We start from the raw sequence: 102290 nt of genomic DNA, 5'->3' as shown, positions 1-102290 counted from the left end.
TTCGATCATCATTTGGATCATCATTCCGATCATCTCTCAGATCTAAATTACTCCGACAGATCTTTTTACCGCTAGGCCTTTTACTAATACCTTTTTATTCCAGCCATGCATTAACTTCACAGACAACAAGAAATCATATTCAGGGTAGTGCGCCTTATTTTGTTTATAAAAATGTCGGCGCTAGTATGCTTGCAGTTGATACTGATGGTTTGCTCAGTATTGCTTTTAACAATGGTGTGCAATACACGCCTTCAACTAATACTTCATCTCCTGAAAATCCAATCGTCTTGCCTATTGCTAACCAACCTGTTAGTGGCATTCACATGTTTATTCCAGTTGACAAAGATTCAGTGGAATTCAATATGCTTGGTTGGAAGGATGATGATGGCGATACAAACGTTATAGCTACAGGTACTTTAAGTTTATCTGTCACCGATAAATACAGCCGAGCTGTACCACGTGATCGAACATTAGGGCCTTGTGGTGCCCCTTATAGTCTTAAATTAACCAGTACGAATGGTTCTCTATCCACACGTTATGGGGTTCCACGTAGTCGTAGTTTCAATGCAAGTAGTGTGACTTATTATGTTACTCCTAACCCTAAGACTGAACCAGAGGTTTGTTTTGCCAAACCCGTTTCGGTTGCAGATGTAGCTAATAACGATGGTCCATCTTCTATTTGGAACCGTTATAAGGGTTTTTTCACTCAGGATACTAGGCCTGATTATTATGGTAAAAACTTTCCGACTACGGGTGCTAATAACATGTACTTTGATTTAGAAATTGCTGGTAATAGTCAGCTATTGGCTTGGTCTTCTGTCACTCGGGGAGGTATTACTGCTACTGTGGGCAATTTTACACCGACAAGCGTACGGGTTACCTTAACCGGTCCAGTTGCGAAGGCATCCCAATGGAATTCTAACAATCCTGGTCTTATTGCTAAGCCTACTTTGCCGCAGACTTTCGAGTTAATAGGTCATTATGTCCATAATGGTAAGAAAGCTGTCAAGTATGGATTTGAGATAAAACAATGGTTTGTCAACCGAGGTAAAGGTTTTTATACCTATTCTAATATGGATTCTTGGTGTAATAAAATTGGTTACCGTATGCCTATGGTTAAAGATTTAACTAATGCAAAATATTATGGAGTGACTGCTGCTACACCTTCCTCACCTGATAATCATTATCAGCGTAGAATTGGTGCCAGCTTTATTGCGGAGTGGGGTAATCTAAACAAATATGAAAAAGCCGACTTTGGTGTTACCAGGTTCTGGACCAATGTTATAGCTCCTGGCAGCGATAATCGGTATGTTGTTTACCCTGAGGATGGTCATATACATTGGTTTTATACTGGCTATGAAAGCATTTTGGAAGGGATTTGTACTTTACCTTAGCATCATTACTTGGGTGAAAAAATAATTATATTCACTAAAGAATCGAAAATTCAACGTAATCGAGCGATAACAAGCAATTTTATAGTGTCTAACTCTTAAACCATCCGCCCCAACTAGGGCGGATTTTTTTAGGCATAGGGATTCTTTTGCCTTGCTATATCGCAGCTTTAGAATTTCATACTGGCGCTAATGATAGCGTGGAATTTAGCTGCTGGTATTGATTCGTAAGCTGTGGTGTAGTTTCTGTTTAAGATATTGTTGAGGTCTAACCCAATATGGTACTGGCGATTAGCGCCAAATGAGGTTGTGGTTGATAAGTTTAATGTTGACCATCCGCTGTAGTGATAAACAGATGAATCACCGCGTTTTGTTGCGTTGGTGGCAAATCGCATAAATAGGTCTGAATCAATATCAAATTTATCAAAATAAGCTGTATGTTTTATCCCTGCACTCCCTGTAAAGCGTGGGTTGCCGGTGTCACGAGTGCTGTAGGTATCTGTCTCGATTTTACGGCTTAGGTAATTCCCTTTTAGATAAGGATTCACCGGAAGGTCTAGGTATTCAACACTTAATTCTAAGCCATGGGTTTTGGCTTTGTTGGCATTGCCATAATAAGTAATAGAACGTCCGGATGCGCCACTACAAATCGATGAGCCATTACAGTTCATTTGAGTGATATAGTCTTTTGCATCCGAGAAGTAGATCGCCCCATCAACTAATAATTTGTTATTGTTATAACGTAAACCAATTTCGTAGTTGTTGGATTTTTCAGCTTTTAGATGCGAGTTTCCATAAATCGTTTGCGAAGCAGCCGAGGTGACGGCATAAAGATGTGCAAGGGTTGGGTAAACATAACCTTGTGCAAACGAGGCTCTTAGTTGGGTGTTTTTAAAACCTGAGTAGGTTAATCCTGACGATACAACAAAGTTGTTATCATGAGTTTTCTTTTTTCGATCGATACTGTGGCTGGTTGTTGCCGATCCCATAACCGGGATTTTATTTATGGTGGTATTGCCGTTTTTTAGTTTTGATTCGACCCAATATTTACGAGCACCAAGATTCCAAGAGATATCATCGGTTATTGCCCAATCATTTTGCCCAAATAGTGCGATACTCGATTGTTGCCATTTGTTAGTTAGGTATTTATGTTGGGTATAACTAGCTGGTGGTGCAGGCATTTTTGATATCACGACATTATGTGAGTCTTGGTCAACATTATCTTGTTGATACTGTACACCAGCAATTAATGTCATATCTTTATGTGGTTGCATGTCTGATTGGAATGTCATGCCATAGGTTTTTTGTTCGTCATTGGTGGCCGTGTTGGTCGTTACTTTCATTATCGGTCTAGGTGATACTACGACATGGTTTCTAAATTGACGATTTAGTTTTTGGGCGTAAGCATCATAATGCAGTTTTTTTAAGAAACCTGCATCGACGTCATAATCATAAAAGAACCCCACTTTTTCACGTTTTAGTAGTGGAATGTTTACCCAAAATTCTTTTATTTCTGGTGAGTTATCATCGGTGTAGGTTTTGGTATTCAGTTTATAACGATCTAATGATATACCAAATTTGTGTTTATCAAGGTTGAGACCAAACCATGAGCTTATGCTGTTATTATCAAAATCGGTATTATGCAGTTTGCCTTGATACGCTTTGCGATCATTGTTTTCAGAGTAGGTTCCACTGATTCGGTAATCAAATATTTCATCAATCGTGCCGTTTACCGTGCCCATTTCGGTAAAGCCATTGGTCGATTGGTTATAGATTAATTTGGCATCTCCGGCTAGTGGTTTTCCATCTTTACTTCCTTTACGGGTTATAAAGTTAACGACGCCACCAATCGCTTGCGAGCCATATAATACTGAGTGAGGCCCTTTAATCACTTCGATGCGTTCAACTGATTCCATGTCGATTAATACACCAGCACTTGAACCGTGTCCGGAACGATGATAAGTCACTTCTTGACCATCAATTAACATTAAAATACGGGAAGGGGCTTCACCACGAATCATGATTTGTTTGCGTCCTGCTAGTGCGTTATCGGTAATTTCAACGCCTGGAATATCACGCAGTGCTTCAACCACAGAATCGCCATTGAGTTTTTCAATCTCGTCACGGTTGACTGCATTAACAGATACTGAGCTATCCCATACTGTCTTTTCATTCCGATCAGCGGTAACGATAATGGTATCTTGTGGATTGCCTTTTTTTTCTTCTGCATAACTATCTGCACAAAAACAGATAGTTAATATTGCAATATAATGTAATTTTGGGGTCATAAAACTTCTCTTTGTCTCTTTTGTATAACGTTGTATTGATATAAAACGCAAATGATAATCATTATTATTATTGATGTAAATAATTAAATTAATTCGAATTGTATTAATTGCGAGGATAAGTGTGGATTTTTTAACTTTGTCACATTTTTAACAACAAAATCACGCAAATTGCCGATTTTTTATTTGTGATTATCGATAACAAATTTTACAATAACCATTCAATATATAAGTTAGGTTATGCAAAATGTCTATTGCTGTTGTAGAAGTTAATCGTAAATCAATTTTACACAATGTTGAATTTTTTAAACAAAAATCTCCAAACTGTACTTTAATGGCAGTGGTTAAAGCGAATGCTTATGGCCATGGCATGGAAGGGGTTGCTCAGTTGTTGGATGGTAAAGTTGATTGTTTTGGTGTTGCACGAGTTTCAGAAGCAATAGCTTTGCGTCAAGTTGGTATTCGTGGTCCTATCGTGCTTTTGGAAGGTTTTTTTCCGCATGATGACATTAACGATTTGCTTGATTTTAATTTGCAACCAGTTATCCATTCAAGTTGGCAAATCGATGTTTTAAATACGATCCCTTTTGCAAATGAGATCACAGTTTGGTTTAAGATTGACACTGGTATGCACCGTTTAGGTTTTCATTTTGATGAAGCAATAAACGAGTTTAATCGTTTAGCTAGCTGTAAAGCTGTTCGCCAGCCGATCAATATTATTAGCCATTTTAGTAGTGCAGATGAGTTAGGTTCTTCACAAACCAATACCCAAATAGCACGTTTTAATGAATTTGCTCGTTCGGTTAATGGCTGTCAACAATCGATTGCAGCATCAGGTGGTTTGCTTGCTTGGCCTGATTCTCATCTTGATATGATTCGAGTTGGTATTGCGTTATATGGGGTTTCGCCATTTTCTGATGCAGTCGCTGATTTACAACCCGCTATGACGCTCAAATCTGAATTAATCGCAGTACGTAAGCACGAAAAAGGACAATCAGTTGGTTATGGTCAAACTTGGACAAGTGAAAGTGACACTGTACTAGGGGTTGTGGCGATGGGATATGGTGATGGTTATCCGCGCGATATTCCAGAAAATACACCCGTGAGTATTAATGGTCGCTTGGTACCGATTGTTGGCCGTGTTTCTATGGATATGATTGTGGTCAATTTAGGACAACACTGCCAGGATAAACCCGGTGACGAAGTCATTTTTTGGGGCAAGGAGTTGCCGGTTGAACAAATCGCTAAGCACACGGGAATGAGTGCTTATGAGTTATTAACGCGCTTAACTTCACGCGCAAAAATTCGTTATAAAGACTAGGTTATGATTAAAAAATTTATTTTGTATACGTTACTGACGGTAGTTTTGCTCGTCGGTGGCTCGTTAGCTATTGGTTATTATTATTTACAGCAATTTTCTAAGCAACATATGAATGTCACTGATGATAATCAGATGTTTGTATTGAAAAAAGGCACCTCTTTGCATCAATTAGTTGAGCAAGTTAAGGCGAGTGATTTAATGCAACAAGCGTATTTGTTGCCTTATTTGTATAAACTCGATCCTTCTTTAAGCTCGATTAAAGCAGGAACTTATCAATTGCATCCTCATATGACGGTTGAGGAGTTTTTAAAGTTGTTGGTATCGGGTAAAGAGAGCAGTTTTTTTGTGCAATTTGTTGAAGGTAAGCGTGCTAAGGATTGGTTAAATGTGCTTAGTAATACGCCTTATATTAAACAAACATTAACCGGAAAGTCACATGATGAGATTGCGAAGATATTGGGCATTGATGATGGAAAATTGGAAGGTTGGTTATCACCCGATACCTATCAATATACCGCAGATAGTTTAGATATTAATATTCTTAAGCGCGCCCATTTGACTATGAAAAACAATCTACAAAAAGTGTGGGATAACCGCGATAAAGATCTGCCTTATAAAACACCTTATGAGTTGCTAATTATTGCCTCGATTATAGAGAAAGAAACAGGCATAAGCTCTGAACGTGCTAATGTTGCTTCGGTTTTTGTTAATCGTTTAAAAGCAAATATGAAGTTGCAAACCGATCCCACCATTATTTATGGGTTAGGGGATAATTATACGGGTACGATTAGGCGTGTTGATTTGACTGATACCAATAATCCTTATAATACTTATGTGATTGAGGGGCTACCACCAACACCAATTGCTATGCCAAGTTTAGCATCACTTGAAGCAGCCGCACATCCAGCTAAAACGAATTATCTATTCTTTGTTGCTAATGGTACTGGTGGCCATACATTTAGTAGCAATTATAGTAATCATCAACAAGCGGTTAATGAATACCGCAGAATGAACAATTAATTTTTCAATTTTACAGCCACGGTTGTGGCTGTCTCTCTTTTCGATTATTCATCTGTTGACCGAGTGGTGGTTAATTCATCAAGTTGTTTAATTAGCGCTAATAAATCATCTACCTCTATTTCTTGCTGTTTGAATGCCTCTTCAAAATATGGGTGAAGAGCAAATTTAGGTATTTCGCTTTTAGCATCGATTAACGCCTGTATGCGCGGAATAAAGATCCACTGTAACCATTCATGCGGTTGCATGGTGTCGAGTGCAAATGGCTGCTCACTTAAAAAAGCTTCTGCCTCAGGGGGTGAGGGTTGCCATAAGTTAAGGTTTTGCAGTTCATCTTTAATTAGGTTCAGTTGTATTGAAATTGTTTTCATATTAATCAGTGTTTGATAATAATTCCAATCAAAATAAGGACCAGGATCGGTTTTGCGATCTGGGGCGATGTCACTATGTCCGGTTATATTTTTGATTGGGTAGGTTTGTTGTAATAGTATGGTAACGTTGGCAAGTTGCTGGTATTGTGCCTCGGTAAAGTTGTCGGTATCACATCCTTCCATTTCTATGCCAATTGAGAAGTCGTTGCAGTTTTCTTTACCTTCAAATACTGATTTACCTGCATGCCAAGCACGTTTATTAAATGGCACAAATTGAATAATTTCGCCATCGCGTCTTATAAATAGGTGACTTGATACTTGTAGTTTATAGATATCGGCAAAATAAGGGTGCTGATTCGGATCGAGCTTACCGGTAAAAAGTTGTTCAACATAAGGCCCGCCATATTGGTTGGGTGGCAGGCTAATATTATGAATAACTAATAATGTGATGGGGTCAGTGCGATCATTATAATACGGCGATTTGACCTGTTTGATATTGCTTATCCAACCATCAACTATTTTTAACACTTTCAAGGTCATTATGGCTCCAATAGTGTGTATTGCGATCTTGTTCACAACTTTGATTAATACAATGTTGATTGTGGTAATCAATTTGTATTTTAACTTCCAAATCTTTTATCTGGTTATTATTTCATTTTTTCAGTTTGCTATAAAGTCACTCTATCTATCATTTGATTAATCTTTAGAGGAATTTATGTACAAGCAGTCTGGATTTACCTTATTTGAGTTAATGATCGCCATTGTGGTAGTCGCCATTTTAACAGCTATCGGTTTGCCAGCCTATCAAAGTTATGTCAAAAAGGCCGCTTTAACCGATATGCTTCAATCAATGACAGCCTATAAAACAGCGATTGAAATTTGTTCTATTGAGCAGGGCGCATTAAATAAATGTAATGCTGGAGCAAATGGTGTGCCCACGACAAGATCGACTAACTATGTTACTTCGATCAATGTTACTAATGGCGTGATTACTATTGTCGGTAAGAGCGCGTTATCTAACTTAACCACAACTTTAACACCTAAGTTGAACTCATCGTTAGGCAATTTAGATTGGTCACGTACCTGTGTCACCAATCCTGTTGATGACAGTTTAAAAGCTGCTTGTGAAGATATTTTTAAATTTTAATAAATTATGATGCAAGAAGATCAATTGGTTGAAAGTCTCGATAAGCTATTATTATCAGCACTGGATAAGCGAGCATCTGATATTCATTTCGAGCCTTATCAAAATTACTATCGAATACGCATGAGAATTGATGGCGTTTTGCAAAATAGGCTAATACCACCACTTAGCCTTGCTAAGCAGATCACCGCCCGATTAAAAATTATGGCTAATTTAAATATTGCTGAACACCGCTTACCGCAAGATGGTCAATTGGTAATTAATAACTATGCAATGCGAATTGCTACCTTGCCGGTGATCAATGGTGAAAAGATTGTATTGCGGGTTATGGATAATCATGAATCTGAGCTAACCATTAATGATTTAGGATTAACCGAACAAGATCTTCTCACACTTAAACAGATTTTAGATTATCCGCAAGGGTTGATTTTGGTTACTGGCCCAACCGGCAGTGGTAAAACTATGACTTTATATAGTGCGTTAAAGCATCTAAATAAAGCTGAATGTAATATTTGTTGTGTTGAAGATCCGATCGAAATACCTTTAGAAGGTATTAATCAAACTGCGATTAATCATAAAGCCGGTCTAACTTTTTCGGTGATATTACGCGCTTTATTGCGCCAAGATCCAGATGTGATGATGATTGGCGAAATTCGTGACCATGAAACTGCCGAAATTGCCATTCAAGCAGCTCAAACAGGCCATTTAGTATTATCCACTTTGCATACTAATTCGAGTGTTGAAGCAATAGTTCGGTTAAATCAAATGGGCATCAAAAATTATCTTTTATCGTCCAGTTTGAAATTGGTTATCGCTCAACGCTTGGTGAGAAAGCTTTGCCAACATTGCAAAGTCGTTGCTAGTGAACTAACCCTAATTGATAATCAACCTTCACCACACTTTATCGCCATGGGGTGTGACAAGTGTGTAGGTGGTTATTTAGGCCGAGTAGGTGTATATGAACTGTTAATGGTGACCCCAGAAGTGCAACAACAGATTATAACTAATCAACCAATCTCACCCCATAATAGAGTCACATTACTACAAGCTGGCTTTAAATTAGTACAACAAGGTATCACTACTTTGGCTGAATTAAATCGGGTTTTAGGTGAAGTAGTCATTGGGTGATAGTGTATGAAGCGGATCTATTTTTGGTATGACATTAATTTTCATCAAAATAAGATTATTGCCACATCAAAGCAAGATGTGAAAAGACAGCTTTTATTGCAAGGTCAAATCGCGATTAAAATTCGTGCCGGAAATATTATTACTAAAAAAAGTTTTAATCCTAGCGATCTGCTAATTATCACAAAACAGTTAGCCACTATGTTAAAGGCTGGATTATCGATTGTTGATAGTTTGAGATTACTTCTTGATGATCAGCCTAAACCTCAATGGCAGTATTTGTTATCAGACATTAGTCAGCAAATCGCCAAAGGTGAATCACTGTCCTCTGTTTTAAAACAATATCATTCGGTATTTCCTGCGCTTTATTGTGAAATTATTGCTATTGGTGAATTATCCGGACAACTCGATCACAGTTTTGAACAACTAACCGCGCATCTTGAAAAATCATTGCAATTACAAAGACAGATTAGAAAGGCAATGCGTTATCCGCTTTTTTTATTGTCAGTGTCAGTAGTGGTTATTATCGTGATGATGTTTATTGTATTACCAAAATTCGCCGACATTTATCAAAGTTTTGATGCTCAATTACCTTATTTTACCCAGCTAGTGATTGATATTGCGAATAAGGTTCAGCAAAATGGTATACTCATATTATTAGTGCCGTCGCTGGGTTACTTTTTATTCCAGCGTTTTTTTAAAGTCCGCTATCAACTCACGATTGATCGGCAAAAATTAGCATTGCCGTTATTGGGGCAAGTGATTCAATCACAGTGCTTAATGCAGATTTTCCACACATTAGCAACCACTCAGCAAGCAGGTATTCCATTACTAACAGGACTTAGTGCTTCGGCAAATACTACAGGAAATAGTTACTATCGTGACATTATCAATAAAATAATTAACGGTATTGAACAAGGTAATGCCTTTAGTCAAATGCTATCGTCCTATTTTCCTAAACTTTGTGTACAGCTAGTTCATGCTGGCGAAGAGTCAGGATCATTAGATGTTATGCTTAATAACTTGTCCCTCTACTATCGACAACAAAATCAAACCTTAACCGATAATTTAGTCAAAGCATTTGAGCCGATTTTGATGTTATTTTTAGCATTGATAATTGGAGGATTAGTGATCTCGATGTACTTACCCGTATTTCAAATGGGAGATGTGATTCATTAATGGCTGTTTTGGTTTTTTGTGTTGGGCTTGCGGTCGGTAGTTTTTTGCAAGTTGCTTATTGGCGATATTCGCCTTCACAATCTTTGTTTGATTATTTAGTCGCTATCACGTTTCCTCGTTCTTCGTGCCCACATTGTCAACACCCCCTTTCTGCTTGGCAGTTAATTCCAGTGCTATCATGGTTAATATTAAAAAGGCGATGTTATTTTTGTCAGCAAAAGATCGCTTTTTGCTATCCAATTTTTGAGTTGGCTGTAGCGGGATTATTTTTACTAATATATTTGAACAAAGATCTCAATTTTCAAAGTATGTTATTAATGCTACTTGCGAGTTATTTTTTGCTTTTAGCACTGATTGATTTTCGCTATTTTTTACTGCCTGATTTTTTTACACAACCGTTGATGTGGGCTGGGTTGATGATGGCTTATTTTGATCTAAATTCGTTAACCATCAGTGACGCCTTAACGGGGGTTTTTGGTGGTTATTTAATGCTTAAATTACCTGCTGTCTGTTATTTTTGCCTAACAAAACGAGCCGGTTTAGGTGGTGGGGATATTAAGCTTGTCGCGGCTTTGGGTGCTTGGCTACCTTATCAATTAATTCCATTATTGTTAATTATGGCATCATTGTCAGGCATACTTTTTTTTATTTTGGCAAAATATAAGCAAACAATGCATGACATGATCGCCTTTGGTCCTTTTCTGTTGTTATCTGGTTATTTAATCATTTTCAGTTTGTGATCTTGATTGTTTTTTTAATTACATCTCTTTGGGTATTCACATAAATTCTTGCACTCCTTGGCTTATAACTAAAAAAGATAACGATAAAAGAATTAGTTATTTTTACTTTATTCAAATTAAGATTATAGTGCGATTAAAGTCTTTTCAGATTTATAGCTAAATGTAAGGAATAATCAATGACTAGTACTACCGCGAAAAGCATTGCTGCATTAAAAGATGAGATGATTGAATGGCGTCATCATATTCATTCTCACCCTGAAACTGCATTCGAAGAGAAGCAAACAACCCAGTTTATTATTGAAAAGCTAAAATCGTTTGGAATTACCGAACTGTATACCGATTTTGCGCCAACTGGTGTAGTAGGGGTTATTCATGGTAAGAATAAAGGTCGTACTATTGCTTTACGTGCAGATATTGATGCGTTGGATATCGTTGAAGAAAACAAAATTGGCTACTGTTCAAAAATCCCCGGTAAAATGCATGCTTGTGGGCATGATGGTCATACTGCAACATTGTTAGGCGCAGCAAAATATTTAAGTGCGAATCGTAATTTTTCCGGTACGGTAATAGTGATCTTCCAACCCGCTGAAGAAAACGAAGGCGGAGGACGAGTGATGGTGGAAAATGGTCTATTTGAAAAATTTTCTATCGAAGCTGTTTATGGTATGCATAATCAACCTAATTTTGCGTTGAACCATTTTTTAATTAATCATGGTCCAGTCATGGCATCTTATGATGTTTTTGAAATTAAAATTACTGGTGTTGGTTCACATGCTGCTGCACCACATTTAGGTAGAGATACCATTTTAACCGCTACCAATATTGTCAATAGCTTGCAAACAATTGTCAGCCGTAATTTAAATCCAACTGATTCGTTGGTTATTAGTGTGACACAGATTCATAGTGGCGATACTTGGAATGTGCTTCCACAACATGCGGTGATTCGTGGAACAGTTAGGGCATTGAGTGCTGAAGATCAAGATTTAGCAGAAGAAAGAATCAAACATATTTCAACTGGAACCGCTTTAACGTTTTGTACAAAAGCCGAAGTTAATTATCAACGCCGTTACCCAGCAACTATCAATCATGCTAAACAGGCGGATATAGCAATTAAAGTTGCCCAAAAACTTGTGGGTAACGATAAGATTGTGATTGATTCACCACCAACAATGGGGTCAGAAGATTTTGCTTTTATGTTGCAAAAAGTGCCGGGCGTTTATATCAAAATTGGTGCGGGAGATGGCGCGAATCTTCATAACCCGTCGTATAATTTTAATGATGAGATCTTAACAACTGGTGCAGAATATTTTGTTGAAATTGTTCATCAAGAGTTAGGAAATTAATACATTGAAAAGCAGGAATAATTATAAAACTATTCCTGCTTGATCGATATTAAATTATAACTTTAATTCACTATCAGGTTGGCCTTTGACTCTGAATTTTGTTTCACTATCAAAACCATTTGCTAACACTATTTGAGCATAAACTTCATCATTTTGCCCAACTTTTAATGCCGCTAAGATCTGACCACCTTCACGCCAGTTTCCTTCAAGTTCATATTCAAGTTTATCACCGATTTCCGGTAATGCTTTACTATGACCTTTTAATAGATAAAGCCCGCGATTATTTGCACCTCGGAATTGCGCTCTAGCTACCATTTCTTGCCCACAATAACAACCTTTATCAAAGCTTATTGCTTTAAAATGTTGTAAATTACAAGCTTGAGGAAGCAGACTTTCAATATTAGGAGCATCGATAATAGCGTGACCAGCTTCTAATTCAAGTTGTAACCAGTGATCAGATGGCTGTAAATCAGTAGGTAATGGTTCAGACGATACTTTTATCACTCGCAATTTAGGCGATGTGAGTTTAATATAAGTCACACCACCAATAGTAATACAATTGTGATCGCCCAATGCTGAAATCACAGAAGGATCTATTGCATCATCTTCCAATCCGACTAGATTTAAATCCAGAACGGGCTCTATAGTTACTTTAGAAAAAACTGCCGTTTTTTTCAATTCACTAATTTGTCTTTCGGCAACACTTTTACGTAAGATATAGAATATATCTTCACCTCGTTGGAATAATATAAAATTACTCCACATACGTCCTTTTGCATCACAATGTGCTGCGAATGATGCTGAGTTTTCGTTAATACGACTAAGGTCAGCTGTTACTTGTCCCTGTAAAAATGTACGGTTATCCATACCTGATACTTTGACTAATTGCCAATCAGATAGGGAGGTTTGTTTGTAATAAGAATTGGCCATTAAAAACACCTTTTAATTATAATGAGCCCTAATATAGATATATAAAAGAGCGTAAACAAAAGCGAAAACGCCTTTAATAATTCAAAATTAATCAATTAGTCGATCGATTAATTTCTCACTATTATTGCATTAAAATAGATAAAATAAACTTTTACAAGTTATTTCTTTCAAAAATGAGTACTAGTACCCAAAATTGAGAATAAGTTAACTTATATTGTTGACTTTATTGATTTTCTGTATTAGTTCATGCAAAATGGGGAAAAATGACAAATTAGTTATAAATGGAGGCAACAACCATGGCAAAACTGTCAGGCGCAGAAATGGTCATTCAATCCTTGATTGATCAGGGAGTTAAGCAAATTTTTGGTTACCCAGGAGGCAGTGTTCTAGATATTTATGATGCGATTCATACCCTAGGTGGAATTGAGCATATTTTAGTCCGTCATGAACAAGCTGCTGTCCATATGGCTGATGGTTATGCCAGATCAACTGGTGATGTCGGTGTCGTTTTGGTTACCTCTGGTCCTGGCGCAACGAATACTATTACCGGTATTGCTACTGCTTATATGGATTCTGTGCCTTTAGTTATCTTATCAGGTCAAGTCGCCAGTAATTTAATTGGTAATGATGCTTTCCAAGAGTGTGATATGGTTGGGATCTCTCGCCCGATTGTTAAACATAGCTTTTTAATAAAAGATAGCAAAGATATTCCAGAAACGATAAAAAAAGCATTTTATATTGCCTCAACAGGGAGGCCAGGTCCAGTTGTGATTGATTTGCCAAAAGATATTGTTAATCCGGCAAATAAATATAACTATAGCTATCCACAATCAGTCTCAATGCGCTCTTACAATCCAACCATTCAAGGGCATAAAGGACAAATCAAAAAAGCATTAACTACATTATTATCAGCTAAAAAACCTGTTCTTTATATTGGTGGCGGTGTAATTAGTGCCAATGCTAGCGACGCGGTTAAATCTTTAGCCGATAAATTAAATCTTCCTGTTGCCTCAACATTAATGGGAATTAGTGCTTTTCCAGGAACTGATAAAAAATATTTAGGTATGATTGGTATGCATGGTGTCTATGAAGCGAATATGGCCATGCATAACGCCGATGTGATTTTTGCTGTCGGTGCTCGCTTTGATGATAGAACGACTAATAATGTTGAAAAATATTGTCCCAAAGCAAAAATTATTCATATTGATATTGATCCAACGTCAATATCTAAAACAGTATTCGCTGCAATTCCGGTAGTTGGCGATGCTAAAAAAGTACTTGAGACAATGTTAACTCAACTCAATGAAATTAATGTTGATCGTGATTTAGATGCGCTAATCGATTGGTGGAAGCAAATTGATCATTGGCGTGCGCGCAAATGTTTAGCATACAGCCACAAAGGTAAAAGCATTAAACCACAAGAAGCCATTGAAGTTTTATATAAATTAACCAAAGGTGACGCATATATTGCTACCGATGTAGGTCAACATCAAATGTTTACGGCGCTTTATTACCCATTTGACAAACCGCGTCACTTTATTACTTCTGGTGGACTGGGTACTATGGGATTTGGTTTGCCAGCGGCATTAGGTGTTAAACTTGCGTTTCCTAAAAAACATGTAGTTTGTGTGACTGGTGATGGAAGTATTCAGATGAATATTCAAGAGCTGTCAACCGCATTGCAATATGGTTTGCCAGTGATTGTATTAAATCTTAACAATCGCTTTTTAGGGATGGTTAAACAGTGGCAAGATATGATTTATGCAGGTCGTCACTCTTCATCTTATATGGAGTCACTCCCCGATTTTGCAAAAATTGCCGAAGCTTATGGTCATGTAGGTATGAGGATTGATAAACGTGAAGATCTGGAACCGAAACTGAAAGAAGCGCTTTCGATAAAAAATCGTTTAGTCTTTATTGATGTCATGACGGATGCTACGGAACATGTTTATCCAATGCAAATTCGTGGTGGAGCAATGAATGAAATGTGGCTAAGTAAAACGGAGAGAACCTAATGCGTTATATACTATCAATTTTAACAGAAAACGAACCGGGTGCTTTGTCACGAATCATTGGTTTATTTTCACAACGTGGATTCAACATTGAATCGATTACTACTGCACAAACCGAAGATCCAACCATGAGTCGTATGACGATTCAAACAACGGGGGATGAGCATGTCATTGAGCAGATCCAAAAACAACTGCATAAGCTGGTCAATGTTTATCGGGTGAATGATTTAACCGAAGGCCCTCACGTTGAGCGTGAAATCATGCTGGTTAAAGTGGCGGCGAAAGGTTCTGATGCGCGTGATGAAGTAAAACGCTGTGCTGATATTTTTCGAGGCTCGATAGTCGATGTAACTGCTACTCATTATATTGTACAGTTATCAGGAACGAGCGAAAAGTTAGACTCGTTTTTAGCCTCAATTCGTGAAACGTGTAATATTGTTGAAATTGTGCGTTCTGGAATTATCGGTCTATCCCGGAGTGAAAAAACAGTCAATCATTAATTTTATAATTAAAAGTTAAATTTTTACTTTATTATAAAATAAGACTTATAAGGAATAAGTTTTAATGCCATTTATTGTTTTTTTGACGATAATTCAATTAATTATTTCATTTATTTATTCTATTATTTCTTATCCAATAAAAAAATTTAGAATAAATAAATATAAAAATAAGCTAATAGCCGGTAGTTTTACTGACCTCAAACCTTTTAGAATGTTAACTAAACAGGAAAGAGATGGTTTAGAAACCTATTTATCGATGAACCAATCTTCTGGGAAAAAAAAGTCATCATTAGTTTCTCGAGAAGTGATGTTAATATCCGGTAGTTGTGTCAAACAAACTAAATTTTCGCATACCGAAAACACTTGTTCCTATAAAATCCAAAATATTGATGTTGTATTTCCTTTCAATATGGATCGTTACCTTACTGATTATAGCGAAGTTGAAATTGCGCTTACGCAAAATTTCGCTATTGCTGTTAAGGTCAATGATCACCAAATAGGTTCAGCATTATATGCGACCTATTTGGCTGATGAAAAAAATGATAAACAGAGTTCGGTATATTGGCAGAGCGGCGTTTCAAAATACTCCAAAGACGAAAACTTCGATGAAAATGCTATTCATACAGTAAGGCCAAACGCTAAACTCAGTAAAAAATTGGGTTACGAAATTTTATCAGTTCGAAAAGAAACATCTCAAGAATCAGCTTCCCGTAACAAATTAAATAAAGGAATACTAACGGTATTTTTTTGTTCTTTTGTCGTAAGCTATTTTAATCGTTTTTGGGACACAAAAGAATTAAACGATCTGTTTTGGTTTGCAGTGAATTTGCTGGTTGCTATTTACTTTTATTTTCGTAAACCAAAAAATAAAGCTAAAGTGCGATTTATTAATCAAATAAAAGGAAAAATAGATAAAAAAATTGTTAAATCTAATGAGATTATAATTGGCCATGGTTTGAAATTAAAGTATTCCAAAAATTGGCAATCATTTATCCCTGAAAATAGCGCTTTTGATGTTGATTTAGATGTTGATGTTGAGAGTAAAAAAATTGTCCGTTATGGCTACGATATGTCGGTTAATAAAGAGGTTGAACAATTTGGGCCACCAAAATTTTGGGGACGTAATCTATGGCTTTTTTTAGCTGGCATGTTCTACCTTTATGCTATCAATAATCAAGCAAAGGTGAGTGACAATTTCTTATTTGCTTATCATCAATACAATCACGATTCTAAAATTTGGTTTTTTGATGATCCATCAAAATTAGTTACTAGCGACATCAAGTCGGGTGATGTAGTGAAATTAAATTTTTTAGATGTGTCATGTGAAGTACCTGTTAAAAATAAAGCCGATAGATGTATTGAAGCATTAATTCAAAGTGCCGATACCTCTTTTCATTTAGCCAGTTCCTCAAGCTATTTTCTTCTACATGGTTTAAAAGAAAATACAACTTCTCAATCGGATGAGAGTGAAGATCCACAATCTATCGTTCATGCAGATCATGTCACGGTGTCGGGATTCGTTTCGAATGTTGATTATGACGCTAATCATACCATTTCAACATTAACCATAAATACGCAAGAGTTATACCAAAAAGATATAAGCGAAAATCTATTACCAATTTGTGTAAACCTGCTGTTATTTTTGCTTTTCGCTTCAGCCACCGTTTTTAACGGTATTATGTTGTTATTGAAACCCATTGTGAATCGAATTCGTAACTTTAAAATTAAAAATATCTATACTTATCGTCTACTTTAAGTTGATTTTTACCATTATTGAGATTTTTTTTAAAAAAAATTGGCAGATTAAAGACGAGAAAATTTAAATCTAACGGCGCATTAAGCGCTTTTTTTATCAATAGTCATTTATTTCCAAATTAATTTCTAAAAATGTGGCATAGAACATTGGCTTCGGACTTATGTCCTAGTTAACTGAAAAATTTCCTTATTATAATTAATTCAAATCACTAATTATTTAGGAAATATTATGACCGCACATATCAATGCTAATCCCAACGACTTTGCACAAACCGTTATCATGCCAGGTGATCCTTTACGGGCGAAATTTATTGCAGAAAATTACTTAACCGACGCTAAAGAGGTTTGTAATGTACGTAATATGCTTGGATATACTGGTTTATATCAAGGAAAAGCCGTGTCAGTAATGGGGCACGGAATGGGAATACCATCAATAACCCTTTACGCACATGAACTGATTAATGACTTTAATGTTAAACGGATTATTCGAGTAGGTTCTTTAGGTGCCACACAGCAAAGCGTTAAAATGCGAGATGTTATTTTAGCTGTAGCAGCAGGAACCGATTCGATGACAAATCAAAAAAGAGCAAATGGTTATAACATTGCTACATCAGCGACATTTTCCTTATTACATCGAGCTTATGAAATGGCTAATAACATGAATTTACCGGTTAAAGTAGGAAATGTATTTAGTGGTGATCTTTATTATGATCCTGACGAAACATTAATAAGTACACTCGAAAAATCAGGGGTGTTAGGTATCGATATGGAAGTGGCTGGTCTATATGGAATTGCTCAACAATTCAATGTCGAATCGTTAGCAATTTTAACCGTTTCAGACCACTGCTTAACTGGTGAAGAAACAACTGCTGAAGAGAGGCAAATGACATTTAATAATATGATCAAACTTGCTTTAAACGTGGCTGTTAACTCTTAATTTATTGCGTTTCTCGGATGGAAATATGAAAAATAAATTATCGCTCACTCTTATTAGTTTTTTAGCTAATTTTATTATGGCTGGCTTTGCCAGTCAGTTTGGTATGCTAATAGAACCCATAGCGCAAAGTTTTAATGCAGATGTAAACAGTGTCGCATTCATTTTTTCTTTATTAAATGGTGGGGCGTTAATAGGCACCATTTTGGCATTCTTTTTAATCGATATCATTGGGATTAAACGTATCACCTTGCTTAGTTATACGATTATAATTGCCAGTTCACTTATTTTATATATCACAAGCTCTCTTTTGATACTTCAAATTTGTATGACTTTGATTGGTTTGTGTGGCGGAATAGGATTGTGCATTGCCGGTACTATTGTGGTATCAACTTGGCAAGATAAGATACAAAGTACAATGTTAGTCGTACAAGACGCTACTTTTAACATTGCTGGTGTAATCTTCCCACTTATTACTACCTACGCTTTAACGCATGACTTATCTTGGGCAAGTAGCTATTTGATGGTTGGGTTGGTCGCGGTATTGATGTTATTCATCATTATATTGACTAATTTCGATTTAATTAGTAATCCAACAGTCAAACAGTCTCAGCCATCTGAGTGGAATTTTGGGATATTATCTGCTGGTATTGGATTATTTTTGGCAATGTTAGCGTTATATACTTTCTTAACTTGGGCCCCGTTATATCTTAGCCAAGAATTTTTTATTTCGTTTGAATTGGCTGGCATCATCATTACCCAATATTGGGCAGGAGCTTTAATTGGGGCATTTGTTTCTACAGTAATTGTTACGCGAGTTAAAATTGAGTACTTTTTTATCTCAATTATTTTATTAGCTTTTATTATGACATTGATGATCGTCAACACCGAATACAGTGATAACGATAGCCTTGATCGCATTGGCTACTTAACTTATGGATATGGATTCGTCTGCTCTGCTTTATATAATGCCTTTGTCGCTTATGGTGTAACCTTTGTAAAAAATGCATCAAGCAAAAATGTTTCATTTATTTTAATCAGTGGCAGTGCAGGGGCGATGTTTAGCCCAGCTATTAGCTCAATACTGCATAACTATTTAGACATTCAAGTTATTATGAATACCATACCAATATATTATGCCGTTATTATCGTTATGTTGGCTATATCAATGTTCTTAAAGAAAAGAGCTCTAAAAAAGTAATCAATGAAATTAACTTAGGATATCGCTTTTATTACAATTGTTGACTATAATGATGCCTCTTCAGAATGAGATAACGCGATAGATAATTAACTATCAACATGTTATCGATTCTGATGGGGTATATATTTTGTGGTTAAAAACTTCGGTGATATGCAATTAAAATCATTAAATAAAGGTCGATTTAGCCGTCATTGGCAAGAAAACAATAAATTACTCGAATCAATTATAGAACAATGCATTGTAGAAAAGAAAATTGTCGATGAAAAAACCACGCTTTTTCATCAAGGATGTAAAGTCGATAATTTAGTTGTTGTCTATAATGGTACGATTTCGATACGCTATCAGGCCAATAATGGTCGTCGATTCCATCTTGGTACAGTAGATTGTGATGAGCATATATTTGGTGAAATGGAGTTTTTTACCGACTATTTATGTCAATTTGATATCATTGCCGAAGAAGCCCTAACTGTCGCTATCGTCAGCATTGATAAATTATATCAATCATTACTCAAATATCCTAAATTAGCACTGTTTTTTGCTAGTGCTATTGCTTTTGATTATCAAGAAACATTAGATATCTTCTTAAAAAGAACTTTATATTCAATTTGTTATAACATTGCTTATGATATATATCAGCATCATCTAAATATTCATCCCGTTAATAATTTTCAAAAAAACTACTTAGAAGCAGAACGTTTTGGCACTACCGATCGTGTCTATCGTCGGGCCGTTAATGAATTAATTCATTTAGATATTATTCATAAAGTTGCTGGTAAATTGGAAATTAAGGATATTGATAATTTAAAAGATTTTATCGAATTCAAAGGAAAATTCGCTAAATAGAGTAGGAATAGATTAAAAATAAAGTCGCTTTTAAAAACGCTGTTTGTCAATAAAAGAATTATTGGATTAAGGAATTACTATGGATTGGTTTACGCTTGTAAAAATTGGCATTTTAATTTTTGGAATGGTTAGCTTTATTCTTTTTAAAGGCGAGCGCAGTATAAATATGGATAATTTAAACGACCACTTAAGCCTACGTGAACCAATAAGAGATCTAACGGATGAAGAGCTAGACCTATTACAACCGTTTTTAACCAGTAAAATGGCGGTTTATCCCTATAAATTTCAATCCTCACTAGTTGATAACAAAGTATCACAACTTCAAGGGATTTGTTGTCGTCATAGTCTTAACAAAAATACTGATGAAATTGACTATTATTATGAAATAGACGATATAGAGCTGTTCTTTCCATATAATATGGATAAGCATATTGATCAATTTAATATTATAGAAATTGTATTTACCAAACGGTATGGGATTGTCGTTAACATTAATGATCACGATATTAAGACAGCACAAGAAAACTATGATCCAAACGAGGAATATGAATTTAAAGATTTTGGGCATTTAAAAGAGCATGCTGACAAATTTTATGAAAAACGCAACGATAATATAGATGCTTTTGATATTGAGTCACTCACTATTTATGATGGTGAGCGCGATTACACGCAAATTGATCAAAAAAATGATTTGAAAAACCTCGATAAGGTAAATTCAGACGATTTAATTAATAAAAAACTCTACCAACGAGAATAAACACCATTGGAAGCCACAATTCGAAGCAAATTTAGAAATTATTTACCATTTGCTATTAGCAATGTTTTTATTGATATTGTCATGTCATTAACCACGATGATTAACGGTGTTAAAAGAGTTAATAAAAAAAGTTAATCAACACCGAATTAAAGAAATTAAAAAATATTATGAAAATAGATTAGGTACTATCATTAATCTTGAATAAACCGTTTTAATATAAAGTTTAAATAAAAAGATCTTAAAATTATGTTAACTATTTTAGCCACTTTAGCCACTATTTTTTTCGTATTCGTGATGGTTTGTTCAATCATCTTGATACGACAAGTAAAGAAAGATTTAAATAAAAAAAGGCCCACTAAAAAAGAAACCTTTATCCGTGAAAATGCAACTCGACAACTAACTGAAGAAGAAGCTACTTTTCTTCAGCCTTATCTTGATGATAAAGAAAAAATTACGCCGCCTTATCAATGGGAAAGCTCACTAATTAATTCTGATGTTACGACAATTAAAGGTTATATTGAAAAAGAATTTACTGATGAAATCAGTTATGAATATTATTACAAGATAGGTAATATTCAGTTATTTTTTCCTTATAATATGGATATCGGTATTATGGGCTTTGAAGCTCGATATCAAGGGGAATTTATCACCAAGACTAAAATTCTCAATACGGTTGAAATTGTCTTTACTAATAGTTATGCAATCGTTGTTAAAATAAACAGTTATGATTTATTGCAAGCTAGTTTAAAACTGCCATCTCGTAAACAGGAACAACTCAATGATTTTTGGCAGACGGGAAAAATTAAACCTATTCGTATGAATAGTATAGAAAGATCTAATGAGACCTTAACACAACTAGTAACAGAGACATCTGAAAAAAAAACGCCTTTTGAAATTCTTAGCAAACGAGAAAAAAATCAATTTGAAACCGCGCTTCAAGATCGAAGCAATTCTGGCAAATTAATGACAGTTTTTTTTGTTTTAGGCGTAATATTTTTATTAGCTTTAGAACATTTTCAGTCGATTGCCTTGGTTATTTTTTCAATCATCTGTTTTATTTTTTCCCTAATAGCATCGCGTATAAAACGAGAATTGCCGACCGAATATGTTAATCATATCAAAGCTGAAATAAGGCTTAACAAGCCTAGCTATTGCCGATTTTTTATCGATTCGAACATTGATGTTTACTATCCTGCATACTGGAAAATGTTTCTCCCAAATAAGACCGATATACCGATTGATATGCAGGTCGAACTTAAAACTAAACAATTGATTAGTTGCGGTGAATATTTATCGATTAGCGAAGAAGTAAAAAATTATGGCGCACCTAAACTTGTTCATCATAATATTATATTAGCCATTACGGGATTAATATTGGCTATCTTAATTTTCTTTTTTACTCATGCGGGTGAAAAATTTGATTTTACGTATCAGCAATTAACCGCACCAGACACTACGTGGAATATTGATGATAAAGTAAGTTTGAAGCAATCCGCCATCCACTCTTTGGATCGAGTTAATTTGGATCTATCTCGTATTTTATGTGATATTCAAAATACGCAAGATATCAAATCTCAACACCTTCAATGTGATAAAATAAAGGGTATTTCATCAGGTAATAGTAGCAAAATTACGGATCAAGTTAGCAAAGAAAACTATCATAATGGAGAAATTTCGGAATTAACACTTTCAACTGATTATGGAAATGATATCGATAAAAATCAGTTATTTTTATCGCCAATTTTGATCAACAATTTTGTCTTTCTGTTTGTTATCTTCATCGCCTTAATTAATACTATTATTTATATATGGAAAAAAGCCGCCAACCAATTTAGGCTCGAAAAAATTATTAGTCATTATCAAGATAAAATTCTTGAATATAACGATTAACTGTTCGTGGTTAATACCAGTAATTAAATAATAGACACCAAGTTAGTAAACAAACTGAGTAATTAAACTCAATTATTCAATTGTGAGAGAAACCATATTCTGTTATACTAATTTCCCGTCTGATTCATCATATATTGCATGGGTTTTATCATTTAAACTAATGTGATATTGTTCAATTAAATTAATAATGGTCTGGTATTAATGGTCACGAATTATATTTTTGTTACAGGCGGTGTCGTTTCTTCTTTAGGTAAAGGCATTGCCGCAGCCTCATTAGCTGCAATTTTAGAAGCCCGCAATTTAAAAGTCACCATGCTAAAACTTGATCCCTACATCAACGTCGATCCGGGAACAATGAGCCCAATTCAACATGGTGAAGTTTTTGTGACTAAAGACGGTGCCGAAACCGATCTCGATTTGGGTCATTATGAGCGTTTTATTCGCACCAAAATGAGCCGAAAAAACAATTTTACAACTGGACGTATTTATTCTGACGTTTTACGAAAAGAGCGTCGTGGAGACTATTTAGGCGCGACAGTCCAAGTTATCCCTCATATTACCAATGCGATTAAAGATCGTGTTATTGATGGTGCCAAAGGTTACGATGTTGCTATCGTTGAAGTGGGTGGCACAGTGGGGGATATCGAATCACTACCATTCTTAGAAGCAATTCGCCAATTAGCGGTTGATGTTGGTCGTGAACATACCTTATTTATGCACTTAACATTAGTGCCTTATCTTGCATCATCAGGTGAAGTTAAAACCAAACCGACCCAACACTCAGTTAAAGAGTTATTATCAATTGGTATTCAACCTGACATACTAATTTGCCGTTCAGATCGCGCAATTCCGGCTAACGAAAGGGCTAAAATTGCACTATTTTGTAATGTGCCTGAACGAGCGGTGATTTCACTTAAAGATGTTGATTCGATTTATAAAATTCCAGCATTATTGAAATCACAAAATTTAGATACCTACGTGTGCAATCGTTTCCATCTCGAATGTAAGGAAGCCGATCTATCTGAATGGGAACAAGTCATCTATGAAGAAGCTAATCCAGTAGGTGAAGTCACAATTGGCATGGTAGGTAAATACATCGAATTACCTGATGCATATAAATCAGTAAATGAAGCGTTAAAACACGGTGGATTAAAAAACCGTTTAACTGTTCATATTCGTTATATTGATTCAGAAGACCTCGAATCACGCGGTACCGATTTACTTGCAGGCTTAGATGCGATTTTAATACCGGGTGGATTTGGTTATCGTGGCGTTGAAGGTAAAATTATTGCTGCGCGCTATGCACGTGAAAACAAAATACCTTATTTAGGAATTTGCCTTGGAATGCAAGTTGCTATGATAGAGTATGCACGTAATGTAGCGGGTATTAAAGATGCCAACTCTACAGAGTTTGTAAAAGATTGTGCAAGCCCTGTTATTGGATTAATCACTGAATGGAGTGATGAGTCTGGTAATGTGGTTCAACGTAATGAAAATAGCGACTTAGGTGGCACCATGCGTTTAGGTTCGCAAATCTGTCATTTAGAGCCAAATTCATTAGTCGCTCAAATGTATAAAAAAGAGTCGATAACCGAACGTCACCGTCACCGTTACGAAGTCAATAACAACTTATTACCAGAAGTTGTCAAGGCTGGCTTAAAAGTGACAGGGTTATCAACTGATAAAAAATTAGTGGAAATTATTGAAATTCCAGACCATCCTTGGTTTGTTGCATGTCAGTTCCATCCAGAATTTACATCAACTCCACGTGATGGACATCCATTATTTAGTAGTTTTGTTAAAGCTGCCAAAGATTATCAAGATCAGCAGCAAAAATAATTTATGTTTACATTAGGTATATATCTGTCATATAGAGGAAAATAACATGGCAAAAATCGTTAAAGTACATGGTCGTGAAGTCATCGACTCTCGTGGTAACCCAACTGTTGAAGCTGAAGTTCATTTAGAAGGTGGTTTCGTTGGTCTTGCAATCGTTCCATCTGGTGCATCAACAGGTTCACGTGAAGCGTTAGAACTTCGCGATGGTGACAAATCTCGCTTTTTAGGTAAAGGCGTACTTAAAGCTGTTGAAAACGTAAATGGACCAATCGCTAAAGCAGTTATTGGTAAAGATGCGTTAGATCAAGCTGCAATCGACCAAATCATGCTTGATTTAGACGGTACTGATTTCAAATCTAACTTAGGTGCTAACTCAATCCTAGCAGTATCTTTAGCAACAGCTAAAGCAGCAGCTGCAGCGAAAGGTGTACCACTTTATCAACACATCGCTGACCTAAATGGTACTCCAGGTCAATACTCTATGCCATTACCAATGATGAACATCATCAACGGTGGTGAACACGCTGATAACAACATCGACCTTCAAGAATTCATGATTCAACCAGTTGGTGCTAAAACAGTTCGTGAAGCAATCCGTATGGGTTCTGAAGTATTCCACAACTTAGCAAAAGTACTTCACGCTAAAGGCATGAATACTGCTGTTGGTGACGAAGGTGGTTTTGCACCTAACTTAGGTTCAAACGCTGAAGCATTAGCATGTATCAAAGAAGCTGTAGAAAAAGCAGGTTATGTACTAGGTAAAGACATTACTTTAGCGATGGACTGTGCTGCATCTGAATTCTACAACAAAGAAACTGGTAAATACGTATTAAAAGGTGAAGGAAACAAAGAATTCACTGCTGAAGAATTTACTCACTATTTAGAAGGTTTAACTAATGAGTATCCAATCGTATCAATCGAAGATGGTTTAGATGAAAGCGATTGGGAAGGTTGGGCATACCAAACTAAAGCATTAGGTCACAAAATCCAATTAGTTGGTGACGATCTATTTGTAACTAACACCAAAATCTTCAAACAAGGTATTGAAAAAGGTATCGCTAACTCAATCCTAGTTAAAGTTAACCAAATCGGTACATTAACTGAATCTATCGCAGCAGTTAAAATGGCGAAAGATGCTGGTTATACAGCAGTAATTTCACACCGTAGTGGTGAAACTGAAGATTCAACAATTGCTGATTTAGCTGTTGGTTTAGCTGCTGGTCAAATCAAAACTGGTTCTATGAGCCGTTCTGACCGTGTTGCTAAATACAACCAATTAATCCGTATTGAAGAAGCGCTTGGTTCAAAAGCACCATTCAACGGTTTAAAAGAAGTTAAAGGTCAATAATTCGTTTTTTTAAACGATCATAAAAACGGTGACACAGTTCACCGTTTTTTTATTCATCACACCGCTAGGGTTGCGTTGACTAAGGTTGTGTTGTACTCTTATCAGCTTACTTAAAACATTTAAATTTACGTTAATATTAAATTGATATTTAATAATTTAGCCACATATAATTTTCTTACAAACTTACGAACACATTTTTCTGCTTATGAACAATATTACGAATATGTCCCAGCCTAAAAGTAAATGGCAACTTTTTAACTGGCTTTGTACAGGTAAACTACCGCTTAATGAACTATGGCTTAAACCGACTTATCGTTATAAATTTTTTTTCAGGACCCTATTTTTAAGCCCAATAACGCTTAAATTACTAGATAAATTAAGACAATACCCATTACTTGGATACTATCTATCATGCCAAACCAATTTACCCTGTAAATTACAACGACCTTATTTAGCATCTTGTTTAAGTCAACAAGAGCGCTATGAAGCCTTAGCCTATCATTATGACTTTTTAGCAAATCATCCTGATAGCATGGCTAAAGCTTTTTACAATCCAGATTCATCATTTGAACTAGCAAGTGTTATGGCTAAGAACGAAGCTAACATAAAAATCGCCATCCAAGCACGTAACAAGTTTGCTCGTGAAGGTGAGCTAAGCTTATATTTTTATGACAATGATGGCATTGATTTAGCCACGTTAACCTTCACCATTAACCAATACCAACAAAAACCAACACTGTTTATAGCAGGATTACAAGGAACGGGGCATCAAGACGCTCGCACCAGAGTTCAGCAAGCAACAAAACAGTGTTATGGACTATTTCCTAAACGTGTTGTGGTGGAAGCCGCATTAATTATTGCTCGTTATTTCCAGCTTGAACAAATTATTGCTGTGGGCAATAAAACCCATGTTTACAACAACTGGCGCTACAACAGCCGACAAGAAAGAATCTTATCTGATTATGATGATTTTTGGTTAACTATTGACGGTAAACAAGACGAAAGATCGTTATTTATTTTACCCACCCAAATCAACCGAAAAGCCATTGAAGATATTGCCAGTAAAAAACGTTCTGAGTATCGCAATCGTTATGCATTATTAGATGAACTGCAAAATAAAATTGAAACTCAATTAGCAGCATTAACATAATAGTATGGATTAACGACAAAAAAAATCGCTTGTTTAAATTAGCAAGCGATATAAAAAATTCGACTTTTAAAAATGAAAATAAAGGAATAAAACATGTATTTTGGTATTCTTATTGCTTTAGTGCCGTTATGTCTAGGTTATTTGATTAAATTCAAAGAGCAAAAATGGATCACCAAAATAAACCTAATCTTAAGTTGGATGGTCTATTTTATTTTATTTATCATGGGAACCGAGTTGGCTCACTTAGATAATCTAGCTTCTAACATAAAAGTTATCCTATTTTACACCGCGATCATTTTTGTTTGCACCTTTGGTGGCAATTTCATCTTTTTAGCGCTAATTGACCTATTTTTACCGTGGCGCACCACCCATAGTAAACAAAATTATGAATCACGATTCAAAATGATCTTAGAATCACTGCGAGTGTGCATAGCGCTAATCGCCGGCTTTATTGCCGGACTCTTTCCACTCTTTATTTGGCAATATAGTGAAGACATCACCAAAGTGGTACTCGTCTTTTTACTGCTACTTATTGGTATACAATTACGAAGTAACAACATCTCACTAAAACAGATCCTACTCAACAAAGTCGGTATAGTTACCACTATTATTGTGGTACTAAGTACCTTCTTAGGCGGGATTATTGCAGCACTCATATTGTCACAACCTGTACGAGTAGGGCTGGCAATGTCATCAGGCTTTGGCTGGTATTCACTATCAGGAATACTCATGACCGAAGCTCATGGCCCAATTATAGGCAGTGCCGCTTTCCTAAATGACATCCTACGCGAATTATGCGCCATTATCCTAATCCCAACCCTAATCAAACGATACAAATTCACAGCGTTAGGTTTATGTGGTGCTACATCGATGGACTTTACGCTACCTATGCTACAAAAAGGCGCGGGAATCAGCATCGTACCACCCGCAATCGTCCAAGGCTTTCTATTAACCTTAATCATGCCGATTTTTATGACCTTGTTTAATTATGGTTAAGAGTTGATATTAGAGTAAAAAAGTTGAGGAGCGGGGTTTTCTAAGCCCTAAAAAATAGTATTTTTATAACCCTTTTTTTAATCAAAAAATAAAATAATTAAAAATCATAACGTTAAAAAGATATTAAAAAAGGTTTTTTAAAACTCCAAATGCCCTTTGCCTTTTTGCAAACAACGATTATAGTATGTCTTGTTCTAGGTTTATGCCGTGAAGGCAGTTTAGAAAATATAATTTTCGAATCAATCAACACAAGTCAGTTTATTCAATGCAGATAATATCCTGTTTCTTAAAAAGTTGAGGAGTGAGGTTTTTGAGGTTTTTAAATTTCACTTAAAAACTTTTAAATGATCAAAATTACGATTTTAAATATTAAAATAAAATTTTTGAGGATCAACCGCCCTAATTTTAAAGATTTGTAATTGCAATATATTAAATTAAAACATCAGTTAACCAATTATAATTTAGATCCTTTTTAGATCCTATTTACAAAAACTAACGTAATTGAGCGAAAAAAAGTGTTGCATCGTGTTTTTCCAATCACTATACTTTTTACGCGGTTTTAGCTAATAGGCTAAAATTTGACAGAAAAGTATAAAATTGTAAATTAATCAAGAAATTACTTGACAGGACAGTCTAAAATGCATTATAATTTTCAACAGCCAACAGCCAACAGCCAACCTGCCAAACCTATCTTTTAAATTCGTTTAAGTACAACTTCCATCTTAAATTTTTCGCTAACGCTTATTTTTCCACGCAATCAACAGAAATTCTGCGAATTTTCGCGCGTTCGCTTCCGCGATCCTCTTTCAGATCCTGTTTTCGATCCTTTTCCCAATTATCCCGGAAGATTGTTTTTTTCGTGGTTCTTTTTCTTCCTTTTTTGGGGCACGCATTAACTTCACAGACAACTAGGAATGCGATACAGGGTAGTGCACCTTATCTGACTTTCGACGGCGCTCGTACTCGTGCAGTTGATGCTAACGGTCTGCTTGGGATTACTCTATCTGACGGAACTAGGTACACGCCTTCTACCAATTCATCATCTACAACCCCAATCGTCTTGCCGGTTGCGGGTCAGAGTTTTGCTGATATAGGTATGTTCGTTCCTACTAATACTAATTCAGTCGATTTAAGTACTCTTATCGGTCCTCCTAATAATTATTGGGGGGATGATGATGGTGATTCTGGCGCTAGTGCTACAGGTTCTTTAAGTTTATCTATCGTTGATAAAAACAATCAACCAGTGTCACGTGATACAGTGTTAACGACATGCACTGATTCTGCACCTTATAAGGTCACGTTATCCAGTACTGACGGTACATTATCTACTCGTTATGGTTTTCCTAATCGTAGTACTTTCAGTGCTCGTAGTGAGACTTATTACGTCAATCCTAAGGCTTCGCCGGTGGTTTGTTTTGCCAGACCTAATTTGATTGATGGTATAGGTGATTTTGCTGGCCCAGCTTCGATGTGGGACCCTGCTAAGGGTTTTATCCCTCAGTCAACCGGTCCATCATCTTACGGTCAAAACTTTCCTACAACTGGTGCTAACAAACTGTACTTTGATTTACTCATTAGTGGTGTTAGTCGGGCATTGTCTTGGTCTCCTGTCTCTCATGGAGGTATCACTGCTACTATGTCTAATTCTACTGCTATAAGCGTACGCGTTACTTTAACTGGTCCTTACGCTACCGAATACCAGATTAATTCATCCAGTCCTAGTCCTATTTCTAAACCTACTTTACCTCAGACCTTTGAGTTGGTCGGTCGTGATACTAATGGTACTCCTGTTGTCAAATATGGTTTTATTTTAAAGCAGTGGTTCGTCAACCGTGGTATTTATAGTACTGGGAATTATTCTAATGTTTTATCTTGGTGTAATAGTATTGGTTATCGTCTACCTAGCGTAAGGGATTTAACCAACGCAGTTCGTACAAACTCTCCTGCTATCTCTGGAGCCACCCCTTCCTCACGGGATAATCATTATATGCGTCATATAGGTTCAGGCTTTTTCACTGAGTGGGGTCGTATAGACCGTTACTATGGCGTTGGCTTCAGCACCTATTGGTACTGGACTAGCGATCCGTATGGTAGTGACCATTTTGTCGTGGGCATACACGGTACTGTGCCTTGGAACCCCAACAACGACTCCCTCCCTGGGCTTTGTGCCTATCCTTAGTTCTTATTTCTTCGTCCTTAATCCTTAGGTCGGGAGTGGGGGTGATAAAAAATAGTATTAGGTGATTAAAAGTAAGCTAAGAGTCAACGTCGTTTAGCCATAAAAAAAGCGATTTTGTGGCTTAGCGATGTTTGAGTTACCCGCCTTGGCGGGTTTATTTTTGATGTGTTTTATCTTAAAAAAAAAGTTGAGGAGCGGTTTTTTTTGATTTTTTTGGCTAAAAAATATTTATCTTTAAATAGCGGTTCCTTTTTTGGGGACAAAAAAATCTTTTATATCGACTTGTTCATGTTCTAGCAACCACACCTTTTTATCAATTCCGCCTGCATAACCTGTTAAGTTGCCATTTGTGCCTACTACGCGGTGACAAGGAATAATGATGGAAAGGGGGTTGTGGCCAACGGCACCGCCGACTGCTTGGCTGGACATGTTGGCGCTGATTTGTTTAGCAATATCACCATAGGTAATCACTTTACCATAAGGGATTTGTACCAATATATCCCACACTTTATGTCTAAATTCGCTACCTTGTGGTGCTAGAGCCAATTTTGTGATAGTCGGTTTTTTGCCGGCAAAGTAGTCATCCAACCATTTTTTTGTTTGATTAAATATGGCTAAATTTGGCGCCTCTTCTTTTTGGGCGCTTAGCATTTGGCCAAAATATTTTTGTCCTTCAATCCAAACACCCACTAATTTATTGTGCTGACTTGCTAGAGTGATTTGCCCCAGTGGTGATGAATAATGACTGATGTAATACATATAAAATCCTTTTTGACCGATTATATTATTATAGCAAGTTCTTATATTGAAATTAGAAATATTACTTTTTTTATTTATGATGGTAAACGGAATAACTATAATATTTGCACTTATTTAAAAATAAAATAATTTTGGAATGAATGATGAATACTAAACCAGCCAATTCAATGTCGAACGTAGCGTTAGCTAGTTTTATCGGCACTGCAATTGAATTTTATGATTTTTATATTTACGCCACCGCTGCTGCGCTAGTGATTGGGCCGGTATTTTTTCCTGATAGTTCGCCATCGGCTCAAGCGCTGCAATCATTTGCAACGTTCGGTATAGCTTTTGTTGCAAGGCCTATTGGGGCGATTTTGTTTGGTCATTTTGGTGATCGCATTGGTCGAAAGTCCACCCTAGTTGTATCGCTTATTTTGATGGGCGTTGCAACGGCGTTAATTGGTTTGTTACCTGGGTATAGTGTGATTGGCTTTTGGGCGCCATTTTTGTTGTGTATTTTACGATTAGCACAAGGCTTAGGTCTTGGTGGTGAGTGGGGTGGAGCAGCATTATTGGCAACGGAAAACGCGCCAAAAAATAAACGCGCTCTGTTTGGGATGTTTCCTCAGTTAGGCCCTTCGATTGGGTTTTTATTATCTAATGGGGTATTTTTATGTGTTACGCTTTCGCTGAGTAACGAGCAGTTTTTAGATTGGGGTTGGCGTATTCCTTTTGTTCTTAGTGCGGTTCTTGTGGTTATTGGTTTGTATGTCCGGTTAAAATTAGTTGAAAGCCCCATTTTCACTCAAGCTTTAGCCAATAAAAAACAAGTTAAAATGCCAGTAATGAATATGTTTGTTCACCATTGGAAAGCGTTGACGTTAGGCTCCTTTTCGATGGTAGGTTGTTATACGCTTTTTTATATAACCACAGCCTTTTTATTGCAATATGGCACTAAATACTTGGGCATCGAAAAAGGTCATTTTTTAGGATTTTTGTGTGTAGCGATTGTATTTATGGCGATCGCTACCCCGATTTCTGCTCGACTTAGCGATAAATACGGGCGTAAGCCGGTGTTAATTGTTGGCTTAATGCTTGTTGCGCTATCAGGACTGTTGATGACTCAATTTATGGCTAGTGGTAGTGAATTATTGGTGATGACCTATTTATGCTTATCACTATTTTTGATGGGGATTATTTTTGCGCCTATGGGGGCATTTTTACCCGAGATTTTTCCAACCAATATTCGTTATACCGGGTCGTCAGCAGCGTATAGTATTGGTGGGATTTTAGGGGCATCAATTGCGCCAATTATTGCTAATTATTTAGTGGCACATGGTAGTTTGACGTGGGTAGGCTATTATGTGGCGGTGGCGTCAATCATTAGTATCATCGCAACATGGTTGATTAAAGAGACATTAAATAGTGATTTTTCTGAGTAAAAAGTTAAAAGGCTCACTTCGGTGAGCCTTTTTTATCGGTTATTTTACTGCTTTGCCTTTTTCGACATAGCTCATGTCACCTAATGATTCAACAATGAATTTGCCATCATCAGTGTAACGAATTTTAGTGACGCTCGCGTTACCTAGTCCACTTGTGATTGGTTTATCTAACATTTCTTCAACCATAGCCATAATTGCCATGCCGTGAGAAACAACAAGAACATTACCGCCACCTTGTTCTTGGGCTGATTTTGCAATTGCTCTTAATGATGCTTGCATACGTGTTTTAACGGCATTGTAGTCTTCTGCTTCGCCTGATTTTTCAACGGCTTTAATCGCATCCATCATTTTTTTAAGGGTGACTTTACCTTTAGCTAAATCAGCCATTAATGCTTTGTCAGACTCATAACCTAGGTGCTGTGCTGCGGGATTCCACATGTTGGGATCAAGATCACCTTCAAAATCACCAAAACACGTTTCTCGTAATCCTTCCATTTCGTTAATGCTTAATTTTGTATCATCTTTAGATTCAAGAACAATGCGCGCAGTTTGTCTTGCTCGGCCTGAATCGCTTGAATAGACCGAAATAAAGTCGATACCTTTTAAGCCACGACCAAGTTGCTGTGCCACTTCAATTCCCGGTTTTGTTAGTGGCGTGTCTGACCATCCTTGAGCACGATGGACGTTGTTGAACATGGTTTTACCATGACGGGTAAAATAGATATTCACTTCGGCAGCAAATGATTGTGCAATTGATGCGGTAAGGATAGCGGTTAATCCAATAAGTTTAATGAGTTTTTTCATAGTTTCGTCCTTTTCTATAATAAGTTGAATCGATAATCAATAACGGTTTCGGCTGACAGTGTTGGTGAACGTTGAGCTTTGCCGTCTCTTAATTTTGGCGTAATGTCTTTACTGCTTAAGGTTTTATAAGACCAACCATAACCAAATTTTGACAAAATAGATAGATTTTTAAATGTGCCACTTGTTGGTTTAAAGATGTTAAACACGTTGATTTCGCCATTTTTTAAGGTTTCATGTTTGTAGTTAAATTCACCGTAGTTGAGATATAAACCTGTGGTATTGTCTTTAAAGAAGTCGTAAGTCAATATGCTTGAAAATACCAGTTCACCATCACGCATATAGTCGGCTGCAGCTGCTGCCATACCGTTAAAACGTCCACGATTGTTTTTACCAATATGACGGCCATAGTAACCGATAGCACCTTTGCGGTTAGCGTCAGTATAGGCGATACCGAATTTAGCACTCCAGTCGGCTTCTTTCCATTCAATGTCAGTTGCGTAATGCCATGCTGAATCATCAAAATCACGGACATTAGCTTTCATTTTGTCATGGTTTTTAAGTGCGGTACTACCGTAAATTTGTGAACCAAGAATAAGTTTATCCATCGGTTTATAAGAGAACTCGATTGCATGACGTTTGATGTAGTCTTTAGCAACGCCATAGGAGTAATCAAGTTTTACTATTTTGTCATTATACGCAATACCGGCCGTTTTGATATTATCAATGACGTGTTTTCTATCTAAGCTATAAAAATGCACTTTTTTCGATGATTCACGCGGGAAGGCGCTGTCGATGTAAGCAAGTTGTAGCGCTAAGTTTGAGTATTTTAATACGCCACTGTATCCCAAATAACTATAACGAGTTAAATGTTGTGATGAACTCATTACCCCCGTATCTTTTAAGCTATGCCATCCGACTTTACCATTAAAGTTGATATTTTTATCACCGAGTTTGACTTTGGCATAACGTTGAGTAAATTTGTTAAAACCATGCGCATTGTGTTTGTTTGGTTTTTTGCCTGAGTTATAGAGTAGGTTACGAGTTGCAAAGTAGTCACTAGCACCAAGTTTTATAACGTTATCATAGGTGAAATCAAAACCTAGGGTATCGAATAAATAACCCGATTTATAATTGAGCGTAAATGCTTGACCCCATGCACTATGGACTTCTTTAGGTTGGGATGCGTTTTCTTTTAAATACTTCCAATGGTTACGTGTTGAAAATTCAAATTTAGTATCTTTGAAAAAGGCATTATTCAAAAAGCCATTTTCACTATTGATTGAATTTGAATCAGCGGCAATAGCTGAAAAACACATGATGTTAAGTAATGCTAAGGCGACGTACTTTATTTTCATTATTATTTCCTATTTTTATAAATTTTTTTTCCAAAAAAAAACCTAAACACAACCCAAGCTATCAAGCTTGAGTCATATTTAGGTTTTGCCTGCAAAAGCAGTAACAATCCTATTCGACTAAATTTTACTAATTGTTTCTAATTTTGACGATTTTCACCGATATTTAATGATGATTTACCCTCATTAACATAGTCCATACTGCCAATTTCAACTACCTTATATTTACCATTTTGGTAAACAATTTTGACGACAGTTGCATTCGCTAATGGTCTGTTTTTAATAGGATTATTAGTTAAGTCATAAATCATTGCTTGAATCGACATGCCTGATGAGATCACCAATATATTTTTTTGATGCTTAGCCAGTGCGGTCTCTACAATAGTGTGGAGTGCGTTTTGAGTGCGCTCTTTAACTTGGGTAAAGTTTTCCGCTTCATGCTTAGGATCACTTTTGGCAATCGCTTCGGTTAACGTTGTTACTGGGATCTGCCCTTGTACATAACTTTTATAAAAGGCATCAACCGACTTGTAACCCAGTGATTTCATAGCTGCGGATACCATTTTCGCATTAGTACCGCCTTCAAATCCGCCGTAAAAAACTTCGCGTAGACCTTTTAACTCTTGTATTTTGTAATGTTTTACCCCTTTTTGAGCTAACAACACTTGCATGGTTTCGCGTTGACGACCTGAATCGCTGGTGTAATAAGCATCAAATCTGATGTATTTCTTTTTAAAGCCTTCACCTAAATAACGCGCCGTTTCTATTCCTTTGTTGGTTAAGGGTGAATCGGCCCAGCCTTGTACTAGATCATAGGTATTGAATAACGTTTTACCATGCCTTGCAAAATAGATGGTAACCACATCATCACGATTAGCATTAAACCTACTGCTTGGTTGATTACTACATCCAGTCGAGAGTGCGGTCAACAACAGTAAACTGGTGGTGATTTTAATTATTTTATTTATCATCTTTATCCTCGTAATCTGCTCAGTACATTTGCAGGTAATGCCGAGCAGACATTACCAGCATGATCATTATTTTAAAGTTGCACCTTTGGATAAAATCACAGACTGATACCAATAAAAGCTTTTCTTTTTATAGCGTTTTAATGAGCCTGAGCAATCTTGGTTTAGATCAACATAGATAAAACCATAACGTTTGGTGACTTCTGCTTTTGATGCACTAATGAGGTCAATTGGTCCCCAACTGGTGTATCCCATTACTTCAACGCCGTCGTTAATAGCTTCGCGAATTTGCACTAAGTGATCATTCATATAGTTTATACGATAATCATCATTAACCGTGCCATCTGCTTCAAGTTTGTCTTTGGCGCCTAAACCATTTTCAACAATAAACAGTGGTTTTTGAAAACGCTCATAAAGTAGGTTTAATAAGTAACGAATACCAACTGGATCAATCTGCCAGCCCCATTCAGATGCTTTAAGATGAGGATTTGGGACCATATCAAGAATATTACCTTTTTGACGGAGTGAATCGTCCGCTGTGCCACAACAACTCATATAGTAACTAAATGAGATAAAGTCGATGGTTTCTTTTAAATCTTCACGATCTTGATCGGTAATGGTTAGCTCAATATTGTTCTCTTTAAAGTAACGATTCATATACGTTGGGTAGTAACCACGAGCCTGAACATCCCCAAAGAATAACCAACCATGATTTTCTACATGTGTCGCCCATACATCTTCTGGTTTTGGCGTAAGTGGGTAGGCGATAGCGCCAAGTAACATATTACCGATTTTGGCATCAGGAATGATTTGATGACACAATTTTACCACACGTCCACTGGCAACTAATTGATGATGAATCGCTTGATAGATTTCGGCTTTAGTACTGTTACGATCTAAACCAACGCCAGTAAAAGGTTCGTGGAGTGACATATTGATTTCATTGAAAGTTAACCAATATTTCACTTTATTTTTATAGCGTTCAAATACTGTTTTGGCATAACGAGTAAAAAATTCGATGACTTTACGATTTCCCCATCCACCATATTGTGTGACAAGGTAGTAGGGCATTTCATAATGCGATAAGGTGACAAGTGGCGTAATGTTGTGTTTTAACATTTCGTCAAATAGTTTGTCATAAAACGCCAGGCCTTTTTCATTTGGTTGCTCTTCATCACCATTTGGAAAGATTCGGGTCCAAGCGATAGATGTTCTTAAACAGGTGAATCCCATCTCAGCAAACAGGGCAACATCTTCTGGATAGCGATGATAAAAGTCGATTGCCCGATCTTTAATACTGGTAATATCGACTTTATTGCGATCGACAATATCACCAAATAGACCATTAGGCGTGCAGTCAGATGTTGATAGCCCTTTGCCATCTTCACGATATGCACCTTCAACTTGATTGGCAGCAATAGCGCCACCCCATAAAAAATCACTAGGAAATGTATTTGCCATGTTTTACTCCTTTTTTGCACTTAACGCTAATAGCGCGTCACCTTGTTGAACGTCATCTTGTTTGAATATGCATTGCACATCGATATAGTCATCACTATTGGTAATAATAATTGGTGTGGTGACTTCAAAGCCGGCTTGTTTAATCGCTTCGATATCAAAGCTAACAAGTCTATCACCTTTTTTCACCTTTTGGCCGGCTTCAACATGCGCTTCAAAATGTTGCCCATCTAATTTAACCGTATCGATACCGATGTGAATAAGGATTTCTGCCCCTGATTGAGTTTGAAATCCGATAGCGTGTTTAGTTCTAAATAGCGAAACAACTTCACCATCTTCAGGCGCGACAGTTTCGCCAATGGTTGGAATAATTGCGGCACCTTTACCCATCAATCCGCTGGCAAAAGTTGGATCATTGACTTGATTTAAATTAATGAGTTTGCCAGTCATTGGACTTGAGATAGTATCGATCTGCGTTTGACTGTTTATTGGCGATTGTTCTGCATTATCCGCTTTTTTATCTTTAGGAATACCAAATAGATAAGTTACCACCAATGCAATCATAAATGAGACTATCGAACCGATTATGGCAGCAAAGAATTTATCATCCAAACCATCACTTGGAATCATTTGTAAAAATGCAAAGATACTGGTGAAGCTAAATGAGAAGATAACCGATTTGAAATAACCAATAATCGCACCGCCAGCCATGGCTGAGAGACAACCGATCACAAATGGGCGTTTTAATGGTAAGTTAACGCCATAAATTGCTGGTTCTGTTACCCCAAATACACCGGATAATGCGGACGAACTTGCCAACGCTTTAACTTGCGGATCTTTACTGCGCATCATCACCGCCAATACCGCACCGACTTGGGCAAATACCGCTGGGAATAAGATTGGCAACATAAAGTCTTGTTGATATACGGTAATATTATTTATCGCAAAAGGTACCAAGCCCCAATGGATACCAAACACAACCATTATTTGCCAAAGTCCTGCTAAAAGCATACTGGCAATAACAGAATTAAGTTCATAAACATAAATAATGCCACTAGCAACAATGTTACATAAAAATGCAACGACTGGACCAATAAGCGCAAACGTTAATGGCACAGTAATGATAATACCGAGTAGGGGCGAAATGAATTTTTTAAATGAGTCATGCATGATTTTGTTGAAGTTACGTTCAAGCAATGAATAAAACCATGCCGCTAAAATTACCGGGAAGACTGAAGATTTATAAGGAATTAATTTAATAGGGATATTGAAAAATTCGGTTTGTAATTCAATTGCTTTTCCTAGCATCTCGGTAATATCCGGATAGACTAACGCGCCACCGATCGCCATTCCAACATAAGGATTACCACCAAATTTTTTAACCGCTGAAAAACCTAAAATGATCGGTAAATAATAAAATGGCGCATCAGCAATAGCGTTTAAAAAAGTAAATGTTGGCGTTTTTTCCTGAACAATGTCACATACTTGTAATAGAGACACAATCCCTTTTAAAATACCGCCAGCAACCAGTACCACTAAAACTGGAATAAAAATACTTGATACTAAATCAATCAGTCGTGACACAATCCCTTTTTTAGGTCCCGCTTCTTGAGGAGCAGGGGTATTATTAAGGCTAGTGATATCCATAATTGCATTAAATACGTCAGCAACATTATTGCCGATAACGACTTGGAATTGTCCACCACTTTGAACGACAGTAATGACGCCAGTTTGTTTTTTAATTATTTCGGCATCTGCTTTTGATTCATCTTTCAATACAAAGCGAAGTCTGGTAGCACAGTGTACTAGACTGACGATGTTTTCCTGACCACCTACGTTCTCAATAATTGATTCAGCAAGTTGTTTATTTTTCATAGCTTATCCTTATTTAAGCGCAAAAAAAAACCTAAACCCCAGTAAACACGGGATTTAGGTTTTGCTTGCATCGATAAAATTAACCAATGCAATAACAATCCAAAAAAAGATTCCTTATTAAATTAACATAAAATAAATTAGCTTGTTGACAATTCATTCGTTAATTTGTGATGTATATCACATAATTATTTTTTTAATTCCGACCTCAATCGTTCAATATGAATAGTGAGATATAAACTTTCATCATCAGATAGCGGATGTTGATATTGTTGGATTAAATGAAGATCTATCTGTTTAGTGCAAAGATAGGCTTGTTCATATTTTTCACGGATAATCTCATACAACGAGGTATCTTGCTGTGCGGATTTACCTTTACTCAAAATTCGGTGTGCAAAAAACTTTAAATGGGTAACAAATCGTTGATAAGAAAGGCTGTTTTCGTCATATTCGAACCGAAAGTGATATTTTACGATATTTAAAATTTCACGCATGATTTTGGTCATATTAACAATATTGGGCATGGTATCGTTAAGCTCAGCATTGATAATATGAAACGTAATAAATCCTGCTTCATCTTCATGAAGCTCAACACCCAACCGTTTTTTAATGACATCTAAAGCGTACACACCGATTTCATACTCTTTAGGGTAGAATTTTTTTATCTCCCAGATAAAGTTATTAGGAATATTAAAACCTTGTTTATGCCGTTCAATGGCAAAATAAATATGGTCAGTTAATGAAATATAGATACTATCTTGTAATTTACTGCCTAAAAATTGTCTGGCATGATTGATAATAATATCGGTTGTGGTATGAACTTCGATTGGAATTTCAGAAAGCAGTTCAGCAAATTTGGGTAATATTTCTTGATTATTTAATGAAAACTGTTTTTCGATAAGTTTCGGGTCGATCTCATCACCTTCCCGTTTTTTAAATCCAACTCCTCGACCCGTAACAATCAATTCATTCCCTTTGGAATCTAAAGTCACTACAACATTATTATTTAATATTTTATGAACTTTCATCTGATTCTGTCTAAATTTTAAGATTGATTTATTATCTATCGCAAAACGAAAATGGAAAGGAGGAATATAAAAAAGTGTGACTGACTTCATAAATTTGAGAAAAATAAATTGATTATTCTCAAAAAATAAACCCGATAGGCGAGCCATATCGGGTTTGGGTGAATAAATTAATTATTGTGCAAGTAGTTTATTCATTGTTTGAATAAATTTGCTTGGATCATTTAACGATCCTTTTTCTGCTAGTAACGCTTGATCTAATAGCAATTCAATCCAATCACTAAATGCGGTTTCGTCTTGCGTATCAGCAACACGTTTAACTAATTGATGATCAGGATTGATCTCAAAAGTATATTTTATCTCTGGTGCTTTTTGTCCTGCTGCTGCAAAGAGTTTTGCCATTTGAGTAGACATCTCGTCGGCAGCGGTAGTGACAATTGCTGGCGTATCAGTTAAACGATGTGTTAATTTAACTTCTTTAACTTTATCGCCTAATACTTTTTTAACACGTTCGATAAATGGCTCAAGTTCTTTTTCGACTTGTTTTTGCTCATCACTATTTTGATCAGCTAACTTCTCGATTGACTCGTCAGATTTACTGATTGATTGGAACTGTTTACCATCAAATTCAGTTAAATTGCTCATCATCCACTCGTCAATACGATCAGATAATAATAAGACTTCAATGCCTTTTTTGCGGAATAGCTCAAGGTGAGGACTATTTTTCGCTGCGCCATAACTATCAGCAGTGATGTAATAGATCTTCTCTTGGCCTTCTTGCATACGGCTGATGTAATCGTCTAATGATACAGTTTGCGCCTCGCTATCACTTTGTGTTGTTGTAAAGCGTAATAATTTCATAATCGCTTCACGGTTAGCATAGTCTTCACCAGTACCTTCTTTTAAGACTAAACCAAATTCACTCCAAAATTGTTGATATTGTTCTTTATCATCTTTGGCAAGTTTATCTAGCATTTGTAAAACACGTTTAGTACATGCATTACGAAGGTTTTGTGTCACTTTATTATCTTGTAATATTTCGCGTGATACATTTAATGGCAAATCATTTGAATCAATTAAGCCTTTTACAAAACGTAAATAATTAGGCATAAATTGTTCAGCATCATCCATAATAAACACACGTTGTACATAGAGTTTTAAACCGTGTTTATTGTCACGATTCCACATATCCCAAGGTGCTTTAGATGGAATATAGAGCAAACTAGTGTACTCTTGTTTACCTTCAACACGGTTGTGGCTCCAGCTTAGTGGATCGGCAAAATCATGTGAAATATGTTTATAAAATTCTTTATACTCTTCATCACTCACTTCTGATTTGCTTCGTGTCCAAAGTGCTTGGGCTTTGTTGACTTTTTCCCACTTAACTTCATTTTCTTCAGTAGTTTGGACTTCAACCGGTAATGAGATGTGATCTGAATATTTGCTAATAATTGAACGTAGACGCCAATCATCTAAAAACTCTTTTTCATCTTCTTTTAAATGTAAAATAATTTCAGTACCGCGACTCTCTTTTTCTGTATCAGAAATCGTGTATTCACCTTCACCAGCTGATTCCCACATCACTGCTTCATCGGCTTTAGCTGTTGCAGCGCGGGTTTTTACTGTCACTTTATCGGCAACAATAAAGGCAGAATAGAATCCAACACCAAATTGACCAATTAATTGGCTGTCTTTCGCTTGATCACTACCAATGGATTCTAAAAAGGCTTTGGTACCTGATTTGGCAATCGTACCTAAATTTTCAATGACTTCATCACGAGTCATCCCAATACCATTATCTGCAATGGTTAATGTGCCAGCTTCTTTATTTGTTGAAATGCGAACACCAAGCTCAGCATCACCCGCATATAAATCTGCATTTTCAAGTGCTTTAAAACGGAGCTTGTCGGCTGCGTCAGATGCATTTGAAATAAGTTCTCTTAAAAAAATCTCTTTGTTTGAATACAAAGAGTGAATCATTAAATGCAGAATTTGTTTAACTTCGGATTGAAATCCACGCGTTTCTGTTCCTTGCTTACTCATTGACTAATACCTCAACTATTTTTAGCAATTAAAAGTGATCGATACATTTTAATTGATTAACTTTGACATAATGTTTTGATTAATTGTTGTATTGCTATATGGGAATTAAAAAAAGAATTTCAAGAGGAGAGGTTATGATAAACCGTTGATTGGTGATTTTTTAATTGATTAAAAAAAGCCCTGATAATGTATCAGGGCTATTGATGATAATTTAATTATCGAGTTTCTGGTAAAAAGCCACAAACTAAAATAAGAACAACGGCAACCGGAATAATTACGCGAGTTAAAATCGTCCAAACGCCAAACCAGAAGCTATTTAAGTTAAGCTCTTTACGAATGACTTTTTGGTTCATCATCCAAGCACCAAAGATAACAGTACCTAATCCTGTCACAGGTAACATAATCTTACTTGTGAGGTAATCAAGCAGATCGAAAATATTTTTATCAAATAGTTTCAGGTCTGCCCATTCATTGAATGATAAAATACAAGCGATACCCAATGCCCAAATTAATACACTACTAACCACTGTTGCGGTTTTACGACCCATGTGCGTTTTTTCTTCTAATAACTCTACCGTAGGCTCAAGTAATGATATTGATGAGGTTAACGCAGCAAAAGTTAGGAAGATAAAGAATAAACAACCTAAAATTGAACCTGCTGCCATATTACCAAAAGCGATAGGTAACGTTACAAAGATCAGACCAGGACCAGAACCTGCTTCTAAACCATTAGCAAATACTAATGGGAAGATCGCCATACCTGACAACATCGCAACGATAACATCTAAGATAACAACGGTGCGAGCAGTAGAGATTAAGTTCACATCTTTACCAAGATATGAACCGTAAGCCATCATAATCCCCATACCTAATGATAAGCTGAAGAATGCATGACCTAAAGCCGCTAAAATGGCAGTACCATTTAATGCCGACCAGTTTGGTGTGAATAAAAAGTCAAACGCTTGACCAAATGATGATCCACTAACGATGGCTGCATAAGCAACTAAAACCAATAATAAAATACCAAGGCCAGGCATCATTACCTTACAAGCACGCTCTAAACCAGCGCCAACGCCCATCGCAACAATAATGGTATTGGCTGCCATAAACACCGTATGCCAAATCAACAAGCTAGAGGTATTACCAAGAAAACCTTTGAAGATTTGCGCCGTTACGGCACCATTTGCACCATTAAATGTACCATTGATAGCTAAAAAGATATAATCGGTAGCCCAACCGCCAATTACACTATAAAACGAGAGAATTAAAAATGAGCCAAGTACGCCGATAATCCCAACCCAGCGCCACAATTTTGAGCGACCTTCTGAAACAGCAACATCTTCCATGGTATGGATTGGATTTTTTTGCCCGCGACGGCCAATTAACCACTCTAAAACTAGAATAGGCAGACCAATAACAAACATAAATAGCAAATAGGTAAGTACGAATGCTGAACCACCCATTTCTCCTGCCATGTATGGAAATTTCCAAATGTTACCTAAACCCACAGCAGAACCCGCAGCTGCAAGCATGAATCCCATGCGAGAGCTCCACTGTGAATGACTTTTCTTCATAGTACCTGTACTCATGAATATATTTTCCCTTGAGTTTTTGATTAAATATTTAATTTCTAGCATCAGCCTAGGCTGAACTATTTTTTTATTAGATAAATTAAGCGCTAAATCATGCCATGAATTAAGCCCATAGACAAGAAAACATTACCATTTATAGTTATAGCCAATGAAAAAATTAAACCTATATCGCTAAGTAAAACAGAGTTTTTAAGTGGTTTAGTATAGAAATTATGAGTAATAAAAAAAGTTGAGGAGCGGGGTTTTTAAAACGGTTTGATATTGCTAATCATCAACTCATCGCATATATTACATCAATTCCCATTTTTGATAAGAATACCCATGACACAAAACATCGATTTAAACGAGATAGATAAGTTTGCAAAGTTAGCTGCACAATGGTGGGATCCAAATGGCCAATGCAAACCATTGCATATCATCAATCCATTGCGAGTTGATTACATTAAATCAAACGATTTGAATCAAAAAAATGTATTAGATGTTGGTTGTGGTGGGGGAATATTGTCTGAAAGTTTAGCCAAGTTAGGTGCAAATGTAACCGCTATCGATCTGGCTGATGAATCATTAGCGGTAGCAAAATTACATGCCGAGCAAAATGGTCTTTCTATCAACTACCAAAAACAAACCGTTGAAGAGCACGCCACACAGTATCCATCACACTATGATGTGATAACTTGTATGGAGATGTTAGAGCATGTGCCTGACCCATTTTCTATTATTGATGCCTGCGCAAAACTGCTCAAACCGAACGGAAAACTCTACTTATCGACCATCAACCGTAACCATAAAGCAAAACTTATGTTGATTTATGGCGCTGAATATATAGCGCGCTTAGTGCCAAAAGGGACTCATGATTTTAATCGTTTTATCCGTCCTTCTGAATTAATGACTTGGGTTGAACAAGCGCATTTAACGGTTAAAGATATTATTGGAATGGAATATCACTTACTCAGCAATCAATTCCGATTAGGTCGTAATGTTGATGTTAACTATATCTTGATGGCACAAAAAGACGAGCTCAATTAAAAGTGGGCGATTGATTATCGCCTAAAAATAAATATCAAATTCTACTAGTCTTTTATATCGAATGTGAGTAGAATACATCGGCAATATTTTATCAACAATCCAACTCAATGGTGAATATTGTCATGTCTCGTATAGTTAAAGAAGCCCTCACGTTCGATGATGTTTTATTAGTTCCAGCCCATTCAACTGTTTTACCTAATACTGCTGATATTACAACTCAACTGACGCAAACCATCAAATTAAATATTCCAATGCTATCTGCTGCCATGGATACGGTAACCGAAGCTGAACTTGCTATTGCCCTTGCTCAAGAAGGTGGCATTGGTTTTATCCATAAAAATATGCCAATTGAAGTTCAAGCTGAGCATGTAAAGCGTGTTAAAAAACATGAAAGCGGAATTGTTCAAGATCCCGTAACAGTACTACCAACAGCAACTATTCAACAAGTAATCGATCTTGCTAAAGAATATGGTTTTGCAGGGTTTCCGGTTGTGACAGAATCACAAGAGTTAGTCGGTATTATCACTGCTCGAGATGTTCGATTTGCAACTGACTTATCACTATCTGTAACTGCGGTAATGACACCTAAAGAGCGCTTAGTCACCGTTAAAGAGGGCGAATCTCGAGAAAGTGTACTGCAAAAAATGCATGAACATCGTGTTGAAAAAGTTTTAGTGGTTGATGATAGATTCCACTTAAAAGGCATGATAACCGTTAAAGATTACAATAAAGCAGAACAAAAACCTAATGCATGTAAAGACGAAAAAGGTCGCTTACGTGTCGGCGCAGCAGTGGGTGCGGGTGCGGGTAACGAAGAGCGTATTGCTGCTTTGGTTGAAGCCGGCGTTGATGTTTTACTTATCGACTCATCACATGGCCATTCAGAAGGGGTACTTGAACGCATTCGCCAAGCAAGACAAGCCTATCCAAATTTACAAATTATAGGTGGCAACGTTGCTACGGGTGAAGGCGCAAAAGCGCTAATTGATGCAGGCGTGAGTGCGGTAAAAGTGGGTATTGGACCGGGTTCAATTTGTACCACGCGTATCGTCACTGGGGTAGGGGTACCGCAAATTAGTGCCATTATGGACGCTGTTGAAGTAGCTAAACAACACAATATTCCAGTTATTGCTGATGGTGGAATTCGTTTTTCAGGTGATATTGCTAAAGCTATTGCCGCTGGCGCATCTTGCGTTATGGTTGGTTCAATGTTTGCCGGAACTGAAGAAGCACCTGGCGAAATCGAACTATTCCAAGGTCGTGCTTATAAATCTTATCGCGGTATGGGTTCGCTCGGTGCGATGGCAAAAGGATCATCGGATCGCTACTTCCAATCAGATAATGCTGCCGATAAGCTAGTACCAGAAGGTATTGAAGGCCGAATTGCTTACAAAGGTTTATTAAAAGAGATCATCCACCAACAAATGGGTGGCTTACGCTCATGTATGGGGCTAACTGGTTGTGGAACTATCGATGAGTTGCGCACAAAATCGAAGTTCTACCGCATTACTGGCGCAGGTATGAAAGAGAGTCATGTTCATGACGTCCTAATCACTAAAGAGCCACCTAACTATCGAGCGGGTTAATCAATAAATATCAATAAAAAAGGATTCAGTGTAATCCTTTTTTTATGAGTAAAATTTGCTTTCTAAAAAAGTTGAGGAGCGGGGTTTTTGGGGGGTAAAATTACGCTTTTACAGCTTCGCATACATCGCTTAACATGTCGATTTTTTTTAGGTGTTTCATAAAAATTTGAATAGCGATTTTTTTGGTGAGTCTAAATTCAAAAAAAATTCAAATTTTTATGGTTATAAAATGATGAATTTTTAAAGGTATGTAAAGTCGATCTTTTTAATTAAGACAATAGTTAGCCGATCATTGTTCGGATCTTTTCGTGATCTCCTTTACGAATGTTAGCAATTAAGTCTATTGAGGGCTATTGCATCGTATTTTTGCCGTAACTATAATCTCCAAGTGTTATAGATTTGCAGTTAGAATCTAAAGTGTTAACTATATAAAAATCATAAAGTTACTTGACAGGATTGTCGTTATGCATTACAATTTGCACCATTGTTCGACTTTAAATTCATCAAAGTTAAGATCTCAACTTTCATTTTTCCGAGAACTTCATTTTTTCATCTGTTCAAGCAAAATTCTACGAATTTTGGCGCGATCTTTTCATCGATCCAAATTATTTCGGCTGATCTTTGTCGTACTATTACTTCCTTCTTTTAGCCATGCATTAACTGTTAATACCTCGAATTCTATTCACGGAAATGAGCCATATTTAACTTACGATGGCGGTCGTACTCGTGCGGTTAATAATGACGGTTTGCTCGGGATTACACTATCTGATGGTACACATTATACGCCTTCTACCAATTCTTCATCTATAACTCCAATCTCCTTGCCTGTTGAGGGACAGAGTTTTGCTGATATAAGTATGTTCGTCCCAACTAATACTAATTCAGTCGATTTAAATTCTCTTATTGGTCCTCCTAATAATTATTGGGGAGATGATGATGGAGATGGTGATGTTTCTGCGACGGGTAGTTTAAGTTTATCTATCGTGGATAACAGTAATCAAGCTGTATCACGTAATACCGTGCTCGATATTTGTAAAGCACCTTATCAAGTAAAATTAACTAGTACTAATGGCGAATTAACTACGCGTTACGGTCTTCCTCCTAATAGTACTTTCAATGAAAGTAGTGTCACTTATACTGTTAATCCTAAGGCTGTTCCGGTGGTTTGTTTTGCTAGACCAAACTTAAAAAATGGTAAGTATGGCGATAATGGTATTTCTCACGACTTCGCTGGTCCGTCTTGGATGTGGGATCCTGCTAATGGCTTTATTCCTCAATCAACTGACTCATCACGTTATAGTTCAAACTTTCCTACTACTGCTGCTAACAAAATGTACTTTGATTTAATCATTGGTGGTGTTAATCAGGCTTTGTCTTGGTCTCCTGTTACGCTTGAAGGTATCACAGCGACTATGAGCAATTCTACAGCTACAAGTGTACGCGTTACCTTCACTGGTCCTATCCCAACCGAGACTGGCATGGGGCCTAATCCTATTCCTATTGGCCAACCTAGATTGCCTCAGACTTTTGAGTTAGTTGGTCGTGATAGCAATGGTAACCCTGTCGTTAAATATGGATTTGTATTAAAGCAATGGTTCGTCAACAGTGGACCCGCGGCAAATTTTTATTCTCGTGCAACACTTTGGTGTAATGGTCTGGGTTATCAAGTGGCTGAGATAAAGGATTTAACCAATGCATCTTGTCGTGGTAAGGAGTCAGGTAATTGGTGTAGAGGTTTAGTCGGTGCTACTCCTTCTTCACCTAATAATTTTTATCAGCGTTACATTGGTGGAGGCTTTGCTTCTGAATGGGGGATGATGAGCGGTTACCCCGAAGCCAAATTTTACGGCGATACGTACTGGACTAGTACTCCAAACAATGATGGTAAGACTTATCTCGTAGAGTTGCGGAATGGTTCAGCGCACCGGGACAGTTGGAGCTCTAATGCGGTTTGTGTTAATCGTTAGAACTTATTATTAAGGTAGATCAATAGCAAAAGTAAATCAATTCGCTGATGAATCGTTAATTTGATGGCTTTGGAATGATATTTTTTATACATTTTTAGCTAAATGACTAAAATAGTACAAGTATAAAAAAAGTTGTTAATGTATTGATTTATAGAGTTTATTTGTGGTGTATGTTATAGTTTTAAAGAGTTAAACTTTCGATGTTTATTTTTTACAAAAGTATAATTTTAAATATTCTCCATAGTGGATCGCGAATTTTGGTGCGATCCTTATTTCGAACCTTTCATTTATTATTTAGGCAAATTTTTTTAACTATTTTGCTTTCTATTTCTTTTTACAGTTATGCATTAACAGTTAAAACTTCAAATATTATCCATGGTAATGCTCCGTATTTAACGTTTGATGGCGGTCATACACGAGCTATAAGTACTGATAGTTTACTAGGAATAACTTTATCTGATGGAACTCAATATACGCCATCAACCAAACCTTCATCCATTACACCGATTGAGTTACCAGCTGTAGATCAAAGTTTTGCTGATATTGGAATGTTTGTTCCAACTGATAGTGATTCAGTCGAACTCAGTGCGCTTATTGGTTCTCCTTATAATTATGGAGAGGATGATGATGGTGATGGTGATTTCTCTGTTACTGGAAGCTTGAATTTATCTATTTGGGATAAAAACTATAAGTATGTATCGCGTAATGCAATGGTAGATATTTGTAAGGCGCCTTATTACATTCGTTTATCTACGACAGGTGGTAAATTAGCTACACAATATGGTATTCCAAACAGTATTAAATTTGGTGCCGGTGATGTCATTTATATGATAAATCCTAAGAACGCTGTGCCGAAGCTTTGTTATGCTAGGCCTAATTTAGCACCCGGTGATATGGATGAGAACTATTCCCATGACTTCCGTGGTCCAGCTACGATGTGGAGTCCATCTGATGGCTTTATTCCTCAATCATCTTATGATTTAAATTTTCCTACAGCTGGTGGTCATGGATTGTACTTTGATTTAGATATTGGTGGTGGTGGTGAAGATTTATCATGGGAACAAGTCTCTCAAGGTGGCATCACTGCGACTATGACAAAGTCACCGGTTACATCAGGTGTTCGTGTTAAATTAACTGGTCCTTTTACAACTGAGTCCCAATGGAATTTAGACAATCCGGGTCGTATTGCAACGCCTATTTTACCACAAACATTCGAGTTAGTTGGTCGTGATAGTAATGGTAACGCTGTTGTTAAGTATGGATTTGTGTTAAAGCAGTGGTTTGTCAGTCGTGGTACTAATAGTTACACTTATCCTTCGACACTATTTTGGTGTAACAGTTTAGGTTATCGTGTGCCTAAAGTAAAAGATTTAACTAATGCATCTTGTCAGGGAAGCAATTCGCGCACAGAGTGTGATGGTTCAGTTAGTGCGACTCCTTTTTCACCTGATAATTTCCACCAACGTCACATTGGTGCTGGCTTTTTTTCGGAATGGAGCGACTTGTCTCGCTACTCAGGAGCCAATTTTGACTACGGAGAGTTTTGGACTAGTGACGCTAATGGTAGCAATCGATTTACCGTGAACTCAATATTAGGTTCTATATATGGATCTGAGTATTCTGGTGACCCCAACAATCGGGGAATTTGTGTTTGGCCTTAGTTTTTATTTTTTGTTCTTAATCGATAGGCTTTAGGCATATAAACGATAGCGTTAAGAGCGTAGCTGACTTGAAGAGTCAACATCGTTGAGAGATAAAAGCGATTTCGTGGCTTAACGACATTTGAATTACCCGCTTCGGCGGGTTTATTTTTATTATCGCAAAAAAAGTTGAGGAGCGGGGTTTTCTAAGCCTCAAAAAATATTATTTTTATAACCCTTTTTTTAATCAAAAAATAAAATAATTAAAAATCACAATGTTAAAAAGATACTAAAAAAAGGGTTTTTAAAACTCCAAATGCCCTTTGCCTTTTTGCAAACAACGATTATAGTATGTCTTGTTCTAGGTTTATGCCGTGTAGGCAGTTTAGAAACGCCTGCAGCTATAATAATTTGACCAAATAAAGGTTTATGCCGTGTAGGCAGTTTAGAAAAACCGATAACGCACCAATTGTAAATGTTGATGGGTTTATGCCGTGTAGGCAGTTTAGAAATTCAAAATATCTGGGGTATTTGACTCAGGGTCGGTTTATGCCGTGTAGGCAGTTTAGAAAATGTTTTTTGCTCAGGAAGGAGCGGTTGATGCGGTTTATGCCGTGTAGGCAGTTAATAAAATATAATTTTCGAATCAATCAACATCAGTCAGTTTATTCAGTGCAGATAATATCCTGTTTCTTAAAAAGTTGAGGAACGGGGTTTTTGAGGGGTTAAATTTTACTTAAAAAATTATTCAAATATCAAAATCACTAAATTTCTAATTCAAAGCCCTAAAATAAAATTTTTCAGGATCAATTACCCTGATTTTAAAGATTTGTAATGACAATATCTTTAGTTAAAACAGTGTATAATCAATTATAATTTAGATCCTTTTTAGATCCCGCTTACAAAAGTTAACATAAATGAGCAAAAAAAAGTGTTGCATCGTGTTTTTCCAATCACTATACTTTTTACACGGTTTTAGCTAATAGGCTAAAATTTGACAGAAAAGTATAAAATTGTAAATTAATCAAGAAATTACTTGACAGGGTGGTCTAAAATGCATTATAATTTTCAACAGGCAACAGGCAACCTATCTTTTAAATTCGTCTAAGTCCAGTTCCCAGCGTTTATTTTATATACAAGTACATTTTTCCACGAGAACAAGTAGAATTCTTCGAATTTTGGTGAGTTCCTACTGTCGTTCTAATTTATTTCGGCAAATTTTTTTGAGTGTACTTTTTTTGCTTACTTTTTCTAGCTATGCATTAACATCTAAAACTTCAAATGTAATTTATGGTAGTGCTCCATATTTGACCTTAGATCATGGTCAAACCAAAGTTATGACTTCTGAAGCTTTATTAGGGATTACATTAGAAAATGGTCAACAATATATAGCGCCGGGGAGTACAGCAAATTTATATCCTAATGCTATTGTTGATTATTCCAGTCAGTCTAACCCGATTACGTTACCAAATGGATCAAATCAGTTTAGTAGTGTTAAAACACTTGTTCCAATTACAGGAAATAATAATTATCCAAAAATTAATCTTAGTAATTTAATTGGTTCCCCTTATAACTATTGGCAGGATGATGACGGAGATAGTGATATTAGTGCTACAGGCTCTTTGACTGTTAAATGGCAAGATGTGGTAGGTAATGATATTACTTCAGTTGTAAAACACAACCCTTCACAAAAACTTTCAGCATGTGATGCTCCTTATAAATTAACTGTTACAGCAACTAATGGCCAACTATCTACTCAATATGGCCATCCGAAAAGTAGTACTTTTCGTAATGGTTACCATGTGTATTATTTAAATCCAACAATTGATCGACCTAATGTTTGTTATGCTCAACCTAATTTAAATGGCACCGGTGGTGATGAATTATCTTCGCAATGGAATGCGATGAAAGGCTTTAAGGTACAGAATATTAATTCACCAGAAGTAAACTTTCCTACAACAGGCTTTAATGGTGCTGTTTTTTACCTTTTATTAGGTGGAATTAGTCCTGAACAGGTTATATCAGCCAATGGATCTACCATTTATCCAATAAATGGTAGAGCAAATGTTTCATTAGCACTTTCATCAACAGTGACACCAAGATGGGGTTCTTATTCTTCAATACATAAAGGCGGTGATATTGCATTAAGAGTTGAATTGCGAGGACCTACTATAAATTCTTCAAATCCTCAATTTAATCCTTCAGTATTTAAAATTTATTCCGATAGTTCAAGACGTAATATTTTGTATACTTTTAAAATACAACGTTGGTTTATTGTAAAACCGTATGGATTTGGAGGTCGTTATCGTGCAGAAGATTACTGTGCGGGATTTAGTGGTTATAGATTACCAAGTTTAAGGGATTATAATAACGCTAACGGTCAAGGTTGGACAGGAGGGATTCCTGGGCGCACTGATAGATCTGGGCGACGAGAAATTAGCTATAAAAATTATAATAATGAATGGGTAGGGGGATTATCAAATGAATGGGGATATCTTATTAAAGATGTAGATAGATCACCACAATATCCAAATGCTGAATGGGAGTTTGAACGTTATTGGATTAAAGAAATTAAATATTCTAATCGGCCCTATATAGCAGTTAATTCACCTTTTGAGGCTGGAGCAGTTTATTATAATGATTGGGATGATCTGTCCCCTCGCGTTAGCTGCGTATCTCCATAATCAATCTACCTTTAGATTTAAGTTTTATTAATTAATGAAGATTCAGATAATTAAATAAAAAAATCAGAAGCGGGGTTTTTGGCGCTAATTAATAATTATATTTAGCTTTATTACCCCGTTTATCTGTTAACTTATCAGCTTTTTATTTTATTGCTTTTGCCACTATTTGTTGTGCTTCTTGCTGTAAGGTGGCAAGGTGTTCGTTGCTGATAAAGCTTTCGGCATAGATTTTATATGCGTCTTCCGTTCCCGATGGGCGAGCTGCAAACCAGCCGTTTTGGGTGATCACTTTTAATCCACCGATTGGCGCATTATTTGCTGGCGCGGTAGTGAGGCATTGGGTTATTTCTTCACCGGCTAGCTTGTCTGTGGTTAATTGGCTTGCATCAAGTTTTGCCAGTTTTTGTTTTTCAGCAAATGTAGCCGAAGCTTGAATGCGTCCATAGTATGAGATACCAAATTTATCTTCAAGCTCTTGGTATTGTTCTTGTGGGTTTTTGCCAATTTTGGCCGTCATTTCTGCAGCAAGTAGACATAAGATGATGCCGTCTTTATCAGTTGTCCAGACTTTGCCGTTGGTTCTTAGGAATGATCCGCCTGCGCTTTCTTCACCAGCAAATCCGAGTTTGCCGTGATAGAGTCCATCAGCATACCATTTGAAACCAACCGGATATTCAAGGTATTTTTTGTTTAAGCTGTTAGCTACGCGGTCGATCATTGAGCTAGTTACAAGTGTTTTACCGATTGCGATATCTTTGTGCCATTGTGGGCGATTTTGGAATAGGTAGTTTACACAGGTTGATAAGTAGGCATTTGGGTTCATTAGTCCTTTTGGGGTGACGATACCGTGGCGGTCAGCATCGGTGTCGTTGCCAAAGGCCAGATCGAATTTGTCTTTTAGATTTAGTAATCCTGCCATTGCCCAACGGCTTGAGCAATCCATGCGGATAATTTCATCATGGTCAAGATGCATAAAGCTAAATGTTGGGTCGATTTTGTTGTTGACGATTTCAAGGTTTAGGCCATATTTTTCAGCAATGCGTGGCCAATAGGTAATACAGGCGCCACCCAGCGGGTCAACCCCAATTTTGAGTGATGATGATTTGATAAGCGATAGATCGACGATGTTTTGTAGGTCATTAACATAATCGGTTTCATATTCTTTAGTATGCAGGTAGTCAGATTTTATCGCTTTTTCGATCGTGACGCGTTTGACACCATTTAGGTTGGCTTTGAGTAGTTCGTTAGCGCGATTTTCGATCTGTTTGGTGATGTCAGTATCAGCAGGCCCGCCGTTAGTTGGGTTGTATTTGATTCCTCCATCTTCAGGTGGGTTGTGTGATGGCGTGATAACGATGCCGTCAGCTAATTGTGATTGTTTATTGTAAGTTAAGATGGCGTGCGATATTACCGGCGTTGGTGTGTAACCCCAGTTTTGAGCGATGACTACGGTTTGTTTGTTAGCAATAAAGACTTCTAAAACGGATTTTAGCGCAAGTTCGGATAAGGCGTGGGAATCTTGGCCAATAAAGCAAGGACCAGTGATGTTGTTAGCTTTGCGGTATTCCGCCACCGCTTGTGCAATGGCTAGAATATGAGCTTCGTTAAAGGTGCCTTTGTTTGAGCTACCACGGTGACCCGATGTACCAAAGATGACCAGTTGGCTGATATTGTCTGTATCTGGTTTGATTTGGTAGTAATTGTTTTTTAATGTTTCGACATTTATTAGGTCTGTCGGTTGCGCTAACAATCCCGCACGACTTGGCTTATCCATTTTTTACTCCTCTTTCACAATTCGTTTTATTCACTTTTGTGTTCATTGAGTGAATTTTTATTTACTTGATGGTGAGAATGCATGAGTCACTTGGTTTATCATGCTTTCTGATATTCCCATGTCACTCATAATCGATTCTATAATGAGTATTTTACGAGCAGTATTGGTGTTGCTAATGACCCAGTATGGGGTGCCAATGATTTCTCGTGGTTTGGTGTTTTTACCTGAGGTTTCAAGTGCTTTTTTGTCTTTAGCTAGGTATTGACGCTTTCTACCATGGAGTGAGGTCGCTGCAATGGAGAATAGTGCTGAGTTATAGTTGTATAGCGCGTTTAATACCGTTAAAAATCGACTGATGGTGGATCTTTCTTTCGTAAATCTTTCACTTTTAATAAGGTTTTCAATAACTGAATAATTGTTTTCAGTGAGTTCTGATGGGGCAATTTCGATTGCTGACAATTGGTTGAACTTTAATAATCGTCTTAAAATACTTGAAGCATCTTCACCTATATGTTGAGTTTGGCCTGCAATAAATTGATAAAGTTCTTCGTCGATTTCGATAGTTTTCATGCTGTTATTTTGCCTATAAAATTATTTTACTGGACATCCATCAGCTGCGATGGCGTCAAGATTTAAATTCGGTTTGTCATCCATACAATCAAGCTTAGATTGATGAGTGACGGTTTCATTTTTCGTCGTTGTATTTTGATTTTCATCATGACAGGCAGTTATCATAACTGATAATATTAAAGGAAAAAATAACCGTTTCATGTACTTATTGTATGGTAGATTAACTATTAAGCTGAGTATAACCTAAGTTGATTATAAATTGTATTATCAATTGATAAAATTGTGAAAATGATGTTGTCGTTTTTGTAAAAGAATATTATGCTATTGAAGGTATAAAGTTTTATACTCAAAATATGAGGAATAAATTATGAAAAAAATCGTCACATTAACTATACTAGCAGCAATTTTATCTGGGTGCAGTAATAGTGATATTTATTCTGGCGATGTTTATACAACCGATCAAGCTAAACAAGTTCAACAGGTAAGTTATGGTACAGTTGTTGCTGTAAGAGCTGTGAAGATTCAAGCTAACTCTGATGGCAAAAATGGTGGTAATGTTGCGGGTCCTTTAGGCGGCGCAGTCATCGGGGGAGTATTAGGTAATACAATTGGTAATGGTACTGGGCGAATTTTAGCTGCAGCTACCGGTGCTGTAGGTGGTGCAATTTTAGGTGATGCTATCGAAAACAAAGCAAGCCAAGCTGCAGCGGTTGAATTAGAAATCAAACAAGATAAAGGTTCAACGATTGTTATTGTTCAAAAAGGTGATGCTAAGCAGTTTTATCCAGGTCAAAAAGTGAAACTGATCTCTAACGGTAAACGTATTAGTGCAGCACCAAAATATAATTCAAGATATTAAAGGTTCCTTTTCAAATCTTACTGATTTGTTCGCCTTCACTTATTGTATGATTCGTGAAGGCATTTTTTTTCTTCTCTTTCTTCCATTTTTTCCTTTTTTCCCATTTTACCTATTTTTAAATTCTCTTAATTGATTATTTTGTCAGCATAAAAATTTGCTTGGTTTGGTGCAAATAGATAAACTCAAGTTAGATGTTTAATTGTAATAAGGAACAGTACTGCAATGCGTATTTTACATACTATGATCCGCGTCGGTGATCTAAAACGTTCAATTGATTTTTATACTCGTATAATGGGAATGAAGTTGCTTAGAACAAGTGAGAATCCTGAATATCAATACTCGCTTGCTTTTGTTGGTTATAGTGATGAGTCTGACAGTTCGGTGATTGAGTTGACCTATAATTGGGGGACGGATAAATATGATCATGGTACGGCGTTTGGTCATATTGCTATCGGGGTTGATGATGTGGCTAAGATGTGCGAAGACGTTCGTCAAGCGGGTGGTCGTGTGACTCGTGAGGCGGGGCCGGTTAAAGGTGGTAAGACGATTATTGCTTTTGTTGAAGATCCCGATGGTTATAAACTTGAGTTAATTCAAAATAGCCAAGCGTCTAAAGCGTTAGGTAATTAATACGTTATATCGCCGATTTTTCGGCGATATTTTTTTCAAATCTATTAATATTTTGGTGCAAGCAGGTCATCAATAAGTTGTTGGTGTGTGATGGTTTGTTTTGCTTGCTCAAGACTCGCTGTTGTCATAATGGCATTAAGTGCTGTTAATGATTCATCAAAATCATCATTTATTATGATGTAGTCATATTCGTTATAATGCGATATTTCAGATTGGGCTTTGTGCATTCTTTTGCTGATGATATTCGCGTCGTCTTGGCCTCGTTTAATCAGTCTATTTTCAAGCTCTTTTAGTGATGGCGGTAAAATGAAGATGCTTTTTGATTCAGGCATTTGCTGTCTTACTTGCTGTGCACCTTGCCAATCGATATCAAGAAAGACATTTATTCCTTGCTGTAATGATTGTTCGATTTCAGCTTTGGATGTGCCATAGTAGTGGTCAAAGACGTGAGCATATTCAACAAAGGCATTTTGTTTTATAAGTGATTCAAATTCTTGATTGTCTACAAAATAGTAGTGTTCACCTTGTTTTTCGCCCGGTCTTGGGTTTCTGGTTGTATGAGAGATTGAAACTTTAGCCGGATGGTGATTAGTTTGTGCTAAATAGGCGCGAATCAGGCTTGATTTGCCTGCACCACTTGGTGCTGAAATGATAAATAAAGTGCCTGTATACATAAATAATTTTACCGTAATATAATAAATAGTTTTAATAGAGCGTTGTTATACTCTATTATAGCAAAGTTTGATTATAAAATGCGGTTTATTGTTTTTAGTCTAATTAATTGTCTGCAATCTAATCTTTATTATTATAATTATTCAGGATATCAGTTTGTAAGGAATGAAAGATGTCATTAACGTTTGAAGATGGTGTGCGCGCCTGTATTCCCACCTTATTGGGGTATATTGGAATTGGTATCGCTGCGGGTGTAGTGGGTAAAGCCTCTAATTTGTCAGTGTTAGAAATCACCTTGATGGCTGCTATCATTTATGCGGGTGCATCGCAATTTATCATCACGGGTTTAATGATTGTAGCAACTCCGATTTCGGCTGTGATATTTACTGTTTTTTTGGTTAATTCACGCCATTTTTTGATGAGTATGGCTACTGCACCTGCTTTTCGGCGTTTTTCGCTTTTAAATAATATTGGGATTGGTAGCTTATTAACCGATGAGAGTTTTGCGGTTGCGATGAATGCCATTGCTAATAAAACGCCGATCAATCCGCCTTGGATGCATGGGCTGAATGTTACTGCTTATTTGGCGTGGATATTATCCTGTTTAGTTGGTGCATTGATTGGCGAGTGGTTGCCGAATCCTGCTCAGTTTGGTTTAGATTATGCATTAGTTGCGATGTTTATTGGTTTATTATATTTGCAGTTAACTGGTGATAAAACAAAAACCATTAGAAATCTGATTATTGCAATGTTAACTGTAACTGTGGTGCTGGTCTTTTTATTGCGATTTGTATCGTCCGAAATGGCAATATTATTTAGTACTTTTGCTGGCTGCTTTATGGGTATTATTGTGGAGCGTAAAGCATGAGTTTGTATAGTTTGTTGATTATTTTGGGGAGTGGTGTGGTGACTTGGTTACCGCGAGTTATTCCATTTTTATTAGTTAGAAAATTGCAATTGCCTGAAATCGTGATTCGTTTTCTATCTTATGTGCCTATCTGTATTTTAACTGCGCTATTTGTGCAAAATTTGTTTATTGTTAAGCAAGGTGAGTTTCCTACTTTTAATTTGGAATATTGTTTAGCCGCTGTGCCAACTATTATCGTGGCGGTATTGACACGAAACCTGATGTGGGTGGTGATTACGGGCATGAGTTGTATGGCTTTGATTCGGTATTTTATTCTCTAGCGATAAATAAAAAACAGGGCGATTGCCCTGTTTTTTATGTCAAAATTGTTCTTTTTGCTCTAATCGCATGATGTTTCTTTTTAATCTTTCAGCTTCGGCCGTTTGACCTAATTGAGTTAGGTAGTTGGCCATTGCTTTTTGATTGGCAAGATTGTTAATGATAGATTTTGGTTGTTTTTTCCACCATTTTATTAAAGCTAAAGGATCAATATCCGTAGATAACTGTTTTATACGACCAATATAAGCCGCTTGTTTGAACTGATCGAGTTGCGAATCAGGGTAAGCTTTGGTTTTGTATAAGATCGGTAACAGTTCTATCACCGCTTGATAATCTTGTGATTCATAATATAGCTGGTCTGCTAATTTTAGGAGCTCAATGTTACGTGGTTTTTCGTTTAGAAGTTTTTCGATTGTGATTTTAGCTGAGCTATATTCATGATTTTTGATTTGTAATCGAATTTGTACAAGCTGAAAAGCAAATAATTCATTTGGTTGGCAACTTTTAGCTGCTTGCTCTAAAGATTGATTAGCGGCAATAAGTTGGTCATCATCAATTTGTGCTTGAGCAGCAAGTAAGTAAGATAGTGTCGAACTTTTTGCTCCTTTAGCACTTTTCATAAATAGTTTTGCTGCTTGTCGGTAATCACCTTCTAATAAATAAAATTGCGCTTGTTCAATACGTTTAATTGATTTTTTTGGCGATCGTAATCTAAACCAATTACCCAATTTGGTATTGAAGATTTTAGAGAATAATTTATAGATTAGGTATAGGCAGAGCAAGCCAATGATTTGCAATATCATAAATGAGTTAAATGACATGCTGATACGATATTTGGCAACTTCGAATACCGCAGAACCTTGGTGGCCTTCAAACAATGGCCCAAGGAAAAATCCACCAACTAATACTAGGAATATAATGAGTATTTTGAACATTATTATTCTCCTATTTACCTAATATCGATTTAACGCGAGTTTGCATCAATTTTTCAAGTTCAGTAATGCTGTCGAGTTTATCAGGTATATTTTGGTTACTGATTGGTTGGTTTTGTAAGTTTTCAAGCTCATCTATGAAAGCTTTTACGCTAGGGGCATTGCCATCAAAATAAGCATTGACCCAAATTGCGGTATCATTTAGTGCTTGTTGATAAATGAGTTCTTGATGTCTTGGTACTGCTTGAGCAGCAATCAATAAACGGAAACGGATGTTTTCGCGCAGGTAAAGTGATTGTTCTGCACTAAGTGGTGTTTTTAGGATCTGGCATTTTACAATTTGTTTTTCGTCACTTCCTGCTTTTTCTAGACACTCAGAAAAATGGTTATCTTTTACATCTAACTTTTCAATTTTGATGAATTTATCCATAAATGTTGAAGCATTAGCAAGTAAATTATCTGACCAATCATCTGTTGAATGGGTAACATTATCTGCTGAAGTATTGGCGTTGTTAGCAAGGGTGTCGTCATGTTGATTCATACCCAGATCGATATCTTTATAGTTTTCAACTAATGGTAATTCAGTTATTGATTCAGTTAAACCAAGTAATTTTAGGATTATGCCATCAGCGTCAACAAAAGTGACTTGAGATAGTGAGTTAATATCTTTGGTGATCGCTTGTCGAGCAGGGAGTAAGCTTGGATCATTTGTTTTCGCTAAGCTTTCATCTGCACTTTTGAGTAATAAACGGGCGCTGGTGTAGTCTTGATCGCTCCAGATTTTTCTACCGGCTAAATGCACTAGGTAGTTTGCTTGCGAGATGAGCCAAACGTTGTTATCCAGAGTCGATACGGCTGCTAAACGTTCGTTAAGGCTATTTAGATTTTGCTCGTTTAATTTATTAGTATCATTAACTTGTTCAGTAAGTTGCTGTTGAGCTTTTTGGTTGTCGCTTAATTGACGGTCAACGCGTTGTGTTAATAATGAAAACTGTTGGTTTTGTTTATTGATGGCATCATCAATATTACTTTGAAGATCTTTAATTATACTTGCTTTGGTATTTTGTTTTAAATTGGCAATTTCAGCTTGTAGCGTTGAGATTTCATATGTTTGGTTTTGGAGCTGTCTATAACCTTGAAAATAGATCAATCCACCTAAGCAAACTGTTAATCCGATGGCGAGTATTGAGAGTTTTGATACTGGCGCTTTTAGCGTATTGACTGATGGCTCAGGTTGAGGACTAGAAGGTTTTGTCTCTTTTTTATTTATATTCATCATATTATTCGCTTCTGTCTTTTTTATTTGGCTAAATGAAGTGGTGCTGATGTTTGATAGTGTTGCATTGGCACCATAATATCTAGATGGCATAAATTACCTCATTTAGATTTTTGAGAAATATCTTCCGCATTATGACATAGAGTTATCATTGTTTTAAATAAAAATTCATTATTTGCACTAACAATTTGTAAAACGTTATGCCAATTTAGTTGCTTGGCTTTTTCGAATATCCGTGGGCTAGTTACCACCAATTGTGCTTCATATTTATGTTTATTTTGGCAATATGTGTCAAGTTGGAGTAGGTGATCGACACTTGTTACGAGTAGGATTTGTTGAGCAATATCATCAGTTAGTATGTTGGCTGGATATTGAATTGGTTGACGAAAATAACATTGTATTGAGGTCACGTTTGCTTTTTGTTGCAACTCTTGAGACAGCAATTGCCGTCCATTGTTTCCACGCAAAATTAAAACGGAACGGCCTTGCAAGTCAGTCAATAGTGGTAATAATCCCTCACTATATTCCTCACTTGGATAATCAACGTGAACGTCAGCTTGTTGACTAAACAATTGAGCTGACTTTTTGCCAATGGCAAAATAGCGTAGATGTTTAGGAAAGCTTAGATTAGGTTGATGTTCTTTTATCATATAGCTGACTTGTGGCGATACCACAATTACGATATCTGATGGGGCAAGTTGGTTGAGTTGTTGTTGAAGGTTATTTAGTCCATGACCTGCTAAGATTTTGAATAATGGGAGTTGAGTTGCCGGAATATTTGCTTGATTTAATTGCTGGGTTAGCTTATCCCCTTCGGGGGAAGGGCGAGTAATATAAATCATCAATCAATTATTTCCTCTAAAATTTTATCAGCTCCTTTGGCTAACAATTCTGATGCCAGTTGTTGACCTAAGGTTTCAGGCTCGGTTGCTGATTTGGTTAGCGTCGCTTTAATGATTTTGCTCCCATCAATACTACCAACTAACCCGGTTAAAGTTAATAAATCATTCGTTAATTGACTATAGCAGGCGATTGGCACTTGGCAACCACCTTGTAAGGCTTGATTCATTGCTCTTTCTGCTTGGATACAAATCCGGCTGTTTTTATCGTCTAGAGGTGCAAGTAATTTAAGAATCGTGTCATCATTTGATCGGGTTTCAATGCCAACCGCACCTTGCCCAACCGCCGGTAAGATTAGATCTGTTGTTATATATTGTTTGATTCGTTCTTGTAATCCTAATCGCTTTAAACCGACAGCAGCGAGGATGATTGCATCGTATTGTTGATCGTCTAATTTCGCTAGACGAGAGCCTACATTTCCACGTAAATCTTTTATAATGAGATGTGGATATTTTGCTCGCAATTGACATTGGCGTCTTAGACTTGAGGTACCTATAATGGCACCTTGCGGTAAATCGTCCAAGCTTTGATATTGGTTTGATATGAGTGCATCACGTACGTCATCGCGTTGGCAGATGGTTGATAGGGTTAGTCCCTCCGGGAATTGGGCGGGAATATCTTTTATTGAGTGAACAGCAATATCAGCTTCGTTGTTTAATATGGCTTGCTCTAGTTGCTTTACAAATAATCCTTTTCCACCAATTTTTGACAGTGGACTATCTAAAAGCACATCACCTTTGGTTACCATAGGAAGCAGTTCCACGGTCAGATCGCTATGGATAGCTGTCAGTTGTTCTTTTACATAGTTAGCCTGCCAAAGTGCTAAGGGGCTTTTACGAGTGGCGATGCGAATTTTCAATGGTGTTTCCATTCCTTTCAAATCTTTGTTTATCTTTTCTTTAACTCTTGAGTCGATTTGCCTAAAGTTTTGAACGCTTTAGGCATGAAGACATTTTTATTTTTTTACGGTTTAAATGTGCCGCTTAAAGTTCATCGACAAAACGAATTGCATAACCAATATAATTTGCCGGTGTTAATTGTTTTAATCGTGCTTTTTCATGTTCAGGTAAAGCTAACGAGTCAATGAATTGTTGCATTCCTTGTGCATCAACACGTTTACCGCGAGTGAGTTCTTTTAATTTTTCGTATGGTTTTTCGATACCATAACGGCGCATTACGGTTTGAATTGGTTCGGCTAGCACTTCCCAATTACGGTTAAGCTCTTCAAGTAGATATTCTTGATTGACTTCAAGCTTATTTAAGCCTTTTAGGGTAGATTGATAAGCGATGATCGCATAACCAATACCTACACCAAGGTTACGTAATACTGTTGAGTCAGTTAAATCTCGTTGCCAACGAGAAATAGGTAGTTTGCTACCCAAGTGACTCATAATAGCGTTAGCTATACCTAAATTACCTTCAGAGTTTTCAAAATCAATTGGGTTAACTTTGTGTGGCATGGTGGAAGAGCCGATCTCACCAGCGATGGTTTTTTGCTTGAAATGATTTAGTGCAATATAACCCCAAACATCACGATCCAAGTCGATCATGATGGTATTGAAACGCGCAACACAATCAAAATATTCGGCAATATAATCATGTGGTTCAATTTGTGTGGTGTATGGATTCCATTGTAATCCCAATGATGTGACAAATTCTTCACTAAATTTGTGCCAATTGATTTGTGGGTAAGCCACCATGTGCGCATTATAGTTACCTGTTGCACCATTGATTTTACCTAGAATTTCAATTGACTGTAGTTGTTTAAGTTGTCTTTTTAAACGGTAGGCTACATTAGCAAACTCTTTACCAATGGTAGATGGTGTAGCGGGTTGTCCGTGCGTTCTTGATAGCAATGGAAGGTCACGATAAGCTTTAGCTTGAGCGGTGATAATATCAATCAATTTATTCCAATAAGGAACGATTACTGTATCTCGCGCTGTTTTTAGCATTAATGCGTAAGATAGATTGTTAATATCTTCTGAGGTACAAGCAAAGTGGATAAATTCGTTAATAGCTTGTAGCTCTTCGTTACTGTTTACTTTCTCTTTTAGGAAATATTCAACCGCTTTAACATCATGGTTTGTGGTTTTTTCGATGGTTTTAATGCGTAATGCATCTTGTTCATCAAAGTTTTCTACAATTTGGTTAAGGTGTTTAGTGGCAAGCTCACTTAAAGCTGGAACCTCCAGAATATCTGCTTGGCTAGCTAATTTTTGTAGCCAACGTACTTCAACTTGAACGCGATATTTTAATAAACCATATTCACTAAAAATTGTGCGTAATTCTGTTGTTTTGTCACCATAACGACCATCAATTGGTGATAGGGCGGTTAGAGCAGATAATTCCATCGGTTTTACTCCGTTGCTATTTTTTAATTTAATAACTTTGTTGATTAATTTCTTTTAATAACTCTTGCGCTGCATTAACTATTCGTTTGCGACTTAATAGGAATTGGAAGCGACTTCCTCCAACTTGATACCATAAAATGGCCGAGCGAACACAACTCAATAGTGAAGATCTGACTTTGGCTTGAACTAATGAATTTTGTAGATATTCAGCTTTACCTACCACTTTGATTTTTGTTGCTAACGGGCTGATGATATCAGAATAGATTCCAGCTAATGAATAAGAGAGATCGTCAATATGATTGTCGATTGTTTCATTATTCATTTCAGGATATATGCCTGATATTCGTTGTAAACGTTGATCTATTTTATCTAACGCTTCATTATTTTTTAATAGTTTGCTGGTAATACTTAAGGTGCCAAAAAGGTAACGAATCAGTTCAACATGCTGTTTTTGGTTAGAGGAGAGTAGGGTAATCAGTGTTTCTAACCCTGTTTTGATATTGTTTATACCATCATAAACATCATCAGTGGTTTTTGGTGATGTGTTGAATATGCTTTTTATCGATACTTGATAAATTGTCGTATTACAAACCCCAGTATTAGCAAGCTGAGGGATAAGTGTTGCGCTTTGTGTCGCGCCGGCAAGAGCTATTGCAATATGATGGTATTTATTGTTCACTTTAATGCTCCTTACTACTTATAATTCGTTCCTCGATAATTCCACCGCCAAGGCAAACTTCATTTTGATAAAACACTGCTGATTGTCCTGGTGTGACAGCTGCAGCAGGTTTGTCAAACATGACTTCAATTTTATCTTCACCAAGTGGTGTAACACAACAAGAGATATCTTGTTGACGATAGCGCGTTTTAACTGTGCAATGAAATGGTTGGGTAACAATTTTACGATCAACCCAGTGCAGTTGTTGGGCAATTAAACCATTTGAAAATAGTGCTGGATGGTCATGACCTTGAGCAACAATTAATTCGTTATTTTTAATATCTTTATCAACTACGTACCATGGAGTGTCGTCGGCTTGTTTTAGACCACCAATGCCAAGCCCTTTGCGTTGACCTAATGTGTGGTACATTAATCCTTGGTGTTGACCAATAACTTCACCATTTACGGTTCGAATAACGCCTGATTGTGCAGGTAAATAACGAGCTAAGAAGTCACTGAATTTTCGTTCTCCGATAAAACAGATACCTGTTGAGTCTTTTTTGGCTGCGGTTGCTAAGCCAAGTTGCTCTGCTATCTTTCTTACTTGTGGTTTTTCAAGTTCGCCAACAGGAAATAAACTTTGACGAATTTGGTCTTCACTAAGCGTATATAAAAAATAACTCTGATCTTTGTTGTTGTCGATTCCACGGAGTAATTCAACCTTGTCACCATTTTCGCGTTTACGGACATAATGACCTGTTGCAATATAATCGGCATTTAAATCTTCTGCTGCATATTCGAGAAATGCTTTAAATTTGATCTCTTTGTTACATAAAATATCTGGATTCGGCGTTCGGCCTGCTTTGTATTCAGATAAAAAATGTTCAAAGACATTGTCCCAATATTCTGCAGCAAAGTTGATGGTATGGAGTTTGATATTTAATTTGTCACAGACTGCTTGTGCATCAGCTAGGTCGATAGCTGCAGAGCAATATTCTTCTGTGTCATCTTCTTCCCAATTTTTCATAAATAGACCAACAACATCATAGCCTTGTTGTTGTAATAAATAAGCAGAAACGGAAGAATCTACGCCGCCAGACATGCCGACAACGACTTTTTTTCGAGTGTTTACATTTGGCATAATAACTAAATTAATGGGCAAAAATTTTGCGGTGATTTTAGCATAATTAAGGCTAAATGTATAAGGTTATGCTGTGTGGAATGTTATTAGATTGCTTAATTTTGTTAATGACATTTTTATTACAATGTTGTTCGCAGAAAAAAATGCAACATTGAGTGATAAAAAACTCCATTGATTTGCATCAATGGCGTAAAAATAAAAAAAAGCGCTATGGCAATATTAATTGAGATTTTTCAATAAATAGATTACATGACCAATTATTTTAAAATATTTTTGCTCATTTTTAGCTTTCGTAATAGTCGGGTATTTTGGGTTGTCTGAAATCAATAACAGATTTGAACCTTGATTTTGAATTCGTTTGATAGTAATTTGATCATCATATTGTACAGTATAAAGGAAACCATCAACTGGTTTATTATTTGCTGTATTAATAATGACTATATCATGATTGGATATAGTTGGTTCCATACAATCACCTTTAGCCCAAACCGCAGCAAGATCATCTGCTTCACAACCTTGATGTTTAGTTAAGGTGAGATCAAATGGGATCGTATCTAAAATTGTGAATGCGTTAATGGTTTCGTTCTTATTAAGAAACGGAACATTCACTGTACCTCGGCTTAGCGTTTCAGGTAGTAAGCGACATTCACCTTTACCTGTTGCTAACCATTCAATTGATACATCGCATTTATCTGCGATAGTAGCTAATCGACTGAGTGATGGATAGGTTTTTCCACTTAAGTAATCACGGATTACCGCTTCGGACATACCAACACTTCTGGCAAATGCATTGCCTGAACGACCTTCTAATAGGAGCGTTAATCGGTTTTTAAAAGTTTCAATACAAGTATCGTTAAAGGTTCGTGTTTTTTCTTTTGTTTTATGTTTTTTTTCTTTCGTTTTCATTATATTTTATTCCATTTGTAGCTATTTTTTTTGTTTTTATTGTTTTAATTCGTTTTTTTATGTGCTATTCTTTGCCGGTAACTTTTTATCGATCTAGAATCGTAACACCGATAATCTTTACAATAGCAAAAAATTTAACCAATAGAGGATCTCATAATGAGAGAACAAGATCAAGACTGGACACCATCAAGAGTTGTAGGTGAAATTAAAATTCGAGGCGGAAATTTAAGGGCGCTTTCACGATCAAGTGGTTTACAGGCTGATACTTTACGTAATGCTTTATATCGTCATTGTCCAAAATATGAACGTATTATCTCTGAATATTTGCAAGTGCCTGTTGAGAAAATTTGGCCATCTAGGTATGAAAATAAGGTTAAAAAATAAGTTACAAAGTTTAATTTAGTTAAAAAGAAGACGCCTTTTATAGGCGTCTTTTTTATTTTAATTCTTATTTTTTAGCTTGTTCTGCTGCTCTAACAATCGCTGCAAAAGCATCAGCTTTTAATGAAGCTCCACCAACTAATGCACCATCAATATCTGGTTGAGTGAATAGTTCTGCTGCATTTTTGTCATTTACAGAACCACCGTATTGAATGATAACTTGTTTAGCGACAGCGGCATCTTGTTTTGCAATGTGGTCACGAATAAATTTATGTACTGCTTGCGCTTGAGCTGGAGTTGCAGATTTTCCAGTCCCAATTGCCCAAACTGGTTCATAAGCAATTACTGCACCATTAAATGCTTGAACACCTAATGCATTAATTACTGCATCAATTTGACGAGCACATACTGCTTGAGTTTGACCTGCTTCGTTTTCAGCTTCTGTTTCACCAATACATAGTACAGGAACGAGTCCAGCTTCTTTTAAAACGCCGAATTTTTGAGCGATAAATTCATCTGATTCTTTATGATAAGTACGACGTTCAGAGTGACCAATGATCACGTGAGTCACACCTATTTCTTTTAACATAGTGGCTGAGACTTCACCAGTATAAGCACCTGAAAGATGAACACCAACATCTTGTGCGCCTAAAAGAATAGTTGAGCCACCTAATTGATGTTTAACGAAATCTAAATAAACAGTCGGTGGTGCAATTGCAATATCGCAGTTTGCTTCAGTTGATAGCTCAGCTCTTAGTCCTGCAACTAAGTCTTTAGCCATTTCGATACTTCCATTGAGTTTCCAGTTACCCATTACGAGTGGTTTTCGCATAATTTTCTCCAACTTAAGATTTAAAAAGGTGTTGATTTCAGAATGAATTCGTTATAATACTCCTTATTATACACCAAATAAATTGAGCTTGAGGAAAAATATGTCATTAGAAATATTGAATCAATTAGAAACTAAAATTCAAAACACTGTAAACACTATTAATACCTTGAAAGAAGAGATTTCGAGATTAAAGCAAGGCAATCATGAACTTGAACAATTAATTAATGATAGTTCAGATGAGATGAAAGCATTACGTGACGAAAATGAGAAGTTAAAACAAGATCAACAAGTTTGGCAACAACGTATTCAAACCCTTTTAAGCAAAATTGGTGAAATAACCCAGTAAATGATTCAATTTTTTTAACGCGACTTAGGTCGCGTTTCTTTTATGACGACTAATTAATGTGAAGATGATATTTAAATGCGCGAACAGCTAAAATCTTTATGGCTTACTCAAACCATTCATTTAATAGAATCCGAATCAGGTCGATTTGCTGATCAAGATATTAATCGACAAGTTAAAGCTATGCCAACCTCTTTGGTTAACCGTATCATTACCCGCGCCACGATACTGTCTAAACAAAATGGTTTATATTCTGCGCAAAAGGTTATTTTACGTTCTATTAAAATTTCTTTCTGTTTATTACTGTTAATTTCGATTTTTTTAGGTGGTTCATTAACATTTAGCGCTTTGAGTCAAAATCCAATCAATTTGTATTGGGCGCTATTGTGTTTATTAGGTGTTCATTTTATTACGCTCATTATTTGGATTGGTTCATTTCTTTTCTTTTCTCGCTTTGGTGGTAGTTTATTAATCCATTGTTGGTTGTGGATAGCCCAAAAGCTTTATCAAAAAAAGACTGTGCAACAGCTTGTACCGGCTTTTATCACTTTATTTGGTTCTTCAATCCGTTGGTTGCTTGGTTTTGTTCTGAATCTTTTTTGGGTCGTTATTTTATGTAGTGCTTTATTCGTTTTATTGATGCTATTTTCAACTCAGCACTACAGTTTTGAGTGGAAAACCACTTTATTAAGTTCTGATACCATTATTAAGTTAACGCATTATTTAGGTTATGTTCCATCTTTGTTTGGTTTTCCGATTCCAAATGATGATGTGATTAAGCTTAGTGAACACGCTTTAAGTGCGGGGGATATTCGTTCTTCTTGGGCGATTTGGCTATTAGGTGTTTTTATCTGTTATGGATTAGCCGTTCGATTTCTATTAATGACTTTCTGTGGCATCGCTTGGGTTGTGAGTAGCCGAAAAATTAAATTAAATTTGGATGATCCTGACTTTCAAATCCTATCCCAACAATTACAGCCACTTTTAACCCAAATGGTGGATGAAGATAAGTTAGGCGAACCTAAATGGCAACTACCAATCTCACAGATTGAAGGAGGAAGTGGTGTCTATTTAGTGGCTGTGGATGTAGATGAGAGTTGGAATCCACCGCATGAAGGGCATTTTTACGGATTTTTAAATACTCGTGAGCAGCGAAATGCAATATTAGATCTTTTGCAATTAAAACCCGCGTATAAAGTGTTAATTGCAATCGATACTGATCGAGCACCAGATCGCGGGGTATCAAATTTTGTTCAACAATTAATGAATAAATCACAGCAAAGTCGAATATGGTTTATTAATCAAGGTAAACAATTACATAATTGGCAATCGTTATCTTTACCGTTAGCTAATCCTAGTTGGTTAGATCAGGATAATTAATATGATAACTTCATTGAAATTAGCGATAGTTGGACATGCAAATTTTGGTAAAACTTCACTTTTGCGTGCATTAATAAGAGATAGTCATTTTGGTGATGTTTCTGATAAGCCAGGTACTACTAGACATGTAGAGTCAATCAAACTTCCACTAGCAGATAACACCGACATCACTTTTTATGATACACCTGGATTTGAAGACAGTTTGGCGCTTTATGACTATATCAATCAACTTGTATCGCCAAATAGTAAGCTTGATGGAGTCGATAAATTAACGATTTTTTTACAAAGTCCAGAAGCTGAAAACCTCTTCAATCAAGAAGCAAAAGTAATCCGACAGGTGTTAAATTGTGATGCTGCTATCTATGTGATCGACGTGCGAGAGCCCGTTCTACCTAAATATCACGATGAATTAGCTATCTTAGCCAATAGCGATAAACCGATTCTTGCAGTACTTAACTTCATTTTAGCTGAGGAACAGAATGAAAAGGAATGGAAAAGATTGCTTTCAAGAATGGGGATTCATGCTATCATTGGGTTCAACGCTGTTTTTCCACCCTTAGACGGTGAAGAAAAATTGTACAATAGCTTGGCGTTATTGGTTGAACCAGCAAAAAAAATATTGGATAATTGGCTAGTTAATATTGCTGAAACTCGTGAATCACGTAATCGTACAGCTAACCAAATCATTGCAGAAGCATTAGTTGATGTGACTGCTTTTTATGAAATGGCAAAATCTGATGATAAGCAAGCTGTTGCTGACATGCAAAATAAAGTCAGGAAACGTGAACAGAAAGCAATTAATGATTTATTGAAGCTCTATCAATTCGATTCAACTCAAGAGAGTGAAGAGAATTTGCCTTTAATCAAAGGCCGTTATAATGCAGACTTGTTTAATCTTGATGCATTAAAAACGATGGGGGTTCACTTGACCAAAGGTTTTGTGTCCGGCGCTACAATCGGTGCTAGCATTGATTTAGCAACTGGTGGATTATCATTTGGTTCAGCTGCGTTAATAGGTGCAGCCGTTGGTAGTTTAATGCAAACTGCTAAGCATTATGGATCGAGAATGCGTTATCAGCTTTCTGGATTTAGTAAACTAAGTGTTGATGATGTGATCATTTGTTTTCTTTCTTTACGATTAGTTCAGCTTAAAGAGAGTTTAAATTTTCGCAGCCACGCGAACCTTAGCCCAATTAAGTTGTCTAAACTTGATGAGAATAAGTGGCAAAAAGGCGTTTTACCTAAAAGTTTAAAGGTTGCAAGACGTTATTCGCAGTGGTCTACGTTGAATAAAGGAACAAGAAGAAATGACAAAAAAAGACAATCGATTATTAACGAAGTTGCGCAGCAGCTGCGGTAGCGTTAAAAAGCGATTATTAGTAAGCTCACTAATTTTATCATTATTCGTATTATTTGGTTGTAGTAGCAGTCATAGCCAAGTATCAGTTAAATCTGATCCTGTGATGTTAGCCAAAATTGAACAGCACTACTCAAAATGGAAGAGAACACCTTACCGTTATGGTGGTACTACTTTAGCTGGTAGTGATTGTTCTGGTTTAGTTATGAACTTCTACAAAAATAGATTACAAAAGACCCTTCCAAGAAGTGCTGCTGAACAAGCTAAATTAGGTTATAAAGTTACCACGCCTAAAGCGGGTGATTTAGTCTTCTTCAAAACTGGACGTAGTCGTAGCGGATTACATGTTGGTATTTATTATGCAGATGGTAAATTCTTACATGCTTCAACTTCAAAAGGTGTTATCTATTCAAATCTGAATGAAGATTACTGGAAAAAACATTACTGGATGACACGTCGTGTGACTGGTCGTTAAAAAAGTTTAATAAATATAATAAAAAACTCTCTATATTTAGAGAGTTTTTTTTATTCCCAAAAATTAGATCTTCATTAAAGAGATTAAACGGATTAATTTAACCAATTAATCCGTTTTTAGATTTAGCTGTCAGCTGGCGTTTCTATATCGGAATAGGTTGCTAGCATCTGCAAGAATTTAAATTTGGAATTAACCATTTTTGCAGATTGTTCATGCAAGGTATTGGCAATCACTGGCTCAAGTGTTTCTAAACGACGGAATCGTTGTTCTTTGAGTAACACATCAGTTAATGATTCACTGTTTGGTGCTTTTGAGTCTAGCACTAGACCCGGTTTTCCTTCTTGCATACGACGAGGATCATAACGGTATAGTGGCCAAAAACCTGATTTTACTAAATCTTTCATTTGTTCATGAGATTTAGATAAATCATAACCATGTTCTTCACAAGGACTATAAGCAATAACGAGAGAAGGGCCGTTATAGGCTTCAGCTTCTTGTAATGCTTTTAGGGTTTGATTTAGTTGTGAGCCTAAGGCAACTTGAGCAACATAAACGTGACCATACATCATCACACTCACACCTAGATCTTTACGGGCTTTATTTTTACCTAAATCAGCAAATTTTGATACAGCACCCATTGGTGTAGCCTTCGATTGTTGACCACCAGTATTTGAGTAGCATTGAGTATCAAGAACTAAGATATTTACGTTTTCAGTGAGACTCATTACATGGTCTAATCCACCAAACCCAATATCATATGCCCAACCATCACCACCAATTGCCCATACTGATTTATCAATTAAGTAGTCAGCATCTTGTATTAGCTCTTTAGCTTCCGCTGAGGTTAAATGAGCTAATTGTTGACGAAGTAAATTGACTTGCGTACGTTTTTCATCAATTGAAAGATCTGGAGATTGTAAATTGATTACAATTTCTGGTGAAATTTCGCCTGCAACATGTTCCAACAAACGTAATGCTCGTTTTTTATGTTGGTTATAGGTAATTCGATAGCCAAGGGCGAATTCGGCATTATCTTCAAATAATGAATTTGCCCATGCTGGTCCTCGACCATTATGATCGGTGGTATATGGTGTTGACGGTAAGTTACCCCCATAAATTGATGAACAACCAGTGGCATTAGCAATAGCGAGATGATCACCATATAATTGCGTTAATAATTTGATGTAAGGTGTTTCACCACAACCCGCACATGCACCAGAATATTCAAATAATGGTGTTAATAGTTGCGATGTGCGTATATCTATACGTTCGAGGGTTTTTATTTCACGATCTGGTAGTGCAGTAAAGTACTCGTAATTAGTCCGCTGTGTTTCAAGATTATCAATGCGCGACTGCATATTGATAGCTTTGATATCAAAGTTATTGCGGTCACGTGAAGGACAAACTTCAACACACAAATTACATCCAGTACAATCTTCAGGCGCAACTTGTAATACGTAGCGTTGACCTTTCATATCTCGCGCTTTCACTTCTAGTGAGCTTAACGATTCTGGTGCATTAACTATTTCACTAACCACTTTGGCTCGAATAGCCGCATGAGGACAAGCTACTACACAATGGTTACATTGGGTACAAAGTTCGGGTTTCCAAATTGGAATTTCTTCCGCAATGTTGCGTTTTTCCCATTTGGTGGTACCAACTGGCCATGTTCCATCGGGCGGGAACGCCGAAACGGGTAAAGTATCACCTAAGCCGGCTAACATTGTTGCAGTAACCATTTTAACAAAATCAGGCGCATTGCTTGGTACGACTGATGAGCGCAATGGGCTACTTTCATCAACACAACTTAATGGAATTTGTTCAAGTGATGCGATGGCTAAATCAAGCGCTTTCCAGTTATTCTCAACAATATCTTGCCCTTTACTGCTATAACTTTTGGCAATAACTTCTTTCAGTTGAGTGATACTGAAATCATTTTTAAATATTTCAGATAAATGGAAGAAAGCGGCTTGCATTACGGTGTTTATTCTTGCCCCTAAGTTACATTCTCGAGCAATTTTAGCCGCGTTGATAATATAAAAGTGTGCTCTTTTCTTAATTAATTGAACTTGAACTTCTTTGGGTAATCTATGCCAGACTTCATCCTTACTATAAGGCGTATTAAGCAAAAAGATTCCATCGTCTTTCAATCTTTCAACGATCTGATACTTGTCAATAAACTGATCTTGATGACAACCAATAAAATGAGCACTGGTGATTAAATAAGGTGAATCAATAGGCTCAAGGTTGACTCTAAGATGAGAGGTTGTTAAACCACCTGCCTTTTTCGAGTCATAAACAAAATAACCTTGAACATAAAACGGTGAGTTATCACCAATAATTTTAATATTATTTTTTGTTGCAGATACGGTTCCATCACTTCCCAAACCATAAAATAATGCTTCAAGTGCCGATTTTTGTGGTATTGATTGTTCTGGTAATGGTAATGATAATCCAGTTATGTCATCGTAAATACCAACAGTAAATCGAGGTTTTGGCTTCTCAGTTGCTAATTCATTAAAAATAGCTAATACCGAGCGAGGATCGAACTCTTTCGAAGATAGACCATAACGACCACCAATAATTTGTGGTAAATAACTACGTTCACCGCGAGAAAAACTTTCAGCAAATGCTGTCATTACATCTAAATAAAGTGGTTCTGCTTGAGCGCCTGGTTCTTTGGTGCGATCCATCACCGCGATTTTTTTTACGGTTTGAGGAATAATATCAAGCAGATGTTTTGCTGAAAAAGGGCGGTATAATCTGACGATGACTACGCCAACTTTTTCATCATTTTTGATTAGATGATCAACCACTTCTTTGGTGGTACTGACCCCCGACCCCATAATAACAATAATACGTTGCGCATCTTCTGCGCCATAATATTCGAAAGGTTTGTATTTTCTACCTGTCTCTTTTTCAAATGCCTGCATCGCATCAACAACATGGTTGTAAGCATTTTCATAATAGGGATTAATGGCTTCACGACATTGGAAGTAGGTATCAGGATTAGCTGATGTCCCGCGTATTACCGGCTTATCTGGTGTTAATGCGCGAGCACGAAAAGCTTCAATAGCTTGATTAGGTAGTAAGTTACGAATTTGTTCATCACTGATTGGGTAAATTTTATTGACCTCATGTGAGGTTCTAAATCCATCAAAAAAGTGGACAAATGGTACACGACTATTGAGTGTTGCTATTTGTGAAATTAACGCTAAATCTTGAGCCTCTTGCACCGAGCTAGAACAAAGCATGGCGAAACCAGTTTGCCTGATTGACATGACATCTGAATGGTCACCAAAAATAGATAATGCATGAGTTGCAACAGTACGAGCAGCAACGTGTAAAACAAATGGTGTTAATTCTCCCGCTATTTTGTATAGCGAAGGAATCATTAATAGTAAACCTTGTGATGAGGTAAATGATGTTGCTAGTGCGCCAGTCATTAATGCGCCATGCACGGTCGAGATTGCGCCAGCTTCGGATTGCATCTCAACTACTTTTGGGGTATCACCAAATACGTTGGGCTTATTAAATTCTGCCCATGTGCTGGCTTGCTCAGCTATTGATGAACTCGGTGTAATTGGATAAATAGCAATGACTTCGTTTGCACGATATGCGACAGATGACACCGCACTATTAGCATCTGATATGATCATTAAAAAACCTTGTATTTTATCGTTTTATGACATTACTTAGTTATTATATTTTTTGACTATTGTACCAGAAAGTAAGATAGCTTTTAGTTATTTTTGTGTTAAATTTTTCCGTTATGACTATCTGTTTTTAATCATTACCAAGCGAATTATCATTGGTAAATCGAATTGCAAAAGTTGATGATTAAGCTAACTTAACAAGTTATTTAAGTTGAAGATTTTTTGAAGGTTTATCAATGAGTAGTATCAATAGCATTGATTAGATAAAAAGTTTATATTATCCAAATGGTTGGATAATATAAACGAATAGTATTATTTAATAACTACACGCTCAGTGGATGATGATGTTTTTATTTCACCTAGTAGCCAAGCTTTTTCACCATGCTCATTAAGCAAATTGATGGCTTGGTCAGCTAACTGTTTTGGTAAAGCGATGATTAAACCAACGCCACAGTTGAAAGTACGATACATTTCATGGCGACTGACATTACCAGCTTGTTGTAACCAATTGAAGATTGACGGCCATTGCCAGCTTGATTCATCAATAATCGCTTGAGTGTTATCCGGTAAAACACGAGGAATGTTCTCCCAAAAGCCACCACCAGTAATATGGGCAATTGCATGAACTTCGATTTTGGAAATCAAATCGAGAACAGATTTGACATAAATTTTGGTTGGAGCAAGTAGATGATCAGCTAATGGTTTTCCATCTAATTGTTCAGTAGCTGGATTTACACCACTCACTTCAATTATTTTTCGAACTAAAGAGTAGCCATTAGAGTGGGCGCCACTTGATGCAAGAGCAATTAAAGCGTCACCATCTTGTACTTTACTCCCATCAATCATTTCTGCTTTTTCAACTACGCCAACACAAAAGCCGGCTAAGTCATAATCATCACCGTGATACATTCCTGGCATTTCAGCTGTTTCACCGCCAACTAAAGCACAACCAGATTGTTTACAACCTTCAGCGATACCTGTAACGACTGTTGCTGCAACATCAACATTAAGTTTACCTGTTGCATAGTAATCTAAGAAGAATAACGGCTCCGCACCTTGAACAATCAAATCATTAACGCACATTGCAACTAAATCAATACCAATTGATTCATGGCGGTTTAAATCCATTGCCAGACGTAATTTTGTGCCAACACCATCAGTACCTGATACTAAAATAGGTTGCTTATATTTTTGCGGAATTGCACATAATGCACCAAAACCACCTAGTCCACCCATAACTTCAGGACGTTTGGTCTCTTTTACAACAGATTTAATGCGATTTACCAGTTCATTGCCTGCATCGATATCGACACCGGCATCTTTATAGCTAAGAGATTTGTTTTTTGACACGGGAGCAGTCCTTACAGTAGAAAATTTGTTTGATATTTTAGCAAGGATGAAATTTATTGGCGACTAATTATTGATAAAATAACTTATTAATTAAAGAGATTCATTGTTCTCAAACCAACTCTCTAAAATAATAATGGCAGAAGTTGCATCAACATGACCTTTTTCAAGCGCCCGATAACCACGTGAAGCAAAAATGTGTGATTTAGCCTCAACTGTGGATAATCGTTCATCTTGTAGATGTACTTGATAACCAAACATACCATGCAAACGGTTAGCAAATTTGCGAGCTCTAGCGGTTAAAGGTTGTTCTGTGCCATCCATATTTAGTGGTAGTCCAACCACTAAATAATCGGGTTTCCATTCATTAAGTACTTTTTCAATCGCTTGCCAATTAGGTATTCCATCACGAGCTTTAAATGAACAAAGTGGGTTAGCGGTTTTGGTGATGTCCTGACCAATAGCAGCACCAATACTTGCAGTACCAAAATCAAATGCAATAATAGTTGCCATTGTCTATGCATTACCCATTTGGTGAGAAATAGTACTGATATTAATGCCCAATGATTCAGCCGCTTTTTTCCAACGATCCTCAATAGCAACTTCAAAAATAATTTGTGGATCAGCTTCGGTAACTAACCAGTCATTTTTGGCTACTTCACTTTCAAGTTGTAATGATTGCCAACTTGAGTAACCCAGTGCTAAAAAGATATCTTTTGGTTGTTCTGGAGAGCCAATCGATTTCAATGCGTCAAGTGATGTGGTTATCATCACATCATCAGAAATCTGTATACTTGATGCAAACCCCTTATGAGGCGTGTGTAAAATAAAACCTTGCTCCTCGGCAAGTGGTCCACCACAAAATACTGGGTGCTCAAGTTCAGCACAACTTTTTGAGGCAGTGATTTCAAGACGGGACAATACGGTTTCAACATTGAGATCTATAATAGGCTTATTTAAAATAATACCCATTGCACCATCACGATTATGTTCACAGATATACACCACAGAACGACTAAATACTGAATCATGTAGTGTTGGCATTGCAATAATAAAATGATTTTTTAAATTCATACGCTCACATTGTTGTTAAATTATAATGCACATTTACCAATTTTGACTTTATGTTCTACATTACAACGCATTAATACTTCTGGATGATTGGTTTCTTCATTAATTGATTCACCAATAATTTCAAAATTCTGCGATAAGTAAAAGTTAATCGCATCACTATTTTGTTTATACACATGTACCAATAATTCATTGTGACGCTGTTTTGCTTTTTCAACTAGCGCAGCTCCGGTTCCTTGATGACGAAAACCTTCTTCAACAAAGAGTCCAGAAATATAATTCTCAGTTAAACCTATAAAACCTACTACGCCATTAAGATCTTGGACATAGATAGTTGACATTGGAATCAACATTTTAACTATATCGTAGTTCTGTTTAAAAAATTCAAGATCAATAAAGTTGTGAGCTTGTTCATTACCTTGTAGCCATATCTTCATAATGGCATCTAAATCTTTTGGTTGGTATTCTCTAATCATTTTTTTAACTCTTCTTATTTAATCTTGATTCAATCGCGTCCATTAAAAGCCCCGTGATAGATAAATCTGGATGGGCAGTTTCAATTTCTCGTACACAAGTTGGACTAGTGACGTTAATTTCAGTTAATTTATCCCCAATTACATCAAGTCCGACAAATAAAAGTCCTTTTTGTTTTAATGTTGGTCCAATACTGTTGGCAATTTTCCAATCACTATCACTTAAAGCTCTTACTTCACCATGTCCGCCAGCGGCTAAGTTTCCACGTGTTTCACCTTTTTGAGGTATCCGCGCCAAACAATAAGGAACTGGAACACCATCGACAACTAAAATACGTTTATCACCATCTTTTATTGCTGGGATAAAATTTTGCGCCATACAGTAGCGAGTATTATGCTCGGTAAGTGTCTCAATTATCACAGACACATTGGGATCATCTTGTTTGATTCTAAAAATTGACGAACCGCCCATACCATCAAGTGGTTTTAAAATAATGTCATGAAATTGTTGGTGGAAAGCCTTAATTTGTGATGTTTGGCGAGTAACTAAAGTTTCCGGCGTAAAATCAGCAAACCAAGCAGTAAATAATTTTTCATTACAATCACGTAAGCTTTGTGGCTTATTAACCACTAATACGCCTTTATCTTCAGCGCGTTCTAAAATATAAGTCGCATAGATAAATTCGGTATCAAAAGGCGGATCTTTACGCATTAGTATCACATCGAGTTCACTTAATGCTATTGTTTGTTCGTCACCAAAATCAAACCAATGTTCACTATTGTTATGAACTGTTAGTATATGAGTGGTTGCACTTGCTTCACCATTACGTAAAAACAGATCATTCATCTCCATATAATAGAGTTGATAACCTCGCTTTTGTGCTTCAAGCAGCATAGCAAAGCTGGTATCTTTTTTTAATTTGATATGGCTGATGGGGTCCATAACAATACCAAGTTTAATCATGTTGACTCCTTACTGATTTTATCTGATTGCATTGAATTTGCTGTTGATGACTTGCACGCTTTTCTACCTATTTAATATTGCTTATAAGAAAACAAGGCCGAGCGTGGTTTTAGCAATAAAAATCAAGTTTTGAACTATCATACTCGTTACCGATTAATAAGCAAAGCAATCAATTGTTAACTCATTCATTTTGGGTGATTAACCTAAATCACCTAAACGAACTTGAAGGGCGGTTATGGCTGTTAGTGCAGCTGTTTCAGTTCGTAAAACTCGTGGACCGAGTAAAATATCTGTAAACTGATATTGATGCGTCATCTGAATTTCTTCGTTAGATAGCCCACCTTCTGGTCCAATTAATAAACTAATGTTTTTATCCTCAGACGACAGTTGATTTATGCCTTTTTCTGCTTTTGGATGTAAGTTGAGTTTTAAGCTATCAGTTAAACTTGCACACCAATTTTCTAATTTCATTACCGAGGTTACGGTAGGGATGATGTTACGCCCACATTGTTCACAGGCAGAAATAACAATTTTTTGCCATTGTTGAACCTTCTTTTCAAGCCTTTCTTGATCAAGCTTTACGCCACAGCGTTCAGAAAGTAGTGGGGTAATGGTACTCACGCCTAATTCAACTGATTTTTGAATAGTAAACTCCATTTTATCACCACGAGAAATAACTTGGCCTAAATGAATGTTTAAAGGTGATTCTCGATCATCAATAACAGTCGTTGCTGTTTTTACAACAACGTTTTTTTTGTTTACTTCATGGATCACTGCTGGCGTAATTTGGTTAGAGCCGTCAAACAACGTCACTGATTCGCCAGGCTTCATTCTTAATACACGGATCAGGTGATTAAAAGCATTATCGTCCAAGGTAATTAAGCTATTTTGGGTGATGGTGTAGGGTTGAAAAATTCGAGTCATATCATCTTTTATTCACTATTATTTGAAATAAATTATAGCGTAATTTAATAAGATTCGGTAATCTCTATTTTAAACAATATCAATGCTTGGAATTGAATATGACATTAACGATTAAAGATAGAGTATTAATTGAATCTCTAACAGTTTATACCACAATTGGTGTTTATGATTGGGAAAAAAACATCAAACAGAAGCTAGTCCTTGATTTAGAAATGGCTTGGGATAATAAGCCAGCAGGAAAAAGTGATAATGTAGAATTTTGTTTAGACTATTTCGTTGTTTCACAATCAATAACATCATTTATTGAAGCAAATAAATTTGAGCTTATTGAAACGGTAGCTGAACGTGTTGCACAGTTAGTTATTGAACAATTTTCAGTTCAATGGTTAAAAATCAAAGTTTCAAAACCAGATGCGATTGCTAATGCAGGCAATGTTGCTGTGATTATTGAACGTAGTATTAATTAACTCAACAAATTAATGAATAAAAAAAACGAAACGCTAGATAAAGCCCTTAATGAGCGAAGTGATAATTTACATCATAGAGCTTTTAAAAATAGTGAGCCTTTTTCAATTAAATTGACTGACGCGCTACGTTGGCGCCTTAAACGTAAAGTCTTACCACCCAAAGCGGGATATCAAGTATTTAACCAAACTTGGTGTAGCTCAATTGATTTAAATTTAGAAGGTGATAGAGTCTGGTGGATAGGGCATTCAACTACGTTAATAAGACTTAATAATAAATGGATATTAACCGATCCGGTTTTTTCCAACCGAGTCTCGCCGTTCCAATTTATTGGCCCCAAACGACGAACTAAACCCGCTATTACTATCGATAAATTACCAACGATTGATGTAGTTTTGATATCGCATAGCCATTATGACCATCTTGATTTTAATAGTATAAGGCAACTGGTAAAACGTTTTCCACAAATGACTATTTTAGTTCCCCTAGGGCTCAAAACCAAACTATTAAAATGGGGAGCGAAGCAAGTTATTGAGTTGGACTGGTGGCAATCTTCTAATATTGGTGGAATAACGTTTACTGCGACACCAGCAAAGCATTGGAGTAATCGTGGTGCTTTTGATGTCAACAAATCATTATGGTGTGGTTGGATAATGCAGAATGATGACTCGCCGTTATCAAAAAATATCTACTTTATGGGGGATACCGGCTATTCAACCAGTTTAAAGAAAATTGGCGAAAGGTTTAAGCAAATCGATCTAGCCTTAATCCCCATCGGCGCATATGCACCGCGTTGGTTTATGCAATCACAGCACATCGACCCTCAACAAGCATTGCAACTGTATGATGAATTAAATTGCCAATCAGCGATCGCCATTCATTGGGGAGCTTTTGAATTAGCTGATGAATCGTTAGATGAACCACCGTTTTTATTAAATTCTTTGAAGAAAGGTCGTGCTTTTCACGTAATAAAAATAGGTGATAGCTTTGCTATCAATCAGTTTAATAATGCATTAGAATAATGAATAAATTATAGGATAACTAAATATTTGCGAGGGTATATGATGAAACCAGTAATTATCGCACTAACTTGCCTTACACTAAGTTTAAGTTTAACAGCTTGTGGTGGTAAAAATGATGAAGGCAAACAGTACCATTGGTCAAAAGCTCACGGTGTGCTTGAAGATTGCCGAGGGGTGATGAATAAATCAGAACAATGCCAAAAAAATTCAAACAATCAACAGTACTTATTCCAAATAGATAGGTATTAATATGAGCGCTTGGCTTGTTTATGCTTTGCTATCGGCAATTACCGCTGCCTGTGTTGCAATTTTAGGTAAAATTGGTTTACAACACCTTGATGCCAATACTGCAACAGCAATACGGGCTATTGTTATGGCGATTTTTTTAGTTGGCGTGGTTGCCGTGCAAGGAAAGCTAAATCTAATTAACACGTTCTTTAACGATAAGAAAGCATTACTTATTATCGCATTGAGTGGAGTCGCTGGGGCATTATCTTGGTTATTCTACTTCATGGCAATTAAAGAAGGTAAAGTCTCGCAAGTTGCCCCGATTGATAAACTTAGCGTTGTTTTTGCCGTAATTTTTGCTGTTATTATCTTTGGCGAAAAAATTTCATTTCTTTCAGCCATTGGTGTTGCCATGATTGCTGCAGGTGCTGTTTTAGTTGCGCTATTTTAATAAATTATTAAACAGCTCAACTGTCACATATTCACCTTTAGCAACATTGCCTCTTTCTTGCTCAAGGATGATAAAGCAGTTGGCATGATTAAACGACTGAGTTAGATGTGAGCCTTGTTGACCAGTTGAAGCAACTTCTAATTCACCTTCAGAATTAACTTGCAACACACCGCGTTGAAAATCTAATCGGCCAACACTTTTTTTAAGATTCGTTGCTGCTTTAACTTTAAATGACAGATTGTTAGAGGTTAAATGCTCTCCTGACAGTGCTAAAATCAAAGGCTGAACTAACTGATAGAAAGTGACCAATGTCGAAACTGGATTGCCGGGTAATCCACAAAACAACGCATCACCTATCTTTCCAAAAGCAAACGGCTTACCGGGTTTTATAGCAATTTTCCAGAAATTAATTTTACCCAGTGTTTCTAAAGCTGTTTTTGTATAATCTGCATCACCAACAGAAACGCCTCCGCTTGTAATCACTAAATCAGCAAGTTTAGACGCTGTTTCAAGTGATTGCTTAATTCGGTTCGGATCATCGGCAATAATACCTAAATCGATAATTTGGCAATTTAATTTAGATAATAATAATTTTAGCGTAAATCGATTACTATCATAAATTGCACTTTTGTTTGTTAGTGGATCACCAATATCGGTTAATTCATTTCCGGTTGAAAAGATAGCGACTTTTATTTTTTTATAGACGACTAATTCAGTTATACCAAGCGTGGCTAAACTTGATAGTGTTGGAATGGTTAAACGTGTACCTTTAGTCACCACCACCGAATCTTGTTTAACATCTTCGCCGATACAACGAATATTGCTACCTAATTTAATATCACCTAAAAAATTAATACCTGACTCTGTTTGCTCTGTCTCTTCTTGCATCACCACAGCATCAGCTTGTTCAGGAACAGGCGCGCCAGTCATAATGCGTAAGCAACTCCCTAATGGCCAATTCAGATTAGAGATATCATCTCCAGCAAAAATAGTACCGGCTAAAGGTAATAATTTCGATTGATTGATATCAGCTAACCTTACCGCATAACCATCCATAGCCGAATTGTTAAAACTTGGTACATTAATTGGAGAAATAACCGGTTCAGCAGTAACACAATCTAAGGCGTCAAATAATGCAACTTTTTCACTTGAAAGTTGATTGTATAATGATGATGCTTCAAGTATATTTTTTTTAGCTTGCTCAAAGGTTAATAACATAAATGAAGCTCCTTATAATTGATTATCCATTCAGGGAAGAGTGATATTGGCGAGTTATTAATTTTACAAAATTGAAATAAATAGGGTGCGGTATTAAACTGCACCCATTAAACGTTGATTATACATTGAATAAGAAATTCATAATATCGCCATCTTGCACGACATAATCTTTTCCTTCTGAACGCATTTTTCCTGCTTCTTTAGCACCTTGTTCACCACCATATTTGATAAAATCATCAAAGGCAATGGTTTGTGCACGGATAAATCCTTTTTCAAAATCGGTGTGAATTTTACCCGCTGCTTGAGGTGCAGTATCACCAACAGAGATAGTCCAAGCACGAACTTCCTTAACGCCAGCAGTAAAATAAGTTTGTAAGTTAAGTAAACTATAACCCGCGCGGATAACTCTATTTAGACCCGGTTCGGTTAAACCAAGATCTTGCATAAACTCATCACGATCAGCATCATCAAGCTCAGCAAGTTCTGCCTCAATAGCTGCACAAACTGGTACTACGACTGCTTTTTCTTGTTCAGCGATGGCTTTCACTTTATCTAAAAACGGATTGTTTTCAAAACCATCTTCATTGACATTCGCGATGTACATAGTTGGTTTTAACGTTAAGAAACTAAGATATTTAATCGCATCTAGTTCTTCTTTACTTAAATCTAAAAGTAATAATTTTTTACCTTGTTCAAGGTGAGGAAGGCACTTTTCAAGAATCTCAAGTTCATATTTAGCGTCTTTATCACCACCTTTAGCTCGTTTTTGTAAACGGGTAATTGAGCGTTCACAGGCTTCAAGATCGGCTAACGCAAGTTCTGTGTTAATAATTTCGATATCTTCAGCTGGATCGATTTTACCTGCAACATGAACAATGTTTTCGTTTTCAAAACAACGAACAACATGGCCAATGGCTTCGGTTTCACGAATATTAGCTAAGAATTGGTTACCAAGTCCTTCACCTTTAGATGCACCTTTTACTAAACCTGCGATATCAACAAATTCCATGGTCGTTGGTAATGTTCGTTGCGGCTTAACAATTTCCGCTAATTGATCTAAACGCGGATCGGGCATCGGCACTACGCCTGTATTAGGTTCGATAGTACAAAACGGAAAGTTAGCCGCTTCAATCCCAGCTTTAGTTAGTGCATTAAAAAGCGTTGATTTACCCACATTTGGTAGACCGACAATTCCACATTTAAATCCCATATTGTTTATTACCTTGTGTTATAAAAATCTTAAACATTGATTATATACTAAATTACACTAATTGTGCTAATGCTGATGATATAAGAAGATCGAAATCAACACTTAAAACGATACTATGCTTAATCTCAAAATAGTTTTATTGACAATATAATTGTTAGCTAATTTTGAAAGGTTAATCCGAGCTGATATAATTGATTTTTTTTCACTCCATAAATTTCAGCAGTAATCGCAGCGGCTTTTTTTAAAGGTAGCTCATTTAATAACAGTTTTAGTGTATTAATTGCTTTTGCATCAATCACATCATCCGTTTTACTCACACCTTCGGCAATTAAAACGAATTCGCCTTTTTGTCGGTTACTATCTTCTTCTAACCATTCAATCAGATCTTTTATGGAAAAATGGACGATGGTTTCCCATGTTTTGGTCAGCTCTTTAGCTAACACAATCTGTCTATCGCTTCCCCAAATGGTTTGCATATCATGCAAGGTATCTAAAAGTCGATGCGTTGATTCGTAAAAAATCATAGTTCGTGGTTCATCAATTAACGTAGTGAGATAATCTTGTCGAGCTTTTGTTTTAGCCGGTAAAAATCCCTCATAACTAAATCTATCCGAAGGTAATCCAGCCACTGAGAGTGCCGCAATGGCCGCACATGCACCAGGGATGGGTACTACATTAATATTATTTTCACGGCAAGCTTTCACTAAATGATAACCGGGGTCATTAATTAATGGTGTGCCTGCATCAGATATTAACGCTATTGATAATCCTGATTTAAGTTTTTCAATTAATAGTTGTGATTTTTCTTGCTCATTATGATCATGTAAGGCGAACAATTTGGCTTTAATCCCCAAATGTTGCAAAAGCAGCCCACTATGACGGGTATCTTCAGCCGCAATTAAGTCAACTTGCTTAAGTGTATTAATCGCGCGAAGGGTAATATCATCTAAATTACCAATAGGTGTTGCTACAATATATAAAGTCATTATTTTGGGATCACTGTAAATTTTTAAGTCTTAAATATACTATACCAAATTTAATGTACATACTCCTAGTGCCGAAAAAAGTCTTAATCAATAAAACATAGACGGATAATAGGGCATTTATTAAACCAAATTTTAGCAATCATTTTATACTCAATTTGGTGACAGATTTCATCTAAAAATCGCCTAAATAACTTACAATAAGCAACATAAACTGTAAAATTTGCCGAATTTACAGTTTTTAAGCAATAAAAATGCTATTTTAGCTGTGATTTTATTGATTTAGCTTGCTGGTAATTAATATAATAGCTTTTTGTTATAAAAACGATAAAATGTTCGTATTAAAACTATATATATAAATGAAAGGTGTTATTGTGAAAAAAATTCTCACATTAAGTTGTTTAAGTTTGATGATTTCTGCTTGTACGCAGACAAATCCAGCTGATATCGAAGATATATCTGATTCTTCGAGATCTTCTACCTCCTCGGTTTACACAAAACCGCCTGAAATTATTTCTAAAGGTAATCGAGCGCCATCATCTACATCAACTTATACACCATCGGCGCCAGCATCTCGTAATTCGACTAGCGGTTCAACTAGTCAAGGTGTTGTGACATCTAATGAACGTATTGTCTATAATCGTGATTATAATGATATTCCAAAAGGTGGCTATCAAGGTGATACTTACACCGTCAAACGAGGCGACACACTGTTTTATATTGCTTGGGTAACCGGTAATGATTATCGAGCATTAGCTGCTAAAAATAATATCAAAGAACCTTTTGCTGTTAGTGTAGGTCAAGTGCTTGATGTTAGCGGTGGCACAACGATCGTTGAAACTAAAAAAACCACATCAACGAATACTCCTGCTCAGACTAGTTCAACAAAACCAGTTGTAACAACAGTAACTACTACAACAACTACTACATCTGGTACTAATAAACCAACCAATACAGTTGAAACTACTGAAACTGTAACTGAACCGGCTTCAACCACATCGCCATCTAGCTCAACATCGAATGTTGCCAATATTACATGGCAATGGCCGGCACAAGGTAAGATCATTGAAAAATTCTCTAATGCCACTAAAGGTATAGATATTGCTGGTTCATTAGGCGCTAAAGTCGTTGCAGCAGCGGATGGTCGAGTGGTTTATTCTGGTAATGCATTACCAGGTTATGGTAACTTAATCATTGTAAAACACAATGATGACTATTTAACGGCGTATGCGCATAACCAAACTATTTTGGTTAAAGAACAACAAAATGTTCGAGCAGGTGAACAAATTGCGACAATGGGCGCAACGGGAACTTCATCAGTACGACTACACTTTGAAATTCGTTATAAAGCGCAATCAGTCGATCCATTAAAATACTTATCTAAATAATAAGTGTTTAAAACGATTAAAACGTTAAAAATGCACTTAATCAAACGTGCATTTTTAACGAAAGTCCAATTCATTTAACCATTTTATTTTACGTAACTAAGGAGTTATATTCATGGCAGTAAAAAAATTAGTTCTTATTCGTCACGGAGAAAGCGTTTGGAATCAAGAAAACCGTTTTTGTGGTTGGACTGATGTTGATTTATCTGACAAAGGTAACAAAGAAGCTGCTGAAGCAGGTAAATTACTAAAACAAGAAGGCTTTACATTTGACTATGCATATACTTCAGTTTTAAAACGTGCTATTCATACATTATGGCACATCCTTGATGAAGTTGATCAAGCATGGTTACCGGTTGAAAAGAACTGGAAATTAAACGAACGTCATTATGGTGCGTTACAAGGTTTAAATAAAGCAGAAACTGCTGCTAAATATGGTGATGATCAAGTTAAATTATGGCGTCGTGGTTTTGCTATCACTCCTCCTGCACTTGAAAAATCAGATGAGCGCTTCCCTGGTCACGATTCACGATACAGCAAATTACCAGAATCAGAATTACCATTAACTGAAAGCCTAGCATTAACAATTAAACGTGTACTTCCTTATTGGGAATCAACTATTGCACCACGTGTTGCAAAAGGTGAACGTGTTATTATTGCAGCTCACGGTAACTCTCTTCGTGCTCTAGTTAAGCATTTAGACAATATCAGTGATGATGACATTATCGATGTTAACATTCCAACTGGCGTACCATTAGTTTATGAATTTGATGACAATATGAAAGTTGTTAAACATTACTACTTAGGTAATGCTGATGAAATCGCAGCTAAACAAGCAGCGGTAGCAAACCAAGGTAAAGCCAAATAATTTATTCATCAAAAAGGTAAGTCGAGAGACTTACCTTTTACTTTTAGTGTTACTGATAATTACTATTTAACTTTTTGAGACGCAAATTTTGTCTAAAATTTACTATATTTATGGCGTAATGAATGCCGGAAAATCCACTGAATTACTACAAATAGATCATAACTATTTAAGTAATAATATGCAGACATTATTACTTAAATCATCGGTCGATACTCGCGACTCCGCAGTTGAGATTGTATCTCGACTTGGATTACGTAAAAAAGCATTACAACTTGATGATAATACTGTTGATGGTATTATTGAACAGATCAAACAAAATAACTATGCGTGTATTTTGATTGATGAAAGTCAATTTTTATCGTCCAATACCATATGGAAGTTGTCAGACGTATGCGATGAGTTTGGCGTTCCAATGATGTTTTTTGGATTAAAGACCGATTATATGGGACATTTGTTTGAAGGTTCGAAAACATTATTAGAAATTGCTGATAATTATAGAGAACTTAAAACCGTATGCTGGTGCGGTAAAAAAGCGACAATGATTCTGTTAGAAGGTGAAAACGGACAAATCGTTAAATTTGGTAATTCAATTCATCTTGGTGATAGTGAATACCATTCAGTTTGTCGAAAACACTGGAAAGCAGGGAAGGTAAGACCCAATTAACGCATATCCTTGCTTATGATGGATATATATTTTAATTATAATTATAAGGAATTAATCTCATGAAAATTAGAAATCTTACGTTAGCTCTAGCGCTTGGAGCAATCTCCTATTCTGCCAATGCTACACATTATATTATTACTGACACCGACATTCAAATTAGAAAAGGTGGCTGGGTAGTATCAAGTGATCAGCATGCAAAAGGTGCACCGAATTTTTATTTAAGAAATACAGTTCTTAGAGGTGGGCTTCAAAATGATGTTGAAGTTTTAACTATTAAAAGTGATGGATTGACTATTAAATTAAGCCCAACTCGTGGTCTAGGTATCCTTTCAGTTGAAGGTGATGGAGTCCGTTTAGGTTGGGATTCCCCGGTTGAAGAAATCGTTCATCCAAATAATATCAACTTAGAAAGCCGTGGTGGTAATGGTTGGTTAGATGGTTTTAATGAAATGATGGCTCGTTGTGGTTTTGAATGGACAGGTCATGCAGTACAAGCTGATGGAATGATGTATACCCTTCATGGACGTGCGCAAAATACACCTGTTTCAAAACTGTTTGTTGATATTGAAGACGAAGCACCATACACCATTACCGTTAGTGGTCTTATCAAAGAAAAAGCTTTCAAAAAAAGCAATTTAGAAACTTGGGTTAGAATTTCTCATGTACCAGGAACTAAAGAGTTTACTGTTCACGATACTGTGACTAACCAAGGTGATTACCCGCGTGATTATCAAATTATCTATCACAGCAATTTTGGTACACCAATCCTTGAAGAAGGGGCAAAATTTGTTGCACCTGTTAAAGAAGTTTCACCATTCAATGATTATGCGGCTACCGGCCTTAAAAATTGGCAAACCTATTTAGGACCAACAAAAAACTTTGACGAAATGGTTTATAACATCTTCCCTTATGCGGATTCAAAAAATCAAACTCAAGTGATGTTGGCTAACAAAGCAGGTGATAAAGGGGTTGGTATTTCATTTAATACTAAACAGTTACCAGTGCTTACATTATGGAAAAACACCGATACGCTTAAACAAGGTTACGTGACCGGTATTGAGCCAGGTACAAGCTTTGCCTATCCAGTTACTATTGAACGTGAACAAAAACGTGTTCCTCAATTAGAACCAGGTAAAAGCGCTGACTTTAAGCTAACATATAGCTTATTATCAAATAAAGAAGCTGTAAAAACTTATGGTGACAAAATTAAAACCATCCAAGGTAAACAAACTACAAAAGTAGTTGAACAACCAATGGCTAAAGAATAAGTTATATCAAATTCCACCGCTAACAAAAAGGTTAGCGGTGACTTTCACTCCGCGATTAAACAAATTCCCATACCTTAACGCACTAATCTAAGTTAAAATAAATTCAGAAATTTGACTGTAGGAATCAATATGAGAAGAATGATAGTTGGTATAAGTGGCGCAACAGGCTTTGCTTATGGTATAAAAGCTTTAGAACTCCTAAAACCAATGGACATTCAAACCCATCTTGTCATATCAAAAGCGGCTAAAATAACCGGGAATTACGAACATTCTAAATCCCAGTTAGCACAATTAGAATCTTTAGCCGATATGGTCTATTCGGTTGACAATATTGGTGCTGCCATTGCTAGTGGGTCATATAAAACAATGGGCATGTTAGTTGCACCTTGCTCGATGCGAACACTAGCAGCAATAGCTCATGGTCTATCTGATAATTTATTAACACGCGCTGCTGATGTCGTTTTAAAAGAGCGTCGTCGCTTAGTGTTAATGACACGAGAAGCCCCATTACATCTAGGACACATTAAAAATATGGAAGCGGTGACATTAATGGGGGGAATTATTTTTCCACCTGTTCCTGCGTTATATCAACATATTGAAAGTGTCGATGATATTATCACTCATAGTGTTGCCAGAGCGCTTGATCTGTTTGATATTGATGTACCTAGTTTACCGCGCTGGGGTGAGGATATGAGTCTTAATCAAAAATCTGAATAAAATAATGAAATCATCTGACCATAAAATCGTGCAATTTATTAAACAGCAACATGTGTTAAGTCTAAGCGTGATATTAGCCGGTCCATGGGCATGTAATGCATTTTATGTATTTGATGAAGTCAATTGGTGTTTATATTTCTTATCAGAATTGAAAACCCAACACGCACAAGCGATGCTAAAAAATCCTAATGTTGCTGGCACGATTAGCATTAGTCCAAAATCGGTTGCTAAAATACAAGGGATACAATTTACAGGCAATGCTCAATTGCTTGCTGAAAATCAAGCAAGTCATGCTTATAAACTTTATTATCATGCCTTTCCTTTTGCCAGAGTGATGAAAGCACCGATTTGGTCTATTCAATTGCAACAAATCAAGATGACAAATAACCTAATGGGTTTTGCGCATAAAACCCATTGGCAACGTAATGAAGAGCTTTAAAAGCAGACTTAGCTTTCGAAAATAAACATCATCCAGCGAATGATATTAACATCGAATTATTTTGGGGGGATTCCTTCTTCGAATTCAGGATAACCATCACAAATAATATCCCAATTCGCTTTTGAACCGGTATAAATATGAATACGCTTTTCCGCATTAATTGGTTCATTAATTAGGCCAATACGTAATCGATAACTATTATTATCATTATCACGACTAGAAAAAAGGTGTGAACCACATTGACCACAAAAATGGCGATTAACGCCTGAGCATGAAAAAACTTTTATCTTTTCTTCGCCCTTAATAAAAGTTAAATCTTCCTTGTTAATGGCTGTTGCAGCATTAAAAGCCGAACCAGTTTGTTTGCGACAACGCGAGCAATGACAATACACAATTGTTTTAATCTCATTATTTAGTTGATAGACAACCTCGCCACATAAACAACTTCCTGTCATCATAATTTATTTACCTTTTTTATTTATCATTTGTTAACACATTATAAAGACAGATAAAAATAAGTTGCAAGCAATTTAAAAAATAGAAAAAAGTTGAGGAGCGGGGTTTTTGAGGAGAAAAAGGCACCAATAATTAGTGCCTATAATCGAATATCTTTTTATATAAGAGAAAAACAGTCAGCATTTTTCAATAAAATAGCGCATTATGCGGTTATCGGTCGTTAGTTCGGGATGGAATGAGCAGACTAAAATATTATCTTGCTCTGCCATTACGCAATGATTATCAATAAAAGCAAGTTGTGTGACTTGCTTGCCCGCCCTAGCAATATAGGGCGCTCGGATAAAAACAGCTGGAACTTGCTGGCCAATAGGTGCAATATCTAACATCGTCTCAAAGCTAGCAATTTGCCGACCAAATCCATTACGTTCAACCACAATATCCATCAAACCCAGTTGTTCAACTTCGCTATGGCTTGTTTCATTACCGCAAAGCACCAAACCCGCGCAGGTACCAAAGATCCCTTTACCTTGCTTGGCAAACTCTTGGATTGGTTCAAATAAGCCATTTTGTCGAATTAAACGACTTATTGCAGTTGATTCACCACCCGGAATAATTAAACCATCAACTTGACGCAATTCCTCGGCCTTTTTTACTGCAATTGGGATGACTAAATCAATAGTTGCAAGCATATTTAAATGTTCAGTCACTGCACCTTGTAAATTAAGCACACCAATGGTTTTATTTGCTTTTGAGCTCATTACCAACCTCGCTCCTGCATTCTTTCAGATTCGCTTAATTTACTGATTTCGATACCTTTCATTGCTTCACCTAATCCTTTTGAAAGTTCAGCTAATCTTGGATAATCGTCAAAATAAGTTGTTGCTTGAACGATTGCTTTAGCGAATTTTTCCGGATTTTGCGATTTAAAAATACCTGAACCAACAAACACACCATCGGCGCCAAGTTGCATCATCAATGCAGCATCAGCAGGCGTAGCAATGCCGCCAGCAGCAAAATTAACAACCGGTAGTTTACCCAGTTGTTTGATTTGTAATATCAACTCATAAGGTGCACCAATCTCTTTAGCAAATGTCATCAACTCATCTTTTGATTTACCAACAACTAAACGAATTTGTTCATTTACTCGGCGCATATGCCTTACTGCTTCTACAATATTACCTGTTCCTGGTTCACCTTTGGTGCGTAGCATCGAAGCACCTTCACCAATTCGACGCAGTGCTTCGCCTAAGTCACGACAACCACAAACAAAAGGTACGGTAAATTCATCTTTTAATAAATGATATTGTTCATCCGCTGGTGTCAGCACTTCGCTTTCATCAATATAATCTACGCCCATGGACTCCAAAATACGCGCCTCAACGATATGACCGATTCGCGCTTTTGCCATAACAGGTATGGTAACTGCTTTCATCACTTCTTCAACGATTGTTGGATCAGCCATTCGTGCTACGCCTCCAGCAGCGCGTATATCAGAGGGAACACGTTCTAAAGCCATTACAGCCACTGCACCTGCTTGCTCAGCAATTTTTGCTTGTTCGGCATTAACTACATCCATAATCACACCGCCTTTTTGCATCTGTGCCATGCCACGTTTTACTGTTTGTGTACCTGTTTTCATGATTACTCCTAATTAAATAAACTATTATTCAAAATAAAATTGCTTCAATAAACAGCCAATTGGACTATAATCAACCCATCCAATTATGCATAAATCAAAAAACTGATAGACGATGTGGAATAAACAAAAATTAGCGGCTTTTGACGGAGCACTATTTAAAAAAGTGGTCCAGTTGATTGAAAACTACATTGAACAAGGGGTATTAATAGCGGGTGAGAGATTACCATCAGAGCGAGAGTTAGCTAAAAATCTGCACGTTAACCGCTCAACTATTGTCCATGCGCTAGATATCTTAACTGAAAGAAATATATTGGTTCGTAAGCAGGGTAGTGGAACCTTTATTAATGATCAAAAATGGGGGCTTCAAGCTTACTCCACCATTAACTGGCGACTACCAGCCCATTTCTATCAAAATCGCAAAAGCGTATATCAACAAAAAGTATTTCAGACTCGTCAGCAAATGGCGAACATCTGTGATTTGGCTAATGGCGATTTACCAACTCATATGATGCCCAAATTAATGTTACCCAATATCACCTCTCATGAAATGGTTGCTTATGAAAAGCAAAGCGACACATTGCAATTGGGTCTACCTACACTCAAAGTCCAGATCGCCAATTATATGTTGAACCAATTTGGCATGATGGTTGATACCGATCAAATTTTAATAACCTCAGGAACGCAGCAATCCCTCTTTTTAATTACTCAAGGATTATTAAAACCTGGCGATGCAATAGGCATTGAATCACCTTCATATTTCTATTCATTACCACTATTTCAAGCAGCAGGCTTGCGGTTATATGGTATTGAGTGTGATGCCGAAGGGATAACCTTAGAGAGTTTACAAAAAGTAAGTTTAGAACGGCAAATTAAATGGCTATTTCTAAATCCAATATTTCAAAATCCAACGGGATGTGTAATGAGTAATCATCGAAAAAAACAGATATTGGCATTTTGTCGAAAGCAGTGTATTGGTATTGTTGAGGATGATGCTTATAGTGGGTTAGCTTTTGATCAAAAGAGTCATATCGACCCGATAAAAAAATATGATATCAGTAATCAAGTTATCTATTTAGGATCATTATCCAAATATATTGGTCGCAACATACGTATTGGTTGGATGATTGCACCGAAAGAAATTATCGAAAAACTAGCCAATATAAGGCATCACATTGACTCAGGATTAAGTATATTACCGCAACTTTTAGCTGAAGAATATTTGACTCATCACTACCAATCCCATCAAGAATGGTTACGCCAGCAATTAAAACAGAAGGCTAACCAACTAATAGATTGGCTTGATGACTATTTTAAAGGTGACATCAATTACCAGATACCCACAGGCGGTTTTCATCTATATGCCCATTTGCCCGTTAGCAGTCAGGCGCAGGAGTTGGCTATTTTAAATCAATTACTAGCAAAGCATATAATAGTGTCACAAGGCACTGACTTTGGGGATCGAGTTGGCGCTATACGTTTAAGTTATGGTCATTTTGCAAAAGATTTGATGAGATAAAGCGAACTAAGTTTTTATTGATTGTTCTAACAGGTATTTGGCGTTAATAAATAGATCATAACTGCCTAGACAAACAAGGCAGAGTTAATCGGTAAACTTCAAATCTCATTATTGGATTGAATCTCAGCTAAATAATTACAAAACTATCAAAAAATCGCGGTTTTTATGCCTTATTAGCTACATTATATGATATAACAATTTGCGTTTGATATAAGGCATTCGTAGCAATAACATTTATTATTAAAAACCATATCCGATTACTTAAAACAGATTCACATAAAAAATCTTATCATTTTATTTACAAAATATTATCTGAAACCACGGTACACCAATATTTAACTCACTTGCTATATATGTTAGATTATTTGCTCCTTTCATATATAAGCAGGTAGGCTGATTTTGAATCTTTCTCCAAAAGCTTTTCACTATTTGGGTGTTATCGCAACACTTGCATCATTAGGAATGTACGTATCGTATATCCCACAAATTATCGACAATCTTCATGGATTTAAAGCTAATCCAACTCAACCTTTAGCGGCAGCAATTAACTGCTCATTATGGGTCTGTTATGGCTTATTACGACAAAAAAAGGATTGGCCAATTGCAATAGCTAATTTTCCAGGGGTATTATTTGGTTTAACCGCGTTTATTACTGCTTTATAAATTCTTGTTTTAACTCCCTTATATTTTCTTTATACAGCATAATATATGCTGTATTTTTTTATAATCACAATTTTTGTGAAATAGGCTAGATAATTGTTACTCAAAAATTGAGAAATCAGAGAAGATTAAAAATTAACCTTGCATATAACTTATTAATTATTATATTGTTATGGAGTTATCAACAGGTTTGTTAAATACTTATCAAATAATAAAGTGAATAATTTAATCGATTAATCTAATTTATCGATTTACTATTGTTATCTAATAGTGATTAAACTATAGTAAAAGTCAGCTTATTTTTTAGGCTGGATTCATCTTCAAAATCTATCAGAATGTTATTTATACAAAGATTAACTAAATTTGATGATTAACAAATGAGTTTTATAAAATAAGGAAATCACCATGGCTGATATTAATCTTTCCGATGATTTGATAAAAGATTTTATCTACTCAATGTACCGTAAAGAGGTATTATTAAATTTAAAAGGTGTGGTTTTGACTGAAGAAGATCGCAAACAACTCCACGCAAAAAGAGACTTTGTAAATCAATTATCTGAAGCCGAATTATCCGATATTCGCTCATGGGTTCTAGATAAATTAAAATTACTTGAAAACCAACACCAAGAGCAGAATTAACTAAAAAATCTATACTAAGCTAGCTTTTTCAAATCTATTGATAAAATTTATTTGCAGCGTTATTCAAAACGATATGGACAGTTTAAACAATCGTTTTATAATGCATCAGTTACTCGATAATCTTAAGGAAAGATCATGAAAAAGTTAGCAGTAGTGTTATTATTAGGTCTCCCAGTTATTGCATCTGCGTCCAATTGTGACGAAATTAGTGCAAATATCGCCGAAAAAATTAAAAATAACGGTGTTAATGAAAATAGCTTCCAATTAAAACTTGTTCCTCAAGATGAACAAAATATTGAAGGTAAAATCGTTGGATCATGTGATCGAGGTAAACAAAGCATTGTTTATATTCGTGCACCATCATCAAAATCAGTTAAAGATGAGCCTGAAACACCTGTTGAAATCACACCACAACCCGTCGAGTGCTACAGCCCTAGTAACGCTCCAGTTCAAACGCCAGCTTCGGCACCAGTAGAAAAAGTTCAAACTCCAGAGCCGACTTCTACAGAATCTCAGGAAACTGAACAAAAAGCAGAATAAACGAAAATTTAAGTAACCATTTTATAAATTTTATAATTTGTTTAACCGGGGTGCTATAGGCTGAGATTATACCCGTTGAACCTGATTCGGTTAATACCGACGAAGGGAGTTTAAAACACGTCTATTATAGAAATCTGTTTAACTCCTTATAGCGAATTTGTCAAAAAGGAGTCATTATGCCATCATTTAACTCACTGATTGAATCAAGCGAGTGGAAACACTATATTCAACATGATTTTGTTCAACAATTAGGAAAAGGCACATTAGACTTAACCTGCTTTCAATACTACCTGAAACAAGATTATCTTTTTTTAATCAACTTTTCCCGAGCTTGGGGACTTGCAGTATATAAAAGTCACGACATTGCTCAAATTCGGCAATCATTAGATAGCTTAAAAACCATTGTTGAAGTTGAACTCGATCTGCATATTGAATATTGCCAAAAATGGCACATATCTGAATATGAACTAAGCACATTAAAGGAAGCCAAAGCCAATAGCGATTATACACGTTATGTGCTTGATATAGGATTACACGGCGATATATTAGATATACACATAGCAATGGCACCCTGTTTAATTGGTTATGGCATGATTGCCAATTGGATTCAAGGTTGGAACGAAAACAACCCATATCGCTCTTGGATTGAGATGTATGCTAGTAAGGAGTTTCAACAAGCAGTACAGAAAGAAATTGCTTGGATAGAAGGACAATTACTTAATATCAGTGAAAACCGATTTAAACAATTAAGCCAAATATTTAAGCAAGCGACGCAATTGGAAATAAATTTTTGGCAAATGGCATTGGATAAAAGTGACTAGTAAACAGCATGTTTTACCAGTTTAGATAAAACATGCTGAGCATGAATTATAAAAGTTGTTGATAGTTTTGCTTGGTTACATCATCCCAAACACTTGCTTGGACTTGCCCAATATGATGTTGTTGTAAAAGCAACATAGTTAGTCGAGATTGTCCAATCCCTCCACCAATTGTCTGTAAAAAATCACCATTAGCTAATGCCTTATGCCAAGCATATTGCAGACGATCTTCATTATTGGTTAATTTTAATTGACGCTTTAACGTCTCAGGATCGACGCGAATACCCATTGACGAAATTTCAAAACCACTATTTAAAACTGGATTCCAAACTAAAATATCACCATTTAATCCTTTAGAACCCATCTCATTATCGCTACTCCAATCATCATAATCAGGGGCGCGCACATCGTGTTTTTCTTTATTTGACAAATCACCACCAATACCGATTAAAAATACTGCGCCTAACTCCTTAGTAATCGCATTTTCGCGCTCTTTTGGTGATAAATTAGGATAACGTTTTAATAACTGTTCACTATCCATAAAAGTGATCGACTCTGGTAAAAAACAAGAAAGATGATATTTTTCTGAAACCACTTTTTCTGTAGCCTTAATAGCACTATAAATCTTCTCTACCGTCTGTTTTAAATAAGCAAGATTGCGATCTTCAGGACGAATCACTTTTTCCCAATCCCATTGATCGACATAAACAGAGTGAATAGGGGAGAGCTTATCTTCATCAGGGCGAAGTGCTTTCATATTGGTATAAATACCTTCACCAACTGGAAAATTATGTTGGCTCAAGATCTTACGTTTCCATTTAGCGAGTGAATGAACCACTTCAAATTGTGCATCAGGAATACTATTAATATTAACTTGAACCGCCTTCTCAGTCCCAGATAAATTATCCTGAACACCATCACCAATTTGACTCAAAAGTGGGGCTTGAACTTCAATTAGTGATAAATTATTAGCTAATTGCTCAGCAAAAAATTGTTTAACAAAATTGATCCGTTGTTGCTGCTCTTTAAATGATATCGTCATGTCTCATCTCAAAAAGTGAATGGGTTAGTGACGATAAATTAAACTAGAAAACAGAAATATGCAAGTTAGAACATATTCGGACTTTTTATAAAACGCTAAGCACTATAATTAAATTCACAGATTCCCGATGTGGGCAAGGACTGCATCACACATTAAACGTAAAAAATTAAATTAAACTACCCAATAATACAATATATTAGGTAATTATGTTTCATCATATAGGTAAAAGATAATTGAGTTAATTATTGATTAAAATAGGTGGAAACAATATGGGTTAAATTTGGCTTTTGCCATTTTGCGATGAACACAAAATTAGGTACTATAAATGGATATCTTTTGTTTCCAGCCATAGTAAATTCAAATTTACTGGTAATCCAGCCTTTTTTGAACTTGAAATTTGAAATTGACGTCATTGGTATTCGAATAACATCATTCGTTAAATCTGCACCGAGAGTTAAGCCAATTAAAATAATTTCATCGGAATTAAAATAAATAAGGTAGTGTTTAATATCAAAAGCGGCTGCGCCCTGAAAAAGTGCAAATCTCCAAAGTTTTGGGTGGATAGAACCATAAATTATTGATGAGCTATTAAAATCGGGTAATTCAAGTTTTTCAAATAAGGCTTTTATTTTTTCTAGCTTTAACCCATCATTCATCATGTTAATACTCCCTAGCGTTGAAAATTTACTCTTAATTAAAACATTGTTTTTATTAAAAAATCGAAGATTGTAAGAAGTTGAGGGGATTGATTATAAAACTATTAAAAACTAATTAAAATAGAAATGTAGTAAGAGATCATAACTATCATATAGAAAAAATTCAGACTTACGAATGGATGAAATATGATCAGATAAGTTATTGCATAAAATCCTTTCGTAAAGGGAGAGGATATGTATTTAAAAATTAAATAGTCGAAAAAATCGTAATAAGCGATTAAGCGGCTTAGCGACGTTTGAATTACCCGCGGGTTTATTTTTGAGGTTTCTATCGCAAAAAAAGTTGAGGAGCGGGGTTTTTGGGGTTTTAAATTTCACTTAAAAATTATTAAATGATCAAAATTCTTGTTTTAAGCCCTAAAATAAAATTTTCAGGATCAATCGCTCTAATTATAAAGATTTGTAATGATGATATACTTAATCAAAACAATAGATAACCAATTGTAACTTAGATCATTTTTAGATCCAATTTACAAAAGTTAACGCAAATGAGTGAAAAAAAGTGTTGCATCGTGTTTTTCCAATCACTATACTTTTTACACGGTTTTAGCTAATAGGCTAAAATTTGACAGAAACGTATAAAATTTTAAATTAATCAAAAAATTACTTGACAGGATAGTCTAAAATGCATTATAATTTTCAACAGCCAACAGCCAACAGCCAACCTGCCAAACCTATCTTTTAAATTCGTCTAAGTCCAACACTCAGTTTAAATTTTTTACTGAATATTATTTTTCCACGCAATTAAGTGAAATTCTGCGAATTTTCGCGCGATCGCTTCCGCGATCCTCTTCTCGATCTTTTTTCCGGTCGTTTTCCGGATCCTCTTTCAGATCCTGTTTTCGATCCTTTTCCCAATTATCCCGGCAGATTGTTTTTTCCGTGGTCTTTTTCCTTCCTTTTTCGGGTCACGCATTAACTTCACAGACAACTGCAAATCAGATACAGGGTACTCCGCCTTATCTGACTTTCGACGGTGGTAGTACTCGTGCGGTTGATGCTAATGGTCTGCTTGGGATTACACTATCTGACGGAACTAATTACACGCCTTCTACTAATTTATCATCTACAACTCCAATCGTCTTGCCGGTTGCGGGTCAGAGTTTTGCTGATATTCGTATGTTCGTTCCTACTAATACAAATTCAGTCGATTTAAGTACACTTATCGGTCCTCCTAATAATTATTGGGGGGATGATGATGGAGATTCTGGTGTTACTGCTACTGGTCGTTTAAGTTTATCTATCGTCGATAAAAGAGGTCAATCTGTATCACGTAGTACAGTGCCAGAGATTTGTAAGGCACCTTATAAGGTTACGTTATCTAGTTCTAACGGTACATTATCTACTCGTTACGGATTTCCTAATCTTAGTACTTTCAGTGCCCGTAGTGAGACTTATTACGTCAATCCTAATGGTGGAGCGGTTTGTTTTGCTCGGCCTAACTTAAAATTAGGTAAGCGTGGTGATGATAGGAATAACCAATCTTATAATTTTGCTGGTCCGTCTTGGATGTGGGACCCAGCTAAGGGCTTTCTCACTCAAAAAACAGACCCATCATCTTACGGTCAAAACTTTCCTACAACTGGTGCTAATGGACTGTACTTTGATTTACTCATTAGTGGTAGTAGTCAGCCATTGTCTTGGTCCTCTGTTTCTCAGGGTGGTATCACCGTTACATTGTCTAATCCTACTGCTACAAGCGTACGCGTTACTTTAACTGGTCCTTACGCTGGTCGTATTTCTACTCCATCTTTGCCTCAGACCTTCGAGTTGGTCGGTCGTGATAATAATGGTACTCCTGTTGTTAAATATGGTTTTACTTTGAAGCGGTGGTTCGTCCACCGTGGTTCTCGGTCTGACTATTATCCTCAAACCTTATCTTGGTGTAATAGTATTGGTTATCGAGTGCCTCTCGTAGAGGATTTAACAAATTCAAATCATAATAGAGGCGCCACCCCTTCCTCGCCGGGTAATCATTATATGCGTCATATAGGTTCAGGCTTTTTCACGGAGTGGGGCAATATGCGTGATTACTCAGGCACTGGCTTCATACTCGGTAGGTACTGGACTAGAGACTGGTCTTTTGAGGAATGGGGTTCTCGTCGTTACCAGTTTGTCGTGCCCTCACACAACGGTAACGTGCTTTGGTATAACAACGGCAGCGTCAGCTACGGGCTTTGCTCCTATCCTTAGTTTTTATTTTTTCGTTCTTAATCCTTAGGTCTGGGGTGGGAGTAATAAAAAATAGTATCAAGTCATTAAAAGTAAACTAAGAGTCAACGTCTATCGAGTGATAGAAGACAATATTGTCGTTTAAAGCGATAAGCCATCCGCCTCATTTGAGGCGGATTTTTTAAGATGTTTAAAAAAAGTTGAGGAGCGGGGTTTTTGAAACCTTGATATTATTCGGCAAATTTATTTTTATGATCATAACGATTGTAATGAATATCATCACTAATTAAATAATTATAGATATCATCTACTATCTCTATGCCATTTTTTAAGTAATCGGCTTCACGTTTTTTGCTTCTTTCGCCTGGAAAGAAGATTTCACTATTGCCTTTGGCTGGTTTGGTTTGTTTTAGTTGGTCAAGCATAGCTGACATGGTTTGTTTAAAGATTTCGAGTCCAACAAAGTATTGTGGGTTGATCACAATATGCAGATGACCAAGGTTGCGCCCTTGGGATAGATCCGCATACATTGAGGAAACGTTTTTACCAAATGGTAAGCCAAGTAATATGCCTGAAAGTACATCGACCATCATCATTAGTCCATAACCCTTGGCATCGGCTATTGGTAGTAGGGCGTTTACTTTGTGGGGATCGGTTGTTGGTTCACCATGTTCATCAACCGCCCATGTTGGGGGAATGGAGGCGCCTTTTGATCTGGCGTATAAGACTTTTCCCCAAGCTTGGACAGTGGTTGCCATGTCAAATGAGACAATCCTTTCGTCGTTCGTTGGTGCTGCAAATGCGATTGGGTTGGTTCCAAAAAATTCTTCCGCGCCACCATATGGAACCGCCATTGGGTCAGATTGGCACATGGATATGGCGACTAAGTTTTGTTTAGCTGCCATTTCGGTAAAGTAACAAAGTGAGCCACTATGTGACATTCGACGAATTCCGACTACGGCAACGCCATTTTTTTTCGCCATTTCTATGGCTTTGTCCATACCAACTTTAGCGGCAACTAATCCGCATCCGTTATCAAAATCTAATATTGCTGATGATGGACCGGTTTCTTTATAGGTGACATTGGGGGAGTGAGTCATGCCTCCTTTTGCAATGCGTTCAGCATAATATTCAACGCGTACGGCGCCATGCGAGTGGATGCCTCGTGCATCGGCAAATGCAAGCGTATCGGCAGCAATATCGGCGTGCTCTTGAGTTAATCCAGCTTTATGTAGTTTTTTGGCAATTAAGTTGTGTAGTGTTTGTCTGTCTAGTCTCATTTTATCACTCCTATCTATAGTCGCTATTTGGTGATGATAGTACCTTTTGTTTGTGCTAATAGCGCTTCGATATCTGTTAAGTTGCCTATATAGGCGGTATTGCCAGTTTGTTCGACAAATTCAATAACGGATTTGATTTTTGGTCCCATAGCACCATCATCGATTGCCATTGGTTGTATTCGTTTGGTATCAACTTTGCCTAGAGCGGTTTGCTCAGGTGTGCCCCAGTTTTCATATACGGCGTCAGTATCGGTTAATATCATTAAGTGGTCCGCCTTTAGTTCGATTGCCAGTTGGGCGGCGCTATGATCTTTGTCGATAACCGCCTCGATACCTTTATAACCCGATTTATCTTTTATTACGGGAATTCCGCCCCCACCATTGCA

94 protein-coding genes, 1 pseudogene, 1 CRISPR repeat array and 1 riboswitch (1 of these 97 only partly in view) are annotated in these 102290 nt (G+C 36.5%); of the genes and pseudogenes, 52 read left to right on the top strand and 43 right to left on the bottom strand.

Annotation, left to right across the window (positions count from 1 at the left end):
- On the top strand, window positions 1–1394 hold a 1394-nt coding region (locus J3U18_RS10410), incomplete at its 5' end, for a hypothetical protein (RefSeq protein WP_267353988.1).
- A gap of 167 nt (window positions 1395–1561) precedes the next feature.
- On the opposite strand, the gene J3U18_RS10405 is transcribed toward J3U18_RS10410, so the two are convergent.
- Window positions 1562–3679, bottom strand: a complete 2118-nt coding sequence (locus tag J3U18_RS10405) for a TonB-dependent receptor plug domain-containing protein (RefSeq protein WP_267353986.1) — start codon at window positions 3677–3679, stop codon at window positions 1562–1564.
- Between the two features lie 244 nt (window positions 3680–3923).
- On the opposite strand from J3U18_RS10405, the gene alr reads away from it, so the two are divergent.
- Window positions 3924–4997: an alanine racemase gene (gene alr, locus J3U18_RS10400; protein ID WP_267353984.1), complete on the top strand. Its 1074-nt coding sequence runs from the start codon at window positions 3924–3926 to the stop codon at window positions 4995–4997.
- 6 nt (window positions 4998–5003) lie between these two features.
- On the top strand, window positions 5004–6017 hold the full coding sequence (gene mltG / locus J3U18_RS10395) for an endolytic transglycosylase MltG (protein ID WP_416380416.1): 1014 nt from the start codon (window positions 5004–5006) through the stop codon (window positions 6015–6017).
- A gap of 44 nt (window positions 6018–6061) precedes the next feature.
- On the opposite strand, the gene J3U18_RS11955 is transcribed toward mltG, so the two are convergent.
- Window positions 6062–6385 carry a YqcC family protein gene (locus J3U18_RS11955; RefSeq protein WP_370632609.1) on the bottom strand — a complete coding sequence of 108 codons (324 nt, stop codon included), beginning with the start codon at window positions 6383–6385 and terminating at the stop codon, window positions 6062–6064.
- A 3-nt stretch (window positions 6386–6388) separates the two neighbouring features.
- Window positions 6389–6925, bottom strand: a pseudogene (ampD, locus tag J3U18_RS11950) (1,6-anhydro-N-acetylmuramyl-L-alanine amidase AmpD); the annotation flags it as partial.
- Window positions 6926–7100: 175 nt separating this feature from the next.
- Between ampD and ppdD the strand changes: the two are divergent.
- The 5 genes from ppdD to J3U18_RS10365 all read left to right on the top strand — a co-directional run bounded on the left by ppdD (window position 7101) and on the right by J3U18_RS10365 (window position 11916).
- A complete protein-coding gene (ppdD, locus tag J3U18_RS10385) occupies window positions 7101–7532 on the top strand; it encodes a prepilin peptidase-dependent pilin (RefSeq protein WP_267353978.1) in 432 nt (143 codons plus the stop codon).
- A gap of 6 nt (window positions 7533–7538) precedes the next feature.
- Window positions 7539–8657 (top strand): ATPase, T2SS/T4P/T4SS family, encoded by a 1119-nt coding sequence (locus tag J3U18_RS10380; protein WP_267353976.1) that lies wholly within the window; start codon window positions 7539–7541, stop codon window positions 8655–8657.
- 6 nt (window positions 8658–8663) lie between these two features.
- The gene (hofC, locus tag J3U18_RS10375; RefSeq protein WP_267353975.1) at window positions 8664–9833 is read left to right on the top strand and encodes a protein transport protein HofC; all 1170 of its coding nucleotides are present in this window, start codon (window positions 8664–8666) and stop codon (window positions 9831–9833) included.
- Window positions 9833–10573, top strand: coding sequence for a prepilin peptidase (locus J3U18_RS10370; RefSeq protein ID WP_267353973.1), 741 nt, complete (start codon window positions 9833–9835; stop codon window positions 10571–10573). Before hofC ends, J3U18_RS10370 begins: the two co-directional genes overlap by 1 nt.
- 176 nt (window positions 10574–10749) lie before the next feature.
- Complete coding sequence (locus J3U18_RS10365; protein WP_267353971.1) at window positions 10750–11916, top strand: M20 aminoacylase family protein; 1167 nt, start codon at window positions 10750–10752, stop codon at window positions 11914–11916.
- A 54-nt stretch (window positions 11917–11970) separates the two neighbouring features.
- Here the strand turns inward: J3U18_RS10365 and ygfZ are convergent, their stop codons facing one another.
- Window positions 11971–12846, bottom strand: coding sequence for a tRNA-modifying protein YgfZ (gene ygfZ, locus J3U18_RS10360; protein WP_267331619.1), 876 nt, complete (start codon window positions 12844–12846; stop codon window positions 11971–11973).
- A gap of 296 nt (window positions 12847–13142) precedes the next feature.
- On the opposite strand from ygfZ, the gene ilvI reads away from it, so the two are divergent.
- The 13 genes from ilvI to J3U18_RS10295 all read left to right on the top strand — a co-directional run bounded on the left by ilvI (window position 13143) and on the right by J3U18_RS10295 (window position 30250).
- A complete protein-coding gene (gene ilvI / locus J3U18_RS10355; RefSeq protein WP_267353969.1) occupies window positions 13143–14861 on the top strand; it encodes an acetolactate synthase 3 large subunit in 1719 nt (572 codons plus the stop codon).
- Window positions 14861–15358 carry an acetolactate synthase small subunit gene (gene ilvN / locus J3U18_RS10350; protein ID WP_065563307.1) on the top strand — a complete coding sequence of 166 codons (498 nt, stop codon included), beginning with the start codon at window positions 14861–14863 and terminating at the stop codon, window positions 15356–15358. Before ilvI ends, ilvN begins: the two co-directional genes overlap by 1 nt.
- Window positions 15359–15422: 64 nt before the next feature.
- Entirely contained in the window at window positions 15423–17114 is a 1692-nt protein-coding gene (locus tag J3U18_RS10345) for an IgaA/UmoB family intracellular growth attenuator (RefSeq protein ID WP_267353967.1), read from the top strand.
- Window positions 17115–17342: 228 nt separating this feature from the next.
- Window positions 17343–18050, top strand: coding sequence for a purine-nucleoside phosphorylase (gene deoD / locus J3U18_RS10340; protein ID WP_065563305.1), 708 nt, complete (start codon window positions 17343–17345; stop codon window positions 18048–18050).
- Window positions 18051–18075: 25 nt separating this feature from the next.
- On the top strand, window positions 18076–19248 hold the full coding sequence (gene tsgA / locus J3U18_RS10335) for an MFS transporter TsgA (protein ID WP_267353965.1): 1173 nt from the start codon (window positions 18076–18078) through the stop codon (window positions 19246–19248).
- Between the two features lie 150 nt (window positions 19249–19398).
- Entirely contained in the window at window positions 19399–20091 is a 693-nt protein-coding gene (locus tag J3U18_RS10330; protein ID WP_416380415.1) for a Crp/Fnr family transcriptional regulator, read from the top strand.
- Between the two features lie 79 nt (window positions 20092–20170).
- Entirely contained in the window at window positions 20171–20848 is a 678-nt protein-coding gene (locus tag J3U18_RS10325; RefSeq protein WP_267353961.1) for an IgaA/UmoB family intracellular growth attenuator, read from the top strand.
- Window positions 20849–21094: 246 nt separating this feature from the next.
- Window positions 21095–22738 carry an IgaA/UmoB family intracellular growth attenuator gene (locus tag J3U18_RS10320; RefSeq protein ID WP_267353959.1) on the top strand — a complete coding sequence of 548 codons (1644 nt, stop codon included), beginning with the start codon at window positions 21095–21097 and terminating at the stop codon, window positions 22736–22738.
- A 201-nt stretch (window positions 22739–22939) separates the two neighbouring features.
- Window positions 22940–24577: a glutamine hydrolyzing CTP synthase gene (gene pyrG, locus J3U18_RS10315; RefSeq protein ID WP_267353958.1), complete on the top strand. Its 1638-nt coding sequence runs from the start codon at window positions 22940–22942 to the stop codon at window positions 24575–24577.
- 46 nt (window positions 24578–24623) lie between these two features.
- Entirely contained in the window at window positions 24624–25925 is a 1302-nt protein-coding gene (gene eno / locus J3U18_RS10310) for a phosphopyruvate hydratase (protein ID WP_065563300.1), read from the top strand.
- A gap of 223 nt (window positions 25926–26148) precedes the next feature.
- The gene (locus J3U18_RS10305; RefSeq protein WP_267353957.1) at window positions 26149–27075 is read left to right on the top strand and encodes a VirK/YbjX family protein; all 927 of its coding nucleotides are present in this window, start codon (window positions 26149–26151) and stop codon (window positions 27073–27075) included.
- Window positions 27076–27168: 93 nt separating this feature from the next.
- On the top strand, window positions 27169–28071 hold the full coding sequence (locus J3U18_RS10300; protein ID WP_065563298.1) for a lysine exporter LysO family protein: 903 nt from the start codon (window positions 27169–27171) through the stop codon (window positions 28069–28071).
- A gap of 859 nt (window positions 28072–28930) precedes the next feature.
- A complete protein-coding gene (locus J3U18_RS10295) occupies window positions 28931–30250 on the top strand; it encodes a hypothetical protein (RefSeq protein ID WP_267353956.1) in 1320 nt (439 codons plus the stop codon).
- Between the two features lie 234 nt (window positions 30251–30484).
- On the opposite strand, the gene J3U18_RS10290 is transcribed toward J3U18_RS10295, so the two are convergent.
- Window positions 30485–31009, bottom strand: coding sequence for a methylated-DNA--[protein]-cysteine S-methyltransferase (locus J3U18_RS10290; protein ID WP_267353955.1), 525 nt, complete (start codon window positions 31007–31009; stop codon window positions 30485–30487).
- 143 nt (window positions 31010–31152) lie between these two features.
- Here J3U18_RS10290 and J3U18_RS10285 point away from each other — a divergent pair, with 143 nt between their 5' ends.
- Window positions 31153–32433, top strand: coding sequence for an MFS transporter (locus J3U18_RS10285; protein WP_218058411.1), 1281 nt, complete (start codon window positions 31153–31155; stop codon window positions 32431–32433).
- 39 nt (window positions 32434–32472) lie between these two features.
- Here the strand turns inward: J3U18_RS10285 and J3U18_RS10280 are convergent, their stop codons facing one another.
- The 8 genes from J3U18_RS10280 to J3U18_RS10245 all read right to left on the bottom strand — a co-directional run bounded on the left by J3U18_RS10280 (window position 32473) and on the right by J3U18_RS10245 (window position 43544).
- Entirely contained in the window at window positions 32473–33237 is a 765-nt protein-coding gene (locus J3U18_RS10280; RefSeq protein ID WP_267353953.1) for a histidine phosphatase family protein, read from the bottom strand.
- A gap of 14 nt (window positions 33238–33251) precedes the next feature.
- A complete protein-coding gene (locus J3U18_RS10275; RefSeq protein ID WP_267353951.1) occupies window positions 33252–34592 on the bottom strand; it encodes an OprD family outer membrane porin in 1341 nt (446 codons plus the stop codon).
- Between the two features lie 137 nt (window positions 34593–34729).
- Window positions 34730–35560, bottom strand: coding sequence for a histidine phosphatase family protein (locus J3U18_RS10270; protein ID WP_267353949.1), 831 nt, complete (start codon window positions 35558–35560; stop codon window positions 34730–34732).
- Window positions 35561–35626: 66 nt separating this feature from the next.
- Window positions 35627–37018, bottom strand: a complete 1392-nt coding sequence (locus J3U18_RS10265; protein ID WP_220225917.1) for a glycoside hydrolase family 1 protein — start codon at window positions 37016–37018, stop codon at window positions 35627–35629.
- Window positions 37019–37021: 3 nt separating this feature from the next.
- Entirely contained in the window at window positions 37022–38890 is a 1869-nt protein-coding gene (locus J3U18_RS10260; RefSeq protein ID WP_267353948.1) for a beta-glucoside-specific PTS transporter subunit IIABC, read from the bottom strand.
- A 185-nt stretch (window positions 38891–39075) separates the two neighbouring features.
- Window positions 39076–39915 (bottom strand): BglG family transcription antiterminator LicT, encoded by an 840-nt coding sequence (gene licT, locus J3U18_RS10255; RefSeq protein WP_220225919.1) that lies wholly within the window; start codon window positions 39913–39915, stop codon window positions 39076–39078.
- 171 nt (window positions 39916–40086) lie between these two features.
- Complete coding sequence (gene htpG / locus J3U18_RS10250; protein WP_065562674.1) at window positions 40087–41955, bottom strand: molecular chaperone HtpG; 1869 nt, start codon at window positions 41953–41955, stop codon at window positions 40087–40089.
- A gap of 215 nt (window positions 41956–42170) precedes the next feature.
- Window positions 42171–43544 carry a sodium-dependent transporter gene (locus tag J3U18_RS10245; protein ID WP_218058410.1) on the bottom strand — a complete coding sequence of 458 codons (1374 nt, stop codon included), beginning with the start codon at window positions 43542–43544 and terminating at the stop codon, window positions 42171–42173.
- A gap of 324 nt (window positions 43545–43868) precedes the next feature.
- Here J3U18_RS10245 and ubiG point away from each other — a divergent pair, with 324 nt between their 5' ends.
- The 5 genes from ubiG (at window position 43869) to J3U18_RS10220 (ending at window position 52450) form a co-directional block, all read left to right on the top strand.
- Window positions 43869–44573, top strand: coding sequence for a bifunctional 2-polyprenyl-6-hydroxyphenol methylase/3-demethylubiquinol 3-O-methyltransferase UbiG (gene ubiG, locus J3U18_RS10240; protein WP_267337850.1), 705 nt, complete (start codon window positions 43869–43871; stop codon window positions 44571–44573).
- 122 nt (window positions 44574–44695) lie between these two features.
- Complete coding sequence (gene guaB, locus J3U18_RS10235) at window positions 44696–46159, top strand: IMP dehydrogenase (RefSeq protein WP_065733929.1); 1464 nt, start codon at window positions 44696–44698, stop codon at window positions 46157–46159.
- Window positions 46160–46623: 464 nt separating this feature from the next.
- Entirely contained in the window at window positions 46624–48126 is a 1503-nt protein-coding gene (locus J3U18_RS10230; protein WP_267353947.1) for a hypothetical protein, read from the top strand.
- A 260-nt stretch (window positions 48127–48386) separates the two neighbouring features.
- Window positions 48387–49787, top strand: a complete 1401-nt coding sequence (locus J3U18_RS10225) for a hypothetical protein (RefSeq protein ID WP_267353946.1) — start codon at window positions 48387–48389, stop codon at window positions 49785–49787.
- Window positions 49788–50130: 343 nt separating this feature from the next.
- A CRISPR array of direct repeats spans window positions 50131–50398; the repeat unit is 28 nt; unit sequence GGTTTATGCCGTGTAGGCAGTTTAGAAA.
- A 591-nt stretch (window positions 50399–50989) separates the two neighbouring features.
- Window positions 50990–52450, top strand: a complete 1461-nt coding sequence (locus J3U18_RS10220) for a hypothetical protein (protein ID WP_267353945.1) — start codon at window positions 50990–50992, stop codon at window positions 52448–52450.
- 142 nt (window positions 52451–52592) lie between these two features.
- Here the strand turns inward: J3U18_RS10220 and pgm are convergent, their stop codons facing one another.
- The 3 genes from pgm to J3U18_RS10205 are packed head-to-tail and all read right to left on the bottom strand — an operon-like array spanning window position 52593 to window position 54995.
- The gene (pgm, locus tag J3U18_RS10215; RefSeq protein ID WP_267353944.1) at window positions 52593–54224 is read right to left on the bottom strand and encodes a phosphoglucomutase (alpha-D-glucose-1,6-bisphosphate-dependent); all 1632 of its coding nucleotides are present in this window, start codon (window positions 54222–54224) and stop codon (window positions 52593–52595) included.
- Window positions 54225–54281: 57 nt separating this feature from the next.
- Window positions 54282–54794 (bottom strand): hypothetical protein, encoded by a 513-nt coding sequence (locus tag J3U18_RS10210; protein ID WP_065562668.1) that lies wholly within the window; start codon window positions 54792–54794, stop codon window positions 54282–54284.
- Window positions 54795–54815: 21 nt separating this feature from the next.
- Complete coding sequence (locus J3U18_RS10205) at window positions 54816–54995, bottom strand: hypothetical protein (RefSeq protein ID WP_267331599.1); 180 nt, start codon at window positions 54993–54995, stop codon at window positions 54816–54818.
- 163 nt (window positions 54996–55158) lie between these two features.
- On the opposite strand from J3U18_RS10205, the gene J3U18_RS10200 reads away from it, so the two are divergent.
- A complete protein-coding gene (locus tag J3U18_RS10200; RefSeq protein WP_065733935.1) occupies window positions 55159–55653 on the top strand; it encodes a glycine zipper 2TM domain-containing protein in 495 nt (164 codons plus the stop codon).
- Window positions 55654–55875: 222 nt separating this feature from the next.
- Complete coding sequence (gloA, locus tag J3U18_RS10195; protein WP_267353943.1) at window positions 55876–56283, top strand: lactoylglutathione lyase; 408 nt, start codon at window positions 55876–55878, stop codon at window positions 56281–56283.
- Between the two features lie 44 nt (window positions 56284–56327).
- Here the strand turns inward: gloA and gmk are convergent, their stop codons facing one another.
- Window positions 56328–56957 carry a guanylate kinase gene (gene gmk / locus J3U18_RS10190; RefSeq protein WP_267330707.1) on the bottom strand — a complete coding sequence of 210 codons (630 nt, stop codon included), beginning with the start codon at window positions 56955–56957 and terminating at the stop codon, window positions 56328–56330.
- 170 nt (window positions 56958–57127) lie between these two features.
- On the opposite strand from gmk, the gene J3U18_RS10185 reads away from it, so the two are divergent.
- Complete coding sequence (locus tag J3U18_RS10185; protein ID WP_267330708.1) at window positions 57128–57823, top strand: AzlC family ABC transporter permease; 696 nt, start codon at window positions 57128–57130, stop codon at window positions 57821–57823.
- Window positions 57820–58143 (top strand): AzlD domain-containing protein, encoded by a 324-nt coding sequence (locus J3U18_RS10180; protein WP_220225927.1) that lies wholly within the window; start codon window positions 57820–57822, stop codon window positions 58141–58143. The genes J3U18_RS10185 and J3U18_RS10180 overlap by 4 nt, the downstream gene beginning before the upstream one ends.
- 39 nt (window positions 58144–58182) lie before the next feature.
- Here the strand turns inward: J3U18_RS10180 and J3U18_RS10175 are convergent, their stop codons facing one another.
- The 8 genes from J3U18_RS10175 to J3U18_RS10140 form a co-directional block, all read right to left on the bottom strand.
- Window positions 58183–59076, bottom strand: coding sequence for a heme biosynthesis HemY N-terminal domain-containing protein (locus tag J3U18_RS10175; protein ID WP_267353942.1), 894 nt, complete (start codon window positions 59074–59076; stop codon window positions 58183–58185).
- 10 nt (window positions 59077–59086) lie between these two features.
- The gene (locus J3U18_RS10170; protein ID WP_267353940.1) at window positions 59087–60442 is read right to left on the bottom strand and encodes a uroporphyrinogen-III C-methyltransferase; all 1356 of its coding nucleotides are present in this window, start codon (window positions 60440–60442) and stop codon (window positions 59087–59089) included.
- A gap of 8 nt (window positions 60443–60450) precedes the next feature.
- Window positions 60451–61191 carry a uroporphyrinogen-III synthase gene (locus J3U18_RS10165; protein ID WP_267353938.1) on the bottom strand — a complete coding sequence of 247 codons (741 nt, stop codon included), beginning with the start codon at window positions 61189–61191 and terminating at the stop codon, window positions 60451–60453.
- Window positions 61191–62120 (bottom strand): hydroxymethylbilane synthase, encoded by a 930-nt coding sequence (gene hemC, locus J3U18_RS10160; protein WP_267353936.1) that lies wholly within the window; start codon window positions 62118–62120, stop codon window positions 61191–61193. Before hemC ends, J3U18_RS10165 begins: the two co-directional genes overlap by 1 nt.
- Window positions 62121–62232: 112 nt before the next feature.
- Window positions 62233–63600 (bottom strand): adenylosuccinate lyase, encoded by a 1368-nt coding sequence (gene purB, locus J3U18_RS10155; protein WP_267353935.1) that lies wholly within the window; start codon window positions 63598–63600, stop codon window positions 62233–62235.
- A gap of 28 nt (window positions 63601–63628) precedes the next feature.
- Window positions 63629–64279: a high frequency lysogenization protein HflD gene (hflD, locus tag J3U18_RS10150; RefSeq protein WP_267353934.1), complete on the bottom strand. Its 651-nt coding sequence runs from the start codon at window positions 64277–64279 to the stop codon at window positions 63629–63631.
- A gap of 1 nt (window position 64280) precedes the next feature.
- Entirely contained in the window at window positions 64281–65399 is a 1119-nt protein-coding gene (gene mnmA / locus J3U18_RS10145; protein WP_267353933.1) for a tRNA 2-thiouridine(34) synthase MnmA, read from the bottom strand.
- A 219-nt stretch (window positions 65400–65618) separates the two neighbouring features.
- A complete protein-coding gene (locus J3U18_RS10140; RefSeq protein ID WP_267353932.1) occupies window positions 65619–66305 on the bottom strand; it encodes a LexA family transcriptional regulator in 687 nt (228 codons plus the stop codon).
- Window positions 66306–66461: 156 nt separating this feature from the next.
- On the opposite strand from J3U18_RS10140, the gene J3U18_RS10135 reads away from it, so the two are divergent.
- Window positions 66462–66689, top strand: coding sequence for a helix-turn-helix domain-containing protein (locus J3U18_RS10135; RefSeq protein WP_065562654.1), 228 nt, complete (start codon window positions 66462–66464; stop codon window positions 66687–66689).
- A 64-nt stretch (window positions 66690–66753) separates the two neighbouring features.
- Here J3U18_RS10135 and tpiA read toward each other — a convergent pair whose 3' ends face one another.
- On the bottom strand, window positions 66754–67518 hold the full coding sequence (gene tpiA, locus J3U18_RS10130) for a triose-phosphate isomerase (protein WP_065733946.1): 765 nt from the start codon (window positions 67516–67518) through the stop codon (window positions 66754–66756).
- A 100-nt stretch (window positions 67519–67618) separates the two neighbouring features.
- Between tpiA and zapB the strand changes: the two genes are divergently transcribed.
- From zapB to J3U18_RS10110, 4 genes are all read left to right on the top strand, one after another.
- Complete coding sequence (gene zapB / locus J3U18_RS10125) at window positions 67619–67864, top strand: cell division protein ZapB (protein ID WP_065562652.1); 246 nt, start codon at window positions 67619–67621, stop codon at window positions 67862–67864.
- Between the two features lie 75 nt (window positions 67865–67939).
- Complete coding sequence (locus tag J3U18_RS10120; RefSeq protein WP_267353931.1) at window positions 67940–69241, top strand: DUF2868 domain-containing protein; 1302 nt, start codon at window positions 67940–67942, stop codon at window positions 69239–69241.
- Window position 69242: 1 nt separating this feature from the next.
- A complete protein-coding gene (locus J3U18_RS10115; RefSeq protein ID WP_267353929.1) occupies window positions 69243–70601 on the top strand; it encodes a DUF3482 domain-containing protein in 1359 nt (452 codons plus the stop codon).
- Window positions 70549–71073: a C40 family peptidase gene (locus J3U18_RS10110; RefSeq protein ID WP_267353927.1), complete on the top strand. Its 525-nt coding sequence runs from the start codon at window positions 70549–70551 to the stop codon at window positions 71071–71073. Before J3U18_RS10115 ends, J3U18_RS10110 begins: the two co-directional genes overlap by 53 nt.
- Before the next feature lie 122 nt (window positions 71074–71195).
- Here the strand turns inward: J3U18_RS10110 and nifJ are convergent, their stop codons facing one another.
- From nifJ to rsmE, 7 genes are all read right to left on the bottom strand, one after another.
- A complete protein-coding gene (nifJ, locus tag J3U18_RS10105; RefSeq protein WP_267353925.1) occupies window positions 71196–74732 on the bottom strand; it encodes a pyruvate:ferredoxin (flavodoxin) oxidoreductase in 3537 nt (1178 codons plus the stop codon).
- Between the two features lie 309 nt (window positions 74733–75041).
- A complete protein-coding gene (gene purM, locus J3U18_RS10100) occupies window positions 75042–76079 on the bottom strand; it encodes a phosphoribosylformylglycinamidine cyclo-ligase (RefSeq protein ID WP_267353923.1) in 1038 nt (345 codons plus the stop codon).
- A 90-nt stretch (window positions 76080–76169) separates the two neighbouring features.
- Window positions 76170–76589: a Holliday junction resolvase RuvX gene (gene ruvX / locus J3U18_RS10095; protein ID WP_065562647.1), complete on the bottom strand. Its 420-nt coding sequence runs from the start codon at window positions 76587–76589 to the stop codon at window positions 76170–76172.
- A 3-nt stretch (window positions 76590–76592) separates the two neighbouring features.
- Window positions 76593–77150 carry a YqgE/AlgH family protein gene (locus J3U18_RS10090; RefSeq protein ID WP_065562646.1) on the bottom strand — a complete coding sequence of 186 codons (558 nt, stop codon included), beginning with the start codon at window positions 77148–77150 and terminating at the stop codon, window positions 76593–76595.
- Between the two features lie 20 nt (window positions 77151–77170).
- The gene (locus J3U18_RS10085) at window positions 77171–77623 is read right to left on the bottom strand and encodes a GNAT family N-acetyltransferase (RefSeq protein WP_267353921.1); all 453 of its coding nucleotides are present in this window, start codon (window positions 77621–77623) and stop codon (window positions 77171–77173) included.
- A 4-nt stretch (window positions 77624–77627) separates the two neighbouring features.
- Window positions 77628–78584, bottom strand: coding sequence for a glutathione synthase (gene gshB, locus J3U18_RS10080; protein WP_267353919.1), 957 nt, complete (start codon window positions 78582–78584; stop codon window positions 77628–77630).
- A 198-nt stretch (window positions 78585–78782) separates the two neighbouring features.
- Window positions 78783–79508, bottom strand: a complete 726-nt coding sequence (rsmE, locus tag J3U18_RS10075; RefSeq protein ID WP_267353918.1) for a 16S rRNA (uracil(1498)-N(3))-methyltransferase — start codon at window positions 79506–79508, stop codon at window positions 78783–78785.
- 98 nt (window positions 79509–79606) lie between these two features.
- Between rsmE and folB the strand changes: the two genes are divergently transcribed.
- The 4 genes from folB to J3U18_RS10055 are packed head-to-tail and all read left to right on the top strand — an operon-like array spanning window position 79607 to window position 81674.
- Entirely contained in the window at window positions 79607–79975 is a 369-nt protein-coding gene (gene folB / locus J3U18_RS10070) for a dihydroneopterin aldolase (protein WP_065562642.1), read from the top strand.
- A gap of 12 nt (window positions 79976–79987) precedes the next feature.
- Entirely contained in the window at window positions 79988–80995 is a 1008-nt protein-coding gene (locus tag J3U18_RS10065) for an MBL fold metallo-hydrolase (protein WP_065562641.1), read from the top strand.
- 42 nt (window positions 80996–81037) lie between these two features.
- Entirely contained in the window at window positions 81038–81244 is a 207-nt protein-coding gene (locus J3U18_RS10060; protein WP_065562640.1) for a hypothetical protein, read from the top strand.
- A 1-nt stretch (window position 81245) separates the two neighbouring features.
- Complete coding sequence (locus J3U18_RS10055; protein WP_065562639.1) at window positions 81246–81674, top strand: EamA family transporter; 429 nt, start codon at window positions 81246–81248, stop codon at window positions 81672–81674.
- Here the strand turns inward: J3U18_RS10055 and moeA are convergent.
- The 3 genes from moeA to rsmI form a co-directional block, all read right to left on the bottom strand.
- Window positions 81666–82892 carry a molybdopterin molybdotransferase MoeA gene (gene moeA, locus J3U18_RS10050; RefSeq protein ID WP_267353915.1) on the bottom strand — a complete coding sequence of 409 codons (1227 nt, stop codon included), beginning with the start codon at window positions 82890–82892 and terminating at the stop codon, window positions 81666–81668. The genes J3U18_RS10055 and moeA overlap by 9 nt on opposite strands.
- A 118-nt stretch (window positions 82893–83010) precedes the next feature.
- A complete protein-coding gene (gene ychF / locus J3U18_RS10045; RefSeq protein ID WP_267353913.1) occupies window positions 83011–84102 on the bottom strand; it encodes a redox-regulated ATPase YchF in 1092 nt (363 codons plus the stop codon).
- A gap of 158 nt (window positions 84103–84260) precedes the next feature.
- Window positions 84261–85088 (bottom strand): 16S rRNA (cytidine(1402)-2'-O)-methyltransferase, encoded by an 828-nt coding sequence (gene rsmI, locus J3U18_RS10040; RefSeq protein ID WP_065562636.1) that lies wholly within the window; start codon window positions 85086–85088, stop codon window positions 84261–84263.
- Window positions 85089–85459: 371 nt separating this feature from the next.
- On the opposite strand from rsmI, the gene nlpD reads away from it, so the two are divergent.
- From nlpD to J3U18_RS10010, 6 genes are all read left to right on the top strand, one after another.
- Entirely contained in the window at window positions 85460–86473 is a 1014-nt protein-coding gene (gene nlpD / locus J3U18_RS10035; RefSeq protein ID WP_256122072.1) for a murein hydrolase activator NlpD, read from the top strand.
- A 112-nt stretch (window positions 86474–86585) separates the two neighbouring features.
- The gene (gene gpmA, locus J3U18_RS10030; protein WP_065562634.1) at window positions 86586–87338 is read left to right on the top strand and encodes a 2,3-diphosphoglycerate-dependent phosphoglycerate mutase; all 753 of its coding nucleotides are present in this window, start codon (window positions 86586–86588) and stop codon (window positions 87336–87338) included.
- A gap of 88 nt (window positions 87339–87426) precedes the next feature.
- Window positions 87427–88002 carry a thymidine kinase gene (locus tag J3U18_RS10025; protein WP_065562633.1) on the top strand — a complete coding sequence of 192 codons (576 nt, stop codon included), beginning with the start codon at window positions 87427–87429 and terminating at the stop codon, window positions 88000–88002.
- A gap of 59 nt (window positions 88003–88061) precedes the next feature.
- Entirely contained in the window at window positions 88062–89270 is a 1209-nt protein-coding gene (locus J3U18_RS10020) for an aldose 1-epimerase family protein (protein WP_267353908.1), read from the top strand.
- Between the two features lie 129 nt (window positions 89271–89399).
- Window positions 89400–89987 (top strand): UbiX family flavin prenyltransferase, encoded by a 588-nt coding sequence (locus J3U18_RS10015; RefSeq protein WP_220225950.1) that lies wholly within the window; start codon window positions 89400–89402, stop codon window positions 89985–89987.
- A gap of 4 nt (window positions 89988–89991) precedes the next feature.
- A complete protein-coding gene (locus J3U18_RS10010) occupies window positions 89992–90426 on the top strand; it encodes a pyridoxamine 5'-phosphate oxidase family protein (RefSeq protein ID WP_267353907.1) in 435 nt (144 codons plus the stop codon).
- Window positions 90427–90482: 56 nt separating this feature from the next.
- On the opposite strand, the gene J3U18_RS10005 is transcribed toward J3U18_RS10010, so the two are convergent.
- The 3 genes from J3U18_RS10005 to pdxS all read right to left on the bottom strand — a co-directional run bounded on the left by J3U18_RS10005 (window position 90483) and on the right by pdxS (window position 92524).
- Window positions 90483–90884 (bottom strand): GFA family protein, encoded by a 402-nt coding sequence (locus J3U18_RS10005; protein WP_267337784.1) that lies wholly within the window; start codon window positions 90882–90884, stop codon window positions 90483–90485.
- 174 nt (window positions 90885–91058) lie between these two features.
- On the bottom strand, window positions 91059–91640 hold the full coding sequence (gene pdxT / locus J3U18_RS10000; protein WP_267353906.1) for a pyridoxal 5'-phosphate synthase glutaminase subunit PdxT: 582 nt from the start codon (window positions 91638–91640) through the stop codon (window positions 91059–91061).
- Window positions 91640–92524, bottom strand: coding sequence for a pyridoxal 5'-phosphate synthase lyase subunit PdxS (pdxS, locus tag J3U18_RS09995; RefSeq protein ID WP_176713947.1), 885 nt, complete (start codon window positions 92522–92524; stop codon window positions 91640–91642). The genes pdxT and pdxS overlap by 1 nt, the downstream gene beginning before the upstream one ends.
- Window positions 92525–92633: 109 nt before the next feature.
- On the opposite strand from pdxS, the gene J3U18_RS09990 reads away from it, so the two are divergent.
- The 5 genes from J3U18_RS09990 to tenA all read left to right on the top strand — a co-directional run bounded on the left by J3U18_RS09990 (window position 92634) and on the right by tenA (window position 96697).
- Window positions 92634–94037, top strand: coding sequence for a PLP-dependent aminotransferase family protein (locus J3U18_RS09990; protein ID WP_267353905.1), 1404 nt, complete (start codon window positions 92634–92636; stop codon window positions 94035–94037).
- 399 nt (window positions 94038–94436) lie between these two features.
- Window positions 94437–94700: a SemiSWEET family transporter gene (locus J3U18_RS09985; RefSeq protein ID WP_081299490.1), complete on the top strand. Its 264-nt coding sequence runs from the start codon at window positions 94437–94439 to the stop codon at window positions 94698–94700.
- A gap of 402 nt (window positions 94701–95102) precedes the next feature.
- Entirely contained in the window at window positions 95103–95336 is a 234-nt protein-coding gene (locus J3U18_RS09980) for a hypothetical protein (RefSeq protein ID WP_065562626.1), read from the top strand.
- A gap of 135 nt (window positions 95337–95471) precedes the next feature.
- Window positions 95472–95876: a DUF1161 domain-containing protein gene (locus tag J3U18_RS09975; RefSeq protein ID WP_267353903.1), complete on the top strand. Its 405-nt coding sequence runs from the start codon at window positions 95472–95474 to the stop codon at window positions 95874–95876.
- A 36-nt stretch (window positions 95877–95912) separates the two neighbouring features.
- Window positions 95913–96001, top strand: a riboswitch (TPP riboswitch).
- A gap of 51 nt (window positions 96002–96052) precedes the next feature.
- Window positions 96053–96697, top strand: a complete 645-nt coding sequence (gene tenA, locus J3U18_RS09970) for a thiaminase II (protein WP_267353901.1) — start codon at window positions 96053–96055, stop codon at window positions 96695–96697.
- Window positions 96698–96743: 46 nt separating this feature from the next.
- Here tenA and asnA read toward each other — a convergent pair whose 3' ends face one another.
- Window positions 96744–97736 (bottom strand): aspartate--ammonia ligase, encoded by a 993-nt coding sequence (gene asnA, locus J3U18_RS09965; protein ID WP_267353900.1) that lies wholly within the window; start codon window positions 97734–97736, stop codon window positions 96744–96746.
- Between the two features lie 242 nt (window positions 97737–97978).
- Window positions 97979–98395, bottom strand: a complete 417-nt coding sequence (locus J3U18_RS09960; RefSeq protein ID WP_267353898.1) for a hypothetical protein — start codon at window positions 98393–98395, stop codon at window positions 97979–97981.
- A gap of 939 nt (window positions 98396–99334) precedes the next feature.
- On the opposite strand from J3U18_RS09960, the gene J3U18_RS09955 reads away from it, so the two are divergent.
- Window positions 99335–100645 carry a hypothetical protein gene (locus J3U18_RS09955; protein WP_267353896.1) on the top strand — a complete coding sequence of 437 codons (1311 nt, stop codon included), beginning with the start codon at window positions 99335–99337 and terminating at the stop codon, window positions 100643–100645.
- Between the two features lie 209 nt (window positions 100646–100854).
- Here the strand turns inward: J3U18_RS09955 and allD are convergent, their stop codons facing one another.
- A complete protein-coding gene (gene allD / locus J3U18_RS09950) occupies window positions 100855–101904 on the bottom strand; it encodes an ureidoglycolate dehydrogenase (RefSeq protein ID WP_065562620.1) in 1050 nt (349 codons plus the stop codon).
- Between the two features lie 23 nt (window positions 101905–101927).
- Window positions 101928–102290, bottom strand: the final stretch of a protein-coding gene (locus J3U18_RS09945) for a carbamate kinase (protein WP_267353894.1). It continues 534 nt past the right edge of the window; only the last 363 of its 897 coding nucleotides appear in the window; the start codon falls outside the window, past its right edge — the gene reads right to left on this strand; it ends in the stop codon at window positions 101928–101930.

This window comes from Gilliamella sp. B3482 (assembly GCF_026536805.1).
GTDB classification, from domain to species: Bacteria; Pseudomonadota; Gammaproteobacteria; order Enterobacterales; family Orbaceae; genus Gilliamella; species Gilliamella apicola_E.
The sequence above is the reverse complement of the archived record's forward strand: the minus strand, read 5'-3'. Positions and strand labels throughout refer to the sequence as shown.

Excerpts from the sequence above, each read along its gene's own strand:
- J3U18_RS10405 (WP_267353986.1), bottom strand. The coding sequence starts at position 3,679 with ATGACCCCAAAATTACATTATATTGCAATATTAACTATCTGTTTTTGT.
- alr (WP_267353984.1), top strand. The coding sequence starts at position 3,924 with ATGTCTATTGCTGTTGTAGAAGTTAATCGTAAATCAATTTTACACAAT.
- J3U18_RS11955 (WP_370632609.1), bottom strand. The coding sequence starts at position 6,385 with ATGAAAACAATTTCAATACAACTGAACCTAATTAAAGATGAACTGCAA.
- ppdD (WP_267353978.1), top strand. The coding sequence starts at position 7,101 with ATGTACAAGCAGTCTGGATTTACCTTATTTGAGTTAATGATCGCCATT.
- J3U18_RS10380 (WP_267353976.1), top strand. The coding sequence starts at position 7,539 with ATGATGCAAGAAGATCAATTGGTTGAAAGTCTCGATAAGCTATTATTA.
- hofC (WP_267353975.1), top strand. The coding sequence starts at position 8,664 with ATGAAGCGGATCTATTTTTGGTATGACATTAATTTTCATCAAAATAAG.
- J3U18_RS10370 (WP_267353973.1), top strand. The coding sequence starts at position 9,833 with ATGGCTGTTTTGGTTTTTTGTGTTGGGCTTGCGGTCGGTAGTTTTTTG.
- J3U18_RS10365 (WP_267353971.1), top strand. The coding sequence starts at position 10,750 with ATGACTAGTACTACCGCGAAAAGCATTGCTGCATTAAAAGATGAGATG.
- ygfZ (WP_267331619.1), bottom strand. The coding sequence starts at position 12,846 with ATGGCCAATTCTTATTACAAACAAACCTCCCTATCTGATTGGCAATTA.
- ilvI (WP_267353969.1), top strand. The coding sequence starts at position 13,143 with ATGGCAAAACTGTCAGGCGCAGAAATGGTCATTCAATCCTTGATTGAT.
- ilvN (WP_065563307.1), top strand. The coding sequence starts at position 14,861 with ATGCGTTATATACTATCAATTTTAACAGAAAACGAACCGGGTGCTTTG.
- J3U18_RS10345 (WP_267353967.1), top strand. The coding sequence starts at position 15,423 with ATGCCATTTATTGTTTTTTTGACGATAATTCAATTAATTATTTCATTT.
- deoD (WP_065563305.1), top strand. The coding sequence starts at position 17,343 with ATGACCGCACATATCAATGCTAATCCCAACGACTTTGCACAAACCGTT.
- tsgA (WP_267353965.1), top strand. The coding sequence starts at position 18,076 with ATGAAAAATAAATTATCGCTCACTCTTATTAGTTTTTTAGCTAATTTT.
- J3U18_RS10330 (WP_416380415.1), top strand. The coding sequence starts at position 19,399 with ATGCAATTAAAATCATTAAATAAAGGTCGATTTAGCCGTCATTGGCAA.
- J3U18_RS10325 (WP_267353961.1), top strand. The coding sequence starts at position 20,171 with ATGGATTGGTTTACGCTTGTAAAAATTGGCATTTTAATTTTTGGAATG.
- J3U18_RS10320 (WP_267353959.1), top strand. The coding sequence starts at position 21,095 with ATGTTAACTATTTTAGCCACTTTAGCCACTATTTTTTTCGTATTCGTG.
- pyrG (WP_267353958.1), top strand. The coding sequence starts at position 22,940 with ATGGTCACGAATTATATTTTTGTTACAGGCGGTGTCGTTTCTTCTTTA.
- eno (WP_065563300.1), top strand. The coding sequence starts at position 24,624 with ATGGCAAAAATCGTTAAAGTACATGGTCGTGAAGTCATCGACTCTCGT.
- J3U18_RS10305 (WP_267353957.1), top strand. The coding sequence starts at position 26,149 with ATGTCCCAGCCTAAAAGTAAATGGCAACTTTTTAACTGGCTTTGTACA.
- J3U18_RS10300 (WP_065563298.1), top strand. The coding sequence starts at position 27,169 with ATGTATTTTGGTATTCTTATTGCTTTAGTGCCGTTATGTCTAGGTTAT.
- J3U18_RS10290 (WP_267353955.1), bottom strand. The coding sequence starts at position 31,009 with ATGTATTACATCAGTCATTATTCATCACCACTGGGGCAAATCACTCTA.
- J3U18_RS10285 (WP_218058411.1), top strand. The coding sequence starts at position 31,153 with ATGAATACTAAACCAGCCAATTCAATGTCGAACGTAGCGTTAGCTAGT.
- J3U18_RS10280 (WP_267353953.1), bottom strand. The coding sequence starts at position 33,237 with ATGAAAAAACTCATTAAACTTATTGGATTAACCGCTATCCTTACCGCA.
- J3U18_RS10275 (WP_267353951.1), bottom strand. The coding sequence starts at position 34,592 with ATGAAAATAAAGTACGTCGCCTTAGCATTACTTAACATCATGTGTTTT.
- J3U18_RS10270 (WP_267353949.1), bottom strand. The coding sequence starts at position 35,560 with ATGATAAATAAAATAATTAAAATCACCACCAGTTTACTGTTGTTGACC.
- J3U18_RS10265 (WP_220225917.1), bottom strand. The coding sequence starts at position 37,018 with ATGGCAAATACATTTCCTAGTGATTTTTTATGGGGTGGCGCTATTGCT.
- J3U18_RS10260 (WP_267353948.1), bottom strand. The coding sequence starts at position 38,890 with ATGAAAAATAAACAACTTGCTGAATCAATTATTGAGAACGTAGGTGGT.
- licT (WP_220225919.1), bottom strand. The coding sequence starts at position 39,915 with ATGAAAGTTCATAAAATATTAAATAATAATGTTGTAGTGACTTTAGAT.
- htpG (WP_065562674.1), bottom strand. The coding sequence starts at position 41,955 with ATGAGTAAGCAAGGAACAGAAACGCGTGGATTTCAATCCGAAGTTAAA.
- J3U18_RS10245 (WP_218058410.1), bottom strand. The coding sequence starts at position 43,544 with ATGAGTACAGGTACTATGAAGAAAAGTCATTCACAGTGGAGCTCTCGC.
- ubiG (WP_267337850.1), top strand. The coding sequence starts at position 43,869 with ATGACACAAAACATCGATTTAAACGAGATAGATAAGTTTGCAAAGTTA.
- guaB (WP_065733929.1), top strand. The coding sequence starts at position 44,696 with ATGTCTCGTATAGTTAAAGAAGCCCTCACGTTCGATGATGTTTTATTA.
- J3U18_RS10230 (WP_267353947.1), top strand. The coding sequence starts at position 46,624 with ATGCATTACAATTTGCACCATTGTTCGACTTTAAATTCATCAAAGTTA.
- pgm (WP_267353944.1), bottom strand. The coding sequence starts at position 54,224 with ATGGATAAGCCAAGTCGTGCGGGATTGTTAGCGCAACCGACAGACCTA.
- J3U18_RS10210 (WP_065562668.1), bottom strand. The coding sequence starts at position 54,794 with ATGAAAACTATCGAAATCGACGAAGAACTTTATCAATTTATTGCAGGC.
- J3U18_RS10205 (WP_267331599.1), bottom strand. The coding sequence starts at position 54,995 with ATGAAACGGTTATTTTTTCCTTTAATATTATCAGTTATGATAACTGCC.
- gloA (WP_267353943.1), top strand. The coding sequence starts at position 55,876 with ATGCGTATTTTACATACTATGATCCGCGTCGGTGATCTAAAACGTTCA.
- gmk (WP_267330707.1), bottom strand. The coding sequence starts at position 56,957 with ATGTATACAGGCACTTTATTTATCATTTCAGCACCAAGTGGTGCAGGC.
- J3U18_RS10185 (WP_267330708.1), top strand. The coding sequence starts at position 57,128 with ATGTCATTAACGTTTGAAGATGGTGTGCGCGCCTGTATTCCCACCTTA.
- J3U18_RS10180 (WP_220225927.1), top strand. The coding sequence starts at position 57,820 with ATGAGTTTGTATAGTTTGTTGATTATTTTGGGGAGTGGTGTGGTGACT.
- J3U18_RS10175 (WP_267353942.1), bottom strand. The coding sequence starts at position 59,076 with ATGTTCAAAATACTCATTATATTCCTAGTATTAGTTGGTGGATTTTTC.
- J3U18_RS10170 (WP_267353940.1), bottom strand. The coding sequence starts at position 60,442 with ATGCCATCTAGATATTATGGTGCCAATGCAACACTATCAAACATCAGC.
- J3U18_RS10165 (WP_267353938.1), bottom strand. The coding sequence starts at position 61,191 with ATGATTTATATTACTCGCCCTTCCCCCGAAGGGGATAAGCTAACCCAG.
- hemC (WP_267353936.1), bottom strand. The coding sequence starts at position 62,120 with ATGGAAACACCATTGAAAATTCGCATCGCCACTCGTAAAAGCCCCTTA.
- purB (WP_267353935.1), bottom strand. The coding sequence starts at position 63,600 with ATGGAATTATCTGCTCTAACCGCCCTATCACCAATTGATGGTCGTTAT.
- mnmA (WP_267353933.1), bottom strand. The coding sequence starts at position 65,399 with ATGCCAAATGTAAACACTCGAAAAAAAGTCGTTGTCGGCATGTCTGGC.
- J3U18_RS10140 (WP_267353932.1), bottom strand. The coding sequence starts at position 66,305 with ATGAAAACGAAAGAAAAAAAACATAAAACAAAAGAAAAAACACGAACC.
- J3U18_RS10135 (WP_065562654.1), top strand. The coding sequence starts at position 66,462 with ATGAGAGAACAAGATCAAGACTGGACACCATCAAGAGTTGTAGGTGAA.
- tpiA (WP_065733946.1), bottom strand. The coding sequence starts at position 67,518 with ATGCGAAAACCACTCGTAATGGGTAACTGGAAACTCAATGGAAGTATC.
- zapB (WP_065562652.1), top strand. The coding sequence starts at position 67,619 with ATGTCATTAGAAATATTGAATCAATTAGAAACTAAAATTCAAAACACT.
- J3U18_RS10120 (WP_267353931.1), top strand. The coding sequence starts at position 67,940 with ATGCGCGAACAGCTAAAATCTTTATGGCTTACTCAAACCATTCATTTA.
- J3U18_RS10115 (WP_267353929.1), top strand. The coding sequence starts at position 69,243 with ATGATAACTTCATTGAAATTAGCGATAGTTGGACATGCAAATTTTGGT.
- J3U18_RS10110 (WP_267353927.1), top strand. The coding sequence starts at position 70,549 with ATGACAAAAAAAGACAATCGATTATTAACGAAGTTGCGCAGCAGCTGC.
- nifJ (WP_267353925.1), bottom strand. The coding sequence starts at position 74,732 with ATGATCATATCAGATGCTAATAGTGCGGTGTCATCTGTCGCATATCGT.
- ruvX (WP_065562647.1), bottom strand. The coding sequence starts at position 76,589 with ATGGCAACTATTATTGCATTTGATTTTGGTACTGCAAGTATTGGTGCT.
- J3U18_RS10090 (WP_065562646.1), bottom strand. The coding sequence starts at position 77,150 with ATGAATTTAAAAAATCATTTTATTATTGCAATGCCAACACTACATGAT.
- J3U18_RS10085 (WP_267353921.1), bottom strand. The coding sequence starts at position 77,623 with ATGATTAGAGAATACCAACCAAAAGATTTAGATGCCATTATGAAGATA.
- gshB (WP_267353919.1), bottom strand. The coding sequence starts at position 78,584 with ATGATTAAACTTGGTATTGTTATGGACCCCATCAGCCATATCAAATTA.
- rsmE (WP_267353918.1), bottom strand. The coding sequence starts at position 79,508 with ATGACTCGAATTTTTCAACCCTACACCATCACCCAAAATAGCTTAATT.
- folB (WP_065562642.1), top strand. The coding sequence starts at position 79,607 with ATGACATTAACGATTAAAGATAGAGTATTAATTGAATCTCTAACAGTT.
- J3U18_RS10065 (WP_065562641.1), top strand. The coding sequence starts at position 79,988 with ATGAATAAAAAAAACGAAACGCTAGATAAAGCCCTTAATGAGCGAAGT.
- J3U18_RS10060 (WP_065562640.1), top strand. The coding sequence starts at position 81,038 with ATGAAACCAGTAATTATCGCACTAACTTGCCTTACACTAAGTTTAAGT.
- J3U18_RS10055 (WP_065562639.1), top strand. The coding sequence starts at position 81,246 with ATGAGCGCTTGGCTTGTTTATGCTTTGCTATCGGCAATTACCGCTGCC.
- moeA (WP_267353915.1), bottom strand. The coding sequence starts at position 82,892 with ATGTTATTAACCTTTGAGCAAGCTAAAAAAAATATACTTGAAGCATCA.
- ychF (WP_267353913.1), bottom strand. The coding sequence starts at position 84,102 with ATGGGATTTAAATGTGGAATTGTCGGTCTACCAAATGTGGGTAAATCA.
- rsmI (WP_065562636.1), bottom strand. The coding sequence starts at position 85,088 with ATGACTTTATATATTGTAGCAACACCTATTGGTAATTTAGATGATATT.
- gpmA (WP_065562634.1), top strand. The coding sequence starts at position 86,586 with ATGGCAGTAAAAAAATTAGTTCTTATTCGTCACGGAGAAAGCGTTTGG.
- J3U18_RS10020 (WP_267353908.1), top strand. The coding sequence starts at position 88,062 with ATGAAAATTAGAAATCTTACGTTAGCTCTAGCGCTTGGAGCAATCTCC.
- J3U18_RS10015 (WP_220225950.1), top strand. The coding sequence starts at position 89,400 with ATGAGAAGAATGATAGTTGGTATAAGTGGCGCAACAGGCTTTGCTTAT.
- J3U18_RS10010 (WP_267353907.1), top strand. The coding sequence starts at position 89,992 with ATGAAATCATCTGACCATAAAATCGTGCAATTTATTAAACAGCAACAT.
- J3U18_RS10005 (WP_267337784.1), bottom strand. The coding sequence starts at position 90,884 with ATGATGACAGGAAGTTGTTTATGTGGCGAGGTTGTCTATCAACTAAAT.
- pdxT (WP_267353906.1), bottom strand. The coding sequence starts at position 91,640 with ATGAGCTCAAAAGCAAATAAAACCATTGGTGTGCTTAATTTACAAGGT.
- J3U18_RS09990 (WP_267353905.1), top strand. The coding sequence starts at position 92,634 with ATGTGGAATAAACAAAAATTAGCGGCTTTTGACGGAGCACTATTTAAA.
- J3U18_RS09980 (WP_065562626.1), top strand. The coding sequence starts at position 95,103 with ATGGCTGATATTAATCTTTCCGATGATTTGATAAAAGATTTTATCTAC.
- J3U18_RS09975 (WP_267353903.1), top strand. The coding sequence starts at position 95,472 with ATGAAAAAGTTAGCAGTAGTGTTATTATTAGGTCTCCCAGTTATTGCA.
- tenA (WP_267353901.1), top strand. The coding sequence starts at position 96,053 with ATGCCATCATTTAACTCACTGATTGAATCAAGCGAGTGGAAACACTAT.
- asnA (WP_267353900.1), bottom strand. The coding sequence starts at position 97,736 with ATGACGATATCATTTAAAGAGCAGCAACAACGGATCAATTTTGTTAAA.
- J3U18_RS09960 (WP_267353898.1), bottom strand. The coding sequence starts at position 98,395 with ATGATGAATGATGGGTTAAAGCTAGAAAAAATAAAAGCCTTATTTGAA.
- allD (WP_065562620.1), bottom strand. The coding sequence starts at position 101,904 with ATGAGACTAGACAGACAAACACTACACAACTTAATTGCCAAAAAACTA.